113 protein-coding genes, 6 pseudogenes and 1 other annotated feature (2 of these 120 only partly in view) are annotated in these 115,343 nt (G+C 48.7%); of the genes and pseudogenes, 83 read left to right on the top strand and 36 right to left on the bottom strand.

Going from position 1 to position 115,343, the window contains the following annotated elements:
• The 6 genes and pseudogenes from ssuD to A7975_RS28765 form a co-directional block, all read left to right on the top strand.
• On the top strand, positions 1–15 hold the 3' portion of the coding sequence (gene ssuD / locus A7975_RS28795) for an FMNH2-dependent alkanesulfonate monooxygenase (protein ID WP_065387419.1). The gene continues 1,182 nt to the left of window position 1, outside the view; only the last 15 of its 1,197 coding nucleotides appear in the window; its start codon lies off the left edge, out of view; its stop codon occupies positions 13–15.
• A 13-nt stretch (positions 16–28) separates the two neighbouring features.
• On the top strand, positions 29–1,123 hold the full coding sequence (gene sfnG / locus A7975_RS28790; RefSeq protein ID WP_065387418.1) for a dimethylsulfone monooxygenase SfnG: 1,095 nt from the start codon (positions 29–31) through the stop codon (positions 1,121–1,123).
• A gap of 132 nt (positions 1,124–1,255) precedes the next feature.
• A complete protein-coding gene (locus A7975_RS28785) occupies positions 1,256–2,728 on the top strand; it encodes an APC family permease (RefSeq protein ID WP_065387417.1) in 1,473 nt (490 codons plus the stop codon).
• A 35-nt stretch (positions 2,729–2,763) separates the two neighbouring features.
• Entirely contained in the window at positions 2,764–3,963 is a 1,200-nt protein-coding gene (locus tag A7975_RS28780; protein ID WP_065387416.1) for an acyl-CoA dehydrogenase family protein, read from the top strand.
• Between the two features lie 21 nt (positions 3,964–3,984).
• A complete protein-coding gene (locus A7975_RS28775; protein WP_065387415.1) occupies positions 3,985–5,160 on the top strand; it encodes an acyl-CoA dehydrogenase family protein in 1,176 nt (391 codons plus the stop codon).
• Between the two features lie 528 nt (positions 5,161–5,688).
• Positions 5,689–6,066, top strand: a pseudogene (locus A7975_RS28765) (adenylosuccinate synthetase); the annotation flags it as partial.
• A gap of 679 nt (positions 6,067–6,745) precedes the next feature.
• Here the strand turns inward: A7975_RS28765 and A7975_RS28760 are convergent.
• Positions 6,746–7,297, bottom strand: coding sequence for a hypothetical protein (locus A7975_RS28760; protein WP_053372115.1), 552 nt, complete (start codon positions 7,295–7,297; stop codon positions 6,746–6,748).
• 88 nt (positions 7,298–7,385) lie between these two features.
• Here A7975_RS28760 and rbsK point away from each other — a divergent pair, with 88 nt between their 5' ends.
• The 3 genes from rbsK to A7975_RS28745 all read left to right on the top strand — a co-directional run bounded on the left by rbsK (position 7,386) and on the right by A7975_RS28745 (position 9,688).
• Positions 7,386–8,309, top strand: a complete 924-nt coding sequence (gene rbsK / locus A7975_RS28755; protein WP_065387412.1) for a ribokinase — start codon at positions 7,386–7,388, stop codon at positions 8,307–8,309.
• Positions 8,310–8,393: 84 nt separating this feature from the next.
• Positions 8,394–9,104 carry an MBL fold metallo-hydrolase gene (locus A7975_RS28750; protein ID WP_065387411.1) on the top strand — a complete coding sequence of 237 codons (711 nt, stop codon included), beginning with the start codon at positions 8,394–8,396 and terminating at the stop codon, positions 9,102–9,104.
• A 20-nt stretch (positions 9,105–9,124) separates the two neighbouring features.
• Positions 9,125–9,688, top strand: a complete 564-nt coding sequence (locus tag A7975_RS28745) for a TetR/AcrR family transcriptional regulator (RefSeq protein ID WP_053372113.1) — start codon at positions 9,125–9,127, stop codon at positions 9,686–9,688.
• Positions 9,689–9,762: 74 nt separating this feature from the next.
• Here the strand turns inward: A7975_RS28745 and A7975_RS28740 are convergent, their stop codons facing one another.
• Positions 9,763–10,653, bottom strand: coding sequence for an ROK family protein (locus A7975_RS28740; RefSeq protein ID WP_065387410.1), 891 nt, complete (start codon positions 10,651–10,653; stop codon positions 9,763–9,765).
• Between the two features lie 256 nt (positions 10,654–10,909).
• Here A7975_RS28740 and A7975_RS28735 point away from each other — a divergent pair, with 256 nt between their 5' ends.
• A complete protein-coding gene (locus A7975_RS28735; protein ID WP_065387409.1) occupies positions 10,910–12,148 on the top strand; it encodes an MFS transporter in 1,239 nt (412 codons plus the stop codon).
• A gap of 108 nt (positions 12,149–12,256) precedes the next feature.
• Positions 12,257–12,919, top strand: a complete 663-nt coding sequence (locus A7975_RS28730) for a hypothetical protein (protein WP_065387408.1) — start codon at positions 12,257–12,259, stop codon at positions 12,917–12,919.
• Between the two features lie 92 nt (positions 12,920–13,011).
• Here the strand turns inward: A7975_RS28730 and A7975_RS28725 are convergent, their stop codons facing one another.
• From A7975_RS28725 to A7975_RS28715, 3 genes are all read right to left on the bottom strand, one after another.
• Positions 13,012–13,911 carry an ArsR/SmtB family transcription factor gene (locus A7975_RS28725; RefSeq protein ID WP_065387407.1) on the bottom strand — a complete coding sequence of 300 codons (900 nt, stop codon included), beginning with the start codon at positions 13,909–13,911 and terminating at the stop codon, positions 13,012–13,014.
• 163 nt (positions 13,912–14,074) lie between these two features.
• Positions 14,075–14,302, bottom strand: a complete 228-nt coding sequence (locus A7975_RS28720; RefSeq protein WP_053372108.1) for a hypothetical protein — start codon at positions 14,300–14,302, stop codon at positions 14,075–14,077.
• A gap of 141 nt (positions 14,303–14,443) precedes the next feature.
• Positions 14,444–15,355: an AraC family transcriptional regulator gene (locus A7975_RS28715; RefSeq protein ID WP_065387406.1), complete on the bottom strand. Its 912-nt coding sequence runs from the start codon at positions 15,353–15,355 to the stop codon at positions 14,444–14,446.
• 171 nt (positions 15,356–15,526) lie between these two features.
• Here A7975_RS28715 and yicI point away from each other — a divergent pair, with 171 nt between their 5' ends.
• From yicI to A7975_RS28670, 9 genes are all read left to right on the top strand, one after another.
• A complete protein-coding gene (gene yicI / locus A7975_RS28710) occupies positions 15,527–17,848 on the top strand; it encodes an alpha-xylosidase (protein WP_065387405.1) in 2,322 nt (773 codons plus the stop codon).
• Positions 17,849–18,056: 208 nt separating this feature from the next.
• A complete protein-coding gene (locus A7975_RS28705) occupies positions 18,057–18,827 on the top strand; it encodes a sugar phosphate isomerase/epimerase family protein (RefSeq protein ID WP_065387404.1) in 771 nt (256 codons plus the stop codon).
• A 31-nt stretch (positions 18,828–18,858) separates the two neighbouring features.
• Positions 18,859–19,881, top strand: coding sequence for a Gfo/Idh/MocA family protein (locus A7975_RS28700; protein WP_053372104.1), 1,023 nt, complete (start codon positions 18,859–18,861; stop codon positions 19,879–19,881).
• Positions 19,882–20,094: 213 nt separating this feature from the next.
• Entirely contained in the window at positions 20,095–20,415 is a 321-nt protein-coding gene (locus A7975_RS28695) for a PadR family transcriptional regulator (RefSeq protein ID WP_053372103.1), read from the top strand.
• Positions 20,412–20,969: an HAAS signaling domain-containing protein gene (locus A7975_RS28690; RefSeq protein ID WP_053372102.1), complete on the top strand. Its 558-nt coding sequence runs from the start codon at positions 20,412–20,414 to the stop codon at positions 20,967–20,969. The genes A7975_RS28695 and A7975_RS28690 overlap by 4 nt, the downstream gene beginning before the upstream one ends.
• A complete protein-coding gene (locus A7975_RS28685; protein WP_065387403.1) occupies positions 20,966–21,802 on the top strand; it encodes a DUF4097 family beta strand repeat-containing protein in 837 nt (278 codons plus the stop codon). The genes A7975_RS28690 and A7975_RS28685 overlap by 4 nt, the downstream gene beginning before the upstream one ends.
• 140 nt (positions 21,803–21,942) lie before the next feature.
• Positions 21,943–22,632: a peptidoglycan recognition protein family protein gene (locus tag A7975_RS28680; protein ID WP_082198514.1), complete on the top strand. Its 690-nt coding sequence runs from the start codon at positions 21,943–21,945 to the stop codon at positions 22,630–22,632.
• Between the two features lie 235 nt (positions 22,633–22,867).
• Complete coding sequence (locus A7975_RS28675; RefSeq protein WP_065387401.1) at positions 22,868–23,710, top strand: CAP domain-containing protein; 843 nt, start codon at positions 22,868–22,870, stop codon at positions 23,708–23,710.
• Between the two features lie 122 nt (positions 23,711–23,832).
• A complete protein-coding gene (locus A7975_RS28670; RefSeq protein ID WP_065387400.1) occupies positions 23,833–24,471 on the top strand; it encodes a 3D domain-containing protein in 639 nt (212 codons plus the stop codon).
• Positions 24,472–24,542: 71 nt separating this feature from the next.
• Here A7975_RS28670 and A7975_RS28665 read toward each other — a convergent pair whose 3' ends face one another.
• The gene (locus A7975_RS28665) at positions 24,543–25,367 is read right to left on the bottom strand and encodes a polysaccharide deacetylase family protein (protein ID WP_065387399.1); all 825 of its coding nucleotides are present in this window, start codon (positions 25,365–25,367) and stop codon (positions 24,543–24,545) included.
• A gap of 143 nt (positions 25,368–25,510) precedes the next feature.
• Between A7975_RS28665 and A7975_RS28660 the strand changes: the two genes are divergently transcribed.
• Together A7975_RS28660 and A7975_RS28655 are read left to right on the top strand one after the other, a co-directional pair.
• Positions 25,511–26,404, top strand: a complete 894-nt coding sequence (locus A7975_RS28660) for a fumarylacetoacetate hydrolase family protein (RefSeq protein WP_065387398.1) — start codon at positions 25,511–25,513, stop codon at positions 26,402–26,404.
• Positions 26,405–26,483: 79 nt separating this feature from the next.
• Positions 26,484–27,293 carry a hypothetical protein gene (locus A7975_RS28655; RefSeq protein WP_065387397.1) on the top strand — a complete coding sequence of 270 codons (810 nt, stop codon included), beginning with the start codon at positions 26,484–26,486 and terminating at the stop codon, positions 27,291–27,293.
• A 71-nt stretch (positions 27,294–27,364) separates the two neighbouring features.
• Here the strand turns inward: A7975_RS28655 and A7975_RS28650 are convergent, their stop codons facing one another.
• Together A7975_RS28650 and A7975_RS35715 are read right to left on the bottom strand one after the other, a co-directional pair.
• Positions 27,365–28,207 carry a methyl-accepting chemotaxis protein gene (locus A7975_RS28650; RefSeq protein ID WP_483295938.1) on the bottom strand — a complete coding sequence of 281 codons (843 nt, stop codon included), beginning with the start codon at positions 28,205–28,207 and terminating at the stop codon, positions 27,365–27,367.
• Between the two features lie 99 nt (positions 28,208–28,306).
• Positions 28,307–28,483: pseudogene (locus tag A7975_RS35715) on the bottom strand (HAMP domain-containing protein); the annotation flags it as partial.
• Positions 28,484–29,145: 662 nt separating this feature from the next.
• Between A7975_RS35715 and A7975_RS28645 the strand changes: the two are divergent.
• Complete coding sequence (locus A7975_RS28645) at positions 29,146–29,553, top strand: O-methyltransferase (RefSeq protein WP_065387396.1); 408 nt, start codon at positions 29,146–29,148, stop codon at positions 29,551–29,553.
• 117 nt (positions 29,554–29,670) lie between these two features.
• On the opposite strand, the gene A7975_RS28640 is transcribed toward A7975_RS28645, so the two are convergent.
• Together A7975_RS28640 and A7975_RS28635 are read right to left on the bottom strand one after the other, a co-directional pair.
• Complete coding sequence (locus tag A7975_RS28640; RefSeq protein WP_065387395.1) at positions 29,671–30,582, bottom strand: TIGR03943 family putative permease subunit; 912 nt, start codon at positions 30,580–30,582, stop codon at positions 29,671–29,673.
• Positions 30,579–31,616 (bottom strand): permease, encoded by a 1,038-nt coding sequence (locus A7975_RS28635; protein WP_065387394.1) that lies wholly within the window; start codon positions 31,614–31,616, stop codon positions 30,579–30,581. The genes A7975_RS28640 and A7975_RS28635 overlap by 4 nt, the downstream gene beginning before the upstream one ends.
• A gap of 117 nt (positions 31,617–31,733) precedes the next feature.
• Positions 31,734–31,992: a binding site (T-box leader), on the top strand.
• Between the two features lie 70 nt (positions 31,993–32,062).
• Between A7975_RS28635 and trpS the strand changes: the two genes are divergently transcribed.
• Positions 32,063–33,052, top strand: a complete 990-nt coding sequence (trpS, locus tag A7975_RS28630; protein WP_053372090.1) for a tryptophan--tRNA ligase — start codon at positions 32,063–32,065, stop codon at positions 33,050–33,052.
• Positions 33,053–33,085: 33 nt separating this feature from the next.
• Here trpS and A7975_RS34390 read toward each other — a convergent pair whose 3' ends face one another.
• Positions 33,086–33,262 carry a DUF5325 family protein gene (locus A7975_RS34390; protein ID WP_176707833.1) on the bottom strand — a complete coding sequence of 59 codons (177 nt, stop codon included), beginning with the start codon at positions 33,260–33,262 and terminating at the stop codon, positions 33,086–33,088.
• Positions 33,263–33,395: 133 nt separating this feature from the next.
• Here A7975_RS34390 and A7975_RS28625 point away from each other — a divergent pair, with 133 nt between their 5' ends.
• A complete protein-coding gene (locus tag A7975_RS28625) occupies positions 33,396–33,617 on the top strand; it encodes an alpha/beta-type small acid-soluble spore protein (protein WP_053372089.1) in 222 nt (73 codons plus the stop codon).
• Between the two features lie 133 nt (positions 33,618–33,750).
• Here A7975_RS28625 and A7975_RS28620 read toward each other — a convergent pair whose 3' ends face one another.
• Positions 33,751–34,737: a metal-dependent hydrolase gene (locus A7975_RS28620; RefSeq protein ID WP_065387393.1), complete on the bottom strand. Its 987-nt coding sequence runs from the start codon at positions 34,735–34,737 to the stop codon at positions 33,751–33,753.
• A gap of 87 nt (positions 34,738–34,824) precedes the next feature.
• Here A7975_RS28620 and A7975_RS28615 point away from each other — a divergent pair, with 87 nt between their 5' ends.
• Positions 34,825–35,133: a hypothetical protein gene (locus A7975_RS28615; protein WP_065387392.1), complete on the top strand. Its 309-nt coding sequence runs from the start codon at positions 34,825–34,827 to the stop codon at positions 35,131–35,133.
• Here A7975_RS28615 and gerQ read toward each other — a convergent pair.
• Entirely contained in the window at positions 35,130–35,717 is a 588-nt protein-coding gene (gene gerQ / locus A7975_RS28610; protein ID WP_053372086.1) for a spore coat protein GerQ, read from the bottom strand. The two genes, A7975_RS28615 and gerQ, sit on opposite strands and share 4 nt — an antisense overlap.
• Before the next feature lie 37 nt (positions 35,718–35,754).
• Entirely contained in the window at positions 35,755–36,177 is a 423-nt protein-coding gene (locus tag A7975_RS28605; protein WP_053372085.1) for a cell wall hydrolase, read from the bottom strand.
• Positions 36,178–36,417: 240 nt separating this feature from the next.
• On the opposite strand from A7975_RS28605, the gene cyoE reads away from it, so the two are divergent.
• Positions 36,418–37,296, top strand: coding sequence for a heme o synthase (gene cyoE, locus A7975_RS28600; protein ID WP_082198513.1), 879 nt, complete (start codon positions 36,418–36,420; stop codon positions 37,294–37,296).
• A gap of 25 nt (positions 37,297–37,321) precedes the next feature.
• Positions 37,322–37,927, top strand: a complete 606-nt coding sequence (locus tag A7975_RS28595) for an SCO family protein (protein ID WP_082198512.1) — start codon at positions 37,322–37,324, stop codon at positions 37,925–37,927.
• On the opposite strand, the gene A7975_RS28590 is transcribed toward A7975_RS28595, so the two are convergent.
• Together A7975_RS28590 and A7975_RS28585 are read right to left on the bottom strand one after the other, a co-directional pair.
• Positions 37,924–38,295, bottom strand: a complete 372-nt coding sequence (locus A7975_RS28590; RefSeq protein WP_053372083.1) for a toprim domain-containing protein — start codon at positions 38,293–38,295, stop codon at positions 37,924–37,926. The genes A7975_RS28595 and A7975_RS28590 overlap by 4 nt on opposite strands.
• Before the next feature lie 393 nt (positions 38,296–38,688).
• Entirely contained in the window at positions 38,689–39,849 is a 1,161-nt protein-coding gene (locus A7975_RS28585) for an MFS transporter (protein ID WP_065387390.1), read from the bottom strand.
• A 161-nt stretch (positions 39,850–40,010) separates the two neighbouring features.
• On the opposite strand from A7975_RS28585, the gene A7975_RS28580 reads away from it, so the two are divergent.
• The 21 genes from A7975_RS28580 (at position 40,011) to A7975_RS28480 (ending at position 63,134) form a co-directional block, all read left to right on the top strand.
• The gene (locus A7975_RS28580) at positions 40,011–40,460 is read left to right on the top strand and encodes a hypothetical protein (RefSeq protein WP_053372081.1); all 450 of its coding nucleotides are present in this window, start codon (positions 40,011–40,013) and stop codon (positions 40,458–40,460) included.
• Positions 40,460–41,623, top strand: coding sequence for a transglutaminase domain-containing protein (locus tag A7975_RS28575; protein ID WP_255314599.1), 1,164 nt, complete (start codon positions 40,460–40,462; stop codon positions 41,621–41,623). Before A7975_RS28580 ends, A7975_RS28575 begins: the two co-directional genes overlap by 1 nt.
• Positions 41,624–41,674: 51 nt before the next feature.
• A complete protein-coding gene (locus tag A7975_RS28570) occupies positions 41,675–43,750 on the top strand; it encodes a peptidoglycan D,D-transpeptidase FtsI family protein (protein WP_065387389.1) in 2,076 nt (691 codons plus the stop codon).
• 203 nt (positions 43,751–43,953) lie between these two features.
• Positions 43,954–44,913, top strand: a complete 960-nt coding sequence (locus tag A7975_RS28565; RefSeq protein ID WP_141680444.1) for a metal ABC transporter solute-binding protein, Zn/Mn family — start codon at positions 43,954–43,956, stop codon at positions 44,911–44,913.
• A 32-nt stretch (positions 44,914–44,945) separates the two neighbouring features.
• The gene (locus A7975_RS28560) at positions 44,946–45,752 is read left to right on the top strand and encodes a metal ABC transporter ATP-binding protein (RefSeq protein WP_065387387.1); all 807 of its coding nucleotides are present in this window, start codon (positions 44,946–44,948) and stop codon (positions 45,750–45,752) included.
• 3 nt (positions 45,753–45,755) lie between these two features.
• Positions 45,756–46,697 (top strand): metal ABC transporter permease, encoded by a 942-nt coding sequence (locus tag A7975_RS28555; RefSeq protein WP_053372077.1) that lies wholly within the window; start codon positions 45,756–45,758, stop codon positions 46,695–46,697.
• Positions 46,694–47,566: a metal ABC transporter permease gene (locus A7975_RS28550; protein WP_065387386.1), complete on the top strand. Its 873-nt coding sequence runs from the start codon at positions 46,694–46,696 to the stop codon at positions 47,564–47,566. Before A7975_RS28555 ends, A7975_RS28550 begins: the two co-directional genes overlap by 4 nt.
• A gap of 179 nt (positions 47,567–47,745) precedes the next feature.
• Positions 47,746–49,173, top strand: a complete 1,428-nt coding sequence (locus A7975_RS28545; protein ID WP_065387385.1) for an ABC transporter substrate-binding protein — start codon at positions 47,746–47,748, stop codon at positions 49,171–49,173.
• Between the two features lie 185 nt (positions 49,174–49,358).
• On the top strand, positions 49,359–50,111 hold the full coding sequence (locus tag A7975_RS28540; RefSeq protein ID WP_141680443.1) for a Cof-type HAD-IIB family hydrolase: 753 nt from the start codon (positions 49,359–49,361) through the stop codon (positions 50,109–50,111).
• Positions 50,112–50,118: 7 nt separating this feature from the next.
• A complete protein-coding gene (locus tag A7975_RS28535) occupies positions 50,119–50,601 on the top strand; it encodes a DUF456 domain-containing protein (RefSeq protein WP_065387384.1) in 483 nt (160 codons plus the stop codon).
• Between the two features lie 31 nt (positions 50,602–50,632).
• Complete coding sequence (locus tag A7975_RS28530; protein ID WP_065387383.1) at positions 50,633–51,358, top strand: ThuA domain-containing protein; 726 nt, start codon at positions 50,633–50,635, stop codon at positions 51,356–51,358.
• 20 nt (positions 51,359–51,378) lie between these two features.
• Positions 51,379–53,016 (top strand): putative polysaccharide biosynthesis protein, encoded by a 1,638-nt coding sequence (locus tag A7975_RS28525; RefSeq protein WP_065387382.1) that lies wholly within the window; start codon positions 51,379–51,381, stop codon positions 53,014–53,016.
• 166 nt (positions 53,017–53,182) lie between these two features.
• Positions 53,183–53,881, top strand: coding sequence for a response regulator transcription factor (locus tag A7975_RS28520; protein ID WP_053372070.1), 699 nt, complete (start codon positions 53,183–53,185; stop codon positions 53,879–53,881).
• Between the two features lie 66 nt (positions 53,882–53,947).
• Positions 53,948–55,258, top strand: a complete 1,311-nt coding sequence (locus A7975_RS28515; protein WP_369688969.1) for a sensor histidine kinase — start codon at positions 53,948–53,950, stop codon at positions 55,256–55,258.
• Between the two features lie 94 nt (positions 55,259–55,352).
• The gene (locus tag A7975_RS28510; protein WP_082198511.1) at positions 55,353–56,576 is read left to right on the top strand and encodes a polysaccharide deacetylase family protein; all 1,224 of its coding nucleotides are present in this window, start codon (positions 55,353–55,355) and stop codon (positions 56,574–56,576) included.
• Between the two features lie 119 nt (positions 56,577–56,695).
• Complete coding sequence (locus A7975_RS28505; RefSeq protein WP_065387381.1) at positions 56,696–58,312, top strand: copper amine oxidase N-terminal domain-containing protein; 1,617 nt, start codon at positions 56,696–56,698, stop codon at positions 58,310–58,312.
• A 53-nt stretch (positions 58,313–58,365) separates the two neighbouring features.
• Complete coding sequence (locus A7975_RS28500; protein ID WP_053372067.1) at positions 58,366–58,713, top strand: thioredoxin family protein; 348 nt, start codon at positions 58,366–58,368, stop codon at positions 58,711–58,713.
• Between the two features lie 159 nt (positions 58,714–58,872).
• On the top strand, positions 58,873–59,802 hold the full coding sequence (locus tag A7975_RS28495) for a COX15/CtaA family protein (protein WP_065387380.1): 930 nt from the start codon (positions 58,873–58,875) through the stop codon (positions 59,800–59,802).
• The gene (locus A7975_RS28490; RefSeq protein ID WP_053372065.1) at positions 59,803–61,566 is read left to right on the top strand and encodes a UbiD family decarboxylase; all 1,764 of its coding nucleotides are present in this window, start codon (positions 59,803–59,805) and stop codon (positions 61,564–61,566) included.
• A gap of 55 nt (positions 61,567–61,621) precedes the next feature.
• A complete protein-coding gene (locus A7975_RS28485; protein WP_053372064.1) occupies positions 61,622–62,332 on the top strand; it encodes a Cthe_2314 family HEPN domain-containing protein in 711 nt (236 codons plus the stop codon).
• Between the two features lie 19 nt (positions 62,333–62,351).
• On the top strand, positions 62,352–63,134 hold the full coding sequence (locus A7975_RS28480) for an SDR family oxidoreductase (RefSeq protein ID WP_065387379.1): 783 nt from the start codon (positions 62,352–62,354) through the stop codon (positions 63,132–63,134).
• 137 nt (positions 63,135–63,271) lie between these two features.
• On the opposite strand, the pseudogene A7975_RS28475 reads toward A7975_RS28480, so the two are convergent.
• Positions 63,272–63,481: pseudogene (locus tag A7975_RS28475) on the bottom strand (NifU family protein); the annotation flags it as partial.
• A 122-nt stretch (positions 63,482–63,603) separates the two neighbouring features.
• On the opposite strand from A7975_RS28475, the gene A7975_RS28470 reads away from it, so the two are divergent.
• Positions 63,604–63,876 carry a YuzB family protein gene (locus tag A7975_RS28470; RefSeq protein WP_053372061.1) on the top strand — a complete coding sequence of 91 codons (273 nt, stop codon included), beginning with the start codon at positions 63,604–63,606 and terminating at the stop codon, positions 63,874–63,876.
• 4 nt (positions 63,877–63,880) lie between these two features.
• Here the strand turns inward: A7975_RS28470 and A7975_RS28465 are convergent, their stop codons facing one another.
• Positions 63,881–64,948 (bottom strand): NAD(P)/FAD-dependent oxidoreductase, encoded by a 1,068-nt coding sequence (locus tag A7975_RS28465; RefSeq protein ID WP_053372060.1) that lies wholly within the window; start codon positions 64,946–64,948, stop codon positions 63,881–63,883.
• Between the two features lie 63 nt (positions 64,949–65,011).
• On the bottom strand, positions 65,012–66,115 hold the full coding sequence (mqnE, locus tag A7975_RS28460) for an aminofutalosine synthase MqnE (RefSeq protein ID WP_065387378.1): 1,104 nt from the start codon (positions 66,113–66,115) through the stop codon (positions 65,012–65,014).
• Positions 66,116–66,361: 246 nt separating this feature from the next.
• On the opposite strand from mqnE, the gene erpA reads away from it, so the two are divergent.
• The 9 genes from erpA (at position 66,362) to A7975_RS28415 (ending at position 74,591) form a co-directional block, all read left to right on the top strand.
• The gene (erpA, locus tag A7975_RS28455) at positions 66,362–66,724 is read left to right on the top strand and encodes an iron-sulfur cluster insertion protein ErpA (RefSeq protein WP_053372058.1); all 363 of its coding nucleotides are present in this window, start codon (positions 66,362–66,364) and stop codon (positions 66,722–66,724) included.
• Positions 66,725–66,845: 121 nt separating this feature from the next.
• Entirely contained in the window at positions 66,846–67,208 is a 363-nt protein-coding gene (locus tag A7975_RS28450) for a hypothetical protein (RefSeq protein ID WP_053372057.1), read from the top strand.
• Between the two features lie 438 nt (positions 67,209–67,646).
• On the top strand, positions 67,647–68,084 hold the full coding sequence (locus A7975_RS28445) for a GAF domain-containing protein (RefSeq protein ID WP_065387377.1): 438 nt from the start codon (positions 67,647–67,649) through the stop codon (positions 68,082–68,084).
• A 65-nt stretch (positions 68,085–68,149) separates the two neighbouring features.
• Positions 68,150–68,806 (top strand): response regulator transcription factor, encoded by a 657-nt coding sequence (locus tag A7975_RS28440; RefSeq protein WP_053372055.1) that lies wholly within the window; start codon positions 68,150–68,152, stop codon positions 68,804–68,806.
• An 88-nt stretch (positions 68,807–68,894) separates the two neighbouring features.
• A complete protein-coding gene (locus A7975_RS28435; RefSeq protein WP_082198528.1) occupies positions 68,895–69,920 on the top strand; it encodes a PAS domain-containing sensor histidine kinase in 1,026 nt (341 codons plus the stop codon).
• A gap of 28 nt (positions 69,921–69,948) precedes the next feature.
• A complete protein-coding gene (locus A7975_RS28430; RefSeq protein ID WP_053372054.1) occupies positions 69,949–70,680 on the top strand; it encodes a response regulator transcription factor in 732 nt (243 codons plus the stop codon).
• Positions 70,677–71,774, top strand: a complete 1,098-nt coding sequence (locus tag A7975_RS28425; RefSeq protein WP_065387376.1) for a sensor histidine kinase — start codon at positions 70,677–70,679, stop codon at positions 71,772–71,774. The genes A7975_RS28430 and A7975_RS28425 overlap by 4 nt, the downstream gene beginning before the upstream one ends.
• A gap of 125 nt (positions 71,775–71,899) precedes the next feature.
• A complete protein-coding gene (locus A7975_RS28420) occupies positions 71,900–72,676 on the top strand; it encodes an ABC transporter ATP-binding protein (protein WP_053372052.1) in 777 nt (258 codons plus the stop codon).
• On the top strand, positions 72,651–74,591 hold the full coding sequence (locus A7975_RS28415; RefSeq protein ID WP_065387375.1) for an ABC transporter permease: 1,941 nt from the start codon (positions 72,651–72,653) through the stop codon (positions 74,589–74,591). Before A7975_RS28420 ends, A7975_RS28415 begins: the two co-directional genes overlap by 26 nt.
• 60 nt (positions 74,592–74,651) lie before the next feature.
• On the opposite strand, the gene A7975_RS28410 is transcribed toward A7975_RS28415, so the two are convergent.
• From A7975_RS28410 to A7975_RS28385, 6 genes are all read right to left on the bottom strand, one after another.
• Positions 74,652–75,035 (bottom strand): transporter, encoded by a 384-nt coding sequence (locus A7975_RS28410; RefSeq protein WP_065387374.1) that lies wholly within the window; start codon positions 75,033–75,035, stop codon positions 74,652–74,654.
• A gap of 108 nt (positions 75,036–75,143) precedes the next feature.
• Complete coding sequence (locus A7975_RS28405; RefSeq protein ID WP_065387373.1) at positions 75,144–75,908, bottom strand: spore coat protein; 765 nt, start codon at positions 75,906–75,908, stop codon at positions 75,144–75,146.
• A 139-nt stretch (positions 75,909–76,047) separates the two neighbouring features.
• Entirely contained in the window at positions 76,048–76,716 is a 669-nt protein-coding gene (locus A7975_RS28400; protein WP_065387372.1) for a metallophosphoesterase, read from the bottom strand.
• 9 nt (positions 76,717–76,725) lie between these two features.
• Complete coding sequence (locus A7975_RS28395) at positions 76,726–77,937, bottom strand: ABC transporter ATP-binding protein (RefSeq protein ID WP_255314598.1); 1,212 nt, start codon at positions 77,935–77,937, stop codon at positions 76,726–76,728.
• A complete protein-coding gene (locus A7975_RS28390; protein WP_082198509.1) occupies positions 77,934–79,604 on the bottom strand; it encodes an ABC transporter permease in 1,671 nt (556 codons plus the stop codon). Before A7975_RS28390 ends, A7975_RS28395 begins: the two co-directional genes overlap by 4 nt.
• A 15-nt stretch (positions 79,605–79,619) precedes the next feature.
• Positions 79,620–80,735, bottom strand: a complete 1,116-nt coding sequence (locus A7975_RS28385; protein WP_065387371.1) for an extracellular solute-binding protein — start codon at positions 80,733–80,735, stop codon at positions 79,620–79,622.
• Between the two features lie 171 nt (positions 80,736–80,906).
• On the opposite strand from A7975_RS28385, the gene A7975_RS28380 reads away from it, so the two are divergent.
• From A7975_RS28380 to A7975_RS28370, 3 genes are all read left to right on the top strand, one after another.
• The gene (locus A7975_RS28380; protein WP_053372045.1) at positions 80,907–81,809 is read left to right on the top strand and encodes a LysR family transcriptional regulator; all 903 of its coding nucleotides are present in this window, start codon (positions 80,907–80,909) and stop codon (positions 81,807–81,809) included.
• A 35-nt stretch (positions 81,810–81,844) separates the two neighbouring features.
• Positions 81,845–82,687, top strand: coding sequence for an SDR family oxidoreductase (locus A7975_RS28375; RefSeq protein WP_065387475.1), 843 nt, complete (start codon positions 81,845–81,847; stop codon positions 82,685–82,687).
• A gap of 64 nt (positions 82,688–82,751) precedes the next feature.
• Positions 82,752–83,339, top strand: a complete 588-nt coding sequence (locus tag A7975_RS28370; protein WP_053372044.1) for an NAD(P)H-dependent oxidoreductase — start codon at positions 82,752–82,754, stop codon at positions 83,337–83,339.
• A 3,362-nt stretch (positions 83,340–86,701) separates the two neighbouring features.
• On the opposite strand, the gene A7975_RS35175 is transcribed toward A7975_RS28370, so the two are convergent.
• On the bottom strand, positions 86,702–86,914 hold the full coding sequence (locus A7975_RS35175; protein WP_255314597.1) for a hypothetical protein: 213 nt from the start codon (positions 86,912–86,914) through the stop codon (positions 86,702–86,704).
• Positions 86,915–87,074: 160 nt separating this feature from the next.
• On the opposite strand from A7975_RS35175, the gene A7975_RS28360 reads away from it, so the two are divergent.
• Together A7975_RS28360 and A7975_RS28355 are read left to right on the top strand one after the other, a co-directional pair.
• Entirely contained in the window at positions 87,075–87,332 is a 258-nt protein-coding gene (locus tag A7975_RS28360) for a DUF7667 family protein (protein ID WP_065387370.1), read from the top strand.
• A 187-nt stretch (positions 87,333–87,519) separates the two neighbouring features.
• Positions 87,520–87,939, top strand: a complete 420-nt coding sequence (locus A7975_RS28355; RefSeq protein WP_065387369.1) for a VOC family protein — start codon at positions 87,520–87,522, stop codon at positions 87,937–87,939.
• A gap of 74 nt (positions 87,940–88,013) precedes the next feature.
• On the opposite strand, the pseudogene A7975_RS35170 reads toward A7975_RS28355, so the two are convergent.
• Positions 88,014–88,145: pseudogene (locus A7975_RS35170) on the bottom strand (LuxR family transcriptional regulator); the annotation flags it as partial.
• Positions 88,146–88,368: 223 nt separating this feature from the next.
• On the opposite strand from A7975_RS35170, the gene A7975_RS28350 reads away from it, so the two are divergent.
• On the top strand, positions 88,369–89,457 hold the full coding sequence (locus A7975_RS28350; protein WP_065387368.1) for a hypothetical protein: 1,089 nt from the start codon (positions 88,369–88,371) through the stop codon (positions 89,455–89,457).
• 69 nt (positions 89,458–89,526) lie between these two features.
• Here the strand turns inward: A7975_RS28350 and A7975_RS28345 are convergent, their stop codons facing one another.
• On the bottom strand, positions 89,527–91,806 hold the full coding sequence (locus tag A7975_RS28345; protein ID WP_065387367.1) for a beta-glucosidase family protein: 2,280 nt from the start codon (positions 91,804–91,806) through the stop codon (positions 89,527–89,529).
• 162 nt (positions 91,807–91,968) lie between these two features.
• Here A7975_RS28345 and A7975_RS28340 point away from each other — a divergent pair, with 162 nt between their 5' ends.
• Positions 91,969–93,231, top strand: coding sequence for a helix-turn-helix domain-containing protein (locus A7975_RS28340; RefSeq protein ID WP_065387366.1), 1,263 nt, complete (start codon positions 91,969–91,971; stop codon positions 93,229–93,231).
• A gap of 12 nt (positions 93,232–93,243) precedes the next feature.
• Positions 93,244–93,579 carry a low molecular weight protein tyrosine phosphatase family protein gene (locus tag A7975_RS28335; protein ID WP_065387474.1) on the top strand — a complete coding sequence of 112 codons (336 nt, stop codon included), beginning with the start codon at positions 93,244–93,246 and terminating at the stop codon, positions 93,577–93,579.
• A 12-nt stretch (positions 93,580–93,591) separates the two neighbouring features.
• Here A7975_RS28335 and A7975_RS28330 read toward each other — a convergent pair whose 3' ends face one another.
• Positions 93,592–94,296 carry a MerR family transcriptional regulator gene (locus tag A7975_RS28330; RefSeq protein ID WP_053372036.1) on the bottom strand — a complete coding sequence of 235 codons (705 nt, stop codon included), beginning with the start codon at positions 94,294–94,296 and terminating at the stop codon, positions 93,592–93,594.
• A gap of 208 nt (positions 94,297–94,504) precedes the next feature.
• On the opposite strand from A7975_RS28330, the gene uvrA reads away from it, so the two are divergent.
• Positions 94,505–97,024: an excinuclease ABC subunit UvrA gene (gene uvrA, locus A7975_RS28325; protein ID WP_065387365.1), complete on the top strand. Its 2,520-nt coding sequence runs from the start codon at positions 94,505–94,507 to the stop codon at positions 97,022–97,024.
• A 137-nt stretch (positions 97,025–97,161) separates the two neighbouring features.
• On the opposite strand, the gene A7975_RS28320 is transcribed toward uvrA, so the two are convergent.
• From A7975_RS28320 to A7975_RS28310, 3 genes and pseudogenes are all read right to left on the bottom strand, one after another.
• Positions 97,162–97,908 (bottom strand): MBL fold metallo-hydrolase, encoded by a 747-nt coding sequence (locus tag A7975_RS28320; protein WP_053372034.1) that lies wholly within the window; start codon positions 97,906–97,908, stop codon positions 97,162–97,164.
• Between the two features lie 145 nt (positions 97,909–98,053).
• A pseudogene (locus A7975_RS33850) lies at positions 98,054–98,209 on the bottom strand (ATP-binding protein); the annotation flags it as partial.
• 149 nt (positions 98,210–98,358) lie between these two features.
• On the bottom strand, positions 98,359–99,030 hold the full coding sequence (locus tag A7975_RS28310; protein ID WP_065387363.1) for a response regulator transcription factor: 672 nt from the start codon (positions 99,028–99,030) through the stop codon (positions 98,359–98,361).
• Here A7975_RS28310 and A7975_RS28305 point away from each other — a divergent pair.
• The 3 genes and pseudogenes from A7975_RS28305 to A7975_RS28295 form a co-directional block, all read left to right on the top strand.
• Positions 99,004–99,348 (top strand): annotated as a pseudogene (locus tag A7975_RS28305) (ATP-binding cassette domain-containing protein); the annotation flags it as partial. The gene A7975_RS28310 and the pseudogene A7975_RS28305 sit on opposite strands and share 27 nt — an antisense overlap.
• Positions 99,349–99,530: 182 nt before the next feature.
• Positions 99,531–99,872 carry an FtsX-like permease family protein gene (locus A7975_RS28300; protein ID WP_065387362.1) on the top strand — a complete coding sequence of 114 codons (342 nt, stop codon included), beginning with the start codon at positions 99,531–99,533 and terminating at the stop codon, positions 99,870–99,872.
• Positions 99,873–100,010: 138 nt separating this feature from the next.
• A complete protein-coding gene (locus A7975_RS28295) occupies positions 100,011–100,958 on the top strand; it encodes a YhfM domain-containing protein (RefSeq protein ID WP_065387361.1) in 948 nt (315 codons plus the stop codon).
• 114 nt (positions 100,959–101,072) lie between these two features.
• Here the strand turns inward: A7975_RS28295 and A7975_RS28290 are convergent, their stop codons facing one another.
• Positions 101,073–102,218: a metallophosphoesterase gene (locus A7975_RS28290; protein ID WP_065387360.1), complete on the bottom strand. Its 1,146-nt coding sequence runs from the start codon at positions 102,216–102,218 to the stop codon at positions 101,073–101,075.
• A 266-nt stretch (positions 102,219–102,484) separates the two neighbouring features.
• Here A7975_RS28290 and A7975_RS28285 point away from each other — a divergent pair, with 266 nt between their 5' ends.
• Positions 102,485–104,656, top strand: a complete 2,172-nt coding sequence (locus tag A7975_RS28285; RefSeq protein ID WP_065387359.1) for a DNA topoisomerase III — start codon at positions 102,485–102,487, stop codon at positions 104,654–104,656.
• A 214-nt stretch (positions 104,657–104,870) separates the two neighbouring features.
• Complete coding sequence (locus tag A7975_RS28280; RefSeq protein WP_065387358.1) at positions 104,871–105,542, top strand: YheC/YheD family protein; 672 nt, start codon at positions 104,871–104,873, stop codon at positions 105,540–105,542.
• A 69-nt stretch (positions 105,543–105,611) separates the two neighbouring features.
• Here A7975_RS28280 and A7975_RS28275 read toward each other — a convergent pair whose 3' ends face one another.
• Positions 105,612–106,145, bottom strand: coding sequence for a GbsR/MarR family transcriptional regulator (locus tag A7975_RS28275; protein ID WP_065387357.1), 534 nt, complete (start codon positions 106,143–106,145; stop codon positions 105,612–105,614).
• Between the two features lie 281 nt (positions 106,146–106,426).
• On the opposite strand from A7975_RS28275, the gene A7975_RS28270 reads away from it, so the two are divergent.
• The 7 genes from A7975_RS28270 to sda all read left to right on the top strand — a co-directional run bounded on the left by A7975_RS28270 (position 106,427) and on the right by sda (position 112,057).
• A complete protein-coding gene (locus A7975_RS28270) occupies positions 106,427–107,296 on the top strand; it encodes a carbohydrate ABC transporter permease (protein ID WP_255314596.1) in 870 nt (289 codons plus the stop codon).
• A gap of 32 nt (positions 107,297–107,328) precedes the next feature.
• Positions 107,329–108,171, top strand: a complete 843-nt coding sequence (locus tag A7975_RS28265; protein ID WP_065387355.1) for a carbohydrate ABC transporter permease — start codon at positions 107,329–107,331, stop codon at positions 108,169–108,171.
• Positions 108,172–108,227: 56 nt separating this feature from the next.
• A complete protein-coding gene (locus A7975_RS28260) occupies positions 108,228–109,580 on the top strand; it encodes an ABC transporter substrate-binding protein (RefSeq protein ID WP_053372023.1) in 1,353 nt (450 codons plus the stop codon).
• Between the two features lie 14 nt (positions 109,581–109,594).
• Positions 109,595–110,389: an HAD family hydrolase gene (locus A7975_RS28255; RefSeq protein ID WP_065387354.1), complete on the top strand. Its 795-nt coding sequence runs from the start codon at positions 109,595–109,597 to the stop codon at positions 110,387–110,389.
• Positions 110,379–110,720: a DMT family transporter gene (locus A7975_RS33845; protein ID WP_053372021.1), complete on the top strand. Its 342-nt coding sequence runs from the start codon at positions 110,379–110,381 to the stop codon at positions 110,718–110,720. Before A7975_RS28255 ends, A7975_RS33845 begins: the two co-directional genes overlap by 11 nt.
• A gap of 24 nt (positions 110,721–110,744) precedes the next feature.
• A complete protein-coding gene (locus A7975_RS28245; RefSeq protein ID WP_065387353.1) occupies positions 110,745–111,581 on the top strand; it encodes a metallophosphoesterase family protein in 837 nt (278 codons plus the stop codon).
• Between the two features lie 332 nt (positions 111,582–111,913).
• Complete coding sequence (sda, locus tag A7975_RS28240) at positions 111,914–112,057, top strand: sporulation histidine kinase inhibitor Sda (RefSeq protein WP_053372019.1); 144 nt, start codon at positions 111,914–111,916, stop codon at positions 112,055–112,057.
• A gap of 32 nt (positions 112,058–112,089) precedes the next feature.
• Here the strand turns inward: sda and A7975_RS28235 are convergent, their stop codons facing one another.
• Both A7975_RS28235 and A7975_RS28230 read right to left on the bottom strand, forming a co-directional pair.
• Positions 112,090–112,329 (bottom strand): hypothetical protein, encoded by a 240-nt coding sequence (locus A7975_RS28235; RefSeq protein ID WP_065387352.1) that lies wholly within the window; start codon positions 112,327–112,329, stop codon positions 112,090–112,092.
• 115 nt (positions 112,330–112,444) lie between these two features.
• Complete coding sequence (locus A7975_RS28230) at positions 112,445–113,446, bottom strand: NAD(P)/FAD-dependent oxidoreductase (protein WP_304362773.1); 1,002 nt, start codon at positions 113,444–113,446, stop codon at positions 112,445–112,447.
• Between the two features lie 332 nt (positions 113,447–113,778).
• Here A7975_RS28230 and A7975_RS28225 point away from each other — a divergent pair, with 332 nt between their 5' ends.
• The 3 genes from A7975_RS28225 to A7975_RS28215 form a co-directional block, all read left to right on the top strand.
• Positions 113,779–114,972 (top strand): NAD(P)/FAD-dependent oxidoreductase, encoded by a 1,194-nt coding sequence (locus A7975_RS28225; RefSeq protein WP_053372017.1) that lies wholly within the window; start codon positions 113,779–113,781, stop codon positions 114,970–114,972.
• Positions 114,972–115,235, top strand: a complete 264-nt coding sequence (locus tag A7975_RS28220) for a hypothetical protein (protein ID WP_065387351.1) — start codon at positions 114,972–114,974, stop codon at positions 115,233–115,235. Before A7975_RS28225 ends, A7975_RS28220 begins: the two co-directional genes overlap by 1 nt.
• Before the next feature lie 93 nt (positions 115,236–115,328).
• On the top strand, positions 115,329–115,343 hold the start of the coding sequence (locus tag A7975_RS28215) for a BglG family transcription antiterminator (protein WP_065387350.1). It continues 2,079 nt past the right edge of the window; only the first 15 of its 2,094 coding nucleotides appear in the window; its start codon is at positions 115,329–115,331; the stop codon falls past the right edge of the window.

Below are 115,343 nucleotides of genomic sequence, written 5' to 3'. Positions count from 1 at the left end.
CATAAAAGCCAGTAAAGGAGGAGAAACGATGACAATTGATTTCGGATATTGGGCCCCCTTAGAGAAGGGTGGTTTGGTCGCAACAAAGCTGGAGCAGCGAACGAGCTGGTCGTTCGACGCCAATGTCAGCTACGCGAAAACGGCAGAGCGAGGCGGCTTTGCCCATATGCTGCTGCCAACCCGCTTTGTCGCCAGCAGCGACTCCGAAGATCAGTGGGAGGCACTTACCTTCGCCGCCGCGCTCGCTGTCAAGACGAATAAGCTCAGCCTTATCGTCGCTGTCGCTTCCGGCTTGTGGCCGCCCGCAATTGTAGCGAAAATGTTAACAACTATCGATCATTTGAGTGGCGGTCGAGCAGCGATCAACGTCGTAAGCGGTTGGCTCAAGGATGAGTATATTGCGCTTGGCCAACCTTGGCTGGACCATGACGAACGTTACCGTCGCTCGGAGGAATTCATACGCGTGCTGCGCGAGCTGTGGACAACGGATAAAGCGACGTTCGCGGGAGACTTTTACCGGCTGCGCGAGGCGCAGTTCAGCCCTCGACCGGTTCAGCGGCCCGGCCCGACAATTTTTCAAGGCGGAAATTCCAAGGCTGCGAAGCGAATGGCAGGACGGGTATCAGATTATTATTTCATGAATGGCAATACGCTTGAAGGATTGAAGAAGCAAATCGATGAAGTAACCGATTATGCGCAAGAACATCGTCGCACGGTGAAATTCGGGGTTAACGCCTTTGTAATTGTGCGGGAAACTGAGGCAGAGGCGAGGCAAGTGCTGCAGGATATAATAACGAATGCTGACAGTGCTGCATTGGAAGCGTTCCGTGAGCAGGTAAAGAATGCCGGACAAGCGACCTTGGACCGTGAAGGCATGTGGGCGAATTCATCCTTGGAGGATCTGATTCAATTCAACGACGGATTCAAAACCGGGCTGATCGGCACTGCCCAGCAGGTAGCCGAGCGCATTATCGCCTTAAAAGAGATAGGTGTGGATCTAGTGCTTACGGGCTTCCTTCATTATGACGAAGAGCTCGAGCTTTTCGGACAAACAGTCATTCCTCTTGTGAGGCGGCTGGAAGCGGCGGCACAGTCATTGAAGCAGCAGACGAGCGCAAATTGAAATAACTTTATACACGAAATAGACCGATCGGACAACCGAAGGCTCTCTTATCTCGAAACAGAGAAATAAAGGGAAGTCTTCTTTTTTATTCTTTACACTGCCCATCACTTATTATTGAGGAGGAGTTTTGAGATGAGTCATTCCGAATTAGCAGCACAGGTTGGAAGCAATGAGGGTGGAGGATCGAAGTTAACACCTAAGCGAAAGCTGAGTCTGTTTGATACAATTGGCTCTACGTTGGCACAAATGGCGCCAGCGGCAGCTATTTATTACGGCCTTCCAGTCATCTTCATGGCAACAGGCATCGGCTCGCCGCTGACGATTTTAATCTCAGCAATCGCGATTATTTTCGTAGGGCTGAGCCTTACACGATTTTCCACCAAACATCCTTCGAGTGGTTCCTTAATCAAATATATCGGGATGACGTTCGGACCCTTGACGGGAACGGCTTCGGCCATCGTATTTCTCGTTGGAACGGTCTTTCTGGCGGGTTCAGCATTCCTTGAATTAGGGGGATGGATAGCCGATTCGTTATCGTTGTATAACATTCACGTCCACTGGGCGGTTCCGACCCTCATTCTCGGCTTAGTTATTTGGGGATTAACGATTATAGGAATTGACCGCTCGACGAAAATAGCGACGATTGCTCTCGTGATCGAAGTCGTCGTGCTAGCGGGAGTTTCCATTTACGTGCTTATTGATCCACCGGCCGGCTTATCACTTGAACCGTTCGCTGCATCATCCGTCACGGGCGGCTTGGCTGGTATTGGGCTCGGCTTCCCGCTTGCGATCTATTTGTTTATCGGGTTTGAAAATTCGGCTGCGCTTGCCGAGGAATCGGACAATCCAAAGCGCAATACGAAGCGTGCTGTTCTGATCAGCATCGCCCTAATGACGGCGTTCTATCTGCTGGTCAGCTACGCGGTCGTAACGGGCTTTGGCAACGATAACAGCGCGCTCGTTAAAAGCTCGAACCCTTTCATCGATGTCGCGAACCAATATCTAGGACGCTTCTCCTTCCTTGCGATTATCGCGGGCTTCACGAGCATTGTCGGCATGACGATTGCCTGCCTGAACGGCTTCTCCCGGGTTGCTTTTAACTCCGCTCGCGATGGCGTCATTCCAGCGAAGCTCAGCTTTATCTCCAAGTATCAGACGCCGGCAGCGACCCTTTCCCTGCTTAGCGGCCTTGGTATCGCGGCCGCTCTGCTATTTGGTTTTTCGGGAGAAACATGGGTGACGGGTTTTGGTTATTTGGGAACGATTGGGACCATTCCGCTTTTAATTATTTATGCTTTGCTTAATTTAGCTGTCATTTTCTATCCGAATAAAGAGTTGACGCTTGTTCAGCGTTACGTGCTGCCGATACTTGGCGTCATTAGCATTGGGCTCCCGATTTGGGCGCTGGTTCAGCCTGGACAACCGAAACCTTTCAGCTACTTCCCTTGGATTATTTTTGGCGTCGTCGCAGCGAGTCTAATCTATGCCTGGTTCAAGCTTAAAAGCGATCCATCGATTAAGCAGCGCATCGGAGCAGTCGCGACGGAAGCGTCCGAACTGGCCGAGTCGGCCGATTACCATTCGAACAAAGCGACGGCGCTTTAATCGGCAGCCGCTGCAACCAAGGAGGTTAAAAAAAGATGACAGCTTATACAAAATCAGCCCATGATTCGCATGAGCAAACAGCGGCACATATTCGTCGCATTGTAGATGAAAGGATTAGACCAAATGCGGAACGGATCGATGAAGAAGGCCGTTTTCCAAAAGAAAATTTGCAGGCATTGGCGGATGAAGGCTGGAACAGCATCCTCATTCCAAAGGAATACGATGGTCTTGGACTGGATTATACGGCGTTTTCCTTGGCTGCTGAGGAAATTGGCAAAGGCTGCCCTTCGACCTCGCTCATTTATGTCATGCATGTCGGCGCGGCGCAAACGGTGGCCTATTACGGAACCGAGGATCAGAAGCAGCGCTGGCTGAAGCCCGTTCGCAAAGGGGCGATCGCGACGCATTCGATGAGTGAGAAAGCGACCGGCGGTCATACCTGGTTCAACTTGAGTCAAGCGAAGCGGGACGGGTTAGATTATGTCCTGGATTTGGAAAAGTCGTTTACGACGAGCGGCGGGCACGCGGACTTTTATGTGCTTCAGACCCAAACACCAGGCGCGCAAAAGCCGAGTGACTTGAGCTATTTCATCGTGGACGGCAAAGATCCAGGCATTTCCGCGGGGCCTTGGGAAGCTCTTGGCGTACGCGGCAATCAAAGCGGACCGCTCAAGCTTGACAATGTGAAGGTTCCTAGAGAGGATTTGCTCCTCGGCGAAAATAAAGCGGTCGAAATCGCCCTCAACGGTGTCGACCCGCTGTATCTGCTTGGCATCGGATCGGCTTGGATCGGCGTGGCGCAGGAGGCACTTGCGATCGCGATAAACCGCGTGAAACGGACGATCCACAGCGATTTTAACAAGAGCCTCGCCGACTATCAGGTGATTCGCCAGCAACTGGCTAATGCAAAAATCTCACTAAGTGCTTTGAAGCCGTGGCAGCTCTCGCTTGCTGAGAAGTATAACCGGTATGAGGCGGAAGGCAGGCTGCTCGGCGAGCTGTGGTATGAGGGGACCGAGTTCAAAATCCATGCCACGGAAATTGCGAATCAAGTCGTATCTACCGCAATGGACGTTACAGGCGGCTATGGGTATAAGAAAGGTGTAGTCGAACGGTTGTACCGCGATGTTCGCGCAGGATTGGTGCTTGCGCCTTCCAATCATTTGGCGCGCGAGTTGGTTGGTAAAGATTTAGTCGGTTTGCCACCAGAGCTATTCACTGCCGGGGGCGAATAGTGACAAAAGGAGGGAAAGGACATGGGGGTTGCCATTGAACCGATTTATTTAACTGTGGCGGCTGAGCTGGCAGAACGGTTTCGAGAGGACGCCGTCCAGCGTGACAAGGAAGGCGGCACGCCAAAGATACAGCGCGATTGGATACGCGAAAGCGGCCTGCTTAAGCTGCTCATTCCAGAGGAATATGGCGGAGACGGAGGGCGGTGGTCGGACGTTCTTAAGGTCGTGAGGGAATTTTCTCGGTCTGACGCAGCGCTTGCCCATTTGTATGGCTATCATTTTCTATGCATGGTCGCACCTCACTTGGCCGGAACCGAGGAGCAGAAGCGCTATTTTTACGAATTGACGGCTAGACATCATTATTTCTGGGGAAATTCCTCAAACCCGCTTGAGAAGTCAATCATCGGTAAACATACAACGAGGGGGGTAGTGGTCAACGGCTCCAAATCGTTCAGCTCAGGCTCTCCGGATTCGGATCTGCTCGCTATTTCTTGGAATGATGAAGAGACCGGTGAGTATTACGAAGGCATCATTCCAACCTCTCGCGAAGGAGTCCGTATCGTGGATGATTGGGATAATATGGGCCAAAGACAGACAGGGAGCGGGACGGTTGTATTCGCAAATGTTTGGGTAAAGCCGAATGAAATATTAGAAAGGCCTTATTCTGGCCAAACTGTATTTTCTACCATTATTCCGCTGCTGTCTCAAAGTATTCTTGCAAGTATCTTTATCGGCAGCGCAGCAGGTGCGCTCGAAGAAGCAAGAGCTTATACGAAAACGCATGCGAAGCCCTGGTATACATCGGGAGTTGAGCAGGCTTCCGCTGAACCGTCTACGATTGCACGTTACGGCGATCTGTGGACGGATTACCAGTCAGCACTAAGCCTGGTCGAGAAAGCGGATCGTGAGCTTGATTACATCTGGAGCAAAGATATTGATCTAACCGAAAAGGAGCGAGGCGAATGCGCCGTCTTGATCGCTGCTGCTAACGTGAAGGCGGGAAAAACGGCACTCGACATTACGAACCGGATTTTCGAAGTGATGGGAGCAAGGGCTACTTCATCCAAATACGGCTTTGATCGATTTTGGCGCAACGTGCGAACCCATACCTTGCACAACCCTACTGAATTCAAGCTGCGCAGTGTCGGAAACTGGTATTTGAACGGCGTATCTCCGCTGCCTGGATTTTATTCCTAGAGGTTAAGTACATGGAAGGCTTGAATCTGTAGGTAAACCACGATCTTTCTATCGACAAAAATGGCCAAATGGAAGAAGTTCCTTCCTATTGGCCATTTTAGTTTATCAAATTTTTCTGTCAGCTATTGTGATAAGGTCAATTAGCGGCAAGCTCTCGACGCTACGGGAGCAGCTCGAGAAACCGTTTGGCAGCCGCGGAAATCGGAACACCTCGCAGCGTAGCGATGCCAACGCATCGAGCGGGAGTAGGCGGGTGCAGCGGGATTTCAATAAGCTCGCCTGAAGCTAGCGCATCTGCAACTTATGCGCGAATGAGAAAGGCGAGACCGAAGTCGCTTCTTGCGAATTGAGCAAGCAGATCGAGGCTGCCCACCTCAAGCTCGGGGACGAGCTTAACCCCATGCGACTCGGCATGCTCTTCAAGAAAAGGCGAGTGCTGCTCCCTTTTTCCAATAACAGCAGCGGATGCTCGCCAATAGTTTCAAACCGTATGGGCTGCTGGTCTTGGCTGTCCAATAAAAGACGCGAACGACGGGAAGGCCGCGCCGGATGGGCTGGTTTGATGCGGTGGCAACTCGTTATGGCTGCATGCTCCAGGGCGCTACGGAGGTTGCTCTGACCAACCTCGACGTGCTTGGCTACTTAGAGGAAATACCGGTATGTGCTGCATATGAGCTGGACGGTCAAATCGTAAAGGAGCACTTCCCGGTTACGGCAAAGCTTGATTCGGCAAAGCCAGTACTAGAGCGGCTTCCAGGCTGGAAATGCGATATTTCTCACGTGCGCAGCCTTGAGCAATTGCCGGAGGCGGCGCAGCAATATGTTAGGTTCGTAGAAGAAGCCGTCGGCGTAAGGGTCGGAAGCGTATCTGTAGGTCCAAGCCGAGAACTGTTGATCACTAGATAAGCGCGGGCAAGTAATGGAAAAGAGGCTGTCCCAAAGCCTTATCTTGGTTTGTTTTCGCCCACAGTTGAAGTGCGGATCATAAAAGCTAAGCTTCCAACTTCACTTTCAAGGTGAGGTCGGGGGCTTTTTCAATTGATAGTTGAGACCTTCTTCTTCCGTATTTCGGTTTTGTGTCAGACTTTGTTTTCATGTTTGTTGGAATGGAATAATGCGCATGGATCAGTCCGGACGAAGAAGGTTTTCTTCTTTCTAATGTATTGCAACACATGAATGTGTAATGAGCGGACTGAAGTTCCGTTATATTTGCGTTTTGACCATTTTGCTGTAAGAAGCGGACAGGAGATCCGTTATCTCCATTTAAACGAGGTTAAAATTGGTTTTTTGAGTGAATAGCGGAACCTGAGTCCGCGAACGCCACCATAATCGTTGTATTAGAAAAATAAAGGATTCTCTGTCCGCTGAAGCTCTCTTTTCCACCACCGCCCTCATGCCTGATTAGTTGCAAGCGAAGATTTTGGAAGAGCCTATCACTTAGCAGCGTCTCTTTCGCTTGCTCTTCATTTACTCGATTTGGCTGCTATAGCTAAAAATAGAAAGATGGCGGTACAGGAGTAGTCCCTGCACCGCCAATTCATGTTTTCTTTACTTTTGATCAAAGCGAAATATTTCTCTAGCGAGTTTAGTACTTTTGAACCTGCTCCTTTTTCTTGCGCGGCCACAGCGTATAGCTGAAGCTGATAAGAAAATCAATGCCGAGCACGAGTGACCAGAGACGAAGCGTATGAAATAAAGCTACTGTTCGTGCTTCATCTCCAACCATCCTAATCATGACGTACAAGATGATGGAACCGATTGCCCATGCTAATAGATGATGCAGCCATCCATTCCTTTCATATCTTGCATGCTCAGCGCCGAATTTCGGCTTTCCGGCTGGGGCGGGTCCGCCAGCGAAGCGGTGAGCGAACCGTTCATCGGCCCATTTGATCATGCGATGCCCAAAAGCGATGGAAACACCAATATAGACAGCTGCCAGACTGTGGGCGAACGTGGCTTCAGCGCCGCCGCGCAGATCATAGACGGTTGCGATCACGAGCGCCAAATCGATTAGAGGTGTAGCCAATAGGAAGAGGGTGCCTAACAGTTTCAATTTAAAAATATAGCGGAATAATAGACCGGCAAGCACAAATACCCAAAAACCAATTTCACAGCCAATGATAAAAGCGGTAATCATGTCAACATCTGCTCCTTCTGTTAAAATAGTTTCATGCTTGAACATTGCGAATGGGATAACGCGAACATTGGAAGGGATTGAATCATTGATGAAAAAATTGCTTGTCGTTGGAAGCATTAATATGGATATCGTCAGCAATGTGAAAAACTTCCCGTTGCCGGGAGAAACGATACCTAGCACAGATACTTCTTTTTTTCCAGGCGGCAAGGGTGCCAATCAGGCGGTTGCGGCAGCTCGGGCTGGCGGAAACTGCGCCATGGTCGGCGCCGTAGGCGAGGATCCTTTTGCGGAGACGTTGATTAATGCCTTGCAAAATAATGGAATTGCCACAGATCAAGTATTACGGAAAAAAGGGACTTCTGGTTTCGCCATTATTACGGTAAACGAAGAAGGCGAGAACCATATTATTTTATCCGAGGGGGCGAACGGGCAGTTAACGTCAGACGATGTGGCAGCAAGCGTTGGCAATTGGTCTAATGTATATGCGGTGCTGCTCCAAAATGAGATCCCATGGGAAACAAATTTGTCCGTTATGACCAGCGCAAGCGGCAGCGGCGTCCATGTGTTTTATAATCCGGCTCCTGCAAGACCGATTCCAGAGCATGTATTCCCGCTCATACATACCCTTATCATTAACGAAACTGAGGCGGCTGTCATCTCTGGCCTCGCGGTAAGCGATCCGTCTACGGCAGCGGAAGCTGCAACGTGGATTTTGGCAAAAGGAACGAAAAATGTCATCATTACGCTAGGCGAGAAGGGCTGTTTTTATCAAAATGCACAGGGCGAATCAGCAACAATCCCTGCTTTCCGGGTGAAGCCGGTCGATACGACGGCTGCAGGCGATACGTTTTTTGGCGCCTATACGGCCGCAAGCGCAAATGGCTTGCCGGTTGAGAAGGCTTTAACGTTTGCCGCTGCGGCAGCGGCACTTGCAGTTACGAAGGCAGGCGCTCAATCCTCGATTCCAGGCAAAGCGGAAATTGAAGCTTTTCTCCTAAGCGAAAAGAAATAATAAATTTGGGCTTGCAAAAACTAATGCCATTAGTTTATTATAAAACTAACGGTATTAGTTTTTATTTCGAGGAGGCCGATTAGGATGAGAATGATTCGTGAGAAAACTGTTGTACAGCTGACCTATTTGCCAAATGTGTTTCCGGTTAATTGCTACTTGGTTGAGGAGGAAGACGGCTTGACGCTTGTGGACGCAGCGCTGCCTAATAACGTGAAGGCTATTCTTCAAGCAGCCGATCAGCTGGGTAAACCCATTAAACGAATTGTGCTGACGCATGCTCATGATGATCATATCGGCGCCCTCGATGGGTTAAAGGAACAGCTTCCGAAAGCGCAGGTCTACATTTCCAAAAGGGATGCTAAGCTGCTCGAGGGAGACCGTTCACTTGAGAAAGGCGAGCCGAACACTCCGATTCGCGGCGGCGTACCGAAGAAGGTGCGCACGAAGCCGGATGTTCTTTTGCAGGAGGGAGATCGGATTGGCTCCTTGCTTGCCGTAGCAGCGCCGGGCCATACGCCAGGCTCGATGGCGTTTCTTGATACGAGAAACGATATTTTGATCGTTGGAGATGCTTTCCAAACCCGTGCAGGTGTAGCGGTATCTGGTCAAATGAAGCTGCTGTTTCCTTTTCCGGCAATGGCAACGTGGGATAAGCATACAAGCCTTGAGACCGCGCGTCGACTTAGGGATTTAAAGCCTTCGCTGCTTGCGGCGGGACATGGTAATATGGTGCCTCAGCCGCAGCGGTTGATTGAAAAAGCGATAAATGTGGCGGAACGGTCTTTGGCAAAATAGAAGCTTAAGGGGGGATGGCCTTGTCGCCTAGAAGAGGACTGGATTTGCTTACTATCGTAGAGGAAGCAGCAGCGATAGCGGATGAGCATGGCATACAGGAAGTGACGTTGGCATCGCTTGCGCAAAAGCTCGGCGTTCGTTCACCTTCATTATACAATCATGTGAGCGGCTTGAATGGATTGCGCATCGAGCTTGCCGTATACGGCTTGAAGAAGCTCAACATAGCTATCAGCGAAGCGTTAAAGGATAAGACGGGCGATGAAGCCATACATGCTATAGCTGCGGCTTATATCGCTTTTGCAAGGAAGCATCCAGGATTATATGAGCTGACACTGCGCTCACCGGACGCCGATGAAGCGGAGTATGTTGCAGTCGCGCAGCAAGTGGTTGACCTGCTTGTGAATACGCTAAGCTATTACAAGCTGGACCACGACCAGTCGATACACATCGTGCGGGGCTTTCGCAGCTTTTTGCACGGCTTTGCCTCGATTGAGCAGAAGGGCGGCTTTGGGATGCCCCACGCAATTGATGAAAGCTTAAAGATAACGATACAGACGTATTTGAACGGGCTTCGCCAGATTTAACGGGATCGGCGTGCTATTTAAGAGAAGGGCAGTCCTTTAAGGTTTAACCACCTTGAAGGACTGCCCTTTTATTTTTAGTACGTTTGCTGGATCAATGCGGCAGCGCCGATCAGGCCTGCGTCCTGCTGAAGCAAAGCGGGAACGATTGCCGCTTCTCTTCCCGAAGGGTTAAGCGCATTTTTGGAGACATAATCTCTTACCGCTGCAAATAACGGCTCGCCAACCTGTGAAACGCCGCCGCCGATGACGATTTTGTTCGGATCAAGGATGTTGATGAGCGAGACGCAGCCCATGCCGATTGAAGTAAACACGCGGTTTACCAGCTCGGACATTTGCGGGTCACCCTGCGCGGCCAGCTCGAAGGCTTCCTTGGAGGAAACTTCACGGCCAAGCAGCTCCGTCGCTTGACGGGCAACAGCTGTGCCGGAAGCAACCACTTCCCAAGGCGTGCCAGCTTGATCCACGAGCATAAAGCCTGCGTCGCCGGCATTGCCTGTTGATCCGGTGAGCAGCTTGCCGTGCATAAAGATGCCTGCGCCAATTCCGGTGCTTATCGTAATAAAGATGAAATGCTCCGAATCCTTCGCCGCTCCGATCCATTTCTCGGCAAGCGCAGCTGCGGTAGCGTCATTCTCCATTTTGATAGGTAGTGGCAAATGTGCTTTAAGAGCTTCTACGACAGGGAAGCCCCACCAGCTTTTTAAGTTTGGCGGGCATGTTAGCTCGCCTTTTTGCGTGTTGAGCGGGCCGGGAGCGCCAACGCCAACGCCTTTTAACGTCTCAATCGAAAGCCCGTTTTGCTCAGCCAGCTGCTTGACCGCGTCTGCGACTCTCGCAAGCATGACGTCCGGCGCGACTGTAAGATCGGTTTTGAGCGAGCCTTTGGCAATTACGTCTCCTTGCTCATCTACAAATCCAAATGCTATTTTTGTTCCGCCAATATCGATTCCGATTGCTATACTCACTTAAATACCCTCCAATAATGTGAAAAATGGCTTTAACCGTTTGAGAAAAAGTCTATCATACTAGCGGAATATAAGGAAGAACCGCCCGGAAGAACGCTCAGCGGACGCGGCCAAATCTACCTGTAACTTATGCTGTACAAAAAGAGAGGAGTGTAGTAATATCCAATCAAATGAAGTGCAAGAGAGAGGATCCTTTGCGGCGCAAGGGGTCCTCTGACCGTTTACAACCTACATAAAGAAGAAGGTAGCCACCCACATGAAACCCGAGGCCAAAGCAAGCTCACGCATGTTGAAATTCGGAATGCCTATGAGCGCTAACGTATGGCGAAACGCCCGTATCGATCTTGGCGCATCCTGTTTGTTCAGCTTATTTAACGTCGTTTTGAATCAGTTTTACATGGCATTCGCGATTCAACAGGGCGCTACCAATTTTCAGGTAGGATTATTGGCGGCCGCACCCGCGGTTGGCTTATTATTTTCACCCTTCTGGGCCAGTTGGATTGAGAAAGCGAATAATCCAAAGCCATTCGTCATCATTCCTAATGCGATCGGAAGACTGCTTTTGCTGCTGCCAGCCTTTTTTGCTTATCCATCCGTGTATGTAGCTGCGGCGCTCCTGTTTCAACTATTAATGGGCATCCAGGCTCCGGCGTATGCGGCGCTCGTATCCCGTATGTATCCTTCGGACTTGCGGGGCAGATTAATGGGTTATGTACGTGTGGCTATGGGGATCATCATGATTCCGCTCGCTTATTTTGTCGGAAGCTGGTCAGATGCGTTTGGCCCTTCTGGCCCGCTTATCGCGGCTTCTATTGCAGGCGTACTCTCAATTGGTTTGTTTAACACGATCAAGCTGCCCGAGCATAAGGCAGAGATAAAGCCGGCTATATTAAAAAAGAGCCGTTTTCCGCTGCAGGAGCAATGGAAGCTCGTTAAGGAAAATCGAACGCTTGCCGTTTTTTTAGCAGCTACTACATTTGCAGGCTTTGGCAATATGCTTGCGAATCCTCTCTATCAAATTATTCAAGTCGATGTGCTGGAGCTGTCCAACATAGAAATCGGTTATGCGCGCGTCGCTTATTTTACAGCGCTGCTGCTTACCTTTTGGCTAGCGGGCTGGATGATCGATCGGATCGATATTAAATATACGCTGTTATGCGGCATTGCCGCTTATGCGATTGTACCGATGCTTTACGGATTATGGGGCAGCTATGCTGCGGTTATTACGGGTAATGCGATTCAAGGGGTCGGGGAAGCGATTTGGGACATCGGCATCTTAGCTTTTGTTTTCCGATTGGCGCCAGGCCGCGAGGCGATGGTGTTCGGGCTGCATTTGATGCTGTTCGGGTTTCGCGGCACGATTGGACCTATTCTCAGCTCGTCACTCTCAACGAGCGTATCTTTCTCGGTTCTGCTCATTATCGCTTCCATTTGCGGCTGGATCGGCACGCTTCTGTTTGTAACGGGCAACTGGAAGAGGCGATCGCCCGTCTAGCAATCTTAATCTCTGATTTAGTTTTCGTTCATCTCTTGTTCATAATCGAATGCTAGTATTCAGTATGAACATAAGGAATATGGACCATATTCATAGGAGATGAACGATATGAACAAATGGAAAGTAATGCTTAGCGCGGTTGTAATCGCTGCGGCTCTAGCGGGCTGCGGGGTGCAGGAGGAGCAGACATCGGCTGAAACGAAAGCAGATTCGCCGGGAGAAGTGCAGCAAAATGGATCAAACGGCAGCACGCAGCCAAAGGGCTCCGGAGCAGGCATGAGGCAGATGGGCGCTCAAGCGGATCTGATGGGAAAAGTGAAGTCGATTAATGGGCAAACGATAACGCTCTTTAAATCAGCGATGGGACAAGGCGGTCCTCCGCAAGGAGACGGTGCGGGCGGCGAGGGACAGCAGCCGCCGGCGGATGGTGAACAGCCAGCGAGTGGTGAGCGACCGCAAGCTCCCGCTGGGGATGGAACGGCGCCCGAAGGCGGCGGACGAGGTATGGGCGCCATGTTCACGGACGAGACGGTAGATGTCGAGGTTACGGATGCGACCAAAATAGTCTCAGTCACGTTCGAGAACGAACAAATGGTAGAGAAGGATGTCGCGCTTGCGGATCTCAAGGCAGATGATATTTTGTCCATTATGCTTAAGGATGATTCACAAGAGGCGGAGTCGATCACGATTCGCACCGGCGGCTTTGGCGGTTTCGGAGGCGGAGGCGGCGGAAGACAGCCGCAGCAAGAGCAGACAACCGCAACAAAATAGAAGAGCCATGAACAATGAATCGGCAGCAACAAAGAAGGAGATGCGCAAATGCGTGCATCTCCTTCTTTTGCGTTTTCACCATCAATAAGCGACTAATAAGCGACGTACACCTGAATATCCTGGTCATAATTGCCGAACTGCTTGCCGAACATACTTAATCCGCCGCTATGTGTAGCAGTTTCGGGTGCGCATATCCGGAAGCGGATATCTTCTCCATAACCTATGGCAAGATCCTCCACGGTCCGATCAGACATCCGAATGCCGTCGATGTAAGAGCCTTCCGAGTCGACAGTGATCTGCTTAAGCAAGCCATGCTGCGTTCCGAGCTCCCACCAAGCCGGGGTGTATACGCCTCTAACGGCGCCAAAGTCACCCGGGCAGGTCCATACGCCTAAGCAGCTATCATTCAAATAAAAGGATAGGTCAGACGGCCAATTTTCATTGTAGTGCGGTGCTTCCGAGCATATCTCAAGTGAGATGGAAATGCTTCTTACGCTTTGTTTGCCAACCAAATAATTGGGGATGCGGTATTCGATATAGCCGCTGCCAAACCATAGATGGCATGCTTTCACATGCTCGGGATCTGAGAAGTAACGCGGGTCGTCAACCATTCCGATAATTTTTGTATCTGACGAGAGTCCGCAGGTCGGCTTAACCTCATAAGAGGAGTATTGTCCGATCGGAATCGATACGGCATACCGATTTTGATCCTTTTTCTCCTTTACGCGGAACTGCAGCGTTGCTGATTCCAGCGTCAGATGGCATATTTTCTGGCGTCCTCTCGTGCTTGGAACGCTCTCCGTCGTTACAATTAAAGCCTCCTCAAGCTTCTGTATATGCTTGGTCACGATAGCCGAGGAGATGCCGAGCGCTTCTGCCAATTCCTTAATATTCATGGGCTTGATATTCAGAAGCTCAATGATTTTGATTCTTGTGTCCGATGCAAAACATTCAAGAAATTTTATGTTATGGCTGGTAACCTCAATATTCATGGAAACGCCTCATTCCGTTCGGTTTGCTCCTATTATATAATCTAAAAGTTAAGTAGACAACTTTAAAGTTTACTATTATTCAAAACATAAAAAGGGTGTCCCGCAAAAGTCTGTTTAGACTTATACGGGACACCCTATTTGAGTGTATATGCTGTTTATAGGATTAATAAAGAGAAATGGTTAGAGTGTCGCGTTCAAAATAAGAATGAAGCGTAGCCTCACTGCCTACGATCTCTACGCTAATTAATGATTTAATACACGTTTTTAATGCGTTTTTGCCTGTCGTCAGCTTGCGATTCAGTACAGCGGTCAGCTTTTCAATGGCTTGTTTATTCGTATCGGTTAAATAGACAGGTATCGTTTTATTTTGGAACATCAGCATCGTTTTCATAAGTATGGACCTCCATCCCGCGAAGGATTTTTTTTATAGTGTAACTGACAATTATTAAATAATTCTTAAAATTCGGTGAGTATTTGGTTACAAAGCTGTAACTTTTGGCAAAAAGTCATATAAATGCGCCTTTTTTGCTAACTATAGTCTGCGTTCCAACGTTTCTAGCTGCTTTTTGCGGAACTGCGAAGGTGTACATTTCATCATTTTGCGAAATACTTTAACGAAATAACTAATATGATCGAATCCGACATCCAGCGCTACGGCCGATATCTTAAGCTCGGATCTGAGCAGCAGCTCGGTCGCTTGCCTAATCCGATAGGCATTCAAATACTCAATAGGCGTTTGCCTGGTCATCGTCTTGAAAAATCGGCAAAATTGTCCCTCGCTCATCGGAATCTGATCGGCGATTTCTGCGATTCGGATGGGACGGTGGAAGTTTTGCTGCATATATTCGATGGCCTTCTTCAGCCTGTCAATCTTAGTTGAGTCAGACATGCTTGTTTCGCTGCGGTTGCAGCAGGCTCCGACCGCTGCGATCTCGTGGAGCATTAAATAGAAGCGGCCCTTCACCGCCGTCTCAAGACCGGGGGGCTGGCTCTCATAAACGTTCATGATGCTTTGCAAATGATGAAGCAGCGCACGCTCCCAATCCGTCTTCGGCTGAATATGTCTCGGAAACGTTCGTTTCTTATCTTGAAGCGGTGAGATGTAGCGTTCCTGCACGGCATCAAAGCTTGCGCTCGCAAGCAAATGCGTATCGAACACAATGGCGCAAAACGAACATGCTTTATCGCCAAGAGCATGTCCGGCATGAATGTCGCCGCCATCAATGTAGACCGCCTCGCCAGCCCGGACAGGAAAATAATCGGTATCTACCTGAAACAGCACTTCGCCCTCAAGCACATAAAAAAATTCAGCCTCGGCATGCCAGTGACAATCCAGGACGGGGACACCGGCTTCATGATGTTCAATCCAATAGGCTGCAAGCGGGAACATATTGTCACCGTGTAGACGGTCTTCCTTTAATGAATGACGTGTTGTTTGATCCATTTTGCAAGGGCCTCCTGTGTTTGATTCATGATGAATAGCATCTGAAGAGGCATATCGTCAGAATAGTGCTATAGATGAGCATGATTTTGTTAGATTTGTGCGATTAACTATCAGTATAATGCAATTATATAAGAAAGCAAATAAAACAAAACAGGAAGGTTGGTTCAGTCCATGAAATTTACAGACGGCAACTGGCTCATTCGTGATGAATACAAAGTATTAGGAGCAGTACAGGTCCATGATTTTGAGCAAAAGGAAGGAAAACTGACGGCTTACGCCTCTCCGCAGCCAATCGTAACGCGCTCTAATATGCTGGATACGATGCTGTTAACGGTTCATTTTCATTCTCCGCTGCCAGGCATTATCGGCGTGAAGCTCGTGCATAACGCGGGAGTAGTGAAACGCGGTCCGGCATTCGAGTTATCCTCGCAAACCGGCGATCATGTCATTATTGAAGAAAACGATGAAGAAGCCGTTCTAACAAGCGGCAATTTGAGCGTTCATATCCGTAAAGGCCCGGTATGGGCAGTCGATTTCTACCGCGGCGGCGAACGCATTACGGGCAGCACGCAAAAATCGATGGCTTACATTAAAGAAGACAATGGCAACACGTTTATGCGCGAGGAACTGGATGTTGGCGTTGGCGAGTGGGTGTATGGCTTAGGCGAGCGTTTTACGCCATTCGTTAAAAACGGCCAGGTCGTTGATCTTTGGAACAAGGACGGAGGCACAAGCTCCGAGCAATCCTACAAAAACGTACCTTTCTACATCACGAACAAAGGCTACGGCGTATTCGTCAATCACCCGGAGCTCGTTTCGTTTGAGATCGCTTCCGAGAAAGTGAAGAAGGTACAATTCAGCGTTACGGGCGAATCGCTCGAATATTTTATTATCGACGGTCCAAGCATGAAGGATGTGCTTAACAAATATACCGATCTGACAGGCAAGCCATCGCTGCCGCCGGCATGGACGTTTGGTCTATGGCTGACGACGTCATTCACGACAAACTATGACGAAGCGACGGTTAATTCCTTCGTTGACGGCATGGCTGAGCGCGATCTGCCGCTGCATGTGTTCCATTTTGACTGCTTCTGGATGCGCGAATTCCACTGGACGGATTTCAAATGGGATGAGCGTGTTTTCCCGGACCCAGTCGGTATGCTTGCCCGTTTGAAAGCGAAAGGACTCAAAATTTGCGTTTGGATTAATCCTTATATCGCGCAGCGCTCGCGCTTGTTCGAGGAAGGCAGACAAAACGGCTATTTAGTGAAGAAAGCAAACGGAGACGTATGGCAGTGGGATTTGTGGCAGCCGGGCATGGCGCTAGTTGATTTCACGAACCCAGCGGCTTGCGAGTGGTACGCGAGCTACCTGCGCGATCTTGTAGACATGGGCGTAGACAGCTTCAAAACGGATTTCGGCGAGCGTATCCCAACGGATGTCGTTTATTCAGACGGCTCGGATCCGATGAAAATGCATAACTATTACACGCAGCTTTATAATAAAGTGGTGTTTGAAGTGCTGGAGGAGAAGCTAGGCAAAAACGAAGCGGCTTTGTTCGCGCGTTCCGCTACTGCCGGCGGTCAAAAATTCCCTGTTCACTGGGGCGGAGATTGTTATGCCGATTACGAGTCGATGGCGGAAAGCCTTCGCGGCGGCTTGTCGCTGGGCATCTCAGGCTTTGGCTTCTGGAGCCACGACATTGGCGGATTTGAAAATACGGCGCCTGAGCATGTATTTAAGCGTTGGCTCGCTTTTGGCTTGCTTTCGAGCCACAGCCGCCTGCATGGAAGCAAATCATACCGGGTGCCTTGGGCATATGATACCGAAGCGGTTGACGTAACACGCTTCTTCACGAAGCTGAAATGCCGCATTATGCCTTATTTATTTAATACGGCTGTTCAAGCAACCGAGCTTGGTTTGCCTTCGATGCGCGCCATGGTGCTTGAATTCCCGGAAGATCCGACAAGTGAAATTCTTGATCGTCAGTATATGCTGGGCGACTCCTTGCTCGTAGCTCCAATCTTTAATGAGCAAGGCAACGTGACTTATTATTTGCCAGCGGGCAAATGGACGCATCTGCTGTCCGGCGAAATCGTAGAGGGCGGATCATGGCGCAAGGAGAACTATGATTTCTTCAGCCTTCCGTTATTTGTACGCCCGAACTCGATTATTGCGCTAGGGGCAAATGATGTTCGTCCAGATTACGACTATGCGGACGGCGTATGCCTAGAGCTGCACAACCTTGAGGATGGCAAAGCGGCATCTACGATCGTTCGTGATGTAAAAGGCGCGACTGAACTTACGGTAACGGCAAGCCGCCAAGGCGGAGCGATCTCCGTCAAAGTCGATGGAAGCGGCAAACCATTCTCAATCGCGCTCAAAGGACTTGGAGACATCGTCTCATTAGAAGGTGCGGAAGCTGAGATAAATGGCAATACGGCTAAACTATCACCTAGCGCTAAGCAATTGGCGTTCACGATTAATATTTAAGGAAGGGGAGAGCAGCTCTGTCACGGCTCTATGCTGACGATATCGGAGCTGCTCTTCTTTTTTTAGCCCGTAAAACAAGCATTGACCAAAATCGCATAAGAAAAGGCTAATAAAACAACTGTTTTTCGTATGAAACTGTCGATATAATGAAAGGCGTAAAGCAAAATCAGATATATCAAAAATAACAAATATAAGGAGTGCAGCTCACATGACAAGAATGAATGTTGGTTTGCAGTTGTACACATTACGCGACGCTACGGCGCAGGATTTTGAAGGCACGCTTCGCAAAGTTGCCGCAATGGGCTATGAAGGCGTTGAATTTGCCGGCTACGGAGATATCAAAGCAGAAGCGATGCGCGATTTGCTTCAAGAACTAAACTTGAAAGCAATCGGAAGCCACATCGGCTTGCATCTTCTTGAAGGCAACCTTGAAGAGGAAATCGCTTATCTTCAAACGATCGGCGCAAAATATGCGATCTGCCCTTGGCTTCCAGCCGACGCTCGCGATACGGAAGCATGGCGCGGCCATCTCGTCAAATTTGAAGAGTATGGAAAGCGTTTCCGTGAAGCAGGCATTACTTTCGCTTACCACAACCATGAATTTGAATTTGAAGTGGAAATCGACGGTCAAATCGTATTCGATGCATTGTACGAGCGCATTGCTCCACAATACTTGCAGGTTGAAATGGATATCGGCTGGGTGCAATATTCCGGCGTAGATCCGCTTGCTTACATCGCAAAATACGCTGGTCGTTTGCCGCTTCTTCATTTGAAAGATTTCCGCGGCGGCGAGAAAGGCCAGCAAATCGATACGGTTGAGCTAGGCCGCGGCGATTTGCCGCTTCTGCCAATCATTGAGGCTGCTTCGCAAGCATCCGTTGAATGGATTATCGTTGAGCAGGATACATGCGCGAACCCGCCTCTTGAGGCCGTGGCAGAAAGCATGGAATGGTTGAAATCCAATTTTTTAAACAAATAAATTAATCTAGAATAGGCAGGGGAAAATCATTATGTCAAAAGTTCGCGTAGCAGTTGTAGGTTGCGGTTCTATTTCTAAATATCGCCACATTCCGGAATATGCAGCTCATGAAAATGTTGAGCTTGTAGCTTTCGTAGATCCGATTATCGAGCGTGCTGAGCATTACGCTAATCTGCATGGCGGCAAAGCTTTTGCGGATTTTGAAACCATGCTTGCAGAAATTAAACCGGATGCGGTAAGCGTATGTACGCCAAACGCGCTTCACGCGCCTATGTCCATTACTGCAGCTAACGCTGGCGCTCACGTGCTTGTTGAGAAGCCGATGGCTGTTACAGACGAAGAAGCGGAAGCGATGATCGAAGCTGCTAAGAAAAACGGCGTTCATTTGATGGTTGGCCACAACCAACGTTTCATGCCGCCGCATGTTAAAGCTAAGCAAGTGCTGCAATCAGGCATCCTTGGCAAAGTACTTACATTCCGCACATCGTTCGGCCACCCAGGACCGGATGGCTGGAGCATCGACGGCGCGAACAGCTGGTTCTTCCGCAAGCCGGAAGCGATTATGGGCGCAATGGGCGACCTTGGCGTTCACAAATCCGATCTTATCCGCTGGATGCTTGACGATGAAGTTTCCGAGGTTGCTGGTTTTGTTGGCACGCTTGACAAAAAAGGCACGGAAGTTGATGATAACGCATCCTGCTTGCTTCGCATGAAGAGCGGCGCAATCGGCACCCTTGTAGCAAGCTGGACTTACTACAAAGGCGAAGACAACAGCACGATTCTATGGTGCGAGAACGGCGTTATGAAAATCGGCACGCACCCTGACGATCAAGTGATCGTTGAACTGCGCAACGGTACGGTTGAGAAGCATAAAGTAGGCGCAATCTCGACTAACGACAAGCAAGAGACTAGCGGTGTTGTTGATGCTTTCTTGGAAAGCATTCTAACGAACACTACGCCTGCTGTAAGCGGCGAAGACGGCCGTGCATCCTTGAAAGTTATTTTGTGCGCATTCGAATCACAAGCGACTGGCAAGTTTATCAGCGTAAACTAATTTTTATCGATACCTCCGAGAGGCTGGCGAGAGCCGGCAGCCCGGAGGTATTATTTTTTACACACTATCTTGTATTGCAGAATAGTATGTGGTAAATTATACAAAACAGCGAATTCGCGCACGATGCTATACTATAATAGTGAATAGTGAGTTATGCTTCATAGTGGAGCAGATGAGGCAGGATAACTTGAATTCACTAATGGAGGACAAGAAATGAACATTCAGTTTAAAAAGGGCGTGCTTGAAGTATGCGTGCTTGTTCTGGCTACAAGAGGGGATCGCTACGGCTATGAGCTGGCAGTTAAAATATCCGAGAAATTCGAAGTAGCAGTTGGCAGCGTCTATCCGCTTCTTAGCAGATTGACACAGGATGGCTACTTCTCTACTTATTTGAAGGAATCAACCGAAGGGCCTCCGCGAAAGTATTATCATTTGACACCGGAAGGCTGGAGCCATATGCGCCAGCTGATCGCGGAGTGGGAAAATTTCACAAGAGCCGTAAATGAAATCGTAGAGGAAGGACTAAAGCCATGACGACAAGAGATCGATATATGATGGAGCTAGAGAGCATGCTTTATAAAATACCGGAGCCGCAGCGCAAAGAGTGGCTGTATGATTATTATATCCATTTCCAGCAAGCGGTGGAAAATGGCCAGAGCGAAGAGGATGCGGCCCGCGAGCTGGGAGATCCAAAAATCATTGCAAACGAGCTGCTGCTTGGCTACCGGGTAGGCCAGGCCGAGACGAATAACAGCTTCGGCAAGCTGTCCCGTGCGGTGTTTGCGACGGTAAGCCTGGGACTATTCAACATTATTTTCATATTAGGCCCTTACTTGGCGCTAGCTGCTGTATTAATCTCATTATGGGCTACCGCTGCTGCACTCGGGATTGCAGGCGTAGGAATCGTCGTAGAGAGCATATGGAACGGGACGTTTACACTTCCTCAGGCTTTGACGCTAGGTTTGATAACGACCTCGCTTACGATCTTGCTCATCATCGGCTTGAAGGCTCTAACGGCTTCCTTCTATAAGATGACTTTAAAATATTTGAAATTCAACACAAGAATCGTAAAGGGGAATAACAAATGAAGAAGCTAGCAGCTTTCGCTTTAATTATGCTGGGCGTTGGGGTGCTCTGTGCATTTTTTGTTTTTGGCAAAAACGATTTGACGAAGTTTAAAGGTGATCCCTATTTGCTGGAAAAGACGGTTGATGCCTCATCTCTTAAATCGATTTATGCGAAGACGGATACGTTCAGCGTGAATTTTGTACGTGGCACCTCGGATGATATTCAATTGCGGCTCGAAGGCAATGCCAGTGCCCAATATAAAGATAAAATAGTGCTAAAAGCAGATCAGAAGGGCGATACGCTTTATATTGAAGGCAACACCAAAAACAGCTTCACCTTCGGCATCTCGATTATTAATTTAAAGCTGACGATAGAACTTCCAGAGAAGGTGTGGGATACCGTCGATATCAATACGGACACCGGCAATATTACGATTGAGCAGATGGAAGCGGAAAACTTAAAGTTGAAACTCGACACCGGTAATTTGAAAGTGTCTAACTACAGCTTTAAAGAAATCCTGTTTGATACGGACACCGGCAACGTTACCTTTACGGATGGCGTAGGCAGTATCAAGGGCGAAACGGATACCGGCAATATACGCATAGAAAATGATGAGCTTCACGGTGATATTGCTTTGGAATCGGACACCGGCAATGTGACCATTAATGTAGACAAACAACCGCAATCAGCTGCTATACACATTCAGAAGGACGTAGGAAGCAGCAAGGTTGAATGGGCGGGCTTTACCGATACCAATGACTCCAAAAGTATTATAGAAGGAAAAATCGGAAACGGAGATATTCAGATTGCTATTAAGTCTGATGTAGGCAACGTGAAGCTCGGCAGCAGATAACGAGCAGACAGCGCCTATCCGCATTTATAGGAAGCAAGCTACGGGTAGTAACCGCAGCTTGCTTTTTTGCTTGTCTGCCGTTTCGGGCCCATTGCGCACCGCATATGCTATTGCAATGAGTTTACAGAAAGGGAGTGAACATGATGGCTGTTGAACGCAAATACTTCCGTAGATTCACGTTTGCTGAGTATGTGGATTACTTAAAGCCATTCGTATCACAGGTAAAATTCTCGCAGGTCCATGTGCATGGCACATGGAAGCCGACGATAGCTGATTATCGCAAGGCGAGCGATAAAATGAAGATCATACAGGCGATGTGGCGTTTTCATGCGGTCACGCAAAATTGGGGCGACATCGCGCAGCACGCGACCATAGATCCGGACGGTTATATCTGGGAGGGACGCTCCTTGCTCGAAGCGCCAGCTTCGGCGGTCGGCTACAACGACCCGGATAACGATCGCATCCATCCGTTTATGTTCGAAATGATCGGAAATTTTGATGTCGGCGCTGAAAAGCTTGAAGGTGCTCAATTGGCTACAGCCGTTAAGCTTACAAGCAGCATAATGACGATGTGGAAGCTGCCGGAAGCTCAAATTAAATTTCACCGTGAAATGAACCCGGGCAAATCTTGTCCAGGAAGCTCGGTTAACAAAACATCCTTCCTAGAGCTTGTTCGTGATTGGAGGAATGTTGACATGAGTCCAGCGGACGCGAACAAAATTATCTCTAATTGGTTGTCGCCTGCATGGTTTGCCGCCAGCTCCAAAGCGGAGCGCGACGAGATACATCGACTGGCAAATGAGCTGCGAAAAGCAAGCGGTCAACTCTAAAAAACAGCTAAAAACGGTCATTAGCATATTCTCATAAAGCAGTAATGGTGCTGTTTTGCAAGCTATTTTTCGTCTATATCCAGTTTTTGTGTCATGAAACAGCCAAAACCCCATGGTAAGATAAGTGGCGTCAGGAAGAACAACACGCAAACAAAACGAACGTGCAGCTGATAAACAGCTCAGCCCGCAGTCGTTGAGTTTAAAAAAACTTATCTTATTATAGGAGGAATTATTCATGAAGATGCAACCAATACGTGTAGGTGTCGCAGGCATACTAGCAGCAACAGTAATCGGCGCAGGCGTAGGTTTTACGGCTCCAACGGCAGGTGCAGCACCGGCTGTGAAAACATACTCCACCTTTCAGAACTGCCCTGTTGGCATTAACACGATTAACCCAGATATGATTAAACAGATCGCAGATAAATATGGCATAGATCTTAGCAAGCTGCTAAATGGCGGTACGATTCAATTCCCGACTGGCGGAGCTAATGGAAATACAGGCACAACTAATCCGGGAACTGGTACAGGCACAGTAACAAAACCTGGCACTGGTTCGGGTACGGTAACAAAACCTGGTACAGGCACTGGCACAGTTACGAAGCCTAGCACAGGTACAGGCAGCGGCTCTGGTACAACAACGAAGCCAGGAACAGGTACTACAACTAATCCAGGCACTTCAACTGGAGGCAACACTGGAAGTGGTACTACGACAGGCACATTCCAAACTCAAGTATTTGACCTAGTTAACCAAGAACGTGCGAAAGCTGGATTGTCGGCTTTGAAATCAGATGCTTTGCTTACGAAAGTAGCGACAGAGAAAGCAAGAGATATGGATGTAAACAACTACTTCAGCCATACTTCGCCGACTTACGGCTCGCCTTTTGATATGATGCATACTTTCGGAGTAACTTATTCCTATGCCGGCGAGAACATTGCTTCCGGTCAAAGATCGCCGCAAGAGGTTATGACCGCATGGATGAATAGCGCTGGTCACCGCGCGAACATTCTAAGCCCTAACTTCACGAAAATCGGCGTAGGATATGTGAACGGCGAGTGGGTCCAAGAGTTTACTGGTTAATGAATGCTGACGCATGAACAAACGGCCAATGTTAAGGGCGCTTGTCGCCCTTAACCATTTTTTTTACAATAACGCTACCGAGGTTGGGAAACGTCGGAAGAGCACAGGAGGATTTACCCCCAATGATTAAAAAACGTACATTAGCAGCAGCAGTAATCGGATTATCCGTCATGATGGCGGCAGGCACGGTTAACGCGGCATCAAAAACACATACATCGACAGACAATGATACATTCTGGAAGCTTTCCAAGCAATATAGCGTACCCTTGGATACTTTGATGGAAGCGAATCCAAAAATCGACCCGCTTAATTTATATAAAGGCTTGAAGGTTAACATCCCAACCACAGAAGCAGATACGGCTAAGAAATCAGAAACGGTGGCTGCCGCTGCCGCTGATTCATCGAAAACGGTCAAAGCCATGAATGGTAAAGAATACGCTTACTCCAAAGCTTTGCTTGTACAAGCTACTGCTTACACATCAGCAGCATCGGAAAATGGCAAATGGGGAGCAGTCGACTATTTTGGCGATAAGCTTAAAGTAGGAACAATTGCGGTTGATCCTAAAATGATTCCGCTAGGAACGAAGCTTTATGTTACCGGCTATGATTATAACGGTTTGCCGCAGGGCGGTATGGTTGCAACGGCAACCGATATCGGAGGCTCCATTAAAGGCAACCGTATCGATATATTTGTTCCAGGCGTTTCAAGCCAAGCCATGTCATTTGGCATTCAAAACGTAAAAGTGTTCGTTTTAGAATAGATGGTTGAACAAAAGAAGGAATCCGCTGCAATCAGTGGATTCCTTCTTTTTTTGTTGTGTTCCGGCAGCCGTTATCTGGCTGCGTCTTGTCCTACCAGCTCAGGCAAGGTTACGAGCTCATATCCTTTGCTTCGCAACAGCTGAATAAGCTTGGGCAGCGCGTTAAGCGTGCCAGCCAAGCTTTGGCCGGTACCTCCGCCGGCATGCTGTAGCACGATTGATCCTGGCTGAAGCGTTTTTTTTATATTTTTCAAAATTGCGGCGCTGCTGGGGTTGTTTTTCCAATCTACTGAATCTACGTCCCAGTTCACTACGGTAAAGCCCGCCTGCTTGCTCCACTTCACCTGCTGCGGCAGCATTTCGCCATAAGGCGGACGGATAAAATGCGGGGAGTAGCCGACAATGTTTTTAATAATCGTATCCGTACGCCAAATTTGTTTTTGATAATTCGTTAACGAAAGCTTCGACATTACGGCATGGTTATAAGAGTGGTTACCAATAACATGCCCTTCATTATGTATCCGCTTCACGATCGAAGGGTGTTTGGCTGCACGTGTTCCAACAACAAAAAATGTGGCGCAAACCTTATAATTTGCTAATACATCCAATATGGCTGGCGTGTACCTAGGATCGGGGGCATCGTCGAATGTTAGCGCCACCCGCCTCGTATGGCGGGGTCCGTTAGTGAGAAAAGCATTAGGGTACTGCTTATGTAGACGAACCCATGACATGTCGGCCGCTCGCCGCTTCTTATCGTCTTTGGCCGGATGAGTCTCGGCTAGCTTCTGCCCGCTGGCAGTTGCGACTGCTTGCTCCGCTGTCACATTAAGCAGCAAGCAGCCGATTAAAGCAGTGCTAATTGTAATCAATCCTATTTTGTAAACAACGTTACGCATGCCGTATCATTCCCCGCAGTCGATAGTAATCAGTCGTGCCGCTATTTTACCCATGTGCTTGCCTTTCATGCGCTTTACAATAAAAAAGCAGGGGCTTAAGATAAAATAAGATCTTATTTAACCATACGAAGGAGTGCGCTAAAATGAAGCTGCTGCACTATAAGCATTCGGATCAATTGAGGCTTGGCGTTAAGATTGAGGAAGGAATTATCGATGTTGCGTCTGCATCACAAGTTTTTGGAATAGCTGCCCCGCAAACCATCGAAGAGGCTTTGGCAAGCGGCGAGGAAGCGGCAGCTCAGCTGGAGACAGTGATGAAGCGTGTTTTAAATGATGCCGATCGTTCCTATTTGCTTGAGGAAGCAAGCCTTTCCTTTGCGCCGGTGGTAACAAATCCACAAAAGATCATATGCGTAGGCTTGAATTACCGCAAGCATGCGGAGGAAACGAAGGCTGAAATTCCGACCTCGCCGATCTTATTCAATAAGTTTGCAAATGCGCTTAGCGCTCACGGCGGCTCGGTCGAGCTGCCGCTTGCCAGCGATGAAGTCGACTACGAGGCAGAGCTCGCGATCATTATTGGGAAAACCGCCAAAAACATTGAAGAGGCAGATGCGCTCAGCTATGTATTCGGATATAGCTGTGCCAATGATTTGTCTGCCCGCAATTTGCAGCGCCGCACCTCGCAGTGGATGCTGGGCAAAAGCTGTGATGGATTTGCGCCGATTGGGCCTTATCTCGTTACGGCAGACGAAGTGCCTGATCCCGATGGGCTTTCCATTTCCTGCAGCGTGAATGGCATACAAAAGCAGCATTCCAATACAGCGGATATGATATTCTCTTGCCGTTCGATCATCAGCTACATATCGAAGCACATGACTCTTGTTCCCGGCGACGTTATTCTCACAGGAACGCCAGAAGGCGTTGTGATCGGATATCCGAGAGATGAGCGTGTTTACTTGCAAGCTGGCGATATCGTTTCCGTTCAAATCGAGAAGCTTGGCGAGTTGACCGTTACGATGTCAAAGGCTAATTGATAATCATTGTCGGTCACGGTATAATGAAAGCAATTGTTAAAAATGGTACAGGGGCTGGCGAGAGAGGGCGAGTAAATCAATGAATGATGAAATGCTTACGCTGCTTGAGAGCAGCTTTAATCTAACGGTTAACAAGCCGGAGGAGCTCGTATTCAGCTGCTTGGCATCGGAATTGCTGGATGAGAACAAGATGAAGTCATTATTAGAGCTCTATACGCCAATGATAAAAGGAACGGAACCCTCGGTAGGAGAAGTGTACATGGCTGGCTGGTTCAGAGGACCGATGCTTGGCTTGATTTATACGCTGTCCGCTTGGAACAAAGTTCCGGACTTGTCGTTGGATAATTTGTCGGCGCAAATTTATAAAGCCTATTATAATGAAGAACAATATTATGAGGTATCTTTCCTTATGCATAACGCGGATCTGATAGCAGCGCCGGAGCAAACGGATGACAGCACGGAATGGGCGACAGAGAAGCTTATGATCTTTTTTGAGCATACCGTCCGTCCCGTATTTGAAACAATAGCCAAGGCGGGAACGCTAAACGCGGGTATGCTGTGGAGCCAACTTCCAACCTCGCTTGCCTACTACCATGAGCGGCTGATGAATGGGGAAGATAGCGAGCATGTAAAACAAGCGGCCGAACGGATTTTTGGAATAGTGAAATCGCTTGAGGGCGCTGTCTTTGGCAGAAGCAAAAATCCGCTCGACGTCAAATTCCGGATGACGGAGTCGTTAGGCGATCCTGATAAGCAAGTTAGATTGAAATCGGCATGCTGCTTATATTATCTTGTGGAGGACGGATATTATTGCTTTACTTGTCCTAAAATCAAGGAAGATGTTCGAATCGAGAAGCGTGCAGCTTACCGCTCCAAGCAGCAAGCCTAATAAAAAGACCATGATCTCGCCGCAGTTTAGCGGAGGATCATGGTCTTTTGTCTTATGTACTGTCCCCAATATTACTTCATTTTGAAAACGCTGATCGTTCTGAGCAGCTGAGCCGCCATCGTCCGCATCCGCTCGGTCTCCTCAACGACCGCTTGCACGGAAGCGATTTGCTCGTTCATCGAAGCAGAAACCTGCTCGGTGCCTGCAGCGGACTGCTGCGTAATCGCGGAAATATTTTGAATCGCTCCGGAAATTTTACGCGCGCTTTCGAGCATCGCATCGCTTTCCTGGGAGAATACAAAAATTTTATCCGTAATGAACTGAACGCTTTCAACAATTTCGGTAAAGACGACTTCTGATTCCTTAATATGCTCGGTTTGCAGCTTTACGACTTCTTCGTTTGTCTTCATATTTTTGATCGTTTGCTTGATGCCTTCGTCAATGCTCTTCACAAGGTTAAATACTTGTTTGGTTGAAGCGCTTGATTCCTCGGCAAGCTTGCGCACTTCCTGTGCAACGACGGCAAAACCTCTTCCGTGCTCTCCTGCTCTAGCGGCTTCAATCGAAGCGTTCAAGGACAAGAGATTGGTTTGTTCCGCAATATCGGAAATCGTTGTCGTGATGGCGCTGATCCCTTGTGCTTTGCGGGCTAGCTCTTCTATGGTTGCGGATACTTTCTCGGTAGCCTCAACGTTGCGGCGCATGCCGTCAGCTTGTACATCAAGCGCTTTCATACCTTTATCTACGAGCTGAAGCGTTTGTTCGGAGCGCGTGTTCATCTCTTTTGTAGAAGTAGCGTAATCGGACACCTTTTCTTCGATCTCCGTAATGGACTCGCTCATTTCGGATACATCCTCGGAGATTTCATTAGCGCCGGTTGCAAGCTCATTGGCAGAGGCAGCGACCTGCTGCATCGCAATTTGGATATTATTATTTTTGTCAAAAATGCTGTGGCTCGTATCGGACACGTGACGGATAATGTTAGACGTTTCCGTTAGGATGTCGCGCAGCTTATCGATCATGCTGTTAAAGGAATGGCCCAGCTCACCTAATGCGGAAGAGGAGTTGGTGTCGATTTTTTGGGTGAAGTCACCCTTGGAAATACGTAGCGCTGTTCCTTTTATTTCATCGAAGGAATTATTTATTGACCTTTCAATGAAAGAAACGAACGGCAGGGTAGCGATTGCCATAATGATCGTAACGATTATGCCTGCAATAATGGAGCCGCCTGATACAGATAAAACGAGAAGCATAATGAGGGCAAACACCGCTAAATTAAGGTAGGAAGTGATCAGCAGCTTATTGCGCACAGAAAGCGAATAGTACCATTGGATCATTATGAAAACGCTCCTTTTATTAGATTATCCATATTATAGCACCCGTCGCGAAATTGGTCTATAATTGTCGATTCATAAAAAATAAATAATAATAGCGCGCGCAATAGCCTTTTCGGAAAATACCAAACATATTTTCGGTGTAACAATATTTAGTCAATGATACTATTATCGGTAATTGATAGTTATTTTGTTTATTTTTATTTATCTTTCGCAAATGGTTCAATGATACTAGAGTGTGCGCGGAAAGGTTGAGCAATAGGCCAATATATATGTTTATACAACAATCAAAGCTTTTGTTGACTGAGGAATCGCCTGCTTTTTTTGAGGATCATTCAAAAGTCTTATTTTATTATGTATAATAAAGGTAATATAACGATTTTAAATGTCAGAATATTTATAATTTATTAAAATAAACGAAATATTTATGTTGTAAATGATAGAAAAGGACTATATAATATGCGTTGAGACCTATATGGAAACTCATTCCTAATTAACTACTAAGGAGGGAAAATAGTATGAAGCTGGAATCCGGATCGCTCGCCCGTCAAGTTGAATTTGTGTTTCGTCAGCTGGAGGGGGAGCTGACGAATGCAACTGCAGGTACTGTATTGATTCATGTCCGTAACAACGCGGTGGGGAAGTTCGGCGTTAGGCATCATCCGATTGAATGCAAAAATGGAAAGTTTGAAGCTGTAGACAAAGGTTTGACTGCCGCACAGGTACAAGCCTTTAAGCAAATGGCAATTGAAGCGCTCAAGTTTCGAAGCGAATGGACACATGGCGAAATTTTATACGATTTCTCCGTACGCTCAAGCGCAAACACATGGTCAGCAAGTATTTTGTTCGAATCCAACTACAATATGGCCAATTGGAACGCACGCTTTTCTCCCCGAAAAAATGAGCTATGGGATTCGCAATTATAATCAGCCAAATCGATTTGAACAGAATGAATAGAAAAATAGCGGTACAGGGGATTAGCCCTGCACCGCTATTTTTTTTTATTCTGGTTGAACGAGCGTTAGATCGAGCAAATGCCCAACCTAAAGGCCAAAATCAAGGTCAGGATACACATAAGGCGATTCTGGCGCTTTTATTCTCGTAAGCTTGACTGCCTCAAGTGCAATAATCTCATTATCCAGATAAGTTGAGGTCGTAAATTCGCCTCTAACCGACACCCATCCATCATCCGCATAATCCATCGCTTTTGGCCAAATGATCATTAATCCGTAAGGCAGCGCGTCGGCAGAGCAGCAGCTCATAGCAAAGCGACTGACAGCAAAACGATCCTTGCCCATATCCTCCTCGCGATAAACAAAACCCGTAATTTCAATCTCCTTGCCGATGAAGGCTTCTAGGTACAGATCAAGCGTCGTTAACGTTTCAATAAATTGTTTCTCCGGAACGGAAATAAGCGGCTGCTTGTAAAGCTTTTTGCCGTATGCAGCATGGTCCGCCGTATACTCATCAGAAGGAAATAAGGTTTCGCTGCTGCCTGTATTTGGATTTTTTTGTACAGCAGAAGGCGGCGGGGTGGATTCCGCTTCGTGGATAGCCGGCGAAGGAGAGCTTGGCGCGGCAGCGCGTTCGATCGAGGAGTTCCCCGAGAGGCTAACTCCTTTTTTGGCTGCAAGCGCGCTGCCAAGCGTTCCGGTCGGAACAAGGAAGCCTAGCAGCAGCGGGAAAATAAATAATCCGTAAATCATAATATTTTTGAATAGGGAGGGTGAATGCTCATGCTCGCAATCGCAGTCCGGCACTTGATTGCCTAGACGCTTTTGGAGCGCCGCATAGACTTGATAGATGGCTGCCGCATAAAGACCGATCGCCGACAGCTTCACATAGAGCTCCATTCTTGGAGCGATGTATAAGATCATTTCGCCAGTGCGGTCCAAATAGACGATAAACATGGCAAAACCGGTTAATATGGCAGCGCGTATAAGATGATGTGTCATAAAAGGAATACCTCCGTTAACCAAGCTCCGATAAGGGTCAATACAGCCGTTAAGGCAATGAGGACAAGCACAAATTTAATTCGGAATGTCGTCAGCAGCATAAGCGTGTTTTTCAGGTCGATCATTGGACCGAACACAAGAAAGGCCAGCAGCGGCCCCGCGTCAAACATGCCGGTAAACGAGGATGCAATAAAGGCGTCGGATGTGGAGCAAATCGATAGGATAAAGGCAAAAGCCATCATAAATAAATAGGAGTATAAGGGCTGATCTGCAAAAGCGTTAAACGTGCTGCGGTCGATCGCTGTCTGTAGGATAGCCGTTAATAAGGCGCCGAAAATCAAATATTTTCCCATTTCAAAAAACTCATCCGAGGCATGGGATAAAATCGAGGCGACTCTGCCGCGAAATCCTTTGGCTGTATGCTCGTGATGGTGGCGATGGCTATGGGTATGCCCATGCTGTATCATTTGGAACGGCGAGGCTGCGGATGCTGCTTTGAGCGGACTGCTTTTCATGAATTTATAAAGGAGTAAGCCGACAACAACCGATACGGCAAAGGCTAGTCCCATTCTTGAATATGCCATCGCGGGCGTTGTTCGAAATGCAGTGAATGTTGACGCGTATACGATCGGATTCACAATAGGGCCAGCAAGAAGGTATACGATTCCGATATAAGCGGGCATCCCCTTGCGAATAAGGCGGCGTACGACCGGAATCATGCCGCATTCGCAAAGCGGGAACAAGAGTCCAAGCAAGGCTCCGAATAATACGCCGGCTATCGGATTTTTTGGCGTGAATTTGCGGATATGCTCGTCGGTAACGAATACTTGAAGCAAAGCGGAGAACAGCACGCCGAGCAGGATAAACGGAAAAGCTTCTAATATAATGCTTATGAATAAGATTTTGAAGGACTGCATATTCGCGGCACTAAACAGATGCAAGGGCAGCTCTCGATTCGTTATGATGAGCGCGATCATGATCAGGCATCCAACCCCAAGCAGTGGCGTGCCATAGCGCAAAATGAATTTCATCATTAGAGTGATCCTCTCTTTTATGTAATTATTACGATTAGTATAGCTTATGCATTAATTGCCTACAATAGGACAACTATTTGTGCGCTTGACATTCATGTTTACAACGGTATAATCGTTGTAAATGCAATGATGGGAATAAGTAAGCTCGATTGAATTGCGTGCAGAGAGCCGGTGGTAGCTGCGAACCGGTGCAAGCGTCGTGCTGAATGGGCCCCGGAGCCGATGAACGGAAACTGGCAGCAGCCGCTGCCGAAGATGTTTGTACGGAAGCTCCCCGTTATGGAGCAACAAGGTTTATGGGCTATTTGCGCTTCGTTTCTATAAAAGAGCGCACCATAAACGAATTAGGGTGGCACCACGGTCCCTCGTCCCTTGCGGCGGGGGATTTTTTGCGTTTTTTTAAGCCGAATTTTCGGTAATCAAAAATGAAAAGGGGTAGAAGTCGCATGAAAAAGGTACTTTCCGGCATTCAGCCAAGCGGTCAGCTTACGCTTGGAAATTATATCGGCGCGATGCAAAACTTCGTAAAGCTGCAGGATACGGAGGAATGTTTTTTTATGGTGGTGGATTTACACGCCATATCGGTGCCACAGGACCCCGCTGCGCTAAGGGAGCAAACGGAAGCGGTAGCCGCTTTATTTATCGCTGCTGGAATCGATCCGCTTAAGGCGAACGTGTTCGTTCAATCGCATGTGCGCGCGCATGCGGAGCTTGGCTGGTTGCTGACGACGCTTACCAACATGGGCGAGCTGGAGAGAATGACGCAGTTCAAGGATAAATCTGAAGGCAAAGATTCGGTAGGCGCTGGCTTATTCGTATATCCGGCGCTGATGGCAGCCGACATTTTAGTTTACAATGCTGACCTGGTACCGGTAGGAGATGACCAGAAGCAGCATTTGGAGCTGACGCGCGATTTGGCGCATCGCTTCAATACAAGATTCGGAAAGTACTTTACGCTTCCTGAGCCTTATATTCCGAAAGTAGGCGCAAGAGTAATGTCACTGGACGATGCTAGCAAAAAAATGAGCAAAAGCAATCCTAATGCCGGCAGCTTCATTGCTTTGCTTGACCCGCCGGACGTTATCCGCAAAAAAATTAGCCGCGCGACAACCGATTCGGGCCGCGAGGTGAAATTCGATCCAGCGAGCAAGCCAGAGATCAGCAATCTGATGAGCATCTACTCGCATTGTGCGAATATGACGATTGAAGAGATCGAAGCCCGTTATGAGGGACAAGGCTATGGTCCGTTCAAAAAAGAGCTGGCGGAGCATGTCGTTTCGGTTATCGAGCCGCTGCAAGCCAGATATAATGAGATTCGCAGCTCGGGCGAGATTCATCAAATCTTAAAGCAAGGCGCTGAGCGGGCTTCCGTTATTGCAGATCGCACGCTTGCAGATGTGAAAGAGCTTATGGGCTTCCTTGCTCCCCGCAGTTAATAAAGCTTAAAAAAATGAAGGCTGACGCTGGCGTCAGCCTTGTTTTTTTCGCCGCAAGCGAGCCTTCACGATAAACCCGGCTCCGATGGTAAAGAGGCTTAATAAGCCAAATAATAATACGAGCCAGCCATTATAGCTAATGGAAACGGCCATCGCGCTCATAAATAAGATGGCAAGTACCGAAAAGAACAAGGATAGCGGTTTGGACACGATGTTTTCTCTCCTTAACAAAACGTCAATTTAATTTAAAATTTTTCAGAATAGTTTCCCCAAGGGTGCACATAATAAGCTTGCAAGCTTGCAACACACATCAAAGTGCAGAGGACGAAAGGAGAAATACATTATGGCAGGAAGAAACAACAGAAGCAATCAACTTGTTGTTCCACAAGCTAACCAAGCACTACAACAAATGAAACTTGAGGCAGCGCAAGAACTAGGCGTGCAAATTCCTCAAGATGGCTACTACGGTAATGTTTCGACACGTGATGCAGGTTCCCTTGGCGGTTACATTACGAAAAAGCTAGTCCAAATTGCTGAGCAACAGCTTTCTGGCGGTTCCCGTTAATCGTTTCTAATACAATGATGAATTGAAGCCCCAGGCTTGCCTTGGGCTTCTTTGCTATTGTAAGCTCTATTTAATCGCAGGGCAAAAAAAGAAAGCCCCTTTATTTTGCATCAAAGGGCTTTCGACGTCAATGTCAATAAGTATCCATACGCAATCGTTTCATTAAGCGCTCATCGCTTAGCCAGCCTACATAGGAACCGATCGTTTCATAGCTTTTGTTCATGAGCAGGACGCCGACAAATGGGTATTGCTTGCGATGCCGATACCGAACGTCGCACCATCTGACCTCATAGCCCCATTCATGCTCGCGAACATCTGCACAGGCGAAGCTTGTAAAATACAGAAAGGATCGTATGGCGGGATCATTTTTGGATTTCGCGACGGCCGGATGGTCTGAGCATTGTACCCGGTCTAGCCACTTCAAAGTGCCGTTGCGTAAATTGCCGATGACGAAGCCGCCATTTTTTACTTGCTTGACAACGTTCCATATCGTAAGCGATATGGTCGGTATCGCGATGTAGACATCGCCCTCATGGTATTCGGCATCAAGTGTTTTCATTTTTTGAACGGTGCTTTTGGCTGTGAGCGTCCGCCATGCGAAATACACAGCTAGAAACAAGTACATGAGCGGAAATAAAAAAGCGGGATTTGCTAAGCCGCCTGCCCACATTAAAATAGCAATGACATGCACCGTAAAAATGATGGGATCAAAAATATGGATGATGTTCCATGAAATCCATTTATCCGTAAAAGGCCGCATCGCTTGAGTGCCATAGGTATTGAACAAATCGGTAAATACATGCACGCAGACGGCGAGCAGTACCCATCCTCCAATATGAAGCCAAGGCAGGCTGCCGCGGTAAAACAATTGGAGAATGCCGGTAATCAGCAACGTCCATATGGCGATTGCGGGCAAAGAATGAGAAATGCCGCGATGATTGCGGATATAGACGGCATTTCCTTTTAGGCGAAGAAGACCATCCAAATCCGGCGCTTGCGATCCAACAACCGTGCCGAGCAGCACGGCTGTTTGAATCGATGGATTAGCTGCTACTACAGGATCGATGGCCGCGAGTCCGGCGAGTCCGATGCCCATAACAAGATGTGTGCCTGTGTCCATGTCGAGTCCTCCTAAATCAAATGATTAGGTGTAGTATCGACGGAGCGGGGGAACTTTATCAATGAAAGCAAAAGGAGACTGAAGGCAATGTATATTTGTTTTGCGGAATACCGGATTTCCGAGGAATGGCGGGAGCAATATCTTATTTATTCGAACAAGCTGCTCGAAGAAGGCCATGATGTGCAATTATATGAAGGAACAGATCAGCCCGGCCTATTCGTGGAGGTATGGAACGCGGCAAGCGAGGAGCAAGCGGAGCAAATCAAAAAAGAACGCTGCAATGAGCGTTCTCCTTGGTTCCGGGTATCGGAGTGGATCGTTGGCGGACCTGCGAAGCTGCATATCTGGACATTTAAGCCGGCACATCCGAGCAGCAGCGCGGCATCACCCGATTAACGGCTGGAATTCGCAGTGCCGATTGTAGCCATGCCAAGAGGAGTTGAGGAGTTGACTACGCCGCCTTGGAAGGGGTATTCATAAGCGATTGGCTCATCGAAGGTGATATAGTCCAAATTAAGCGTCAAAAGTAAGTAACGCATACCGGTTGTCGGATCGCTGATGATGATGTGATCGCGTCCGGCAGCCTCGATGATTCCTTTGAAGATCTTGGCATTCCATTCACGATTGTTTTCGTATGTCATATAGAACGTTGCCATCTTTCCTCGGTTTAAGCGCAAAATGTTTTCTACATAGGATTCCTCTACCGCCGGAAGCGTAACGATATTGCCGCCAGATGGCGTAACAAAAGCGCCGCTTGGCACGGAAGCGGGAGGCATTTGCTGCATTTGCATTTGCTGCATCGGCATTTGTTGCATAGGCATTTGCTGCATCGGCATCGCAGTTGGGAACGGCGCTGCCTGACCAGCTACAGGAAACGTAGTTGCTTGCCCGGCCATAGGATAGCCATACCCGCCGAAGCCTTGTGTTGGACCTACATTTGCCGGACTTACCTGATTTTTGTAGCCATAACCGTTAGACATTTTAAATTTCCTCACTTTCACATCTTAGAAATTGAATTTAATAAACGGCGGGACAATCTCCTTGCGTAGGAACAAAGAAGCAGTGCGCTTTATATCTTCCGCTGTTGCCTTGGTCATACCATGTGTCAGGGCAGTCGCCTGCTGGACGGAAAAACCATAGCGCGTTTGAAGCCGGGCGTTGACGCTCGCCATTGATGACTCGCTCCGCCAACCGAATATCCTTGTCGCGTGCACTTTGGTAAAAGTAACCTTTGGTCGTCGCCTCGAAGCCGCCTGGGCTTTGGTATACCATATCTGGTATGGATCGGATGTTTCTGAAGTCCAAGCAATTACCAAGTACGCGGTTTACGCCGACATTGCCAACCATAAGCATCCCGAGCTCGCCTTCGCCTTCAGCCTCTGCGCGCATGAGCCTGGCGAGCATGTTCGTATCCGCGGAATTCGTTTTAATGACTGCCATGGACTTAACGGTTCACTTCCCTTCGCATACATTAGATAGGTTTGATGCGCGGAGCGACATAGGCATCAAACTATATAGCCATAGTACTCGGCGCCCACCAAAATGGTTACTAAATGATTTGTCACAATTTGCGTGGCAAAATGATGAACAAAGCCGTCGAACGTTGTCATTGCATTCTTTTTTCGGTATGATTAAAAACGATTCATCAATGGATGATAGACGCCACAGGCGTCTTGTCGCATAACTCGGGAGGCTCGCTTCGTGCTGAAAGACTTAATTGCATTGACAAAACCGCGGCTACTTCGACTTAATGTGTTTGCTGCGCTAGGTGGCTTCTTGGTTGCTTCTAAATGGGACGTTGATGTCCTATTGCTCATATGGGCGCTAGTCGGTTCAACCTTGACGATAGCGTCGGCCACCGTCATTAATAATTATTGGGATCGGGAACTCGATTTGAAAATGGAGCGTACGAAGGATCGCGCGCTGCCAACCGGTCGGATGCAACCAGGGACGGTATTGCTTTACGGAATTATTTTAGGACTCGTGGGACTGCTCATCTTGTTCGCGCTTGTAAATCCGCTGTCGGGCTGGCTTGGGCTGCTCGGATGGTTCGTGTATATCGTGATTTATACGATGTGGCTGAAGCGGACGTCGACATGGAGCACGTCGGTAGGCGGAATCTCAGGCGCCATGCCGCCTGTTATCGGATACTGCGCGGTAACCAATGAGATTGACGCTGGGGCTTGGATCTTGTTTGCTTTGTTGTTCCTATGGCAGCCAGCTCATTTCTGGTCGCTTGCGATTCGCAGAGTAGAGGAGTACCGCGCGGCAGGTTTTCCTTTGCTGCCTGTCGTGAAGGGAATCAAACGGACAAAGCTGCAAATGATTCCTTACATTTTGCTGCTGCTGCCAACTGGAATCTTCTTTTACACGTATGGATACGTAGGCATTTATTTTCTAATCATATCGATTCTGGGAGGCGGGGTATGGCTTGTCCATACGCTGCGCGGAACTGGTGCCAAGGATACGGAGAAATGGGCCAAAACAAACTTTCTTATCTCGGTCAATTATTTAATGATCATTTTTATTGCCATGATTCTTAATACGACGGGATCATAATCATTGCTTTAAGGAGTGGACGGGCGTGGAATTTGTAAAAAAGCATAGCTTCAAGATAGCCGTTCTTGCGCTATGTGCAGCTATGGGCATTTATTTATTTATAACATACGGCATGCCGGAGAAGCAGACGCTTCCTATCGAGATGGCAGCCCCGGCTTTTGAGCTGTCGGACCTTGACGGGAACGAGGTAACGCTCGCATCCACAAACGGCAAGGCGCGCATCGTTTATTTCTACTTTGCCAATTGCCCGGATGTATGTCCGCCGACGACCTTCCTGCTCTCGCAGGTACAGGATCAGCTTGAGGCAGAGGGCAAGCTCGGCACGAAGGCTGAGCTCATCTCCATTACATTCGATCCGGTTCGGGATACGCCGGAGGTTATCCGCGACTTTGCAGAGCGCCATTTTGCCGATTTTAACGGCTGGCGGTTCCTCCGCGGCGATGAAGCGAAGACGATGCAGCTTGCCAAGGACTTTGGCGTTGGCGTAATCAAAAACGAGGATGGCTCATTTATGCATACGAATGCGATTACGATTGTTGATAAAGACGGCCAAATACGCAAATGGATCGATGGCAGCAAAGAGGAATTGACAGCTGACCAAATCGTAGCGGAGTTAAACAAAATCCTTTAAAATTCATCTTTGCTCCAAATCGAAGCGGGACTCTGCGCAGGGTACAAAATATGCGCATCGAGCCCCGCTTTTTCTAATTGCTCGATTAAATATTCCAAAGGCGTGTGCTCGACCCCGGAGTAGCCTCTGCGGGTGTAAATATGTTCAGCATCGGGAAAAACGTCGCGCAGCAGGTAGCGAATTCTTTTGCCGGAGGAATCGTTGTCGGTAAAAATGTAAGCTTGATCATGCCCCACCTGCTTGCGAAGCTTGTCCAGCTGCTCGGAACCGGGCGTGCCGAACGTGCAATAAATCGGCACATCGGGATGGAGGACGCGCTTTAGCCGAGATTTGTCATTTTTTCCTTCTACGATTATGGCGATATTCATTGTAGTCACCTCGGGTAAGTGATTAGTGGCAGGAAGCTAGCTGCGTACGTATAGTTTACCACCGATTTTCAATTTTACCGATAGCCGAATGGTTTGGCGACCAATAGAAAAAGCCTGCGCGGGCAGGCTTTTTCTCATTTGCTAATATAAGCAAGTGCACGCAATGATCACGAGAAGGATAAACAATACGAGAATAATGCCAATATTAGATAAGCCATTGTGTCCACAACCGCGATTTTCGGAGCTTACATGTCCAGACATTTATGGAGTCACCCCTTTTCCTTTACGTAAGAACGATGACAGCCTTCAGCTAATGCCTGCTTTCCAACTGGTCATCTGCCATAATGTATCATATGTACCTACGAGAGATTAGCCCTGTGCATATACCCACGCCTACGAAAAATGGGTTCGGGAGGACAGTGAGCGCGAAATGTGAAAGGGCAGGACGGTTACGGCGATCATGAGCGCGATAAATGCGATGTAATAAGGCGAAATATGGTCCCGAACTTGTCCGGCGGCCATAGGCCCGATAAATGCGCCTACTGAGAAAGCGATGGATAATACAGAAAACGTTCGCCCGTAGCGGGCTCCGCCGCTAAGTTCAATTAACAGCGTTGACAGCGCTGGCAAAATGACTCCTTTCGCCATTCCGACCAAAAGCAGCATAACCGTGAGCGGCACAGGCGTGTCGGAGGCGATGCCAAAATAGATAATGGCAAGAATCAAGGAGCCCCATAAGGTACGCTGATAGGCGGAAACGCGGTTCAGGAAGAGCATGCTCAGCGTAACGAGCGCCCCGATGCTTACTACCGAAAATAAGAGGCCGGTCGTCATCATCGCTTCTTGCGATTTGGCGAGCAGCGGCAGCTCGAACGAGAGTATGCCTTGAGCGCAGCTCACGGCAACCGGCAGCAAGAAGACAAGCCATGGGATAGGGGTAGATTGCTCTAGCGTAAGCTTCTCCTTTTTCACTTTGCTCGCTTCAATGGCTGCCGGTTCCACTTTAGCTCGAATATCCTTTATGAAGAAAAGCGCGCAAACGGATGTAACGATCAGAACCCAGCCAAGCAGCGTAAATGCGGTCGCAAACCCGATTTTGGCAACGAGGTATGCTCCTGCCGCAGGCGATACGACGGATGCAAGCGTATGAACAAGGCCATTGCCTGCCATGAGCTTTCCTTGCTGCGTTCGGTCGCTCGTAATTCTGGCCAGCAGCGAGAGACACGCAGGCGACAGAAATGCCAGCACAAAGCCGCTTATGGAGCGAAGCAGGAGCAACTGCCAAGGATTGGTCACATGCGATTGGAAGAGGAGCACGACACCTGCTGCCATGAGACTGAACACGATAAAAAATCTGCTGCCGTAACGGTCAACGCCGAAGCCCGCGATAAGATTGCCGGGCAAATGCGTAATGGAATACATGCCCATCATAAGTCCGATAAAGGAAGGGGCTGCGCCTAAGGAGATAGCAAAAGGCGTTAAAATCGGGTATTGCGCATGCAAATCGAAAAAGGCGATAAACAGAAATAGATAGAGCCAAACAGCGGTTTTCACAGGGCTGCCCTCCTTGCCAAATACATACTTATATACTTGTACGTTTCTATGGGACAGGATATGTCTGGATAAAAAGGGGGCGAGCGTTTACGCCCTAAATTTCGTAGGTTATAATATTTTGTAATGGCATTTTGTACGAGGTATAATGGAGGGGATCAGGTTTGGATTTTTTGAATTTTTCTACCTATGATTTGGATACGTGGACAACTTTTTTCAAAGAACATTGGCTAGTGCTTGTCATTGCGCTCATCGTGCTATTCCTTATCGTCAGAATCGTGAAAACCGTCTTGAAATGGGCGATCGTTGCAGCAATCGTGCTTGGCATTGTCGTGTACAGCGGCTATAGCATGGATGACCTGAAGGCGATCGGCACAACCGCGGTAGACACGTTGAAGCAGGAAGCGGTTAATGCCATGGTAGGCGAGGCAAAGGACGCTGCCTTCGTGACGAACTCGGATGGAACCTTTACGGTAAAAACGAAAAACGTTGAACTTACCGGAGAGCCGGGTGCGAGCGAGGTTTCCGTATCATTCCGGGGAACCGAGCTTGGCAAATTGGATGTTAACAGTGCGATTCAAGCCTTTATCGACCAAGCGAAGCAGAATGGGTAATGCTTATGACGAGCTGGGATCAAATGTTTAGAGAGCTTGAGCCTATTGCCGTTATTGTACTTTTGCTTCTGCTTGGTTCTCTTGTACAAGGTTTGCGGAGGGGCGCGTCGGGTTCTGCGAGGCGTCTTTTCTTTTTTGTATGGGAGGGCGTTGTCTTAGTCGCTTGTTTGGCGCTCGCAGCGCAGCTTACAAACCGACTATCTCCCGTCGTAGCGAAGTGGTTGATTAAAAGCGTGAAGGTACCCTTGCATGAGCTTAGCGGCTTAGAGCAAACATGGTTTACTTTCCTCACGAGCATGCGGGATTTTGCACTGCTGCGCTACTGCGTCTTGTTTCTGCTTGGGTATTTGCTGCTGCGTACAATAGCCTCTTTTCTGGAGCCTATCGTTGCTCGCGCGGTGGAAGGTATGCTGCGCGGCAACAGGGAAGAGCGGGCAGACGGCACGCGGGGCAACAGAATCGCAAGCCGCGCTGCCGGCGCAATCATTGGGGCAGCGCATGGCGCAGGACGTTCATTCCTATTTGTTGCTTTGTTGTTTGTTTATGTGTCCCTTATTCCAAACGGCTGGTATGTCGACAAAATATCCGAATCGCAGATTTACAGCAAAGCGGCCGCATGGCTCAGACCGGTTGCTGGCGATGTTCTTGCCGGCCAAGGCCCCGTGCTGACCAAAGCTGTAGAAGCACAGTTCCAGCAAATTTTACAGCGCAAATATGAGATTATTGATTATGCCATTCCTGAGGATATCGAACAGGCCGCGCTTCATGTGACAAAGGATGCGGTTTCGAATGAGGATAAGGCACGCAGCCTTTACGAGTGGCTGGGCACAAGAATTGCTTACGACTATGATAAAGCCCGTAATTATGAGGAACAGGGTATTTGGAAAGAACAAACTCCGCCCGAAACTTTTGATACGCGCAAAGGCGTATGTATAGATATAGCTCGTTTATATGCGGTAATGGCTAGATCGGCAGGTCTTGAAGTGCGAGTCGTAACGGGCATGGGCGCCGACGGTCGCGGCGGTTTTGGCCCGCATGCTTGGAACGAAGTGCGTATTGGTGAAGGCGAAGGAGGCTGGATTCCGCTGGATGCCACTTGGGCAAACGCAGGGGATTGGTTTAATCCGCCGTCATTTGATGATACTCATATTCGTGACGCATAGCGAAGCCATGAGCGGTTTAAAATTTATGAATGGGTTATGAGGTGATAAGACGTGCAAGACGATCCGCAAAAGCGGGAAATTATCAATAGACGTCACTTTTCGTTCCGATTGAATTTATTTTTCTTTATTACATTTGCATTGTTCAGCGTATTGATCGTGCGGCTTGCCATCCTTCAGTTCGTCGAGGGACCTACTCTTAGCGCAGAAGGTTTGGACAAAAGCACGCGCAGCGTGAAGCTTCCGCCGATACGGGGCAATATTTACGATTCTACGGGTTACCCGATCGCGTATTCAACTTCAACCCAGTCCTTGTATTTCAGCATTCAGCCTGAGCTTAAGCTGGCGGATGCCAAGGAAAACGCGAAGGAAATGGCTGAAAAATTGCTAAAGGTATTTAATGAATTCGGAGATCCGGCTAAGAAAATGACAGTGGATGATATCATCCGTCAGATGGACCTCGATTTCAGACGGAATAATATTTCAACTCCAAGGCGGATTAAATCTGGTTTGACGAATAATGAAATTGCCTATTTCATGGAAAACCGCACTTCCTTCAAAGGCGTCGACATCATGGAGGAAAGCGTTCGGAACTACGACACGGATTCAATAGCGGTACAACTCGTAGGCTATTTGAAAAAATATAAAGGCATACGGGAAACGGTTGATTTCTACAAGGAAAAGACGAAGGAAGAGGACGCGCGTCTTCAGTACTTAGAGGAAGAAGACGTGGGCATGGACGGTCTTGAGTTCATGTATCAGGACATTTTGCGCGGCAAAAACGGCTTAAAGACTTACCCGGTCAACAATGCGGAACGCATTATTGGCCCGATGCAAATCACGACTCCCGAAAAGGGTTCCGACATTTATCTGACCATTAATAAAAACGTGCAATTATCCACGGAAGCTGCCATCATGGATCAATTGAAAAAAATAACAAAATCAACAAGCAAATTTGAGCGTGCGCCTTATGCGCAAACGGGATTTGCGGTAGCGATGGAAGTCGATACCGGCAAGGTCGTGGCGATGGCAAGCATGCCGGATTACGATCCGAATATTTGGGCAGGCGGAAGCATAAGCCAGGCAGATTACGAAAACTTCTCGAACATCCTATCCAATGGCACGATCCGTACGGTTTACGGAAAGTATACCCAAGATGAGATGAAAGAGCATCCTTCGTCCATTCTGCCTCCGGGTTCGACGATGAAGCCGCTTAGCGTTCTTATCGGATTGAACGAGAAATTGTTTACGACGACGACCCGTTATACGGATACGGGGAGATTCGCATACGGAAGAAAAGGTTATGAGACCTATATCGGCAACTCCCAAGGTCATATTTATGGCAGCATTGACGGAGCAGGGGCGATTGAAAATTCTTCTAACCCGTTCATGGCTGCGATGGTCGGCAACAAGCTTTACATGAGAGGCTCGCAAAAGGGCAAGAGCAGCGTTGAGATTTGGGACAGCTACATGAAGCAGTTTGGCCTCGGCGTGCTTACGGGCAGCGGATTGCCTAATGAAACAAAGGGCATCATTGAGTACTTTAAAGAGGCGGAGAGCGGCAGTGCGCAGTCCGCGCTGATACAGGCCTCTTTCGGTCAGCAAGGACGTTACACGACCTTGCAGCTTACGCAATATGCAGCGATGCTGGCTAATCACGGCAAACGGATGAAGCCGCAATTTGTTAATGAAATAAAGGATTCGGATGGAAACGTCATTCAAGGCTACACGCCCGAAATTTTGAATGAGGTTAATTTCCCTCTTGAATATTGGAAAGAAATCGAAACAGGGATGTCGAAGGTAAAATCACAAGGATTCGAAGGCGTAGATTATACCTATAGACGGAAAACAGGAACCTCGGAGCAATCGGTTGCGGGACGTACCGCAGAGAACGCGGTATTTATCGCCTACGCGCCTGCGGATAAGCCTAAGCTTGCTGTAGCGGTTGTTATTCCGGATGGCGGCTTCGGCGGTTATGGCGCTTCGCCTATCGCACGTAAGATTTTTGACGCGTATGATCAGGAGATAGGCTTGTATGGCGTGCCTAAGAAGAAGGCGGCAGACAATGCCGATGCCAATGCCGGTGCTAACGGAGCAGAGGATACAAACCAAAACGCAGCAAATGAATAAGGTAACGAATCGCCAAGAACAGGCTGGAGCTGACGCTCCGGCCTGTTTTTTTTATTTGTGAAAATGGGTGGGTTTTCAAAAAAATGTTGCACTAGAGAAACATTTTTGTGTATTATAAAAAAAGAGGCATAAGGCAAACTAAAATTCATAAGGGCAAATCTTATCGCATATAAAAAATGACAAGGAAGCAGGAGGTTTTATTCATGCGTAAAAAACACAAGGTTAATTCAGCTCTTCGCAGATTTATAATGACGATTATGTTTTTGGCCATAACGGCGATCGTGATGTCGGCTTGCGGTCAGCCATCACCATCAAGCGACAGCGGCAAGCTGAACATTACAGCGACGACGGGAATGATAACGGACGTTGCCCAGCAGGTAGGCGGCGAATTTGTGGAAGTGAGCGGCTTGATGGGCGCAGGGATCGATCCCCATTTGTACAAAGCGTCGCAAGGCGATGTGAAGAAGCTGGACAATGCCGACATTATCTTTTATAACGGATTGCATTTAGAAGGTAAAATGGCTGAGATGTTCGAGTCTTTGGAGAAGCGCAAGCCGACGGTTGCGGTGTCTGAGTATTTGACGGAAGATCAGCTGCATACTGCTCCCGGCCAGGGAGCAGGCATGCATGACCCGCATATCTGGTTTAATGTGAAGCTCTGGATTTCAGCAACCGAGGTCATTCGCGATACATTGGTTGAGAAGGATGCTTCCAACGCCGATTATTATAAAGAGCGTGCGGCGGCATATATCAAGCAGCTTGAAGAGCTTGATGCGTATGCGAAGGAGCAAATTGCCCTGATTCCGGAAGCAAGCCGCATTTTGGTAACCGCTCACGATGCATTCGGATATTTTGGCGAAGCCTACGGGTTAACTGTCACGGGTTTGCAAGGAATGAATACGATGTCTGAATATGGCTCGAAGGATGTCAGCAAGCTGCGCGACTACTTGGTCGAGAAAAAAATCAAAGCTGTTTTTATCGAATCCAGCGTACCTAAAAAATCGATTGAGTCCGTCATTGAAGGAGCGCGCCAATTAGGACATGAGGTCAAAATTGGCGGGGAGCTATTCTCCGATGCGATGGGCGATGCGGGTACGGAGGAAGGCACCTATATCGGAATGGTAAAGCACAACGTAGATACGATTGTAGCTGCCTTGAAATAGTTGAAATCAAGTTATGAAAGCGAGTGATGAACATGAGCCAAACGTTTACAGCAGTAAGACCAAATACGAAGACGATAGCACCGCTAGCCATTAAAGGATTGAGCGTGGCATACCAGAAGAAGCCGGTGCTGCGCGGCGTATCCTTTGAAGTGAATGAGGGAGAGCTGGTCGGCGTAATCGGTCCGAACGGAGCCGGGAAATCGACGCTGATGAAGGCGGCGCTTGGACTTATACCGAGCATTGGCGGGGAAGTGCTAGTATACGGAAAGCCATATAAGCAGCAGCGGAAAATAATCGGTTACGTGCCGCAGCGCGAATCGGTGGATTGGGATTTTCCGACGAATGCGCTGGATGTCGTACTTATGGGGCGCTATGGGCATTTAGGATGGTTTCGCCGCCCTAGCGCGAAGGATAAGGCGCTTGCGCTGGAGTGCCTCGGCAAGGTCGGAATGGCGGATTATGCGGGCAGGCAAATAAGCCAGCTGTCGGGCGGACAGCAGCAGCGTGTGTTTCTTGCGCGTGCGCTGGCGCAGGATGCGAAGCTGTATTTCATGGATGAGCCGTTCGCGGGCGTAGACGCCGCAACGGAGAAGGCGATTATTACCCTTCTGCAAGAGCTGAAGCTGCAAGGGAAAACCGTCATCGTCGTCCATCATGACCTAGCGACGGTTCAGGATTACTTTGACTCCGTTCTGCTGCTCAATGTGGAGCTTCAAGCCTATGGCCCGACAGAGCAAACCTTTACACAAGAAAAACTACAACGCACATACGGCGGGAGACTCGCCTTTCTGGATCGCAGCCTGCAGCCTCCGACACGCCATGGCGGAGAGGGTGAGTGAGCCATGGATAAAATATGGTCGATGCTTGCTGATCCGAACATGCAGTGGATCTTTCTTGGCTGCACGATGCTTGGGTTAAGCAGCGGAGTAATCGGATGTTTCTCTTATTTGAGGAAACAAAGCTTGATGGGCGATACGCTGGCGCATGCCGCTCTACCGGGAATATGCATCGCTTTTATGCTCACGGGAATCAAATCGATCGGACTGTTTCTGATCGGCGCGGGTATTGCCGGCATCATCGCAACGTTCGGCATTGGTTATATAACGAGAAACTCCAAGCTTAAGCAGGATGCGGCAATGGGCATCGTGTTATCTAGTTTTTTTGGGCTCGGAATCGTGCTGCTTACGTTAATTCAGCATGGCAATTACGGCAATCAAGCGGGCTTGGATAAGTTTTTGTTCGGTCAGGCGGCATCGATGATCGCCTCGGACGTGATTACAATGACGGTTGTCTGCGTGTCGCTCATAACGATTTGCACGCTGCTTTTTAAACAATTCAAAATCATCTCCTTTGATCCGGGCTTTGCTAAAGGCATCGGCTATCCGGTAGCTTTTCTGGAGCAATTGCTCATGCTGCTAATCGTAGTCGCTGTCGTTGCCGGCATTCAGGCGGTTGGCGTTGTGCTCGTAGCGGCGCTGCTCATCACGCCAGCCGTATCAGCGAGATATTGGACGGACCGGCTTGGACTAATGGTCGTCTTGTCAGGCTTGTTCGGCGCTGTCAGCGGTGCGGCAGGCACATGGATTAGCGCGTCCGTGTCCAATTTGCCAACCGGTCCGGTAACGGTGCTGGCTGCGACTCTGCTTTTCTGTATTTCGATTTTATTTGGCCCGCAGCGCGGCTTAATCGCCAAACGGATGCTGCGCCAAAAAGTGAAGCAGCGCTATATTCGAGATCATGAGCTCCACCTTGAGAGCGGCGTGAAGAAGGAGGCTGCTTTATGAGCGACTTTTGGATTTTGCTTACGGGTGCGCTTGTAGCCAGCTGCTGCGGCGTTCTGGGCGTATTTCTTGTCCTTCGCAAAATGGCGATGATCGGCGATGCCATCAGCCACTCGGTAATGCCGGGTATCGTTATTGCGTTTTTGCTAAGCGGTTCGCGCGATTCGCTGCTCATGATGTTCGCTGCGCTGTTATGCGGCTTGCTGACCACTTTTCTGATTCAAATGTTCCAGCAAAGCGGCATTCAATCCGACGCATCGATCGGAGTCGTATTTACGGCTTTGTTCGCCATTGGGGTCGTTCTTGTCAGCTTATATGCGCGTCAGGTGCATTTGGACCAAGACGCCATTCTCTATGGAGAAATTGCTTATGTGCACTGGAATATATGGGAGCTGGGCGGCGTCAATATGGGGCCGAAGGCAGTATGGCTGCTCGGAGTCACGCTGTTTGTCATCGTGACGGTAATCGGATTGTTTTACAAGCAATTTAAGCTTTGTGCATTCGATCCGGCGCTTGCAGCAGCAATCGGCATCCCTGTAGCTGTGTTTCATTATTTATTGATGGGTCTCGTCTCCATGGCAACGGTAAGCTCCTTCGAGAGTGTAGGCGCCATACTGGTTGTAGGCTTGCTGATCATACCTGCTTCCACCGCTTACTTGCTGACCGACCGCCTTGGACTCATGATTGCGCTGAGCGTAGCGGTTGGCGTTGCGAGTTCGTTCATCGGCTACGGGGCAGCAGTCATGCTGGACGCGTCGATTGCTGGATGCATGGTATGCGCGGCTGGGGTACTGTTCATAATTGCTTTTTTATTCTCTCCCTCGCAGGGGATTATTGTAAAAAAGATTCGTTTAAGAAGACTGGCATCATAATTATCGAATAAGAAGCAGGCTTTCGCATGAAGCGAAGCATGCTTCTTTTTTTGGATGCTGCATACATTATTTATGCGGATTCCTCCTTGAAAAGATGAAAAACTGCAACATTTATCCAGTAACCTACGTACTATATTTGGTACATATTAGAAGTAGAAAAAGGAGAGAGGAATTTAAAAATGAAAGCATTAACAAAATTTGCTTTACCGTTTGTAATCATCGCTATTATTTTATCAGGCTGCAGCTTTGGCGGGGATAATAAAGGACCGGATAAAAATCAGCCGTCTTCGCTGAAAGTCATGTATTATGACGAAAATGCTTTTTTCCAAGAATTCGGTATGGTGTTCTCGGCCTTGCATCCAAATGTTGAAATTGAAGTGATTTCGAACCAAAGTATGTATACAGGTGAAGTGAAGGATTATGATGCTGCACTGGACAAGCTGATTGAAGAGAAGCAGCCTGATATCCTTATGCTGAGTTCTGACCAGTACAAAAAGATGGCGCTGGACGGTAAGCTTTATGATCTGGATGCAGTGATGGAGAAAGAGAAATATGACACTGAAGGGCTTATCCCCGGCATGGTTGATTATTTGAGAGAAGAGGGCGGCGGCAAGCTGTTCGCGATGTCTCCGAATTTTTATAGCCAGGTTTTATTTTACAATAAGGACCTATTTGAAAAATATCAAATTGAGCTTCCGACCGATCGGATGAGCTGGGATGCGGTGCTGCAGCTTGCTCGCCGCTTTCCGACTGATGGAGAAGCAAAGGATCGGATCTACGGTTTGAAAATGGGCTATAACGAGGAGTTATTCGATGTAGCAAGCATGATTGCTTCTTCCGAAGGCGTCAACTATGTAAATGCATCGCAAAAGCAAATGACGATCAATAGCGACTCATGGAAAAACGCATTTCAAACGGCGCTTGATGCGGTCAATTCAAAGGCGCTTTATTTTGAAAGCATGAATAACCAAGAAGCATCCATGGGGTCGTCGTACGAGGATTACCTGATGAGAGATCCATTCGTATCCGGCCGCTTGGCAATGGCCATTGGCGACAGCAATTACGTTACGCAGATTAAGCAAGCGAGCAGCAACGAGAAGCTCAAGGATAAAGTGGTGAAAAATTGGGATTTGGTAACCGTTCCGGTCGGACAGCAAAACCCGGATCAATCCAATATGATGTCATTCAATAATTTGTTTGCAATCAAAGCGGATTCCCCGAACAAGGAAGCCGCATGGGAATTCCTTAGTTATGTAACGAGTGAAGATTACGCCAGAGTAAAAACGAAATCCAACAATTATGGCGGCTTGCCGGTTCGCACCAAGTATATAACGGATACGGAAGGCCGCAATTACGCGGCATTTTATAATTTGAAGCCAAGCACGAATAACAGCTACAAGGATTTTGATAAGCTGCCTCAAAACTTCTGGGGAGAATTTAGAGCGGCTGCCCAGCAGGAGTTTCAGAAGGTGAAGGACGACAAGCAGACTGTAGACGAAGCGCTTGGCATTTTGCAAGTAAAAGGCCAGGAGATGCTCCTCAAGGAGGACCCGGTCGTTTCGGATGAAATACCGGCTACCGAAGGAAGCACGACGGTTGTAGAGTAAGCAATTGAATGTCGGATCTTAGGAGCAGGCTTCCGTGTTTAAGCGGAGCCCGCTCCTTTTTTGTTTTGAGCTGCTATTGTTTAAAATTGTGAAGCGACTTTCGTTTGGAATCTGTCGCAAATGTGCTAAAATAATTTACTAGTTAGGTTAAATGAATGATACGGCTTTTACGAGGAGGCACAATATTGGGAGATTACAAATTGCTTGCGCTCGACATGGACGGGACGCTGCTTAACGAACAAAGTGAAATTAGCGCAGAGAATGCGGAGTGGATTCAAAAAGCGCTTGATGCAGGGGTTATTGTCATTTTTTCAACCGGACGCGGCTTCCGCAGCGCGCTGCCTTTCGCGGAGCAACTGAAGCTGGAAACGCCGATGATTACGGTAAACGGCAGTGAAATATGGCATCGCCCGCATGTGCTGCACAAGCGCACGCATCTCAGCGCTGTTTACGTGCAAAGGCTGCATGAGCTTGCTCTTGCACATGGCGAGCCATGGTTCTGGGCTTATACCGCTGATGAGATTTACAATAAGGAAAAATGGATCAGCCCCGCTGGCGACTATGCGTCGCATCATTGGCTGAAGTTCGGCTATTACACCGAGGATGACAGCATTAGAGAGAAGCTGCTAGCTGAAGTGCAGAGCTGGGGTGCGCTTGAAATTACGAATTCCTCTCCTCATAATTTGGAGCTTAATCCACTTGGCGTCTCGAAGGCAAGCGCGCTTCAAGAGCTGTGCGGCCTGCTTAATATCGAAATGTCGCAGGTCATTGCCGTTGGGGACAGCTTAAATGATATTGCGGCGATCCGCGAGGCCGGACTTGGCGTGGCGATGGGCAATGCACAGGAAGCCGTTAAGGAAGCGGCTGACTTCATTACATTTACGAACAACGAGCATGGAGTAGCGGAAGTCATCAAGCGATACGTTTTGAAAGGGTGAGGAACGTATGGATATTTTAGGCTGGGCACTAGTTATTCTGCTATTCGTTGTCGGGATGGCCGGGGCTATTTATCCGATCTTGCCCGGAGCGCTTGCCATATATGGCGCATTTTTTGTTTATGGCTGGTTTTTCTCGTTTAGCGAGTTCGGCTTTTTGTTTTGGAGCATTCAGACGATCATTGTTATCGCACTGTTTATTGCCGACTATGCGGTCAGCGCATGGGGCGTCAAACGATTTGGCGGCTCCCGAGCCTCGGTTATCGGCAGTACGATCGGCCTTATTTTTGGACCCTTTGTCATTCCTGCCCTTGGCCTTATTATCGGTCCGTTCGTTGGTGCTGTAATTGGAGAAATCATTATCGGAACAAACATTCAGAAATCACTGAAGGTAGGCCTTGGATCGGTTGTTGGTTTATTCACGAGCGTAGTTGTGAAGGTTGTTTTGCAGTTGGCTATGATCGTGCTGTTTGTATTGTGGCTTATTTTCTAAAGTGTGACTAGTTGAAAAGGTGGATAACACGATGATTAACGTAACGGTATGGAATGAATTTTTGCATGAAAAAATTCATGATGAAGTGAAAAACGTCTATCCGGACGGCATTCACCAAGCGTTGGCCAAAGGAATCGCAAGCGGAGATATTGAAGTGGCAACGGCGACGCTTGAGGAGCCTGAACACGGGCTTACGGTGGATCGCTTAGCGAATACGGATGTTCTGATATGGTGGGGTCACATGGGGCATGACCAGGTGGATGATGCCATTGTGGAGCGCGTGCAGCAGCGCGTGCTTGCGGGCATGGGCTTAATTGTTCTGCATTCCGGCCATTTCTCGAAAATTTTCAAAAAGCTGATGGGAACGGGCTGCGATTTGAAGTGGCGTGAAGCGGGCGAGAAGGAACGGATCTGGGTCGTTAATCCGTCACATCCGATTGCTGCCGGCTTGCCGGAATACATTACGCTGGAGCATGAGGAAATGTACGGCGAGCATTTTGATATTCCAGAGCCGGATGAGCTTGTGTTCGTAAGCTGGTTCGAAGGCGGAGAAGTATTCCGCAGCGGCTGCACGTTTAGTCGCGGACAAGGCAAAATCTTTTATTTCCGTCCGGGGCATGAAACTTACCCAACTTACTATAACCCACAGGTGCTGCAGGTCATTCAGAACGGCGTGCGCTGGGCAGTGCCATCGAACGCGGCTGCGCCCGTTCGCGGAAACCACCAGCCGCTTGAGCCCATTGGCAATAAAGGATAGGGAGACTTGGACAGACCATTATGTTAAAAAAAGACTCATTAATTAAAGGCACGCTTATATTAGCTGCCGCTGCGCTGATCGTGCGGTTTCTTGGGCTATTCCAGCGTATTCCGCTCGATTACATGCTTGGGCCTGCAGGGCAGGCAGCCTTTAACTCAGCCAATACGATTTATTTGCTTCTGCTTACGATCGCTACAGGAGGCATTCCACTATCCATAAGCAGAATGATTTCAACGCGTTATGCGCTTGGAAGGCCCGACGAGGCTAAGCGTATTTACAAGGCGGCCTTGATGTTCGGTACCGTAACAGGGGTGCTTCTAGCTACTGCCATGTTTGTGTTTGCCCCTGCTTATGAACGAATATCGAAGGTGCCGGATTCCGTCTTATCTTTGCAAGCAATCGCTCCTGCACTGCTGCTGTTTCCGATTATAGCGATGATGCGCGGTTATTTTCAGGGCAGACAAATTATGTCCGCTGGCGGCATTTCGCAAATTATGGAACAGATTTTACGGCTCATCGGCGGTATCGGGCTAGCGCTTATCGTACTCGGCTGGGGCTGGGGCGATAAGTACGGCGCTGCGGCGATTGCCTTTGGCTCCGTGCTCGGAAGCATTGGCGCATTTTCGGTAATGATGTGGTTTTGGCGTAAGCTGAAGAAGCAGGATCAAGCGGAGGCTGTGAAGTCCTCGGCAATTGAACAGGATAAGCTGCAGAGTTCTAACTTGCCTTATCGTACGATCTATAAAGAGATATTCCGCACCTCGATTCCAGCGGTAGTAACGGCAATGACTGTGCAATTTTTATACTTTTTTGATATGACGCTGTTTATGAGGCTGACGCAAGCTTTTTATAACGAAAACTCGGCTACGAGGGTGTTGGCCGATTATACGACGAAGGCGATGGGCATTGCCGGCATTCCGCCTATTTTGGCCATTGCGCTTGGGGCTTCCATTATCCCTGTCATTTCGTCGGCTTTTTCGCTTAACAATATGAAGGAAGTGCAGCGTCAATCGTCGCTCGTGATGCGGATCGTCTGTTTTACAGGCGTACCGGTTGCCTTGCTGCTGACCGTAGCTTCTTATTCCGTTACGGGTCTGCTCTTTACAAGCCCGGGCGGCAGCGGCACAGTAGCTATGCTTACGGCAGGTGCGATTTTTCAAATTACGATGATGACATCGAATTCGATTTTGTATGGATTAAATCAGCCTAAGCTGCCTATGAACCATACGTTCATCGGTTTGGGACTTAAGGTTGTTTCCAGTATTGCGCTTGCGCCAGTGCTTGGCGTATACGGCCTAATTATAGGTTCAACCATTTGTTTTATCGTCATTACGATGCTCAACATAAGAGCGATCAATAAAGAAGTTAAGCTGAACGTGCTCGGCAGCAAATGGGTGGCCTATATGGTTGCAATTGCTGTGCCGGCGCTCGCTGGCTGGGGCGCAGAGTACGGCGTGCTTGCGCTGACGGATGCATGGGCTAACAAACTGTCTTATCTGGCGGCAGGAGCAGTCACGTCGATCGTAGTAGGCGGATTATACATCGTTTTACTGGCAGCGCTTCGGGTTATTACGCCGGAGGATGTACGATCATTCCCAGGCCCGCTGCGCAAGGTGCTGAATCTTATTTTAAAGCCTTTTTATAGAAAAGCAGTTTGATAGCTAGGCAAATAGATTTGTTCGGAAAATCGCTGTAAAATAGGTTGTTCCTAAAGCGGCATCTGCTGCTAGCCGGAACAGCCTTTTTTTTATTTTTCAGATAATAACCAAATGATGGATATCGTGCTATATTTAGAGATAGAGACAGATTGAAGGGAGTATAGGAATGAATAGGGAAACTATTCTTATGGTAGACGATGAGAAAGAGATTTTAAGCTTGATGGACATTTATTTTAAAAATGACGGTTTCACGATGCTGAAGGCGTCTAACGGGCTTGAAGCGCTGGAGCAGTTAAAAAATCATAAGGTTGATCTTATTATTCTTGATGTAATGATGCCTGTTATGGATGGTCTAGAGGCCTGCATGAAAATTCGTGAAAAAAACCATATCCCGATCATCATGCTTTCAGCTAAAACGCAGGATATCGATAAAATATCGGGCTTAAGCCTCGGAGCGGACGAATATGTGACTAAACCCTTCAGCCCGCTGGTGCTGCTGGCAAGCGTCAAATCGCATATACGCAGAGCGAAGCAGTTTCATGCCAAAGCGGTCCTTAACGATAACGAAATGATTATCGATGATCTTATTATCAATACAGCGACGCATACCGTTACCGTCGATCAGCAGGAGATTAAGCTGACGCCTCGCGAATTTGCGATTCTTAAGCTGCTGGCAGTCAATCGGGGCATCGTTTTGAGCATGGATAAAATTTACGAGGAAGCTTGGAACGAGCCGTTTATGGAATCCAAAAATACAGTCATGGTCCATATCCGCAAAATCCGCGAAAAAATTGAAAAGGATACCCAAAAACCAAAGTTTATAAAAACGGTATGGGGGATCGGCTATAAAATGGAGGCGCTATAGCAGCAGCTTCCAGCTTGTGATGCATGCTAGCGTAGCGAACATGAACATACAAATAAAGGTGATGACATGATAAAGTTTAATATAGCTGCTTCTGTAAGCTTAGGTGCAGCATTGCTGCTGGCGTTCGCAGCTCGCTTGCTGGTTGCTTTCATGATTGATATTCCGCCTTACGATAAGCCATTGCAATGGATCGTAGAAAATATCGGTTCTACCGTGATGATGATTGCTGCCGTTATTTTGTTTTTTGGCATCGGCTATTGGAAGCTAATAAATCGCAAGGCGATGGGCAACAAGCTGTTCCGCACCATTCGCTGGACGTTTATGTACGCGTTTCTGCAAAGCTTAGGGCTGATGGTTGGCTTCGTTATAATAGGGCATTTGATCGCTTATATTCTCATCCAACATACCTCCTATCATGGTACCTTGGATTGGATCGTGAACCATATCGGCTCAACGCCTGTTATTGCGGTATTCGGCTGCTTGCTGTTTCTTGCCTTCTTTTTCTGGACGAGCAGGAATATGATTTTGTATTTAAAAGAAATACGCCAAGGGCTTCAGCAGATGGCGGAGGGAAAGCTCGATCATGTTATCCCAGTCAAAGCCGCAGATGAGCTAGGAGAGATTGCCAGCAGCATCAACATCCTCGGCGAGCAATTCAAGCAATTGCTGCAGGAAGAAAGAAATGCCGAGAAAACGAAAAACGATTTGATAACGGGCGTATCGCATGATTTACGCACGCCTCTTACGTCCATATTGGGGTTTCTAGAGCTTATTGAAAACGACCGTTATCAGGACGAGGTGGAGCTGCGTTATTTCGTAAACATTGCCTTCGAGAAATCGCAGCATTTGAAACGATTAATCGATGATTTGTTTGAATATACGAAGCTGAACAACGGCATGCCGCTCGCGATGGAGGAGCTTGACATCGTTGGTTTCACGATGCAACTCGCCGAGGAATTTGTTCCTAGTCTGGAGAAGGCGGAGATGAGCTGCCGCATTCAGGGGGCGGAGGATGCCTTATGGATTATGGCTGACGGCGATTTGCTCGTACGCGCCTACGACAATCTCATTGCCAATGCGATTCAATACGGCCATGCCGGAAAATCGATCGATATTCGTATGGAGAAGGCGCAAGATGAGGCGATTATTCAAATCGTTAACTATGGCGAGCAAATTCCGGCCAAAGATATTCCTTATATTTTTGACCGTTTTTACCGTGTTGACCAAGCGCGGTCAGCTGAAACGGGAGGCACCGGGCTTGGTTTGGCGATTACGAAAAGCATCATCGAAGCGCATAACGGCCTGATTACGGTAACCAGCACGGCGAAGGAGACGGTGTTTGAAACACGTTTTCCGCTGGCGCATAGCAAAACTTAAGATTTATTTAAGCAAATGTTAAGCAGGAAGAAGTGCGGTCGATAAGATCCGTCCTCTACACTACTTATTAATAAGACTAAGGAGGATAAGCGCTTTGGATCGTATAAAACAAACCGCAATTGCATCCGTAATCGCTGTTGCCATGATGGTAGGATGGCTGGCGGCAGGCTGCTCGAACGATAAGAAGGTGAATCTCCAGTTTGTAGTCAATGACAACAAAATCGAGACAAAAGCGTCGGCGCGCATCCGTGACGGCAGACTGATGGTACCGGAGGCTTATCTTGAGGAAATATCTCAAAAACAAATAGAATGGCTGACTTTGCCTCCCAAAAACGAAGGTGCTTATTATTCCGATGAGGTAGCCGTACTTATGTATCATGATATTAAGCCCGTTCCAAAAGGCGATTCGATTATAGCGGTCGAGCGATTTGAGAAGCAGATGAGCTTATTGAAGCAAAATGGATTTAAAGTCATCAGTTTAGCGCAGTATGAAAGCTTTATGCTAGCCAATGGCGAAGTGCCGGATAATGCTGTATTGATTACTTTTGATGACGGCTATGAGAGCTTCTATCAGTACGCTTTTCCTATTTTGAAGAAATACGGCTACTCGGCGGTCAGCTTTGTCATCGTCTCTTCGGTCGGTGACCATACGAAGCCGGAAACAACGAAGCTTAGCTGGGATCAAATGAGGGCGATGCAGAAGGAGGGGATGAGCTTTCGCAGCCATACCTATGACATGCATCAATATAGCGCGGTGAATGAAGCCGGCGACACAACGCCTGTTATGGTGAGGCCTATTTATGACAAAAAGAATCAAAGGATTGAAACAAAGGATGAATACGTGAAGCGCGTGATCGCGGATTTGCGCAAGGCGGAGGAATCGCTGCGAAGCGAGCTCGGAAATACGCAAAGCGCAATCGCCTTTCCATTTGGAGCATACAATGCGGTTGTCTCGGAGCTGACGAATGAGGCAGGCATTCCGATTAGGTTTAGTACAAGAGAGGGCATAAATACGAGATTTCATCATACGGGCTACCGAGTTAACGGAGCGAAAACGGGAGAAACCGAAGAAGAGCTGATCGAAAAGCTGAAGCATTTGGGCGACAGAACGGAAAAAAACGGCGAAGCGGCCATTTTGATTATGGACGGGCAAGAGGCTGTGGATATAGGTTTCTCCAAAAATCAGGATACGCAAGAGAACCTGATCTCTTTGCGGGATTTTTGCCATTTTTTCAACTGGACGATCAAATGGGATAGGCGGCATAAGCTGGTTGAGATCAAGACGCTAGAAACGCCATTTTTAGCGGAAAAAACCTAACAAATTCGACAAAACTAGCTCTTTCCATACATTTACAATGCATAGTGTCTCCTGTACAATGAGTAGAGTTTGTAAATAAAGACGGACTACTACTTATCGTTATAAAAGGAGACGAATGAATGAGAAAAATTTTCGCAAAACCTAGCAAGCTGATCGTGCTTTTATTAGCATTTACGCTCGTATTCGCAGCGGGCTGCCAGGCTATTTCCAATCTTGATTTCAATACGGTGTTGAAAAATTCTCTTAAGGTAACTTCAAGCGAAGGCAAACAATCGGTAGAGCTGCAGCTTCTGCTTGATGAAGCGGCTTACGAGGGTTCATCGAGAGAGGAGCTCGCGCTGATGAAGCTCGTATCCCATTTAAAATTGCAGCTTGATAACGTAAAAGCACAGGATAACTCGCATGTATCCTTCGACGGCAGTTTGATTTTGGGAGACGCGACGAGCATTAAATTTTCGTTGAAAATGTCCGATAAGCTTGCGGTAATGGAGCTGGAAGGCGCAAAGCAGCCTTTTGTGCTTGATCTGACGAGCAATGGCTTGCTTGGTTTGACTGGCATGTCAGATTTGACGGGCTCGACCGGAGAAGCTTCAGCCGCGGATGCGACTAAGCTGGATCAGGCTGCTCTTACGGAGCTTGGCCACCAAATGATCGATACAGTCGGTACTTATGTCATTCAAAACTTGCCGAACCCGGAGCGCATCGATGTGAAGCCCGTAACGGAATCGATTTACGGAACCTCAACTTCTTTGATGCAAGTACATATCGACATGACCGGTGCTGAGATTTGGACTTGGGTGAAAAAATATGTGGATGCACTAGTCGCTGACCGTGCAGGCCTGGATAAAATGGTAGCAGGCGTGTTCGAAATTCTTAAAACCAACCCGGATGTTTGGGCGGCTGCCGGGACGATAAACCCATTTGAAGAAAGCGGAATCGATGCTCCTGATCAAGCCCAAGTGTTGAAGGAAACAACCGATGGCATTGCGCTTCTTCTAACGGAGCTGCAAGGAGAGCTTAACCAGCTTGCGGAAGACGACAAAGAAATGATTGATGGGTTAAGCAAAGCGTTAACGATTAAAGCCGATGTTTACGTCGACAGCAAGCTTGATATCCGCAAGCAGGCTTATGAGCTTACTTACGTGCCAGTCGCAGAGCTGGAATACGGCGTGCTTCCATTTAAGGGCATAACGCTCAAGGTAGAAAGCGAGTCTTGGAATGTGAACGGCACGGTTAAAGCTGAAGTGCCTGTCGCTTCAGAAAATGCGGTACCTATTGATAAGCTGTTTAACATGCAGGGCTATCAAGTGCTTAAGCAATTTAATGAGAATTCAACCCTTTATGACTTGCTCAAAAACAAGCTTCACATCAATAAACAAAATATTACTTGGTACTCATACCAATATTATAATCCGGCTATTGTAACGGCAGGCAATATTACGATCATTCCGCTCCGCGATACGGTTGAACAGCTTGGCGGCAAGCTTACTTATGATAAGAATACAAAAAGCTTAAAGGTATTCGACGAAGCGACGAACACGACGATTCTGTTGAAGAACGGCAGCGATGCTGCGGTCGTCAACGGCAAAAACGTAAAATGGTCATTCCCAGTGACCGTTATTGACGGAGTAACGTATGTTCCGGCGCGTAATTTAGCATCTGCGCTAAAAGCAAAGATTGGCTGGTCGGTTATTAGCGATGAGATGAGAATATTTACGCTCGACCGGGAAGTCTAAGCAGTAGTTACGATACCGCAGCGGTTTCATTACGATTCGTTTAGGGGTGCTATATGAAAAAGTTAACGACAGATGCGCAGTTTCGTGAGGCGGTTGCAAGCGAAGGACTCACGATTGCCGTATTCAAAACGACTTGGTGCAAGGATTGTCACTTTATTGACCCATTTATGCCTGATCTGGAGCGTCATTACGAAGGAAAGGTCACTTTCGTAGAGCTTGATCGCGACGATCTTCCCGACCTTTGCTCCGAGCTTAACATTTTAGGGATACCAAGCTTTATCGCTTTCCGCGAAAGTCAGGAGCTCGTGCGCTTCGTAAGCAAGCTGCGCAAGACGCGTGATGAAATCGAAGAATTCGTAGATCGAGCTATACAAGTCAGCGATGCGCTGACCCATAAGTAATCGTTAGTCCGCGCTAGAGGGAAAAGCATTCCTTCTTGTGCGGGCTTTCCTTTTTTATCGCTCTTCTACTCGGAAGTGTCACATTTTCAACATGGCTTTTGCCTTTTTTTATGGCTATAATTGAACTGTTATTAAAACATGAAATAAGGTGATTTTATTATGGTAACCGGGCGTTTTCGCGCGTTAGCTATCGCTGCGTGCATCGGAATGCTTCTTGTACTGCTCGGCGGAGCATTAGTCACGAATACAGATTCAGGGCGCGGCTGCGGTGATGATTGGCCGTTGTGTCATGGAAAGTTTATTCCTGCTTATACGATTGAATCCATGATTGAATACTCGCATCGTCTTGTGACCGGCTTTGAAGGCCTGCTTGTTCTCGCTACATGTCTTTCCATGTTTTTGAAATTTAGAAAAAACCGCTCTGGCTACAGTGAGCCATTGTTTTATGCGGGAGGCGCATTGCTGTTCACCATTATTCAAGCGCTAATGGGGGCGGCAGCCGTCATGTGGCCGCAATCGCCGCCGATAATGGCCATTCATTTTGGCATATCGTTAATCGCGTTTGCTGCGACGCTGCTGCTCGTGATCTGGACGTTCCGAGCTAAAAACGGACCTCCGGTGGAATTTAAAGTACCGCGCTCGATATTTCCTCGCGTGCTGGCAACTGCGATTTTTTGTTACATTGTCGTTTATCTAGGAGCTTTCATTCGGCATACCGATTCAGGCGGCGGCTGCATAGGCTGGCCGTTATGCAACGGAGAGGTCGTTCCGGAGATTAGCGGCGCAACAGGGGCTGTATTCATACACCGGCTGGCAGCGATGACGCTAGCTATCAGCTTGGCAGGCTTGTTTATTCATATTCGCAAAGTAAGCATCGGCGGAGCGGGTTTGACGAAGCCGGCAGCATGGACTTTGGGGCTCGTTATTACGCAAATATTCAGCGGCGCGCTGCTGACGTATACGATTTCGAATTCGAATTGGTTTTTGTTCACCAATTTATTGCATAATCTTATCGTTACCGGTCTGTTTGGAATTTTAATGGATATATTAATTCGTTCGTGGCGGCTAAGGGAAGGGCGTGGAGGATAAGTGAGCTTTAAAAATTTACGTGAATTTTTGGACGTGTTAAAGCGTGAAAATGATTTGGCAATTATAGATGCACCTGTAGATCCTAATCTAGAGGTAGCAGAAATTCATCGGCGTGTAATCGATGCGGGAGGGCCCGCTTTATTGTTCACAAATGTGAAAGGGAGCCCGTTCCCCATCGTGACGAATTTGTTCGGGACAAGCCGCCGGGTTGACCTTGCATTCGGCCCGCGGCCCGAAGCGCTTATGAAACAAATTATAGGAGCGGTAGACCGCGTTCTGCCGCCGACCCCTAAGGCGATTTGGGGCGAAAAAAACTTAATCTGGGACATGCTGAAGGTAGGAATGAAAGAGGTTCCTGCCGGCGGCGCGCCTATTCTACAGGCCTGCAAACGCGAAAATCCGCTTGCAGGTTTGCCTGCGATTACAAGCTGGCAGGATGACGGCGGTCCGTTCATCACGCTGCCGCTCGTCTATACGGAACATCCGGAGCACCGAAAGCAGCACAATCTTGGCATGTACAGAATGCAAATCTTTGATGATTCCACAACAGGCATGCACTGGCAAATACATAAAGGCGGCGGCTTCCATTACCACGAAGCAGAGAAACGAAACGAAGCGCTGCCGGTTTCTGTTTTTCTCGGCGGGCCTCCCGCTCTAATTGCATCGGCAATCGCTCCTGTACCGGAGCATTTGCCTGAGCTGCTGCTTGCGTCGCTTATTATGGGCGGCAAGCTGCCGGTCGTCAAAGACCCGAACGGCTCGCATCGCATTCCGTCAGAAGCGGAATTTGTGCTGAGCGGCCATGTGCCGCCGCATATTAAGCGGGCAGAGGGACCTTTTGGCGACCATTACGGCTATTATTCCTTAATGCATGATTTTCCGATATTCAACGTCAGCCATATGTGGCATCGGAAAGATGCCATCTATCCTGCGACCATAGTCGGCAAGCCGCGCCAAGAGGATTATTATATGGGCGAGTTTTTGCAAAAGCTGCTCTCGCCGGCATTCCCGATGGCTATGCCTGGGGTTAAGGATTTATGGACATACGCGGAGACCGGCTTCCATGCGCTTGCCGCAGCCGTCGTTAGGGAAAGCTACTCGCGTGAAGCGCTAACGTCTGCATTCCGCATCTTGGGAGAAGGACAGCTTACGCTTACCAAATTTCTGATCGTTACGAATCAGCCTGTAGAGCTGGAAAATTTCCCGGTGCTGCTTGAAACGGTGCTGGAACGCTTCCGGCCGGAGACAGACCTGTTTATTTTTGATAATACATCCCATGATACGCTTGATTACACGGGCGGCAAGCTGAACCACGGCAGCAAAGGGGTTATGCTGGGCGTCGGCGAACCGATTCGCGAGCTGCCAAGCGACTATACCGAAGGAGCAATCGATGAGATTACGGCTGCACAGCCTTATTGCCGGGGTTGCTTAGTCGTTTCCGGTGCATCCTATGAGCAGGAGCCGAAGCTGGCACAGCGGCTGCTTGAGCGCCTGACGGAGAAGGAAACAGAGTGGCCGCTCGTTATCCTTGCTGATGATGCGGCCATCGCTGCCGCGCAAACGCCGTTCTTGTGGACGGTATTCACGCGGTTTAATCCAGCGGACGATATATACGCGAATTCAGATATTCGCCGTCACCACTTTGGCTACAAGCTTCCAGTCGTAATCGATGCGAGAATGAAGCCGGGATACCCGGATGAATTGTTCCCGCGCGAGGATATCGTGAAGCTGGTTGATAAGCGCTGGAGTGAATACAAGCTTTAATAGTTTTTGCTGAAAAATAAATTCGTCATTCTCATGCAGAAGGGACTGTTCGATTATGCTGCGTTTCCTGTTTAATGAGCCCCTAAGAGAAGCGGAAGGAACACTTGCAGAAACGTTCCGTTTAATGGATCAGTTCGTTTCGATCTTGTCCAAAAAAATGGCGGCAGGCGGGGATATCGGAAAGCTTCGCAAGTACGAAATATGGACGTTAGGCCTTCGCTCGTCATTAGATGAGCTTGAGCAAAGCCACTATGTTGCGCTGCATTTTCAGCATAAAATTACTTCTTCTTCGGTTAAGCAAATGACAGATGAAGAGAGAATCCATTATAATCGTTATATCTACTTTGATAAAAATGCCTTTATTCGCGTTTTCTCCTTGCTTGATAAGCTTGGCACACTGCTGAATGAGCTTTTAGACATGAGAACCGAGCGGATAAAGTCACATTTCTCCTATTTTACGGTTTTGCGCAATATGCGCGAGAAGAAAGCACATCCGGAGCTGACTTGGAAACTGAACGATGTGAAGGAGAAATACAAGGAACCGATGACAAGGCTGCGCAAGCGCAGAAATACCGAAATTCATTATATGAATTCGGAAATGCAGGATGATTTGATCCAAAGCAGCCGTATGTATGGCGAGGAGATCAAGCTTGAGAACCTCGCTGAACAATCAGCTGATTTAACGCAGGGGCTGTATCTGGCGATGGAATCGCTGCTGTTAACGTTTCAATATGCATGCGGATTAATGCGAAACAAGCATCAATAATCCCAAAGGGGGAACACTCGTGGGACTCAAGGGCAAAACCGCGTTAGTAACAGGCAGCGCGAAGGGGCTTGGCAAACGTACGGCGCTTCAGCTTGCCGAGCAAGGCTGCAATGTTGTTATTAATTACTACGAGAGCGAACTTGAAGCAAGGCAAGTTAAGGCACAGATCGAGCAATTGGGAGTTAAAGCGATTACGGTGCAGGCCGATATTGCAACGACCGAAGGCGCGGCGAAGCTTGCGGATGCCGCGGAGCAGTGGGCAGGCGGCGTTGACATTCTTGTCAATAATGCCGGGCCGTTCGTCCGCAAGCGGCGGCTCTTCAGCGAATATGACGAAGAAACGATCATTAGGCTGCTGCATGGCAATCTATTAGGCGTCATGCTGCTCGACCACCGCCTTCTACCGGGCATGCGCGAGCGCAAATGGGGACGGATCGTCCATTTTGGCTTTGGACACGCGGGTGAGGCAAGAGCTTGGCCGCACCGTGCCGTGTATGCCGCTGCGAAGACAGGTCTCGTATCGTTTACGAAGTCACTAGCTGTGGAAGAGGCGCCGCATGGCATCACGGTTAATCTAATCGGTCCTGGCGATATTCGCGGCGTGAACAAGGAGCGGTCCATTGCCGAGGTAGAGGAAGAGTTTGACAACGAGTCGCCGATTGGACGCCCTGGCGCAGGGGAGGATGTTGCGCGCGTGGTGCTTTTTCTCTGTGACAGAAATTCCAATTTCTTGACCGGCAACGTCATTGATGTCACGGGCGGCTTCGATCCGATCGTAGCCAACATCAAAGGCATGTTCTAATCTGCCTTGTCTATGAAACTATAAGCTCACACAAAAAAAGAGTCTTACCGGTAAGCTAAGGAGGCATGCTCCCCAGCGCCGGTAAGACTCTTCGTTATTTTGTCAAACATGAGGCGAGCTTGAATCGTTCTTATCTATTAAAATACTTGAACGACTTCGACTACACCTTCAACTTCTTCGAGAAGTGCACGTTCGATACCCGCTTTAAGCGTGATCGTCGAGCTTGGGCAGCTTCCGCATGCACCCATCAGACGAAGTTTGATGATGCCTCCTTCGACATCTACCAATTCAACGTCGCCGCCGTCGCGCTGCAAAAACGGACGAAGCTTATCGAGTACGTCCAAAACTTCATCGTACATCGTATCTTGTACTTGTTCACTCATTGCAATCATCTCCTTTCTCCCCTATTATAGTACAAAGTGAAGCAATTGAAAATGGATAGTAACTAAGTAAAGTTAGGTGAAGCATGATGTTTAAACCAATGATCGAATTTTGTGCCAGCAATATGCATCATGGCACTGACCGTATAATGAATGAATTTGAGCAAAATGATGAGTTCGAAGTAACCGAATACGGCTGCTTGGGCAATTGCGGCGAATGTTATTTGAATCCATTCGCTTTGGTCGATGGCGAGATCGTATCCGCCGAAACGGTGGACGAGCTGCATGCCAATATTTTAAAAGCAATCAAGCAGCAGCAAGCGGATAAAGAAGCGCTGGATAAGCTGCTGGATGATTTGTAAGAAGCTAGCCTAGGTGACGCTTGGAGCGCCAGAGCACGCCGCTCTTAACGAGGCGTGGCACGCGGCCCATGATGGCTGTGCCGCCCATAAGGCCGAAGCCGCTTTTCTTGCCGAGCGAGCCGAGCACGCCCTTTAGCTTGATCTTGCCAAGCCGCGGTGTTTTGTCATGCCAGATCGCTTGAAGCACCTCGGCAATTTGTTTGCCTTGCGCGCCTGCTGCTTGACCGCTTGGAGAAAGCGGCAATGCTGCGCAGTCGCCAACGATATAAACATCATTGTGGTCTGGCAATTGATGATATTCGTTAATAACTAGTCTGCCCTGATTATCCTTTGGCAAATCCATACGCTGAACGAGCGGCACGGGCTGAATGCCAGCCGTCCATACCGTTACGTCTGTATATATAGGCGTTGTGGAATTGCAATCATGCAAAATTCCGCCTTCGACACGCGTTAAGCCGACATGGCCGCGCATCTCTACGTTATGCTCCTCGAACCATTCTGCTACAAAAGATTGAAGCTTGCTCGGGAAAGCAGACAATACGCTCGGACCACGATCCAAGATGCGGATATTAAGGTCCGGGCGGCTTTCGCGAAGCTCAGCGGCTACCTCAACACCGCTAAGCCCTCCGCCTACGATGGAAACCTGACCGTAAGGCTTAACGTCATTCAGCTGCGCATAAGTCTGCCTTGCGGCAGAGAAGGTTTGGATGCTTGTAGAGAACTGCTCCGCACCTTCGATGCCATGGTATTTGTCGGTACAGCCAAGGCCGATAACAAGCCATTCGTATTCCATCGATTCCTGTCCTTCGATGTGAACAAGCTTTAGCTCCATGTCGACATCGGTTACTTCCCCGTATGCCAAGGAAATTCTAGGATCAACCGGGAATTTGACACGCAGCTCCAGGTCCGAAACCGTTCCGGCGGCAAGCGCGTAATATTCCGTCTTCAAGCCTTGAAACGGCATCCGGTCAATCAATACAATGGAGACATCGATGGGCAGCTGCTTCTCCAATAATTCGTTAGCGATGGCAAGCCCGCCATAGCCTCCGCCTAAAATAATAAGTTTTCTCATATGATTTCCAACTCCACGCCTCTAGATGATGATTCTATTTTGTGCTTCCGTGCTGTCGATTACTCATTCATAAACTTTGATTTCATTGTAAAACGTGTCGCGTTCAACCGGAATGCGGCCTGCGCCTTTAATAAGCCAAATCAAATCCTCGCGGGTAATGCCCTCTGGCGTTAAAGCGCCTGCGGCATGGCTGATCTTTTCCTTCACGATCGTGCCGTGAGCATCGGATGCGCCCATCGTTAGAGCAACCTGCGTCAGCTGCACGCCGATGTTGATAAAGTAAGCTTTGATGTGCTGGAAGTTGTCGAGCATCAAACGGCTGATTGCGATGGTTTTCAAATCCTCGAATGCCGAGTTGCGGCGGCGTATGCCGGCTCTTGGGTTGATCGGCTGCATCGAAAGCGGTATGAATACAAGGAAACCATTCGTTTCATCCTGAAGCTCGCGGATATGCATCAAATGGCGAATGCGGTCTTCCTTCGTTTCGATCGATCCGTACAGCATCGTCGTGTGCGTCCGAAGTCCAAGCTCATGCGCCGTACGGTGAACCTGCAAATATTGCGTAACGTCGGCTTTGTCCACACGCATTTTTTTACGGTAATGATCGGATAGAATTTCCGCGCCGCCGCCAGTCAAGGATTGCAAGCCCGCTTTCATCAGCTCTTGAAGCACTTCACGGTAAGTGAGTCCGCTAATGCGCGAGAAAAAATCGATTTCCGCAGCTGTGTAAGCTTTAAGGGTAACCTCTGGAAACCGATCCTTCAGTGCTTTGAGCGAATCAACATAATATTGGAACGGAACATTCGCATTATGGCCGCCGACGATATGGAATTCACGAACACCAGGGTGGAAATGCTGTTCGACGTATTCGATCATTTGCTGACCGCTAAGGGTGTAGGAGCCTTCTTCGCCCTCATCTTTACGGAAATTACAGAAAGCGCAATGAGCTTCGCAGACGTTCGTGAAATAAAGACTCATGTTTTCGATAAAATAAACCTTTTTGCCATTCTTGCGCAGGGCAACCTCATTAGCTAGCTGCCCAATCGTCAGCAGATCATCTGATTGATATAAGAAAACGCCATCCTCAAGCGTCAAACGCTCTCCATGACGCACCTTCTCAATAATGTGCTGCATATGTGTATCCTCTGTCGGTATAACGACGTTCATGGCCAAGCCTCCTCGATACATAGTAGTTTGTGAAAAAAAGAACTTTCTTTTCCGTTTAAAGAAGCTGTAACTATTATAAACCTCATACGTAACATGGGCAATAAGAAAAGTAATTCATCTTCCAACAAATGGGATATGAGGATGTAGGCATGCTGCTCTTGAGCAACTGAACAAACTGGAGTATACTACAAATAAGTAAGTGAAAAGCAATCGAATTGATTATACGGATAAACGGAGGGATGTAGCATGATCACGATTAGTGATACGGCATCTGACAAAATAAAAGAAATGCTCGCAGAAGAAGGCGGTCCTGAGCTATTCCTGCGTATCGGCGTTAAAGAAGGCGGCTGCAGCGGCTTCTCCTATGGAATGGGCTTTGACGATGAAGAGCATGCCGGAGACAAAGCGATTGACATGGAAGGCCTTAAAGTAGTCGTTGACGAGGACAGCATCAAATATTTGAACGGCCTCGTTATTGATTTTAAAGAATCGGCAATGGGCGGCGGTTTTACGATCGAAAATCCGAACGCCAGCGCTACATGCGGCTGCGGTTCATCATTCCGTACTGCTTCCGATGCAGGCAAACCGGCTGCAGCGGGTGAGTGCTAAAACTTGTCAGCAATAGTTATCTTCCGGAATGCGTATGAAATTCATATGCATTCCGGAAGTTTTTTTTGTTCGTATTTTGGTTTTAAGTCTATCAATCAACCATCTTGGGGGCTAGCAGCACATGACATTTATTCACGATTATAGACAATTTATCGAGGTAGGTTGTTCGTCATGCGGCAGGAAACATACGGTTCAAGCCGATCAGTACAGCGTTAATTCGCAAGGTTATTCTTTTCACTCACCCGTAAGCTGCGCCTGCGGCCAAACTGCGAGCACTGCCAACAAGGATAAGTGGACCCAAACGTTGAAAACCGAAAATAATGAAATGCTGAAAAGGAATAAAGCGACAACGATCAAAATGATGGTTGTCATTGGTTTAGTGATCGTATTTTTTGCGGGCGAAACGGTCTACATGATCAACTCCAAGGATGCGGAACAAAAGAGCGCGATCCATGAGACGAAAAAAGAAGTTTCCGCTTTTTAAAAAAACGATGTATAAGTTCCGCCGATTTTGTGAAATATAGTGTTGACGGTGTGAAGAGAGGTGTGGTTCCGTTGGACCTTTTGGTGCTAGGGCTGCAGGAGGAACTTATTTAATCACTTAGCTTTTATGAAAGCGAGGGGTTGTGCCGCAGAGCACTTCTGAACACACACGCCAAAAGCTATCCGTTAAAACCGGAAAGCAATAAGCGGTGCCCAAGTAATCTTAATAATGTGAAGTGTTAGATGTGAAGAGACTCGAACGATCAAACACCGTCGGGAAGAGGAGCCTGTAAAAGGGCTCCTCTTTTTTTGTTTGCCACTAGATGAAAGCGGGCGGCATTTCTTAGCATAATTCAGGGAATTCCCTGACATACAAAGCTGGAGCATAGCTTTATAATAAACTCAATGATTGCTTGTATTCCCTAAAGGAGGAACGAGGATGAAGACAAGCGAAGTAAATATGGCAGCCTGCATCGAGCGGCTAAAAATAGATACAGGCAGCGATTTTGCTGCTCTAGGTTTAATCGATACGGCCAAACGCAAGCTGCGCTGGTCCATGGCGACCGGCAGTATTAGCGAGCGAACGCTGCTTGTCGAGCAGAAACTTGCTTTAGGCTTGTCAGGCAGTGCGATTCGCTCCGGCAGGCTGGCGAGCACGAGGGAAGCCATGACCGACGCGGAGCGGTTCAAGCTGGGTGAGCCCATACTGTTGGCGGAGCAGCTGCAAGTGGCGGCAAGCCTACCGCTCATCATGCCAAAAGGCATTTTTGGCGTGCTGCTGATCGGCAGGCGTTCTACACGAACCTACAACACAAATGAATTAGAACAAGCTTCCTTATTAACGAATGAACTAGTGAGCCTGCTGCTCGAAAGGTAAATATAGGTTATAATAGTTGGCAATGACAGCCTAATGATTCAAATGGATTGGCGGAGGAGAAGGAAATGATAAAGCTATTGATTTGCGATGATCATGCGATGGTCAGGACCGGCCTTGCGATGCTGCTGCACGGCAAGCACGACATTGAGGTCGTTGGCGAAGCCTCGGAAGGCGATGAAGCGATTCGGATGGCGCAGGAGCTGCACCCGGATGTTGTCTTGATGGACCTTAGCATGCCGCATGGCAAAGACGGGATGACCGCAACGACGGAGCTGAAGAAGCTGCTCCCGGATACGGCGGTCCTCATTTTAACGATGCATGACGATGATGAATATTTGTTCCGGGCGATCCATATCGGAGCTTCAGGTTATATTTTAAAGAATGCGCCCCATGACGAGCTGTTATCGGCTATTCAATCGGTAGCGCAAGGAAATGCTTATCTGTATCCTACCGCAACCAAGCGTCTGATGAGTGAATACCTCATGAAGCTGAAACAGGGCGGAGAAGACAGCGGCCCCTACGAAACGCTGTCGGAGCGCGAGAAGGAGATATTAGGCTGGATCGCCAAAGGTTATTCGAATAAGGAAATCGCAGAAAACCTGATCATAAGCGTTAAGACGGTGGAAACGCATAAAAGCCATCTGATGGATAAGCTCGGGCTGAGAACGCGGCCGGAGCTCATCAAGTTTGCGCTAAAGAAGGGATTGCTTCATTTTGATTAAGCATAGCGGCGATAAATTCCGGCAAATTATCGGTTCGGATGTGGAGTATCTTCTGTCCGTCTTAGAAGGCCAGATCGATGATAAATCGATGCTGTCCCAGGTGAATCAGTCGCTTAAGCAGCTTGCTGACGTGAAGTTTGCGTTGGATGAATCCTCGATTGTGGCCGTTACCGATCAAAAGGGAAAAATTGAGTACGTAAATGATAAGTTTTGCGAAATATCGAAATATGGCCGGGAAGAGCTGATTGGCAAGGATCACCGGATTATTAACTCGGGTTATCATGGCAGCGACTTTTTCCGCCAGCTATGGAAGGTTATTTCGGCTGGCGAAGTATGGCGGGGAGAAATAAAAAACCGCGCGAAGGATGGCAGCTTTTACTGGGTAAACACGACGATTGTCCCTTTTCTGGATGAGGAGGGCAAACCTTATCAGTATCTTGCTATCCGCAGTGAAGTGACGCAAAGAAAGCAGGCGGAGCAGAAGCTGAAGGAGATGATGGTTAAGGTTATTGAAATACAGGAGGATGAGCGGAAACGAATATCGAGAGAGCTTCATGACGGTATCGGGCAAGGCTTGTTCTCCCTGCTTATTCGGCTGGACCGGCTAATTGGCGAGCATGACGAAATCGCTGAGCTGACGGCGCTTCGCGGCGATGTTTCGGGCATGATGGAAGATATTCGCGGACTTGCATGGGAGCTGCGGCCCTCCGTGCTTGATGATCTTGGCGTTGTGCCGGCGATAAGAACCTATGTGGACAACTATTCCCAGCATTTTGGCATTCGGCTGAAGCTGGAGAACCATTTAAAGAGCCGATTGGGCATTATGAAGGAAACGGCAATCTACCGCGTCATACAAGAGGCGCTGACGAATATTGCCAAATATGCTGATGTCGCGGAGGCGGAGATCATGCTGGAGGAGCGCCCGGAAGAGGTAGAGGTGCGCGTAACGGATCGCGGCCAAGGCTTCAGCCCGGACCGGATAGGGCGCGGTGTAGGCTTGTTCAGCATGGAGGAGAGAGCGCGCAGCATAGGCGGGTTTCTGGAGCTTGTCTCGGAGCCAGGCCGCGGTACGGTAGTACGGCTTGTCGTGCCGAAGGAGCAGACGTCAGGCTGATCAGGCTTTAGTAGCAAAGGAGGCACTTATGTATCGTATTTTTATCGTGGAGGATGACGACAAGATTGCTTCAATCTTGAAAAATAATATGGAGAAATACGGCTTCGAGGCAGCGTCCGTTACGCAGTTCCGGGAGATTATGCCGGAGCTTGAGGCGTTTGAGCCGCATTTGGTGCTGCTGGACATTAATTTGCCGTATTTTGACGGCTACTATTGGTGCCGCCAAATTCGCGCCCGCTCAAGCATGCCGATTATTTTTATATCCGCGCGCGCGGGTGAAATGGATCAGGTCATGGCGATCGAGAACGGCGGCGACGATTACATAACGAAGCCGATTCATTTAGATTTGCTGATGGCGAAGGTGAAAAGCGTGCTTAGGCGGTCATACGGCGAGTATGCGAGCGCGCAGCAAGCGGCAGCCGAAGCGGGAAAGCATGGCGAGCTTGCGGCGCTCGGCTTGCGCCTTTTTTTAAACCGGAATGAGCTAGAATGGAAAGAGCAGCGCGTGGAGCTGACCAAAAACGAACAGCTGCTGGCCGAGTGCTTAATGAAGCGGCCGGGCGAGGTTGCCTCTCGCGAGCAGCTGCTTGAGGCGCTGTGGGATGACGTGCAATTCGTTGACGATAACACGCTTACAGTTAATGTAACGAGGCTGCGCAAGAAGCTTGAGGAGCTTGGCCTGCCGAAAGCAATCGAAACGGTGCGCGGGCAAGGCTACAAGCTGACCATAGCGAATACGAATGAGGAAACGCCGCGATGAGAGGGTTATCGTTGGCGTTATTTTTGCGAGACCGGCTATTGTTTATTATTGTGGCTTTGTTGATTATTGTATTATCGATCAGCATGCTGCTGCTCGAGCGTGAGCGTTATTCCGGGTTTATTGAGCTGGGAACGATCTATTACTTTGTCGTTCTTGCTTTATTTTTTCTCGGCATATGGCTAGCGGTCGATTATTTGCGCCAGCGCACTTATTTCAAGCAATTGTTAGACGCCATCAAGCGCTCCGAAGAGCTGCAGGCAACAACGATCGTGCAAGCTACCGTAACGATGGAGCAGAAGCTTGTCGCCAAGATGCTGGAGGAGCAGAACCGCGCCTATTTGAACGAGCTAGGCAAGTATCGCCGGCAGCAGGAGTTGCATAATCATTTTGTGCTTCAATGGGTGCATCATATGAAAACACCCGTATCGGTAATCGACTTGCTGGCTCAAGAAGCGCTGCAGCAGAGCGAAGCCTTGCAGCCCGAGCATAAGCAGCTTGCGCTCAGCGTGCAGGAGGAGACGGATCGTATGACGCGGGGGCTGGAGATGATGCTGTATACGGCCCGTCTGGACAAGTTCGAGATCGACCTTCACGTGAAGCAAATTGCGCTGCATGAGCTTGTGCGCTCCGTAATCAACGCGCATAAGAAGCTGTGCATCCGCCACTCGATTTTTCCGCGCATCGATGGGGAAGCCTTCGTGGAGACGGACGAGAAATGGATGACATTCGTATTAAATCAGTTTGTAAGCAACGCGATAAAATACAGCAAGGGCAAGCCTGGGGCCAAAAAGCTGATGTTTCAGTTAGAGTCCCATCGTAACGGAGGCGGCAAGCTGACGGTGACCGATGAAGGGATCGGCATAGCGCCGCATGATCTTCCGCGCGTATTCGAGCCTTTCTTTACAGGAGAGAACGGCCGTGCCACGGGGGAGTCAACGGGAATGGGGTTATATCTGGCGAAGCAGGTATGCAATCGGCTAGGACATGTTATGGCGATATCCTCGGTGCTCGGGGAAAGCACGACGATAACGATAACGTTCGAGCCGCGCGGCATTCACATATTGGCAGGAGAAAGCGATAGAAGGGAAAGTTAAGTGACAACTTTGTAAGGTTTGCCGCAGGCAATTGAAAGGGAAATCGATGGGTTCAACCTCTTCCGCTCGTCTATACTAATGCTAGTGAAGCACAAATACAGACCGATTCGGGGAGGAACAAAGCAATGAGTGTACTACAAGCACAAGGGCTTGGCAAAATATATAGCAGCAAAGGGAACGTGGCCTACAAAGCGTTAGAGGATATTGAGCTGAAGGTGGAAGCGGGAGAATTTGTAGGCGTAATGGGCCCTTCGGGGAGCGGTAAGACGACGCTGCTGAATTTGTTGTCTACGATCGATCGCCCGACATCCGGCCAAATCGAAATTAACGGCGTCAATCCTAGCAAGCTGACCGACAAGAAGCTGGCGTTATTCCGCCGCAGGGAGCTTGGTTTCGTCTTTCAAGATTTTAACCTGCTGGATACGCTGTCGATTAAGGAAAATATTATTTTACCGCTTGTGCTGGAGGGCATGGCGCCCAAGCAAATTGAGCAGAAACTAAATCCGCTAGCCGAGCTGCTGCAAATTAAGCCGATTTTGGAGAAGCGCACCTATGAGGTGTCCGGCGGACAGAAGCAGCGCGCCGCGATTGCGCGGGCGATCATTCATCAGCCCTCGCTCGTGCTGGCAGATGAGCTGACGGGAAATTTGGATTCGAAGTCAGCGAAGGATGTTATGGACTCGCTAAAGGATATGAACGAGCGGTTTAAGGCGACTGTGCTGATGGTTACCCATGATCCGTTCTCAGCGAGCTATTGCGAGCGTATTGTGTTCATCAAGGACGGAAAGTTTTTCTCGGAAATTCGCCGCGGCTCAAACCGCCAGGCGTTCTTCCAACAAATATTAGACGCTCTCAGCGTGCTGGGAGGTAATTTCGATGACGTTCCGTTCGCTCGCGCTTAGCAACATCCGGGGCAACTGGCGATCATACAGCGCATTTTTTCTGAGCAGCGTATTTTCTGTCATGATCTTTTATATTTATGCGGCTTTTCTATACCATCCCGAGGTCATTAACGGTCAAATTATGGCGGCTTCGAAAATTAGGAAAGGCATGGAGTTCTGCGAGTACATTATCGTTATTTTCTCGTTTTTGTTCGTGCTTTACTCCAATTCAGCCTTTCTGAAGACAAGGCAGCAGGAATTTGGTTTGTTCTCTTTATTTGGGATGACAAGGGCGCAGCTGCGCAAGCTTGTTGTCTATGAGAACGCAGCGATCGCTGTCCTCGCTATCGCCGTAGGCATTGGCCTTGGCATGCTGTTCAGCAAGCTGTTCTTCATGGCGCTGACGGTGCTTTTAAAATTGAATGAAACGATTCCGTTCGCGGCACCTGTCAAAGCGATAGTCATGACGGCTGGTGGGTTTTTCGTCCTGTTCATGCTTATTTCGATCTGGACAGCGCTTCGAATCGGACGTACGGAAATTGTTGATTTGCTTAAGGCAGCACGCAAACCAAAGGGACAGCTCGTCTTCTCGCCATGGCTTGTCACCGTTGCCGTCATTTGCCTTGGGTCTGCTTACGGAATGGCGTTGTTTATGACGAGCGGGACATTCATTTTGCTAGCATTGCCCATACTAATTACGGTCGTAATCGGAACGTATTTCCTCTTTACACAGCTTAGCGTATTGCTGCTGAGGTTTATTCAAAAACGCTCTTCCGTCTACTACAAGCGCACGAATATGATCGTATTCGCACAGCTTGGCTATAAGATTAAAGACAATGCGCGAATCTTGTTTACCGTGTCGATTCTGAGTGCCGTCATTATGACCGCCTTAGGCACTGTTTATATTATGCAAATAGGCAGCAAGCAGGGCATGCTTGAGAACTCGCCGTTCTCGCTGGCTTATAGTGAAAATGGCTTAAACACGCATGAGGTAATCGACCCGGCGGAGCTTAAGCGTGTTGTCGCGGAAGACGGCTTCCAAATTGTTAAGGAAGCAAAGGTAGCAGGCGTACTCATCAATCGCTTTGCGATTGGATGGGGAGATGACGAGCCGAACGAAAAGGACTCGGACGCTTTAATTATTTCGGCAACCGACTACAATAAGCTTGCCAGCTTGACCGGTCAACCCAGCATTCATCCTGTGAACGGCAAATTGACGCTTGCGCACCCGTTAGGCAATGCGTCAAACTCGGCTGGCCTTGTAAAAGGCAGCATTAACGGCAAAGAAGTGAAATATGAAATTAGCGATCGGATAAATACGAAAGTAATGAACTGGCTGGAAAGCAATTACTTTACGTTTGTCATGGATGACTTCTCGTTTGTAGAGCTGCGATCTAGCGTTCCAGAGGATAAGTTATTCGTGATGTATGGTTTTGAGCTTAGTGATTGGGAAAATAGTTCAGCAACTGCTGAGAAGCTGAAAAAGCTCGTGCCTGAAGAGCTTCAAGGGCAAATCGACTTTAGGCGCGCATCCAATATGGTTGAAATGAAAGAGACAGTCTCGCTTACCTTATTTATCGGGATGTTCATCAGCTTGTTGTTCTTTATCGCATCCGGCAGCATGATTTACTTCAAGCTGTTTACCGAGCTGCAGGAGGATCAAGCACAATTCAAAGCGCTGAACCGAATCGGCATGACGAAGGGCGAGATTCGCAAAATCGTGGTAACGCAGGTAGGCATTGTGTTCTTCGTGCCAGTGATCGTCGGCATCTGTCACGCTTTGTTCGCCATGAAGGCACTAGATAACATGATGGGTTCTTCCAATTGGTTCTATTCCTTTGTCGTTATCGGCATTTATATTGCCATGCAGACGTTGTATTTCCTCGTTGCATGCAGCAGCTATATGAAGAGCATGCTGCGCGGCGCAGTGGCTTAGCAACAGCATGAATGAAGAAGGCTTCCTCCTCGGTTATAGAGGGGAAGCCTTTTTGCATATTTAGAAGCAGGTAAACGAGCTGATTTGTCTCAGATCGATGCCTGTATACCCCCAAGTTCTTCCGAACCAGCGAAATCCAGCAACGGAATTTCGTCCTACAAAAACTGGGAAGAACCAAAAGCCTTGCCCGTTATTGAGCCAGACATAGGTGTTGCGGAAGAGACAACGGGAAATGGCGCCTGGGTCAACGGCAAACGGCACAGCAGCGGACTGCTGCGGCGTGAATTGAGGGGGCGGTGCTGTCGGTCCCATAACTCCTTGCGGTCCTCCTTGCGGACCTTGGGGTCCTTGGGGCCCTTGTGGTCCAAACGGTCCCGGACCGGGACCCATTGGCCCGAAAGGTCCAAACGATCCCGGCGGACCTGGAGGGGGCATAAATGACATGCAATATCACTCCTTATGTTGTAGGCTAAAGCATATTATGCGGGAGCAAGTGACTAGGATTGGGCTAATCATCATAAAAATTTGCTTGTGAAATCGTGAAGGAGGCAGCTAAAAATGAGAAATGAGGTGAGTACCAAGAATGGCAACGGTCAATCGAGAGGAGATGAATATGCTGCCGTCCCATGTAAGAAGATTTTCGACATAACCCAATGTATCTGCATTCGTGGTGCCGATGATTCGCTGCAGGGCAAGCAGATCAAAGGATGCCCGGTTTCCGGCAGTCGCGATAGGATTTAGGGCTGCCAGAGCAAGCACTTCGCCTTGCATAGGCTTCTTTAGCTTCCCGTCATCGTTGTAGTAAGCAGATAAATAGGAGTAGCCTTTGCCGCTTATGTCAATCGTAAACAAAAGATCGAGCTGAGGGCTTGATACGGTTACTTTATACATGTCCTCGTATTGGACACGGAACTTGTATTGCTGGTTATAGCTCTCGGAATCAAACAGCAGGCGCAGCGTGTTATGGGCAAAAGAGTAGACATAGAAGATGCCGTATCCGCCGCTTCCTCCTGTGTCGATGCTCACTAAAATATCGGGTATTTTGTTCTGGTCAAAATCGCCCAAAAACAATTCCGCATTGTAGCCTGCATTGTTCTGCAAAGGTACGACTGTCCGATGCTGGGTGTAGCCGTCTTGAATGACAAGCGTGATTTGGTCAGCGAATATGCCGGACGGCCCGTCAGGTTTATTTCCGAATAAATAGACATGGTCAGGTATGCCGTCGCCGTTTACATCACCTTGCTTCATATCCAGCAATACGTTGTCTCTAGAAAACCGATCGGGCTCGAATCTATGTGTATGGAAAGACGAGTACATAACCATTCCTCCAAGCGTGAATTAACTATGCTCCTGTCTATACCTATGCAGGCATGCTTCGTTTTGTTTGTGCGGATGCCCAGCTGTTTGATGAAAAAAAGCGCAAGCCTCGTAAGTGAAAATACGGGCTGCGCTTTATTTATAGGGAGGAGGCGAGCGGTTCGATTCTAAAATCGCCGCCGCGGCTTCCGGGCGAGGTGGAGCATGAATAGCTAAGCTTGCCGCTGACATCAAGAAGCGTTAAGCGGTAACCATGCTTGGCTCCAGTATCGATGGCAAGCCGGCGCTCTCCTTGCCAAATAGTTCCTGGGGCATCCAGCTTAAAGGTCGGCGTATGGCCAAAAATAATGGTGTAAGGACGTGCCTCGTCCTGCTCGGATAACGGAGTATAAATAAATTCGTCGCGAATTTCTGTAAGATCCGCCGAATTTTGCTTATGCAGCGGTACGCCTGGACGAATGCCTGCATGAACGAATAGATAGGGGCCTTGAATGAAATATAAAGAAAGCTTGCGCAGCCATGCCTTCGTGCTTGCGTTAAGCGTTTTGCTAGACTTTGTTGAAGCGAGCAGGCGGAGCTCTTGGTTTCCGAGCAAGGCAGCCGCGCCTTCGGCAACAAGCCGGCGAACCGTATCGAGCGTACCCCAAGTGTCGGGATTATCGGCATCGATATAGTCGCCAAGCAGGATAAGCTGGTCTTGAAGCGGGTTATAGCTTGCTGTTTGAAGCAAATCCAACAGTTCTTCCTTATAGCCGTGAATGTCTGCGACAGCTAGCAGCCGCGAGTTTGTTTTCGCTGGGTTGTGCAAAAGAATCGACTACCTTTCTTCCTCATTCGGGTAAATGAAAGCAGAACGTGCGGCAAGCTTAATCGTTACATATTCGCCAGCCTCTAATGGAATGGCGAGCACCAAATATAGCTTTTGATCGCAGCTCGTTTGTGCGACTGCCCGCCAGCGGTTGCCCTCGAAGGTACAGTGAAGCACATGCAGCTGAAGCGCATTGTCAGCTTGCTCCTGCGGTATGGCTAAGGCAGGTGCGGCTGCCGGATCTGCTTCGCCATGGCGCTCCAGCACCTCGACCTCCTCGGGGCGAAACATGAGGATCGCTTGCGAATGGTTAGGCAAATTATGCTGCTCCGGCGCAAGCAAGCCGTGAATAAGCGTAGAGCCGATTCGAACAGCGCTTCCGCTGCTCCCGTTTACGACTTCGCCGCGCAAGCCGTTAATCGCCCCAAGCAAGGACGCTGCCCAGCGGCTCGCAGGACGCGTAAAGCATTGCTGCGGCGTGCCAATCTGGTCGATTTGACCATTGCGCAAAATGAGCAGCCGATCAGCCATGGCGAAGGCCTCGTCCGGATCATGCGTAACATGGAAGACGCTCATGCCTAATTGGCGGAATAAATACGCCATCTCCGTGCGCATTTCTACGCGCAGACGCATATCGAGATTGGAGAGCGGCTCATCGAGCAGCATCAGCTTTGGCCTTGTCGCCAGCGCCCTCGCAATGGCAACCCGCTGCTGCTGGCCGCCGGAGAGCTGAGGCGGCAATCGATGCCCAAGCCCTTCGAGATGAAGCATCGTCAGAAGCTCTTGAACCCGCTGCTGGATGTCCGCCCGTGCCATCTTGCTTCTGCGCAGCCCATAAGCAATGTTGTCGAGGACATTCATATGCGGCCACAGCGCATAGTCTTGAAACACCATATTAACCCCGCGTTTCTCGGGGGGCATCATGACAGACGACGAGGCGATAACCTCATCGCCTATCATGAGCTGGCCGCTGTCAGGCTTCGACAAGCCGGCAACAAGCTGGAGCAGCGTCGATTTGCCGCAGCCAGACGGACCAAGCACGCTAATAATCTCGCCTTCGCGCATGTCGAAGGAGATTCCTTTGAGCGCTTGGAACGCGCCATAGCTTTTGGTCAGGCCATGCGCTGAGAGCAGCGGTTTTTCAGCAATCGAAGCTTTAAGCTTAATCTCGTCAGAGGGATGATGGTTTTGATGGTTTTGCTTCATGGCAGTCGATGTCATGCTTTGACCTCCTTGCGGCGGAGCAATAGCTCAATCGCCAAAATGATAAGTATAACGATGGCTGATCCAAGTACGGTAGCCGCTGACGCATATCCAAAATCCAAATCCTCGAACGCTTTGTTGATCGTAACGGGCAGCGTAAGGAAGTTTGGCGGGAACAGGATCGAATTGACCGCGAGATCAAAGACGCTGGAGCCAAATGCCGCAAGGCCTGCAGAGAGCAGCGCTCCGCGAATTAGCGGAACAAGAATGAAGCGGACCCGTCCTGCGAGCGTATCGCCTTGCAGCTGTGCGGCTGTAAGCAAGCTGTGCGGCACCTTTGCCATCGCGCCTACCATCAGCCTTGTAATGACAGGAATGGCGCCGGCAATGGCGGCAAGCACAAGAATCCAAGGCGTTCCGTAAAGGAGCAGGCCGATGGATTCGAGCCATTTTTGATTCCAGACAAAAATATAGCCAATGCCAAGCACGACGCCGGGTACGGCAAGCGTAACGATCGAGAATACCTCAATCGTACGTTTGAACTTGAACTGCGAATAGGTTAGCACATAGGCGACGCACAGCCCGAATAACAAACCTAGCAGGGCAGCGATGCCGGCGATCATTAAGGAATGGGACAACCCCTTCAGCAGCGTGCTTGAGCTATGAAATAAAACGCGGTAATGCTCGAAGGTGAGATTGCTTAGCTTCAAGCCGCCTGATTGGGTTTTGAATATGGACATGAGTACGTTCGCGCCTATCGGAATGCCGATGATTACGGCAAGAAATAACAAATTCATTGTCGCAAGAAGCACGGCAAGCTTGCCTGCCGGTTTCGGTACGGAGCGCTCTGCACGCGCCGATAAGAAGTCAAAGCGAGAGCGGCGCATTGCATAAAATTGGACAAACATCGCAATGCCAATCAGCAAAACGAGATAAAACGAAAGGACGCCTGCCATATCGAACCGAATTGGCGAGGTATAGATAGCCGAATAAATAGAGTAGGGCAGCGTTGGAAAACGATAAACGGCAGCAATCGATGCGGGAAGGCCAAAATCGCCGATGGTGTCCATAAAAACAAGCGCCGCGCCAGCCCAGACCGCAGGCATAAGCAGCGGTGCCTCGATTGTCCGCCATACAGTAAAGGCCGATGCGCCGGATAGACGAGCGGCGTGGGACAGCTGATCAACCTTCCACTCCATTGCCGCATGAACGCTCAAATAAGCAAACGGAAACTTGCTTAAGGTCATAATAAAAATAAGTCCGGCAGGCTGGAAAACAGCGCTTGTGACCCAGTGCCAGCCAAGCAGGTTGACGGCAATGCCGCCGCCGGCGGCAAACAGCACCCAGCCCTGCGCTAGAATAAAGGAAGGCGTTATAATAAGCAGCCAAACCGAAGCGTCTAACAGCTTTGCCGTCGGAAATGACCATTTTGCACGGATCGTTGCAAGCACGCCGCCAAGCAGCGTAGCGAGCACCGTTGTACCGAGTCCAAGCACGACTGAATTTTCGAGTGATTTTTGCCATAGGGGACGCTTGAATATTTCGAGCAGCAGCGCAAGATCCCCAAGTTGCCAATTGCCGAAGAAAACCCCGGGCAGCAGTACTTGAATAATGACTGCCGCCAAGGGATATAAGACGAGGATGAACAGGATGATGCTGACGAACCATCCCAGTCGATCCTTCATAAAGGTTTGCATCGCTTACTTAACGGATTGGTCGGCGAACCATTGCTTAATGGCTGCTTCATTCTCAGATGCCCAGGAAGCGTCGGCTGCAACGAGCTTCGCATCGGCTGCGCGATCTTGCTTAGCATTTACGCCGTTCACGGAAGGCTGGAAATAGCTTTCGTCGCCTTTGTCGATTAGCGCTTGCTGTGTTTTTGGATCGAGCAAAAATTCGATGAACGCTTTTGCCGCATTCGGATTTTTCGTGTTTTTCTGAATTGCTGCTACCCGGACCGAAGCAGGCGCGCCTTCAGCAGGCCAAATGATCTCAATCGGCTCGTTGTCGTTTTTCATGGCGTATGCATTGCTCTCTTGCAGCGCAGCTATGGAGATTTCGCCAGCGGCTAGCGCTTTGACGACATTCGGATTTTTTGGATAGACGCGAAGGCCGTTGCTCATCAGCGAGCCAAAGAACGTCTGTCCGCCTTCAATTGTTTTATCGTTAAAGAACCAAGAAACAAACGGATAAGCAGGAGCCGCAATCGCCGGATCAGCCATGCCGATCAAGTTTTTGTATTTCGCATCGGAGAATTCCTCCCATGTTTTTGGAGCATCCTCGGCTTTCACTTTTTCCTTGTTGTATACGATAACGCCCGCAGCATGCGCGCCAGTCGGCACATACCATTTTTTCTCAGGCACAAAAGATTTGGCAAAATCGGTTAGATTAGCGAGGTTACCCGGAGCCCAGTCTTCAAGCAGCTGACCGCTTGCGCCTAATCCATAAATGGAAGGCATGGCATCGAGCCAGATGACATCCCAGTGCGGATTGCCTTTCTCTGCTTCAACACGGGACATAATTTCAGCTCCGTTGCCTGCCACAATCTCAAGCTTGTACCCAGTCGCTTCCTCGAACATAGGGGCAATAATGCTGTCAAAATCATTTAAGTAAACGGTAAGCGTTCCTTCATCCTTCGTCGTTGCTTGCTCTGTCGCTTGCGCTTCCTCAGTAGGAGCCGCCGTTTCTGTGCTTCCGGCGTTTGCAGCTGTATGGTTATTCGTGTTGCCTGCATTTCCGCTGCCGCAAGCAGCGGTCATTGTCATCAACCCGGCCAGCAAAATAGTTCCAAGCCAGCGTTTCCCATTCGTTTTCATCGTTTCGATTTCCCTCCACTATCTGTTTTGCTTACCTCCTAACTTTAGCAATGGTTTGTCAGATGATTGTTAACATATTGTCGAGATATTATTAAATGTAATCGATAGATATTGATATACATATAGATTTAATCTATATTAATAGGCAAAAAGCGAGGGAGGATGATCGGGATGAACGTGCAGCAGCTGCATGTATTTATGGAGGTTTGCGGCGGGCGGACGCTCGCGGAAGCCGCGGACAAGCTTGGGCTTAAGCAGCCGACGATCAGCTTTCATCTCAAAAGGCTGGAGGAGGAGCTGGGCGTGGAGCTGTTTCGCAAGCACTCGCGGAGCCTGCAGCCTAGCGACGCGGCGGTGGAGCTGCTGCCTTATGCGAAACGTATTGTTTTTCTGATGGAGGAGGCTAGGCTCGCCATGCTGGAGCGACGCGAGCAGGGCGAGGGACGCCTTAGGCTTGGAGCAAGCTACACGCCGGCAACCTATGTCATGCCTCCGCATTTTGCCGCGTATCGCAAGCTGTACCCGAGCGTGAGCCTGATGCTGACCGTGAAGCAGGCGGCTTCCGTTCTTGCGATGCTTAGAAGCTACGAGATTGATATAGGCATCGTTTCGCTAGGCGAATCGCCGCAGGAGGGACTTATCGTGCAGCCGCTCATTGCCGATGAGCTGAAGCTGCTGCTGGCGCCGGAGCATCCGTTAGCCGGACTGTCACAGATAGAAGTGGAGCAGCTGAGGCAACAAACCTTTTTGCTGCATGAGGTAGGATCAACCTCACGAACGCTTTCGGACGAGTGGGCGCGCGGTGCCGGATTGCAATGGGGAAGCGTCATGGAGCTTGGCGCGATCGAGACGATCAAAGAGGCGCTTAAATGCAACATGGGAGTCGGCATTTTGCCTCGACGGAGCGTCATTCGAGAGATCGACGCCGGCGAGCTGGTTATGCGCGACCTGCCCCAATATGTAAACAGCAGGCATATTTGTCTAGCGTACCGCAATGAGGATCAGCTTTCACCACATGTCAGATCGTTTATTGAATTTGTGCGGCATACGTTTCAGGTACATGATAAGCTGTAAGTAACAAATATGCGGAGGTGGCTAAGATGGGAGATATGACGGGTAAGATCGTAATGGTAACCGGCGCTAATTCCGGCATGGGGCTTGCGACTACGGTGGAGCTTGCGAAGCAAGGCGCGCATGTGGTGATGGTTTGCCGCAGCAGGGAGCGCGGTGAGCTCGCACTAGAGCAGGCACGTAAGCAGAGCGGCAGCAAGGAGCTGGCGCTTATGACCTGTGATTTGGGCTCGCTAGCGAGTATTCGCAGCTTCACCGCTGCTTTTAAGCAAAAGTATGATCGGCTTGATGTGCTGATTAACAATGCGGGCGTCGTCTCCTTGAAGCGGGAGCTGACGTCGGACGGATTTGAGTCGCAAATCGGCATTAACCATTTGGGCCATTTTTTGCTGACAAACGAACTGCTGGAACTTATTAAGGCTGCCCCGCAAGGACGAATTGTCAATCTATCCTCTGGCGCGCATAAGGCAGGAAGGATCCATTTTGACGACCCAAATCTTACGAAGAGCTACAATGTTGTTAAAGGCTACGCGCAGTCCAAGCTGGCTAATATTTTGTTCACGAAGGAGCTGGCAACTAGGCTAGCGGGCACGAGAGTAACGGTTAACAGCGTCCATCCGGGCGCGGTGGCAACCAATATCGGCGTGGATCGGAAGACAGGCTTCGGCAAAACGGTGCATAAGCTGCTTCGGCCATTTTTTCGTACGCCGCTTGAAGGGGCGAGGACTGCTATTTATTTGGCTTCAAGCGAAGCGGCGGCTGGCCAAACCGGACAATATTATATCGACAGCAAGATCGTACAGACGGCGAGCAAGGGCAGCAATGCTGAGCTTGCAGCTAGATTATGGGCATGGAGCGAGCAGCAGGTCGGACTTACATAATTGGGGGTCATTAGGCAACACTAGTGCAGACTGATTTCTATAACTGCGGAGGTGCAGCCTGATCATGAAGCACTTAATCATCTATTGCCATCCTAATCCGGATAGCTTCAACAATGCGATCGTTGATGCGTTCATCGGATCTTTAAAGGAAAAAGGACATGAGGTTGTCGTCAGAGATTTGTACGCGATGGGATTTGAGCCTGTGCTTAAGGCGAGCGATTTTGAAGCGATACGCGAGGGCGATACGCCAGCGGACATCAAGACGGAGCAAGAGCATGTGAAATGGGCGGATGCCTTCACGATGGTCTATCCGATTTGGTGGACGGGCTTGCCCGCCCTGATTAAAGGCTATATCGATCGTGTGTTTGCGTACGGCTTCGCCTATGCGTACGGGGAGGACGGCAATATTAAGAAGCTGCTGGCAGGCAAAAAGGGGCTCATAATCAATACGCATGGTGCTCCCGCGGAAATGTACAGCAAAACCGGCATGTACGAAGGCTTAACCTTGACTTCGGATACGGGAATTTACGAATTTTGCGGCATTCAGCCGGTCGGCCATCTTTTCTTCGGCAGCGTGCCCCAAATCGATGACGCCGCCCGCAAGCAAATACTTGAGGAAGTAAAGGGCAAGGCAGTTAGGTTGTTTGAATAGACATAGCGTGGGAGCCGGTCGCTTATGGCGAGCGGTTTTTTTTATGTCTTGAAGGGGAAAGGGGAGGGGGACTTCCTAGAGGTAGGAGAGCGAACCTATTCTACATGCTTCACAATTAGCGGTAGATTTTCTTGCTAATTTGCAATTAGCAGGAAATGCTCCAGCTAATTGCATCAGAAATCAGCAATTTTTGAATTTAGATGGAATTTCTCATGCAAATTCAACGAATACTCGCTGGGAAGCCGCCTAAACGGAAAATTACAGGGAGAAATTCCCGTTAATTGAGTCTAGAGAGCAAAAAAGTTGAAATTAGCTGGAGTTTTTCCCGTTAGTGTGGTGCTGGGAGAAGCTATGCTAAACAACACGATCAACACCTTGCTCATGTGGAACAACCTAGCTGATTCGTCAAACTAATTTCTCCAACCAAAAAGCAATTAGCAGGAAATGCTCCAGCTAATTGCATCAGAAATCATCAATTTTAGAATTTAGATGGAATTTCTCATGCAAATTCAACGAATATTGGCTGGAAAGCCGCCAAAACGGAAAATTACAGGGAAAAATTCCCGTTAATTGAGTCTAGAGAGCAAAAAAGCTGAAATTAGCTGGAGTTTTTCCCGTTAGTGTGGTGCTGGGTGAAGCTGCGCTAAACAACACGATCAACACCTTGCTCATGTGGAACAACCTAGCTGATTCGTCAAACTAACTTCTCCAACCAAAAAGCAATTAGCAGGAAATGCTCCAGCTAATTGCATCAGAAATCAGCAATTTTTGAATTTAGATGGAATTTCTCATGCAAATTCAACGAATACTCGCTGGGAAGCCGCCTAAACGGAAAATTACAGGGAGAAATTCCCGTTAATTGAGTCTAGAGAGCAAAAAAGCTGAAATTAGCTGGAGTTTTTCCCGTTAGTGTGGTGCTGGGTGAAGCTGCGCTAAACAACACGATCAACACCTTGCTCATGTGGAACAACCTAGCTGATTCGTCAAACTAACTTCTCCAACCAAAAAGCAATTAGCAGGAAATGCTCCAGCTAATTGCATCAGAAATCAGCAATTTTTGAATTTAGATGGAATTTCTCATGCAAATTCAACGAATACTCGCTGGGAAGCCGCCTAAACGGAAAATTACAGGGAGAAATTCCCGTTAATTGAGTCTAGAGAGCAAAAAAGTTGAAATTAGCTGGAGTTTTTCCCGTTAGTGTGGTGCTGGGTGAAGCTATGCTAAACAACACGATCAACACCTTGCTCATGTGGAACAACCTAGCTGATTCGTCAAACTAACTTCTCCAACCAAAAAGCAATTAGCAGGAAATGCTCCAGCTAATTGCATCAGAAATCAGCAATTTTTGAATTTAGATGGAATTTCTCATGCAAATTCAACGAATACTCGCTGGGAAGCCGCCAAAACGGAAAATTACAGGGAGAAATTCCCGTTAATTGAGTCTAGAGAGCAAAAAAGTTGAAATTAGCTGGAGTTTTTCCCGTTAGTGTGGTGCTGGGTGAAGCTATGCTAAACAACACGATCAACACCTTGCTCATGTGGAACAACCTAGCTGATTCGTCAAACTAACTTCTCCAACCAAAAAGCAATTAGCAGGAAATGCTCCAGCTAATTGCATCAGAAATCAGCAATTTTTGAATTTAGATGGAATTTCTCATGCAAATTCAACGAATACTCGCTGGGAAGCCGCCAAAACGGAAAATTACAGGGAGAAATTCCCGTTAATTGAGTCTAGAGAGCAAAAAAGTTGAAATTAGCTGGAGTTTTTCCCGTTAGTGTGGTGCTGGGAGAAGCTATGCTAAACAACACGATCAACACCTTGCTCATGTGGAACAACCTAGCTGATTCGTCAAACTAACTTCTCCAACCAAAAAGCAATTAGCAGGAAATGCTCCAGCTAATTGCATCAGAAATCAGCAATTTTTGAATTTAGATGGAATTTCTCATGCAAATTCAACGAATACTCGCTGGGAAGCCGCCAAAACGGAAAATTACAGGGAGAAATTCCCGTTAATTGAGTCTAGAGAGCAAAAAAGTTGAAATTAGCTGGAGTTTTTCCCGTTAGTGTGGTGCTGGGAGAAGCTATGCTAAACAACACGATCAACACCTTGCTCATGTGGAACAACCTAGCTGATTCGTCAAACTAATTTCTCCAACCAAAAAGCAATTAGCAGGAAATGCTCCAGCTAATTGCATCAGAAATCATCAATTTTAGAATTTAGATGGAATTTCTCATGCAAATTCAACGAATATTGGCTGGAAAGCCGCCAAAACGGAAAATTACAGGGAAAAATTCCCGTTAATTGAGTCTAGAGAGCAAAAAAGCTGAAATTAGCTGGAGTTTTTCCCGTTAGTGTGGTGCTGGGTGAAGCTGCGCTAAACAACACGATCAACACCTTGCTCATGTGGAACAACCTAGCTGATTCGTCAAACTAACTTCTCCAACCAAAAAGCAATTAGCAGGAAATGCTCCAGCTAATTGCATCAGAAATCAGCAATTTTTGAATTTAGATGGAATTTCTCATGCAAATTCAACGAATACTCGCTGGGAAGCCGCCAAAACGGAAAATTACAGGGAGAAATTCCCGTTAATTGAGTCTAGAGAGCAAAAAAGCTGAAATTAGCTGGAGTTTTTCCCGTTAGTGTGGTGCTGGGTGAAGCTGCGCTAAACAACACGATCAACACCTTGCTCATGTGGAACAACCTAGCTGATTCGTCAAACTAACTTCTCCAACCAAAAAGCAATTAGCAGGAAATGCTCCAGCTAATTGCATCAGAAATCAGCAATTTTTGAATTTAGATGGAATTTCTCATGCAAATTCAACGAATACTCGCTGGGAAGCCGCCAAAACGGAAAATTACAGGGAGAAATTCCCGTTAATTGAGTCTAGAGAGCAAAAAAGCTGAAATTAGCTGGAGTTTTTCCCGTTAGTGTGGTGCTGGGAGAAGCTGCGCTAAACAACAGGAGTAACTCTTCGTTCGCATTATGATGCACAAGCAACTCCAACAAATTAAGGACAAGGCTAGTAAGGGGAGCGTAACAGCAGACGTAACACCTTGTTCATAAAACTGCTGCTGCACCAGAGCCACCCAATATCAGCCGTATCACCATTTCAGCATATTACTTAACCAGCAGCATCAACCAACCATCCACCGAGCCACAAAACAAAAAACTGACGCAACAGGCATAAGCCTGCTGCTTCAGCCTCCTTCGGATAATGCCCTAACGCTCATAGCCGGGATAGTTGTAATCGGGGTCTTGGAGCTTTGGTAAAATATTCATCTCGCGAATATGATCCTTGGTCTCCTTCGTGCCAAGCGCATAAACGGCATCGTACACCTTGATGATGTCCTCGTTGAACTAGTCCGTCGCTTCGTCATGGTCGGCGGATTTGTACGGAATAGGCGCGCGAAATTGGGTTTTCTCGTCATCCCGCTGAATTTGGTCCAGCAGCAGCTGCAGCTCGCCAATTTCCTCTAAAGTCGCTGTTACCGTTAACTGATCATTGATGGAAGGCTCCGGCTCGACCCGTTTCCCAGATATCGATACGTAATAGGTTTGCTTCATCGCCATGCCGCTCACTCCCCCTCTTATTCGTTAATAAGATATAAAACAAATTTGATAGGGATGAAACAAAGGCCGCCTCTGGAAATCTTCCGCTAACAAGACTAATGGCTCGTTAAGTTGGCAATAATAAAAAGGATTGTACTTATAGACGATTGGATTGATCGCTATGATGAATATTCACTGGCGACTTGCAGAGCTGTGGCTGCTGCAACAGAGCCGAAAGCTTACGGAACAGGAAACCTCGGAGCTGGACGTATGCCTGAAGCTCAATGCCAAATATGCGCAAAGGCTGGCTGAACAATACAATTTCGGATTAATGGCCAGCATGACGAATGATTGGAATTGGCTGCATGAGATTTCTGCGGAGATTGATAAGCTGGAGCGAATGTATGAAAGCGGTCGGCCTTCTTTTTTTGAACAATAAGGGGGGCGATAACGCTGCAGCAGCTTATTTTGGCGCGCATCCCTTTTACTTGAAAATAGCAATCTAAAAGAAATGCCCGAGTCTTTAAAATGCTAGAATAAAGCGATAAACAAATCAAACATTTAATCGGCCTATTTCAACCAACGGTCGCCGAAGGTTTGACAATCTAATGATGAGGTGATCGTTAATGGGATTTAAGACAGCTAATATTTTTGTGAATTTACCGGTTAAGGATTTGAATAAATCGGTCGCGTTTTTTACGGCGCTAGGATTTGAATTTAACGCTCAATTTACGGATGAGAATGCAACCTGTCTAATAATCGGCGAAAATATTTATGCGATGCTGCTGGTCGAAGACTATTTCAAATCGTTCATCAAGAAAGAGATTTCCGATACAACAACGAAATCCGAAATGATTTTAGCGTTATCTGCTGAGAACAAAGAGCAAGTCGATGAGCTTGTCCACAAAGCGCATGCTGCTGGCGCTGGACATTCCAAAGAAGCGGTTGACCACGGTTTCATGTATGGATGGGGCTTTGAGGATCTTGACGGGCATCTGTGGGAAGTTTTCTACATGGATCCAAGCGCAGTCAACCCAACTGAATAATCCAGCAAAAGAGAAGAGGCTGCGTAATTGCGCAGCCTCTTTTTGCATGCCCGGCAAGCGATCCCCCGCATAGCTCAACCCATGCCATGTCTAGAGAACAATTCCCACATCAGCTCGCGCCTGCTGCTAAACCCTGTTTTGGCAAAGATCGATTTAAGATGGTCTTGAACGGTATAAGCCGAAATATGAAGGGAATGAGCTCCTTCGTCGAAAACCTCTAATTATCCGCTAGTTTGCTGGCACGTATCGATAAATACCGGCCATCGGGCAAGAGCAAGTTTATGGCAGCGACAAAAAGCGGGGCTCCGTCATTCAAATGGCCGGCTATGCGATGAAGCAGCCGTTTCTTCTGCGTATTCAAAGCTAGTTTTTCATTTCACCCATTTGGTATAATTGGGATTAAATGACTGAACTAAAGGGGAGCGGGAAATGGACAAGCAGCAGATGATCGATCTTATTTTAGAGGAGTACGGATTGGCACCGGATAGCATGCGTGCACAGCTCGATGCCATGCTTCTGCGTCTTTTCGCCCATAAAGGTGAACTGTCTGCGGAAACATTGCTGGGCTGGAGCGACAATGACCTTACGGTGCTGTACAACACGGCATCCGGGGTCAAACTGACACGGGAGCATGTGCCGAATATGTTGAGCGAGTATGCGAAAATGGACACGGGGCAGCTGTCCTCGGTTGTGTCGTTTGGCCATATCGAGCATGAGAAAGCAATCGAACCTGAGCCGCGCATCCACCGCCAGTATGGAAAATACGAGCTGCCTCCTACGATACAGCGTCTGTATGAGCTGGAGGAGGAGCTTGGGAGAGCGATGGATCTGGAGATCGGGCTGCTTATGCAGAAGTATGATATGCGTTACCCTTGCACGCCGCCGGACTTTATTCCTTTCGCGAGCCCCGGCGCAGACGGCATTCATTATTGCTTCGTTACCGATTTTGGGACAGTTACTGATCTCGAGGATGCCTATATAGCCGTTGTATCGCCCATGGATTTTGGTTCCGAAATTTGGCTGGTATCAAGCAATATAAAGGACTTTCTTCGTATCTTATGTTCGGATAAAAGCATTTTATATAACAGCATCGCGCCATTTGATACTAACAAGATTGGGCAAGCGAGCGGGCAGGAGCTGACGCCAGCACTGCAGAGGCTTAAAGAGATCTTTACTCTGACCGAAATCCCCGATTTGGCTGGTTATATCGATAGCTTACGCAAGCAAAGGGATCAGCTTATCTGCATGCAGACACTTGATACGATCGGCATCGTACCGCTGGCAGAACGGACTAATCAGGCAGCGGCGCAGCCGCTATCCATCGATTGGGACGACGAGCAGGCGATGAGAGCGCTGCTTAAAGCAGCTAGCCCTGAGACGAAGCTGGCATTCATTCGCGATGCGCAGCATGAGAAGCGGATATATGATGATAAAGGGATGCTAAGTCGCTGCAAGAGCATTTTATCCGAGCTGGAGCTTTACCATGAGCTCCAAAATTTGCTTGAATGCGCCGACTAGCGCAAAAAAAAGCTGTCCCACCGGTCCGCAATGACCTAATGGGGCAGCTTTTGTTTCACCATGCAAACGCTATTTCACTTCATTCATCAGAGCGATAATACCGTTGATCTGCTCCTCCGATACGGCGCCCTGGCTGAACATGCCAAGCGCACGGAGCGGCATGAAATTCAGCATGGCTGCAACCATTTCAGGAGCATCCTCCATAAGCGAGCTCATCATGCCGCTGCTGCTCTCGGAAAATTTCTGAAGCATGCCGCTTGCGATGATCGCGCGCTCGGGATCGCTAAGCAAATCACCGAACGTCGTATTCATCGTTACGGGCTTGCGAACGCTGACCGTGGACCTTACGTTCACCACAGTACGCTCAGCTATATCACGCGAGGAGGCGCCAACAAGCAGCTCGAATTCGCCGGTTTCGACATGCCAATCTTTAATCCCTGCATGGTAATAGGCAAAAGCGCGTTTGCCAAGCGTAAAGGTTACTGTCTTCCGCTCGCCCGGCTGAAGCTCCACCTTGGTGAAGCCTTTCAGTTCCTTGGACGGACTGTTCACGGTGCTGACCGAATCTCTAACGTAAAGCTGAACGATCTCTTTGCCCGCAATTGTTCCCGTATTGGTAATGTCTATGCTGACCGTTAATGCATCCTGATCAGTCAGCTCGGTTTGGCTAACTGTTAGGTTGCTGTATGCAAAGCTCGTATAGCTAAGTCCGAAGCCAAAAGGGAAAAGCGGCTCGATTTCCTTCGTGTCGTAGTAACGGTAACCGACAAAGACACCTTCCTTATATTCGACCCTGTCGCCCTCGCCAGGGAAGTTCAAAAATGACGGATTATCGCTGAGCTTAACCGGAAATGTCTCGGCTAGCTTGCCGGAAGGGTTCGCATCGCCGAACAATAACGCAGCAATCGCTCCGCCCGCAGCTTGCCCGCCTAAGTAACCTTCAAGCACGGCCTTGGCTTTGCCAAGCCAAGGCATAACAATCGGCGAGCCGTTGCTGAGCACAACAACAAGATTGCTCTGAACCTCAGCTACCGCATCAATTAGAGCGCGTTGGTTGTCAGGAATGTTCAGATGCTGGCGGTCATAACCCTCAGACTCGTAACGGTCAGGCAAACCGATGAACAACACGGCAACATCGGCGTCAGCCGCATTAACCTTCGCCTCAATTAGAAGAGGCTCGTCATGGTCATCGCTCTCAAGCTTATAGCCCTGCGCATAGGTTACTTTCGCGCCGTCCCCGGCTAAACGTACCATCTCCGCAAAAGGGTTATCGAGCTTTGTCGGCTTAATATGAGAGCTGCCGCCGCCTTGGTATCTTGGCGAAGCAGCTAGAGCGCCGATAACGGCGATTGTTCCGCTTTTTGGAAGCGGGAGAATTGCTTGCTCATTCTTCAGCAGCACCATGCTCTCTGCTGCCACTTTAGTTGCCAACTGGTGATGGGCTTCCGCATCGTACGCCGCGTTTTCCTTTTTGTTGTCCACTGCTTTATATACAACGGTCAAAATCCGTTCGACCGCATCGTTAAGTGTGTCCTCTGACAGTTGACCGTTCAATACGGCTTCAACGATTTTGCGGTCGCCAGCTCCGCCGCTGGATGGCATCTCGAGCTCGAGTCCAGCTGCTAATCCGTCAACACGTTCATTGACAGCGCCCCAATCGGATACGACAAACCCTTCGTGACCCCACTCTTCCTTCAAAATTTGAGTAAGCAAGCGGCTGTTCTCGGAAGCGAATGCACCGTTTACCTGATTGTAGGAGGACATAACGGTCCATGGCTGCGCTTTGGTTACCGCTCCTTCAAAGCTGGCCAAATAAATTTCCCGCAGCGTGCGCTCGTCCACTATGGCATCGACCGTCATTCGGCGGTGCTCCTGATTGTTAACGGCAAAATGCTTGAGCGAGGTGCCGACGCCTTGGCTCTGCACGCCATTAATATGCGCTGCCGCAAGCTCGGAGGACAGAAGCGGGTCCTCGGAGAAATATTCGAAGTTTCTTCCGCAAAGCGGGGACCGTTTAATATTGGCGCCCGGACCAAGCAGCACCGCTACGTCCTCTGCTTGGCATTCCTCGCCGAGCGCGACGCCGACCAGGTGCACGAGCTCCGTGTCCCAAGAGCAGGCAAGCCCTGCCGCAGAAGGGAAACAAGTAGCCGGAACGCTGTCGAGCAGCCCTAGATGATCGCCGCTCCCGCTTTGCTTGCGCAGTCCATGGGGACCATCGGTTACCATGACGGATGGAATATGTAATCGCTCGATCCCTTTCGTATGCCAAAAGTTAAGCCCTGAGCATAAGCCAGCTTTTTCCTCCAGCGTCAGTTGGGCTACGATTTGCTTGATATCTCTAGTCATTGTCCAAGCTCCCTTCGAACGAATAATAGCGCTTACAAGTAGTGATTTAACCTTATTTTAAACGAAATGAGCGTTAGGCTATGGTAAAATACTTAGATAAATAGTATTTATTCTTGTTATTTAATCATTCATAAAAAGCTGCGGCAAAGAGGGGGGCTTGAGATGGAGTATGCTGCTTCTGATGAACGGATTTTGTTTATATGCAAGCTGATGTCGGGTAATTTTCAAGCCCAAGCCCGCTATGTGAATACGCAGCTGGAGCCGCTTACTGGAACGGATGGAAATGGGCAGCTCGCCAGTCCGCTCTATGCAAGCCTTCAAGCGTTGTTAGAACAGCTTCATTTAGAGGCTGCTATGCCACAATATCCGCTTATACAAACGCTGAACGAGCTGGAGAACTACGTAATCGTACGTATTCAACGAGAAAGTCAGCATGCAGGCTATGTCGTATTTGGGCCGTCTGCCTATGCGGATATACCTGCTGAAGCGATCACGGGGATGCTTAATGATTACGCCGTGCCAATAGACCAGAAAGAGGCTGCGCGTGCTTATTATAAGGCGCTGCCGATTATAAGCGGATTAAAGCTGCTGCATGCGAGCGTATTATTGTATTATTTGCTCTATGGCAAAGAGCTGGCTACGCTGGATATTTTTCATCACCGATCGCTGCTGTCGCAAGCGGAGCAGGAGCGGTTCGGCCGCCATGTCGATCGAAATTTATCCGATCAACGGGAGACGACGGCGCTTCATCATGACTTTGAGCTGGAGAAGCAGCTTTTCCAGTACATGAAGGAGGGCAGGACGGAGATGCTGCAGAGGCTTGCGACAATTGATCCGCAAAACCTCGGCATTTTGTCCAGAAAAAGCTATCTGAGGAGTCAAAAAAATATTACGATAGCCGGAATCACGCTTGCAACACGCGCAGCGATGGAAGGAGGGCTCCATTCGGAGATCGCCTATACGATGAGCGATTTGTATATTCAGCATTTGGAGGAGCTGACCGACATTCAAAGCGTCGTTAAGCTTCGAACCGAGGCGATGCTCGGTTTTGCAGAGCGAGTGCGGCATAGTCGTGCCGGCCAATTTTCAAAGGTAGTCATGGAATGCCAACAGTACATCTTTAACCATATCTATGAGAATATATCGGTCGCTGCGCTTGCAGGTAAGGTACGGCTAAACGCCAATTATTTATCGCAGCTGTTCAAGAAAGAGGTCGGGATTCCGATCCATAGCTATATCATGAGAGAAAAGGTGGAGGAAGCAAAGAGACTGCTGACCGCCTCCGAGCTTACGTTGTCCGAAATCTGGGCACGGCTGAATTTTTATGATCAGAGCCATTTTACGAAAATATTCAAGAAACAGATCGGCGTAACGCCTAAGCAGTATCGTGCTTATGGACAGGTTCGATTAGAAGAAAAAGAATAGGAAGTGGTACCCATTCGGTTATTATTTATTTGCAGCAGAAACAAGTGGCGGAGCTTGACGGCCGAGACGATTTTTCAAGGTGTGGACGGGCATGAGGTAAGGTCGGCGGGTACGGAAGAAAATGCTCGCATTAAAGTAACGGAGGGGCATATTGGCTGGGCTGATCTCATCTTTGCCATGGAGAAAAAGCATGTACGGAGGCTGCAGGGGAAGTTCAGCGGCGCCCTTGCCGGCAAAAAAGTCATTTGCCTCCATATCCCGGATGAATTTGAATATATGAATGAAGATCTGATCGGCTTGCTTCAGTCCAGCGTATCGGATTACATCAGAATTCCCGAGGATCATTAACGCATGCGAAGATTAATGGATCTGATCCTTCAAGTGCAAAAGCTGATACAAATAATGGGCGCCCCGCAGCTGGCTTCTATTGATCCGATCAAGAAATTGCAGTGATTCACGGGCAATCTTGATGGCATTTTCCACATTGTTGTCATCTACTTCCTTGATAACCTGCTGAATAATTTCAAGCGACCAAATCGCCGATTTAAAGGTGCGAATAATTAAAATTTGGCGGAGGTTGGCGGGGCTGAAGCTGCGATAACCGTTGTCCTTGTCGCGGTGAATCGTGATGAGCCCCATTTTTTCCCAGTGACGGATCGCTGAGCTTGGAATCGTCGTCTCATCGGATACCTCGCCGATCGTCATCCATTTCCTTTTCCCGGACCGATGCAGCAAATCGATTTCATCCGTTTCCAGCGCTCGGATCGTCTTCTCGGCAATCGTCTTGTCGCGGTGAAGCGATGCTTGCGAACCATTCATAAGCCATAGTGCCGCATCGATTTCTCCGCAGAGCACCTTCCACAGCACGTTTTTGGTAAGCATCATCCCAAAACCTTCGTTCATCGCCCGTATACATTCAAAATAAGCAATATGCTCCTCCGTGTAGATCCGGTAACCGTTAGCTCCTCTCTCAACAGGCGGTATAATTCCCCAGCTTTCATAATGCCGCAAAGCGGTTGTGCTGATCTTCAATTTTCTAGCGATATCAATGGGCCGAACGGTCATAAATCCACCTCCGCGTTATCTAAAAACATTAAACTCCTGAGTTAACGTTTTGTCAAACCTAACTCTTTAATTAGGCATTTAAATTCATCAACCTTACCACTTGCATGAATGTAGTATGCTGGTTTTAAAGTCGGGAAAGGAATGGTGCTGGCAGCCTAAGACTCAACCGTTTCTAATTAAAATGGATATGAAAACGAGGAGGACATGCATGAAGGATATGATTGTTATTAAAGGCGCGAACGAAAATAATTTGAAAAACGTATCGCTTTCGATTCCGAAATACAAGCTTGTCGTATTGACGGGGCCGTCCGGCTCGGGAAAATCAACGCTAGCCATGGATACGCTGCAAAAGGAATGCCAGCGGCAATATATGGAGTCGATGGGAATGGTGTCGGATTCGATCAGCAAGCCAAAGGTCGAATCGATCGCCGGACTGTCTCCTTCCATCAGCGTCGGGCAGCATGTTACGAATCGAAATCCCCGCTCGACGGTAGGCACAGTGACGGACATCTACACGTACCTGCGTTTCCTTTACTCTAGGCTGGGTGAGCGAATCTGCTCCTCCTGCGGCGAGAGCATTCCTCCGAGCTTCGACGAAGAGAGCAGCACCGGCATAACGGCAGCGGAGGAAGACGAGGAACGGCAAACGATCAGCTGCCCGAGCTGCCATGCGGAGCTTGAGAAATTAGGCATGTCGCATTTCTCGTTTAATAAGCCAGAAGGCGCGTGCGAATCATGCGGCGGTCTCGGCCATGTGGCAACGCTGGATCTGGATGCGGTGTTCAAGCCGGAATTAAGTTTGCGCGAGGGCTGCGTAACTTACTTATACGATGCGTATATGGAATACTTCGCCAACATTTTAGTCGCTGCCGGAAAGCATTACGGGTTTGTTTTTGATCCTGATCTGCCTTTGAAGGAGTACTCGGAAATGCAGAGGGATCTGCTCTATTACGGCGCTGAGAACGAAGCGTTCATTCGCCACTTTCCTGATACGAAGCCGCCCAAGACGGTAGGGGGCGGAAAGTTTGAAGGGATCGTAACCGGCTTGTGGCGACGGTATAAGGAGAAGGATGGCGAGCAGGGAGCAATCGAGCGGGACGGGGACTATTTTAAGCAGCAGGGCTGTACGGCTTGCAACGGCAAGCGGCTCAAAAAGGAAAGCAGATCGGTCATCGTAGCCGGCGCTTCCATCTCGGACGTTTCATCTTGGTCACTGGAGGATGTGCTTGCTTGGTCAAGCCGCTTGCACGAAGCGATGCCGCTGGAAGGACTTCCGCTGCTTAAGCCTGTCTTGACCGATATGCCGCTTCGACTGGAGCGAATTATCGATGTAGGTCTTGGCTATCTCTCGCTTGATCGGCAGACCGTATCGCTCTCCGGCGGAGAGTCGCAGCGCCTTAGGCTAGCCTCGCTGCTCGGCTCAGGTTTGACTGGCGTCCTTTACATATTGGACGAGCCGACAACGGGGCTTCATCCGCGCGATACCTCTGGCTTAATTCGGGTATTGCTGCAGCTGCGCGATCTGGGCAATACGGTGTTAGTCATTGAGCATGACGTTGAGGTGATGCGCGCTGCGGACCATATTATCGACATCGGACCAGGCGCCGGATACCTCGGCGGAACGGTCGTTGGCGAAGGAAGCTTGGAGGATTTGATGGCAAGCGAGCAGTCCGTTACGGGCGCGTATTTGCGAGGTGAAAGCTTGCCGGCATCTGCTCGGAGCAGAAGGCGCGGCAGCGGCAAGCATTTGTGTATAACGAATGCGCATGCCCGCAATCTCAAAAACATCGATGTTTCTTTTCCGCTTGGAAGCCTTATTTCCGTAACAGGCGTGTCAGGCTCCGGCAAGTCGACCTTGCTGTTTGATTTGCTTGCAAAGGGCGGATCGGCCGGGCAAAAAATAGACGGCTGCGACAGCATCACCGGATTCGAGCATGTCGGGAATTTGATTATGGTTGACCAGTCGCCGCTTGGCCGCATGCAGCGCTCGAACATTGCCACCTACACGGACATATTTACGCAGCTGCGAAATTTGTTTGCGGCGCTGCCGGCGGCGAAGAGCAGCAAGCTGACCTCCAAACATTTTTCGTTTAATACGCCCGGCGGCCGCTGCGAGACTTGCCAAGGTCTCGGCGTTTTGACAGTGGATATGAATTTCCTTCCGGATCTGGAGGTGCGCTGCACAGCCTGCAAAGGAAAACGATTTAAAGAAGAGGTGCTCCGCGTAACCTATGATGGGTATTCGATATCCGATTTGCTTAATATGACGGTTCAAGAAAGCTTGTCCGTGTTTCGCAGCAAGGAGAAAATAGCGAGCATGATCGAGCTGCTGTGCGAGGTCGGGCTTGGTTATTTGCAGCTCGGGCAGTCGGTCAAAACGTTGTCCGGCGGGGAAGGCCAGCGCATTAAGCTCGCCAAGGAGCTTAACAAAAAATCCAATACGCATACGCTCTACATGCTGGATGAACCTACGACAGGACTGCATCCTACTGATGTAGGCCAGCTTCTCGTGCTGCTGAACAAATTAGTGGATGCCGGCAATACGGTTATTTTGGTCGAGCATAGCTTGGAGCTGATCTGTGAATCTGACTATATTATCGACATTGGCCCAGAGGGCGGAGAAGCGGGCGGCAAGCTAATCGCTGCGGGTACGCCGGAGCAGGTAGCCGATATTCCATCCTCTTATACAGGGCAGTTTTTGAGGAAAGCTTTAGCGGGCGGACTATAAAGAGTCACGTTTATGGATTTATGGACCAACGCAAAAACGCCTCCAACCCTGCTTGCGCAGCGGGTTTGGAGGCGTTTTGTATATTGTTCGGGGCTATGGATTTAGTTCTGCCGAATAACAGGAATAAATCCAGCCATTTACCTCGTCAGCTCCAAAATGCGTTCATTCACATGATCCGAGTACAGCCCGCCATGGTAACAAATGACGGTTTCGATATCGTATTCGGTTAATTGGCGGAGCGATTGCAGCGCTAATTCGTAGTCATGGCAATAACTTGGAATAGGGCCGAGCAGCTGGTCATTTACGACGACTAACGCGTCAGCAGCAATTAATGTTTTACTAGCTTGATGATAGAGGCAGATATGGCCGGGCGTATGTCCAGGTGTGCCAATCACGGTAATCCCATCGCAATAAGGAAGCTCCTGCCCGTAAGTGACAAAAGCATCAACTGCCGCGCTAGGCGGACTCTCCAGCGTCTTGCGGAAGGAGGCTCGCCACTCATCCGACACCTCGGCGGGCAAAGCTTTCATCGCTCGCTCGATGGATTCAGCCGTAATTTTGATCGGGCGTTTCTCTCCTTGAATGTAAGGCGCCTCGATTTCGGTTGCAAGCACTTCTGCCTTTTGAGGCAGCGCCTCCAAAATGGCCGGCAGGCTGCCAATATGGTCGATATCCTGGTGGGTTATGATGATTTTTTTAAGCTTGTCAAAAGAAATGCCTGCCCGCTCCATCTGTTCCTTTATTAATGGAAGCTGCCCTGGATAACCGGTATCCACTAAGATCGCCATATCGTTATCCCACAACAAAGTGGGATAAATCGTAACCATTTCACCCCTCATGACTGCTGAGATCGGCAGCATGTTCACTCCGTTTGCAATGTTCATCTTAACCCTCCGCTACTGTTATAGTTTAATGTACAATGATCATACCGATTGCAAAATACATATTAGCAGCAGTCAAATAATATGTAAATAGAAAAATATTTAATTATATCACAAAAATAATTATTTGTCAATAGTTATTTAAGCGTCATTTGCGGCTGTACCATTCCCCATAATTTCTTATTATCGGAAAATGTATGGTCACCTTCGTCATGTTTCCTTCTTCGGATTGGATAGACAAATCATGCCCCAGCTTAAGCGCCAGCTGCTTAGCCAAATAAAGCCCCATTCCCGTTGACTTTGAAAGAATGAAGCATACCACATTGACATAAACGACATTGCCAACGGAGTAGCCTGCCGAGTCGCTCACCAACATAATGACCGTAACGAACAGCATGATCGCGCCATAAAGCAGGCAGAAAAAACGTTTGTCCTTCATATAGTGTGCGAAACTCATAGAATGATATACCCTTGACCTTTCTTGGTCGTAATGAAGCTTGCCTTGCCGAGCTCCGCGAGCTTCTTGCGGAGGCTGGTGATATTGACGGTTAGCGTATTGTCGTCGACGAAGCTTTCATCCTCCCAGAGGCTGCGCATTATTTTTGTACGAGTCACAATCGAGCCCTTCTGTTTCATGAGCATATGCAAAATAATAAATTCGGTTTTCGTCAGCTCAGCCTTCTGCTCGCCGCATCGTACATCGCCATCCTTTAGGCTTAGGACGATGCCGCCATGCTCGATCACGCTTGCGCTTACCTCGACGTAGGAGTAGGTTCTGCGGAGCAGCGCATTTATTTTGGCAAGCAATACATCCGTGAAGAACGGCTTCTGAACAAAGTCGTCGCCGCCCATATTCATCGCCATAATCATATCAAGCGGCGTATCGCGGGAGGATAGAAATAGAATCGGGACGTTGGATACCTCTCTTATTTGATGGCACCAATGAAAGCCGTCAAAGGACGGCAAATTAATGTCCATGAGCACGAGATGAGGGTTCCCATTCAAAAAGAGCAGCAGAATATGTTCAAAATCATCAGCGATAACCGTTTCGAAGCCCCATTTGCCTAACGTTTCGCCAAGCATCTCTGCAATCGTCCGATCATCCTCAACAATCATTATTTTCATGACAGACTCCTCCATTTAAGCCGTCAACAGCTTCGTCTCTATACTACGAAACGTTGCTTGCTGCCGCTTGCGCTAGCAAAGGTGAAGGTCGCTGAGCTTGAGAGCCGCGTAGATGAAATTTCCGAGAAATTTGGGATCAAGCAGCTGTTTGACCGATATCCCTATCAGCTGTCAGGCGGACAGAAGCAGCGTACGGCAGCATCGCGTGCCATTATCGCAAGGCCTAGCCTTCTGCTGGCAGATGAACCGACGGGGGCGCTCGATTCGAAGTCGGCAACCGATTTGCTGGAGAGCTTGAAAGCTTTGAACGAGCAGGACATCGGCGGGCCATAGCACAAGCTCCGAGCTGCTGCCAGAGCGGTATTCGGAGGAGGATGACAAGCCTGTCTAAATGATTTCGTCCAGCACTTACCAAGCTATTGCAAAAGCATTGAACAGAAGCACAAGCGTGAATTTGGCTGATGATCAGGCTGCGGCGATTCGTCCGATGTTTAACGATAATGTATGGTCTGACTACGGGCAGCGTGCTCTACTTCAAGCAGCAGCTGACGGAAGCCCATTCAGATAAAGAACGGTATGAGGTTTTGCGCAAAATAGGCGTATCGAGGAAAGAAATTCGAGGTACCATTTCAAAGCAGACGCTTTTTATTTTTGGGCTTCCGCTCATTCTCGGTATTACGCATAGCGTGGTCGCCGTAAACGCCATGTCCAAGCTGTTTTCCAATTTGGTCAACGTTGATTTTACGGTGCCCGTCCTTTTCTCCACAACGTTATATGTCGTTATTTATCTGTTTTATTATGTTTTGACGGTGAATTCGTTTAACAAAATTGTGAATAGCTAGGGTGAAGAGCCCATAAAGCTAGCTGCGGTTTAAGTGGAACCTTTTTCCATGAACAATCGTCTTAATCGTTAACGCGAAGTTTTATACATGATGTACGCCATATCCATCTATCAGCTTTATAGAGGGGGAAGGGGGACTATGTCGAAGCGACGGTACATGGTTGCATTGGGGATTGTCGTAGCTGCTGCCGCGATTTTGTTATTTTTGTTTCGGGTAAGCGTGGATCAGGCCGTCGTGATGCGGATGGTTAGCTTTGAAGAGTCAGAGCCGAATTCACAAGTCGTTTGGAAGGACCAAGAGTCCGTAAGAACATTTGAATATGCTATTCGCTTTGGAAAAAAGATGGCCGGCAAGGTTGATATCGCAGCGCCTCCTTATTCGGTCACATTAGGGAAGAAAACCTATTACCTGTGGATTTCGGATCAAACCGAACGAGGCAGCTTCATGAAGGCAGAGGATATAACGGCAGGCAAGCTCTATACGATAAAAAAATCTTACACGAAGAAGCTTCAAGCGCTCCTCAAGCAAGCCTACCCAGAAGGCTATTCTAAACCAACCGGTGAAATTCCGGAGGAACGAAACATCGATTTGCCTGCACTAGAAGGCGGGTTGGAGCCGAATCCGCCGAGTGAGTCTCCTACTCCAGCTGCAGAGGGGCTGCCGTCGCCATACACAGAATCGCCCGCGCCTGTCCCGGATTTACCGTCAACTTCGCCGAACGCCGAGGCCGAATCGTTTGCGCCCGCTTATTTGGATGCTTCATCCTTCACGGAGGAGGAACGTCCGCTTATCAAGCTCATTAATTTGCGTATAACATATATGCATGAGAGCAAATGGGATGAGTTTTTGGATCTGTATACGGATAGCGCGCGCAAGGCAAGGGAAGGCTCAGGCAGCTTTAACGGCTTCACGATTACGAGCATAAACGTAGTAGAAAACATATCCATTCGTGAGCAAAAATCGCTGTTTGAGGCCGTCGTACAGGTCGAGGAAACAAGAAATAACGGCGATGCCGGGAGTACGATGTATGTGTTCCAGAAGGGCAAAGAAAAAGGGGCAGCGTGGCGTATAGCAGATGTGGATTAGTTTAGATAAAAAAAGAAACAGCGGCACCAGCTCGCTTGCATTCTGAATGGCTCTTGCAGCCGCTAATCAGAATGGCAAGCGAGCTGGTGCCGCTGTTTTTCATGGTACTGCCTTCTATGAGCTAAACTCCACCTCGATATGAATAACCTCGGAGCGGCTGCCGATCCGTACGGGCGGCCCCCATGTGCCGAAGCCTGACGAGACGATGGCGTGCAGGCCGCCTTTTTTCAAATAACCCCAGTCCAGCTCGAACATTCTTCTCGTAATGAGATGATTGGGCATCATTTGGCCGCGGTGGGTATGTCCGGACACCGATAGATCGATGCCGTTCTCAGCCGCTTTGGCGATATCGGACGGCTGGTGATCAAGCATAATGAGCGGACGCGAATGATCAAGCGGCGCGATTAGATCGTGGATGGGCAGCCTGCCGCCCGATCCGAAACCTCCGGACGCCTTGTCCTTGCGGCCGACGACGTAGAAGCTGTCTGCGACGAGCGCTGCCTCATCCATAAGAACGCGAATGCCGATCGCATCCATGGCTTTGATGAATTCCGGCACCTTCCGGCCAATATATTCGTGGTTGCCGGTTACCGCATATACGCCAAGCGGCGCGTTCAGCTTGCCAAGCTCGGCAGACATATTTTTGCGAAGAAACGGCTCGATATCATCATCCAAAATATCGCCCGGAAGCAAAATAAGATCGGGCTTGATTTCCCTTACTTTATCGACCAATCGCTTCAAGTGCCGATTGCCGACAATCGTTCCCAGATGAAGGTCGGATGCCATAGCAATGCGCAGCTTTTTGAGCGAACCGGCCGGCTTCGGTATTTGAACATGGTAGGTACGGATGACCGGGCTCCATGCATTCCATGTGCCGCGAACGATCAATAGGACCATTAGAAGCAAAGCGATGCTGCCTACGCCAACGATATAAACCGACTCTTCCGCGCCGACTGATTTGAGGATCAGTGAGAGGATGTTGGCAATCGGCAAAATAAGGACGGCATATTCGAGCACGGCGAACCAGTAAGAGCCGATAAGCTTGAACATTTCCGCAACCGGTTTAAGCGGAGCGCGGTAAGCGAGCCTTCCGATAATATACGCATAAGCGATTAAGCCTACTACGAGCGAATATAAGCCCGTTTTTTCCCAGTTGAATAGAGTAGAGAAGAGCAGCCAACCATTCCAACCGATATAGAAGGATATACCGCTGTATACGAGTAAGATGCCAAAAATAATAGCAACAAAACGCAGTTTCATTCATCAACGCTCCCTAGCTCTTAATCTGCTTACTTATAAGCTGAACTTACTATATCACACCCGGATTCTAGCAGCAAAATTTGCGAGATTAGCGGGAATTGAGCATGAAACAAGAACATGCCGGCTGCGTATGGGCGGGCTGGCTGCTCCGTAGGGCGTTGCACAGGCTGCGAGCCTATGGTATCGTTTCGTCATAGTGAATGATGCGCTTTCTTCCTATGAAACAGCAGATCGTGCGTCTAAATGAAATGGAGCGAATAACGCAAATGAAATCGCTTGTACTAGCAGAAAAGCCTAGCGTGGCCAAAGAAATTGCCCGCGTACTCGGCTGTGGACAGAAGCAAAAAGGCTATATGGAAGGCCCTAAATATGTCGTAACCTGGGCGCTGGGTCATTTGGTGACGCTGGCAGAGCCGGAGGAATACGATCCGAAATATAAGACATGGAATTTGGAAGACTTGCCGCTGCTGCCTCCGAAGATGAACCTGAAGGTTATGAAGGAAACGTCGCAGCAATTCCGCACGGTGGCAAAGCTGTGCAAACGCCAGGATATCAGCGAGCTTATTATCGCGACCGATGCCGGACGGGAAGGGGAGCTTGTCGCTCGCTGGATTATGGAGCTTGTCCATTGGCGCAAGCCTTTTAAGCGACTCTGGATATCGTCTCAGACGGACAAGGCGATTAAGGATGGCTTCAGCAGCTTGAAGCCAGGCAAAGACTACAACAATTTGTATGCGTCGGCCGTTTGCCGAGCGGAGGCAGATTGGCTGATTGGCCTTAACGTAACGAGAGCGCTGACGACAAAATACAATGCGCAGCTGGCGGCAGGCCGGGTGCAAACGCCTACGCTCGCCATGCTGATGGAGCGGGAGCAGGAAATCCAATCGTTCCAATCACAGCCTTACTGGAATGTATCGGCTGATTTTGGCACGTTCTCGGCACTATGGCGCGAGCAGGATGCCCATGATGGACGAGTGTGGGACAAAGCGGGGGCGGAAGCGATTGCCGCAAGGCTGCAAAGAGGCTCGGCGAAGGTAGACAAGCTTCGGACAGTGGAGAAATCGGAGCCGCATCCTCTGGCGTATGACCTGACCGAGCTTCAGCGGGATGCGAATAAGCGGCTCGGCTTCTCGGCTAAGCAAACGTCCAACGTGCTTCAGAAGCTGTACGAGCAGCATAAGCTGGTTACTTATCCGCGTACCGATTCCAGATACTTATCGAGCGACATGGTGCCCACGTTGAAAGGAAGACTGGAGAGCATCGCTGTCGGCCCTTATGCGCAGCTGGCTCGCAAGCTTGTGAGAATGCAGCTTCCCGTTACGAAAAGAATCGTTGATGACAGCAAAGTTACGGACCATCATGCCATTATTCCTACGGAGCAATTTGTAAATCTGGCCGCGTTAAGCAATGATGAGCGCAAGCTGTATGATCTTATCGTGCGGCGGTTTATCGCTTTATTTTATGGTCCTTACCGCTACGATGAGACGAGTGTCGTGCTCGCGGCAGGCAAAGATCTTCTTTACGCGAAGGGGAAAATCGAAAAGGATAAGGGCTGGAAGGAAATTTATCAGTCAGCTTCCTATGCTTCCAGCCAAGATGAGGACGAAGACGATGACAGCGATTCGGGTCAAAGCAAGACTGACCGCCAGCCCGCGCAGCTTCTTCCTCCGCTTAAGCTTGGCCAGTCGCTGCCGATCAAGCAGGAGAAGGTAAGGGAGCTGCGTACGCTGCCGCCTGCCAGATATACGGAAGCAACGCTGCTGACACGTATGGAGAAGCATAGCCTTGGCACGCCTGCAACGCGGGCCGATATTATTGAAAAGCTGCTGGGCACGGACACCATTACGCGCACGCAAAACAAACTGATGCCTACCGGCAAAGGCAAGCAGCTGATCGAGCTTGTCGTCACCGAGCTTAGAAGCCCGGATTTGACAGCGAAGTGGGAGCAGGAGCTTGAGCGCATTGCGAAGGGCAAGGGCGACCCGGCTGCCTTTATGAAAAATGTCCGTCAGCAGGCGGCAAAATGGGTGTCGGAGGTTATTGCGGAGACGAAGGAGTACAAGCCGCATAATCTGACGCATTCCCGCTGTCCGGAATGCGAGAAGCCGCTGCTTGAAATAAACGGCAAGCGCGGCAAATCGCTTGTCTGCTCTGACCGTGACTGCGGCTATCGGCGCGCGGCGGAGCCTATGCTCTCCAATAAACGCTGCCCGCAGTGCCATAAGAAGATGGAAATTAAAGACGGCAAAGCAGGCAAGTATGCCCAGTGCAGGCCTTGCAATGTCATTGAAATGCTCGGCGATAAGCAGGGGGGCGGCGGCAAAGCCAATCGGAGGCAAAATCAGAAGCTTATCGAGCAATATAGCGATAATACCGCGATGTCGAACAGTTTGGCGGACAAGCTTAAAGCGGCGCTCGAGAAGCAATCAGACAAGTAGAAATGCGATAAACCGGCAAGTAGCAACCCAGAGGCGCTGCTTGCCGGTTTTTTATGCCTAAAATTAGGTTAGGCAAGACGGCTCATGCCAAACTAGCAATATATTATAGCAATGCTTTCGAATAAAGGCTCCTAACTACAGCCATTCATCCAAGAGACAGGTAGTGCTCTGTCATATGCTATGAATGAAGCGATAGGAAAGGAGAGAGATTTCATTGGGTGAACATAATGGTAGATTGCTAGCCAACAAGTGGACCAAGACAACAGCATTGCTTTCCCATCCCAGCATTGCGCCGCATATTCCGCCGACCAGAAGGTTTACGGAACAAAATCTTAGAAGCATGCTGGATATGTATCACATGGTGGTTATGAAGCCGGTGGTCGGCGCAGGCGGGCATGGCGTCATGAAGGTTACGCGCAGCGGCAAGGGGTATGCTTATACTTATTACACGCAGACGAAACGTTTTGCTAGTTTTGCAGCGTTAATAGGTGCGCTTAACAAACAACGCAAGGGCCGTGCTTATCTCATTCAAAAAGGCATCCATTTGGCAACGGTTGACGGCAGGCCAATCGATTATCGGGTCAAATACGTGAAGACGGAGAAGGGCTGGACCATACGCGCAATGGTCGGACGAATCGCCAGAAAGGGGCTTTTCGTAACGAACATATGTCGTGGAGGTTCGCTTGTAACAGCCGCAAACGGCATAGGCAGATCATTGTCGTCCGCGCAGGTCGATGAGAAGAAGCAGAAGATGCGTGAGCTTACCGAATTGTCGACGAACGTGCTCGAATCCAAGTATCCTGGTTTTGCCCAGCTGGGGTTCGACTACGGGATTGATAAGCAAGGAAGGATCTGGATGTTCGAGGTGAATACGAAGCCTCAATAAACAAACCAAAAAATAAAGGGTGCACGGAAGTCCAAAACACTTCTGCGGCACCCTTTTGTTTGTGATCGTCTATTGCTCGGACTTGGCTGCGTTTTGCCGGAAAAGCTCTCCGCCGCGCAGACCGTCCACGAACTGCTGGAGCCAGCTGTAATATTCGACGCCGTGACGCAGCTTATGCAAATCCTTGAGGCAGAGCTGGCGCTCCTCTTCCTCGGTATCGATATCTAAAATGATTTCAGAGAGGGAAGGAATAACCTCGTTAATGGATCCTAGCATCACATCGATTTCGCGCTGCAGCTTGGAGGCAAAGAAGTTTTGGAACGCTTTGAAAAAGTCAGTCTCGGCAACATATAAATCTTTGCGGTCAAGCTTCTCATCTAATTTCCTGATCATTTTTGAATCCATTAAGGAGCGAACGGCATAGCTCATATTGCTTTTGCTCATATTCATCTGCTGCTTCATTTCCTCGAGCGTCATTGGCTTATCCTCAAAAAACATAATGCCGTAAAGCTGGCCGAATGAATAATTAGCTCCGTACAAATCCATCGTTTGGGCAATGGCGTCTATTATTTTTCCCCGTATTTGCTCTTGAGTCGCTGGCATACCTTCCAGATCACTGGTTGAAACTCTTTTCACATCATCACCCGCAAGACTAAGATTTTATGATTCATTATACAGCAACAAGAATAGATGATAGAAAATCTTTTGGAAACACAACATTTTTACAAGATCTTAAACAGACGTTGACGTACAGATAATGAAGCTGTTTTACACTGAGTGTACAATAATTTTTGAATACTAGGGGTGAAAATGATTGATTTACGATAATTATAGCAAATGTTAAGATAAAATTGAACAGATAACAGGAGATGATTAAACGCGATATGGCTAAGGAATGGAAGGCTATATTATTCACGCTGCCGGCTTTAATTCCACTGATCGTATTTTGGCTGATCCCGCTCGGTACGATTTTTTATTTGAGCTTTACCGATTGGGATTTTATGAGTCCGGTCAAAACGTTTGTTGGTTTGGACAATTATATGTATTTGTTCGATAACTCGGCCTTTTATCAGTCGCTTGGCGTTACGCTGCTCTTCTGCATCGGAAGCGTGCTCCCGGTCATGATCCTGGGGCTTGCGCTCGCGCTGCTTCTCAATCGGTCGATGAAAGGCTCCGCCGTCTATCGCACCCTCATGTTCTCGCCTTGGGTTACGCCAACGGTTGCGGTGTCGATCGTATGGTCTTGGATATTCGAGCCTAAGGTCGGCATGGCAAATACGGTGCTTCGCTGGTTCGGCTTAGAGGGAGTAGGCTGGCTGCAGGATACAAGCTGGGCGCTTGCAGGCGTCCTGATCGTTACGGTATGGAAGCTGATGGGCTGGACGATGGTGTTTTATTTAGTCGCTTTGCAAAATGTGCCGCGCGAGCTATTGCAGGCCGGCGATTTGGATGGGGCGGGCAGCTGGAGCAAGCTGAGACATATTACGATTCCGCTCATTTCGCCAACCACTTTCTTCTTATTTATTGTACAAACGATATCGGCATTGCAAGCCTACGATCAAATTAACGTGTTAACGCAGGGTGGGCCTGCCGGCTCCACGAGAACGCTTCTTTATATGTATTATCAATCGGCTTTCGAGTCGTTTGATATCGGCGAGGCATCCTCTGTTGCGGTTGTGCTCGTGCTTACCTGTATGCTATTATCGATCATTTCCTTTGCGATAAGCCGCAAAACCGTTCATTACAGCTCATAATCGTCTACCGCACGGAGAGGAGAACTATCGCTATGCCAGCAAATTATGTTTTACGGCGCACCATAAGGCATTTGTTTCTGATGCTGTGCAGTGCCGTTATGGCATTTCCATTCTATTGGATGATCACAAGCGCACTCAAAACAAATGATGAAATATGGCAATTTCCGCCCACCTTTTGGCCAAGCTCCCCGCAATGGGACAACTTTCTCGCAGCGTGGCTGGAAGCGCCGTTCTGGCGTTATTTAACGAATAGCGTCATTGTCGCTTCCGTTATCGTACTGCTTCAGGCATTAAATTCGGCGATGATGGCCTATGCCTTGACACATATGCGATTTCGGCTAAAAAAAGCGATAACGGCGGTCATCATGCTTGGTTACATGATTCCGAGCACGGCGGTGTACTTGCCGAGCTATATGATTTTGGCAAAGCTGAATCTGTTGGACTCGTACGCCGGACTCATCGTATCGAATTGCGTCAGCGTATTTTCAATCTTTTTGATTAGGCAAGCCTTTTTGCAGGTGTCTCATGAGCTGGTAGAAGCAGGGCAAATCGATGGTGCGTCGCATATGAGGATATTGTGGTCGATTCTTGTCCCCGTTACGCGCTCCTCGTTCATCGTGCTCGCTCTTATTACGTTCATTGATCATTATAATAACTATTTCTGGCCTATGCTGATTACCAAAAATCCCGACCTGCAGCTTGTTTCAGCCGGCCTAAGAAGCTTCTTCGTGGAAGGAGGAGCATATGGCTTGAAATGGCCGCTCATTATGGCGGCAAGCTCATTTACGATTGTACCGCTGCTCGTGCTGTTTTTATTTGCGCAGAAGACGATTATGAAAAGCTTCAACATGTCGGCAGGCGTTAACAAAGGGTAATCCAATCTCACTATTGCTTATTGCTTTACACAAATAGAGTGGAGGAATCAATAACAATGTTGAAAATGAAGCAAGGTTTAGCTCTAATGATGGTGTTAAGCTTCGCCGTACTGGCAGCTTGCGGACAAAATGCAGGCAAAACAAACGGAAACGCAAATAGCGGTGCAGGCACGAACGCAACTGCTGATCCGACCGAGGCCCCAACTCCTAAGGAGCCAATAACGATCGAGTTCTGGTATGGCCTTGGCGGCAAGCTTGGCGACACAATGAAAGAAAAGATCGAGTTATTCAACGGCTCGCAGGACGAGGTAATTGTAAAAGGAATCGCCCAAGCCGATTATTCTGAAACAGAACAGAAGCTGCAGGCTGCGATTGCGGCAAAGCAGCCTCCGGCTGCCGTTCTTTCCTCCAATATGAACTGGGCTCAAAAAGGATTATTCGCCGATATGAGCGATTTGATTGCGGCTGATACTGCTTTTAACAAAGAAGACTTTGTACAAACGTTCCTTGAGCAAGGAAGGCTGGATGGCAAGCAATTTTTCCTTCCGATGTACGGCACGACGCAGGTCATGTATTACCGCAAGGACGCGCTTGAGAAAAACGGACTTACGCCTGAGGATTTCAAAACATGGGAAGGCTTAGCGGCTGCCGCATCCAAGATGACGGTCAAAGCAGGCGGCAAAACAAGTTTTTATGGCTGGGAACCGATGTGGGGCAGGGAAAATATGATGGATGCCGTATTTAGTAAGGGCGGCAAAGTGCTAAGCGATGACGGGAAAACCGTTACTATCGATTCTCCGGAATGGATTGAGACGTGGGAGCTGTTCCGCAAATGGATTCATGAAGATCAAATTATGGCGATCCACTCCGGCGGTCAAGGCTGGGAGTATTGGTACAAAACGATCGACGATGTTATGAAAGGCCAAGCGGCTGGCTACATTGGCTCAAGCGGCGACCAAGGCGATCTGGATTTCAACATCGTATCCGCAATGGAACAGCCGGGCTGGGAAGGCGTAGGCGCAGGGAAACCGGTAGCAAGCGCAATTATGGCAGGTATTCCGGCAGGCGTGAGCGACGAGCAGAAGGCGGCTGCATACAAATGGCTGACGTTCTTCTCGGAAACAAAAAATACAGCTTCATGGTCCATTGGGACAGGTTATATCGCCGTTCGTTCATCCGCGCTTGAGGATGCGGAATATAAAGCGTTCAGCGAGAAAAATCCGCAAATCAAAGTGCCGCTCATGCAGGCTGCGCATGCATCAGCGCCGTTCCAGGATCCAACTGGCGGCAAAATAAACGATGCGCTCAAGATTGCGGCCGATAAAGTGCAAATTGGAAATGTTTCTGCCGAGAAAGCGTTAAAAGAAGCGAAGGAAACGGCACAGAAGGAACTAGACAGATTAAAATAGGAGCGATGAACAATATGCCTGACTTAATGATAAACAATCGAGCATACAAGGTGACAGGCATCTTGTTCGATAAAGATGGGACCCTGCTTGATTTTATCGCGACGTGGGGGAGCTGGAGCAAGAACGTATTTAGCGAGCTTGAGCAGCAATTGAAGGGGCGAGGGATTTCCTTGCATCCCGATCTCATCCCGTCACTTTGGGGTACGAAGCATGGCGAAGGCGGCACCATTATCGATTATGACCGGAACGGCCCGCTTGCGATGGGGACGATGCAGGACCTGTATGCCGTGCTTGCTTGGCAGCTATATACGAAGGGCCTGTCATGGGCAGAAGCGATGGAGCTTGTTCAACATTGCAAGAAACATGCGGATAGGGAGCTGGAGCGCTTGCGCCCAGCTCGTCCTCTTCCGGGAAGCGTTGATTTTCTAAAAAGCTGCAAAGCGTTTGGCATTAAGCTTGGCGTCGTTACCGCAGATGAAACTGAGGCTGCAAATCAGCACTTGGAGTGGCTTGGCATCAGGCCTTATTTTGATCTTGTTATCGGAAATGATCTAGTAGAGCGAGGCAAGCCTTTCCCTGATATGCTTCAGCTCGCATGCCGGAAGCTGGCAATAGACTGCTCTGAAGCAGCGATTATTGGCGACACCAATGGGGATATGCGGATGGGCGTTGCGGCTGGAGCCGCTGTAACGGTTGGTATCGCTGACGCAGCTATGGGCAGCAGCGCGCATCTGCTCCTTCCGGATGCCAAGGAAGTCATAAGTCATTATTCGCAGCTAAAAATCAGGAGCCAAGCGCATGAAGACTGAGATGGGCTGGGGCTGGACTTTTCTGCTGCTGGCGATCGTGCTTGAGCTGTCAGGAACTGTCTCAATGAAATATTCAGCGGGCTTCTCGCGATTTTGGCCGTCAGTGCTTATGTTTATCTTTTATGGCGCCAGCTTTACGATGCTGAACTTCGCGCTCTCCTACATGAATGTGAGCGTTGCGTACGCGATCTGGTCGGGCATCGGCATCATCCTGATTACGATGGTTAGCTTTATTATTTTTCATGAGAAGCTGCCTATTTCCTCCCTGCTATGGATCGCTGTAATCGTAGTTGGAGTTGTAGGCTTGAATATGAGTGTGAAAAGCCATTAAGCCTTAGGAAGAAAGGATGAGAAAATGATGCAGCCCCCAATCATTAGCTTTCAGGTTATAACGGATACCCATATTAATGCCGAGCAAGATCATCTTTATAATAAGCATTTGGCGCAAGCGCTGCTTGACATCGCCGCTCATTCGTCCAATAGCGTAGGCGTTATGCATGTTGGCGATGTGACGGATCATGGACTGCGCGCCGAGTATGCGGAATTTGTTCGCATATGGGAAGCCAGCAAGGCTGGACTGCCGGATATTCATTTTACAATCGGCAATCATGATTTATTTCTTGGCGAATGGAGAAGCCAGCTCCAGCTTTATGAATCGTATACAGGCATGAAAGGCGCTTATTACGATAAATGGCTGGAGGGCTATCATTTTATATTTCTTGGCTCAGAGCAAGGCGGCTTAAAGGACTTTGCTTATTTGACGGAGGAGCAGCTCTCATGGCTTGACCAGAAGCTTGGCGAGGATGCATCCCCATCAAAACCCGTATTTTTGTTTCTGCATCAGCCGCTGAAGGATACGGTTGCCGGGTCGCTCGAAGGGCAAGGCTGGCATGGAGTGATTCAGGATGAAGAGCTGAAGGCAATTCTAACCAAACATCCTCAAACGATTATGTTTAACGGCCATACGCATTGGGAGCTGGAAGCGGGTCATGCTTGTTTTGAAGGAAACGGCGAGACCGCAACCATTTTTAACGCGGCATCCGTTGCTTATTTATGGACGAATGAGGATGTCTACAAAGAGGGCAGCCAAGGCTATTACGTTGACGTTTACGAGGAAAAGGTTGTTGTGCGCGGACGAGACTTTATGAATTCCTCGTGGCTCGATAAAGCGTGTTACGAAGTGAACTTATGAGCGTAGCTTAATAGAGAACAGCCCCGCTTGGGGCTTTTTTTATGCGAATAACAATAGGCTTGTGAGGAAAATAGGGATTAGCGTTAATATATTCCATTAATAGATTCATAGAATGTGATTAAAGTTTTTTATTGAATTTGTGTAAAATTCGCCTGTGGATAACTCTATCCACATTATCCACCCTGATATTGCTCGTTGTTCGTAGGGTATGCACACGCTGTGCACACCGTATCCACAACATCTTGTGAATAACTAGGCCTGTTGTCCTTCTAAGTAGTGCCATGCTACTATGATTAAGGAATAACCAAAGGATGGAAGAAAGGGTGTGTAGTATGGAGCTACTGTCTGACGAAATGTTAGTAGACACTTATTATGCAGCTATTCAATTTGAATTAGAGCAAGAATTTATTCGAATGTTAGCTATCGAAATGAAGCGCAGGCGCCTTAATCCGGATGCCGTCAAAATTACCGCTTAGCACTTGACGTGACTTTTGCCCCTTCAACATGATTACCATTCCGTAACCGAAATTTCGGTTGTTTGCTTGCAGGTCGAGCAATATAGAAGATGCTTGCAGGAAGAAGAATCCTGCATCCGCACATCGCTTAACAGCGGCTCGCCTTCGATTTGCTCGTAGGGAGCATAAGGACCTGTCAGATCAGTTAAACGACCGCAATCTACAATTGCGTCAGCGCAAGAGGAGCAGCGTTCATGCAGAGATTGAATTCCGTTGCAAACCGGACAAAACATAAGGGTATCCTCCTTGGCACACCATGCATATGTATGCGATAGGTGTTTGAAATGAATGAGCCAAGATTAGGATACCCTTATGTTATTTTTTTAAATGCATGTTAAATGGAGGGCATTAGAGCTTCATGTTGCTGCTATGGCCAGGCGATAGCTTCGCGCTAGGATCAACATACACCTTCGCATTGTTAATGGCAGTCGGAGCCTCTCCAAAGCCTACGGCGATAAGCTTCAGCTTCCCTGGATAGGTCGTCACGTCGCCCGCTGCGAATAGGCCTGAAATATTTGTTTCCATCCGAGTATCCACGACAATGGAGCCGCCTTGAATATCGATACCCCACTCAGCTATCGGCCCCAGAGACGAGATGAAGCCAAAGTTAACGATGACGGCGTCCACATCCAGCTCGGTCGTTTCTGCTGTTTTAATATCCGTTAACGTAACCTTAGTAATGCTCTCTTCACCATGAAGCGCAGTAATTTCTTTTGGCGTAACCACGTTTACACTCGATTTCATGAGGTTCTCCACGCTGTGCTCATGCGCCCGGAATTTATCGCGGCGATGGATCAGCGTAACGCTCTCAGCAATAGGCTCGAGCATAAGCGACCAATCCACAGCCGAATCGCCGCCACCGCTAATCAGCACCTTCTGCCCCTTAAACCGCTGTAAATCGCCTACAAAATAATGAAGGTTTTTTTTCTCGAAGCGAGCAGCCTCCGGCAGTTCCAAACGCCGTGGCTCAAATGCGCCCACTCCAGCCGTAATAATAATCGCTTTGGCATAATGATTGGTTTTGTCAGTTATAATTTCAAAGAGGCGCTCATCGTGCTTGATGACGCTGGTTACCTTCTCCTCCAGGCAAATCTCCGGTTTGAAATGATCGATCTGCTCCTTAAGCCGATCAACCAGCTCTTGAGCCGTAACCTTTGGAAATCCAGCAACGTCGTAAATATATTTTTCAGGGTAAAGCGCGGCGAGCTGACCGCCGAGCTGGGGCATGCTTTCGATGAGTTTGACAGACGCTTGGCGCATGCCGCCATAGAAAGCTGCAAACATTCCGGTAGGGCCGCCTCCGATGATAATAATATCGACGGGGTTTACGGATATTAAGGGGTTAGACAATGTAGCCACCTCCACTTTTTAAGCTTTACGGTTTTTATTATAAACTTTCATAGATGAAGAAGGAAATGATTAATTTGTATAGAGTTCTAAACAATTTCGTACATTTTGCCCTTGAACTTTTACTGAAAACTATGTAAAATTTCTGATGTATGTATGCACGGAACTGGTTGCTGAAAGTAACGAAAACTGTTGCTCAATCGCAGGCGATTCATTGATAAAAACGCTTTAAATAGAACACACTGAACTTACAATTATAATTTTTCGGTTTAGCTTGTGTAATTTTTCACAAAGTACAAATACAAAGATAAATCAGGAATGGATGGGATTAAACGATGAGCAACATACCTAAAATCGTTATTCTTGGCGCAGGGTACGGCGGCGTTTTAACCGCGCTTCGTTTGCAAAAAGAATTAAATTACAATGAAGCTGACGTTACATTAGTCAATAAACATGACTACCACTATATTACGACGCATCTGCATATGCCGGCAGCAGGCACGGACAATCCGGAAAATGCCCGTGTGAGCATCTCTAAACTGATTGACGAATTTAAAATCGATTTCGTGAAATCGACAGTCGTTCAAATTCGTCCGCAAGATAAAAAAGTTATACTCGAGGACGGCACGCTGTCTTACGATTATTTGGTTATCGGCCTTGGCGGCGAGCCTGAGACTTTCGGCATTCCGGGTCTTGGCGAGCATGCCATGAATATCCGCAGCATTAACTCGGTTCGTTTGATCCGTGAACATATTGAATACCAATTTGCCCGTTACAAACGCGAGCCACACCGTACGGATTATTTGACGTTTGTAGTTGGCGGCGCAGGCTTCACAGGCATCGAGTTTGTCGGCGAGCTATCCGACCGCATCCCTGAGCTGTGCAAGCAATTCGACGTTGATCCGGGGCTAGTGAAAATTTACAACATCGAAGCGGCTCCAACGGCGCTTCCTGGCTTTGATCCCGAGCTGGTTGAATACGGCATGGACGTATTGACGAAGAAGGGCGTTACGTTCCGCATTGGCACAGCAATCAAAGAATGCTCGCCGGAGGGCGTAGTTGTAGGCGAAGGCGAAGAAATCAAATCGGCTACTGTCATTTGGACCGGCGGTATCCGCGGTAACCGCCTTATTGAAGAGGCAGGCTTCGAGACGATGCGCGGCCGCGTGAAGGTTGACGAATTCCTTCGTGTACCTGGCAACGATAACATCTACATCGTTGGCGATAACTCGCTAATGTTCAATCCAGAAGGCCGTCCATACCCGCCAACTGCCCAAATCGCCATGCAGCAAGGCGTCGTTTGCGCGCATAACCTTGTCGCTTCGATTCGCAATCAGCCGCCGAAGGGCTTCACGTTCAGCAACAAAGGAACGGTAGCATCGCTTGGCAAAGGCGAGGCAATCGGCATCGCATTCGGCAAAAAATATAAAGGACGCGTAGCCGCTTGGTTGAAGAAAGCGATCGATCTGCGTTACCTGTTCATCATTGGCGGCATTCCGCTCGTTCTGCGTAAAGGGAAATTTCTATAATGCGCCACTGCAGCGTTCAAGTTCGCGGCTTGTTGACGAGAGATGAACTAGACCGTTACAACGCCTTGATGGAGGTCGGTTCCTTCTTGGAATCGCAAACGCGGTACGACTTGGCCTACACGGTGCAGAAGGAAGTGGATTTGCTCATTCAGCCGGCCATCGAGCGGCTGAAGGACAAAGGCAGAGAGCGCGATCGCGCTACGCAAGAGTATTTGGAAGCAAAGCGCCTTGGCCTCAATGATGATGAGGACGATGAGGATTAATGAATGAAGGCTTTCGGAGAGCAGCAAGCAATTGCTGCTTGCCGGGAGCCTTTTGTGCTATCATGATGAAATCAAAGACAAAAGGTGACGACGATGATTACAAGCAGA

Origin of the sequence: Bacillus sp. FJAT-26390, assembly GCF_001682865.1 — a bacterium.
In the GTDB taxonomy this organism is placed as follows: domain Bacteria; phylum Bacillota; class Bacilli; order Paenibacillales; family Paenibacillaceae; genus Pristimantibacillus.
The sequence above is the reverse complement of the archived record's forward strand: the minus strand, read 5'-3'. Positions and strand labels throughout refer to the sequence as shown.

What these genes read in the sequence shown, in the direction of transcription:
- sfnG (WP_065387418.1), top strand. Translation starts at nt 29, where the DNA reads ATGACAATTGATTTCGGATATTGGGCCCCCTTAGAGAAGGGTGGTTTG.
- A7975_RS28785 (WP_065387417.1), top strand. Translation starts at nt 1,256, where the DNA reads ATGAGTCATTCCGAATTAGCAGCACAGGTTGGAAGCAATGAGGGTGGA.
- A7975_RS28780 (WP_065387416.1), top strand. Translation starts at nt 2,764, where the DNA reads ATGACAGCTTATACAAAATCAGCCCATGATTCGCATGAGCAAACAGCG.
- A7975_RS28775 (WP_065387415.1), top strand. Translation starts at nt 3,985, where the DNA reads ATGGGGGTTGCCATTGAACCGATTTATTTAACTGTGGCGGCTGAGCTG.
- A7975_RS28760 (WP_053372115.1), bottom strand. Translation starts at nt 7,297, where the DNA reads ATGATTACCGCTTTTATCATTGGCTGTGAAATTGGTTTTTGGGTATTT.
- rbsK (WP_065387412.1), top strand. Translation starts at nt 7,386, where the DNA reads ATGAAAAAATTGCTTGTCGTTGGAAGCATTAATATGGATATCGTCAGC.
- A7975_RS28750 (WP_065387411.1), top strand. Translation starts at nt 8,394, where the DNA reads ATGAGAATGATTCGTGAGAAAACTGTTGTACAGCTGACCTATTTGCCA.
- A7975_RS28735 (WP_065387409.1), top strand. Translation starts at nt 10,910, where the DNA reads ATGAAACCCGAGGCCAAAGCAAGCTCACGCATGTTGAAATTCGGAATG.
- A7975_RS28730 (WP_065387408.1), top strand. Translation starts at nt 12,257, where the DNA reads ATGAACAAATGGAAAGTAATGCTTAGCGCGGTTGTAATCGCTGCGGCT.
- A7975_RS28725 (WP_065387407.1), bottom strand. Translation starts at nt 13,911, where the DNA reads ATGAATATTGAGGTTACCAGCCATAACATAAAATTTCTTGAATGTTTT.
- A7975_RS28720 (WP_053372108.1), bottom strand. Translation starts at nt 14,302, where the DNA reads ATGAAAACGATGCTGATGTTCCAAAATAAAACGATACCTGTCTATTTA.
- A7975_RS28715 (WP_065387406.1), bottom strand. Translation starts at nt 15,355, where the DNA reads ATGGATCAAACAACACGTCATTCATTAAAGGAAGACCGTCTACACGGT.
- yicI (WP_065387405.1), top strand. Translation starts at nt 15,527, where the DNA reads ATGAAATTTACAGACGGCAACTGGCTCATTCGTGATGAATACAAAGTA.
- A7975_RS28705 (WP_065387404.1), top strand. Translation starts at nt 18,057, where the DNA reads ATGACAAGAATGAATGTTGGTTTGCAGTTGTACACATTACGCGACGCT.
- A7975_RS28700 (WP_053372104.1), top strand. Translation starts at nt 18,859, where the DNA reads ATGTCAAAAGTTCGCGTAGCAGTTGTAGGTTGCGGTTCTATTTCTAAA.
- A7975_RS28695 (WP_053372103.1), top strand. Translation starts at nt 20,095, where the DNA reads ATGAACATTCAGTTTAAAAAGGGCGTGCTTGAAGTATGCGTGCTTGTT.
- A7975_RS28690 (WP_053372102.1), top strand. Translation starts at nt 20,412, where the DNA reads ATGACGACAAGAGATCGATATATGATGGAGCTAGAGAGCATGCTTTAT.
- A7975_RS28685 (WP_065387403.1), top strand. Translation starts at nt 20,966, where the DNA reads ATGAAGAAGCTAGCAGCTTTCGCTTTAATTATGCTGGGCGTTGGGGTG.
- A7975_RS28680 (WP_082198514.1), top strand. Translation starts at nt 21,943, where the DNA reads ATGATGGCTGTTGAACGCAAATACTTCCGTAGATTCACGTTTGCTGAG.
- A7975_RS28675 (WP_065387401.1), top strand. Translation starts at nt 22,868, where the DNA reads ATGAAGATGCAACCAATACGTGTAGGTGTCGCAGGCATACTAGCAGCA.
- A7975_RS28670 (WP_065387400.1), top strand. Translation starts at nt 23,833, where the DNA reads ATGATTAAAAAACGTACATTAGCAGCAGCAGTAATCGGATTATCCGTC.
- A7975_RS28665 (WP_065387399.1), bottom strand. Translation starts at nt 25,367, where the DNA reads ATGCGTAACGTTGTTTACAAAATAGGATTGATTACAATTAGCACTGCT.
- A7975_RS28660 (WP_065387398.1), top strand. Translation starts at nt 25,511, where the DNA reads ATGAAGCTGCTGCACTATAAGCATTCGGATCAATTGAGGCTTGGCGTT.
- A7975_RS28655 (WP_065387397.1), top strand. Translation starts at nt 26,484, where the DNA reads ATGAATGATGAAATGCTTACGCTGCTTGAGAGCAGCTTTAATCTAACG.
- A7975_RS28650 (WP_483295938.1), bottom strand. Translation starts at nt 28,207, where the DNA reads ATGCAGCAGGTCGCTGCCTCTGCCAATGAGCTTGCAACCGGCGCTAAT.
- A7975_RS28645 (WP_065387396.1), top strand. Translation starts at nt 29,146, where the DNA reads ATGAAGCTGGAATCCGGATCGCTCGCCCGTCAAGTTGAATTTGTGTTT.
- A7975_RS28640 (WP_065387395.1), bottom strand. Translation starts at nt 30,582, where the DNA reads ATGACACATCATCTTATACGCGCTGCCATATTAACCGGTTTTGCCATG.
- A7975_RS28635 (WP_065387394.1), bottom strand. Translation starts at nt 31,616, where the DNA reads ATGATGAAATTCATTTTGCGCTATGGCACGCCACTGCTTGGGGTTGGA.
- trpS (WP_053372090.1), top strand. Translation starts at nt 32,063, where the DNA reads ATGAAAAAGGTACTTTCCGGCATTCAGCCAAGCGGTCAGCTTACGCTT.
- A7975_RS28625 (WP_053372089.1), top strand. Translation starts at nt 33,396, where the DNA reads ATGGCAGGAAGAAACAACAGAAGCAATCAACTTGTTGTTCCACAAGCT.
- A7975_RS28620 (WP_065387393.1), bottom strand. Translation starts at nt 34,737, where the DNA reads ATGGACACAGGCACACATCTTGTTATGGGCATCGGACTCGCCGGACTC.
- A7975_RS28615 (WP_065387392.1), top strand. Translation starts at nt 34,825, where the DNA reads ATGTATATTTGTTTTGCGGAATACCGGATTTCCGAGGAATGGCGGGAG.
- gerQ (WP_053372086.1), bottom strand. Translation starts at nt 35,717, where the DNA reads ATGTCTAACGGTTATGGCTACAAAAATCAGGTAAGTCCGGCAAATGTA.
- A7975_RS28605 (WP_053372085.1), bottom strand. Translation starts at nt 36,177, where the DNA reads ATGGCAGTCATTAAAACGAATTCCGCGGATACGAACATGCTCGCCAGG.
- A7975_RS28590 (WP_053372083.1), bottom strand. Translation starts at nt 38,295, where the DNA reads ATGAATATCGCCATAATCGTAGAAGGAAAAAATGACAAATCTCGGCTA.
- A7975_RS28575 (WP_255314599.1), top strand. Translation starts at nt 40,460, where the DNA reads ATGCTTATGACGAGCTGGGATCAAATGTTTAGAGAGCTTGAGCCTATT.
- A7975_RS28565 (WP_141680444.1), top strand. Translation starts at nt 43,954, where the DNA reads ATGCGTAAAAAACACAAGGTTAATTCAGCTCTTCGCAGATTTATAATG.
- A7975_RS28560 (WP_065387387.1), top strand. Translation starts at nt 44,946, where the DNA reads ATGAGCCAAACGTTTACAGCAGTAAGACCAAATACGAAGACGATAGCA.
- A7975_RS28555 (WP_053372077.1), top strand. Translation starts at nt 45,756, where the DNA reads ATGGATAAAATATGGTCGATGCTTGCTGATCCGAACATGCAGTGGATC.
- A7975_RS28550 (WP_065387386.1), top strand. Translation starts at nt 46,694, where the DNA reads ATGAGCGACTTTTGGATTTTGCTTACGGGTGCGCTTGTAGCCAGCTGC.
- A7975_RS28545 (WP_065387385.1), top strand. Translation starts at nt 47,746, where the DNA reads ATGAAAGCATTAACAAAATTTGCTTTACCGTTTGTAATCATCGCTATT.
- A7975_RS28535 (WP_065387384.1), top strand. Translation starts at nt 50,119, where the DNA reads ATGGATATTTTAGGCTGGGCACTAGTTATTCTGCTATTCGTTGTCGGG.
- A7975_RS28530 (WP_065387383.1), top strand. Translation starts at nt 50,633, where the DNA reads ATGATTAACGTAACGGTATGGAATGAATTTTTGCATGAAAAAATTCAT.
- A7975_RS28525 (WP_065387382.1), top strand. Translation starts at nt 51,379, where the DNA reads ATGTTAAAAAAAGACTCATTAATTAAAGGCACGCTTATATTAGCTGCC.
- A7975_RS28520 (WP_053372070.1), top strand. Translation starts at nt 53,183, where the DNA reads ATGAATAGGGAAACTATTCTTATGGTAGACGATGAGAAAGAGATTTTA.
- A7975_RS28515 (WP_369688969.1), top strand. Translation starts at nt 53,948, where the DNA reads ATGATAAAGTTTAATATAGCTGCTTCTGTAAGCTTAGGTGCAGCATTG.
- A7975_RS28505 (WP_065387381.1), top strand. Translation starts at nt 56,696, where the DNA reads ATGAGAAAAATTTTCGCAAAACCTAGCAAGCTGATCGTGCTTTTATTA.
- A7975_RS28500 (WP_053372067.1), top strand. Translation starts at nt 58,366, where the DNA reads ATGAAAAAGTTAACGACAGATGCGCAGTTTCGTGAGGCGGTTGCAAGC.
- A7975_RS28495 (WP_065387380.1), top strand. Translation starts at nt 58,873, where the DNA reads ATGGTAACCGGGCGTTTTCGCGCGTTAGCTATCGCTGCGTGCATCGGA.
- A7975_RS28485 (WP_053372064.1), top strand. Translation starts at nt 61,622, where the DNA reads ATGCTGCGTTTCCTGTTTAATGAGCCCCTAAGAGAAGCGGAAGGAACA.
- A7975_RS28470 (WP_053372061.1), top strand. Translation starts at nt 63,604, where the DNA reads ATGTTTAAACCAATGATCGAATTTTGTGCCAGCAATATGCATCATGGC.
- A7975_RS28465 (WP_053372060.1), bottom strand. Translation starts at nt 64,948, where the DNA reads ATGAGAAAACTTATTATTTTAGGCGGAGGCTATGGCGGGCTTGCCATC.
- mqnE (WP_065387378.1), bottom strand. Translation starts at nt 66,115, where the DNA reads ATGAACGTCGTTATACCGACAGAGGATACACATATGCAGCACATTATT.
- erpA (WP_053372058.1), top strand. Translation starts at nt 66,362, where the DNA reads ATGATCACGATTAGTGATACGGCATCTGACAAAATAAAAGAAATGCTC.
- A7975_RS28450 (WP_053372057.1), top strand. Translation starts at nt 66,846, where the DNA reads ATGACATTTATTCACGATTATAGACAATTTATCGAGGTAGGTTGTTCG.
- A7975_RS28445 (WP_065387377.1), top strand. Translation starts at nt 67,647, where the DNA reads ATGAAGACAAGCGAAGTAAATATGGCAGCCTGCATCGAGCGGCTAAAA.
- A7975_RS28440 (WP_053372055.1), top strand. Translation starts at nt 68,150, where the DNA reads ATGATAAAGCTATTGATTTGCGATGATCATGCGATGGTCAGGACCGGC.
- A7975_RS28435 (WP_082198528.1), top strand. Translation starts at nt 68,895, where the DNA reads ATGCTGTCCCAGGTGAATCAGTCGCTTAAGCAGCTTGCTGACGTGAAG.
- A7975_RS28430 (WP_053372054.1), top strand. Translation starts at nt 69,949, where the DNA reads ATGTATCGTATTTTTATCGTGGAGGATGACGACAAGATTGCTTCAATC.
- A7975_RS28425 (WP_065387376.1), top strand. Translation starts at nt 70,677, where the DNA reads ATGAGAGGGTTATCGTTGGCGTTATTTTTGCGAGACCGGCTATTGTTT.
- A7975_RS28420 (WP_053372052.1), top strand. Translation starts at nt 71,900, where the DNA reads ATGAGTGTACTACAAGCACAAGGGCTTGGCAAAATATATAGCAGCAAA.
- A7975_RS28415 (WP_065387375.1), top strand. Translation starts at nt 72,651, where the DNA reads ATGACGTTCCGTTCGCTCGCGCTTAGCAACATCCGGGGCAACTGGCGA.
- A7975_RS28410 (WP_065387374.1), bottom strand. Translation starts at nt 75,035, where the DNA reads ATGTCATTTATGCCCCCTCCAGGTCCGCCGGGATCGTTTGGACCTTTC.
- A7975_RS28405 (WP_065387373.1), bottom strand. Translation starts at nt 75,908, where the DNA reads ATGTACTCGTCTTTCCATACACATAGATTCGAGCCCGATCGGTTTTCT.
- A7975_RS28395 (WP_255314598.1), bottom strand. Translation starts at nt 77,937, where the DNA reads ATGACATCGACTGCCATGAAGCAAAACCATCAAAACCATCATCCCTCT.
- A7975_RS28390 (WP_082198509.1), bottom strand. Translation starts at nt 79,604, where the DNA reads ATGAAGGATCGACTGGGATGGTTCGTCAGCATCATCCTGTTCATCCTC.
- A7975_RS28385 (WP_065387371.1), bottom strand. Translation starts at nt 80,735, where the DNA reads ATGAAAACGAATGGGAAACGCTGGCTTGGAACTATTTTGCTGGCCGGG.
- A7975_RS28380 (WP_053372045.1), top strand. Translation starts at nt 80,907, where the DNA reads ATGAACGTGCAGCAGCTGCATGTATTTATGGAGGTTTGCGGCGGGCGG.
- A7975_RS28375 (WP_065387475.1), top strand. Translation starts at nt 81,845, where the DNA reads ATGACGGGTAAGATCGTAATGGTAACCGGCGCTAATTCCGGCATGGGG.
- A7975_RS28370 (WP_053372044.1), top strand. Translation starts at nt 82,752, where the DNA reads ATGAAGCACTTAATCATCTATTGCCATCCTAATCCGGATAGCTTCAAC.
- A7975_RS35175 (WP_255314597.1), bottom strand. Translation starts at nt 86,914, where the DNA reads ATGGCGATGAAGCAAACCTATTACGTATCGATATCTGGGAAACGGGTC.
- A7975_RS28360 (WP_065387370.1), top strand. Translation starts at nt 87,075, where the DNA reads ATGATGAATATTCACTGGCGACTTGCAGAGCTGTGGCTGCTGCAACAG.
- A7975_RS28355 (WP_065387369.1), top strand. Translation starts at nt 87,520, where the DNA reads ATGGGATTTAAGACAGCTAATATTTTTGTGAATTTACCGGTTAAGGAT.
- A7975_RS28350 (WP_065387368.1), top strand. Translation starts at nt 88,369, where the DNA reads ATGGACAAGCAGCAGATGATCGATCTTATTTTAGAGGAGTACGGATTG.
- A7975_RS28345 (WP_065387367.1), bottom strand. Translation starts at nt 91,806, where the DNA reads ATGACTAGAGATATCAAGCAAATCGTAGCCCAACTGACGCTGGAGGAA.
- A7975_RS28340 (WP_065387366.1), top strand. Translation starts at nt 91,969, where the DNA reads ATGGAGTATGCTGCTTCTGATGAACGGATTTTGTTTATATGCAAGCTG.
- A7975_RS28330 (WP_053372036.1), bottom strand. Translation starts at nt 94,296, where the DNA reads ATGACCGTTCGGCCCATTGATATCGCTAGAAAATTGAAGATCAGCACA.
- uvrA (WP_065387365.1), top strand. Translation starts at nt 94,505, where the DNA reads ATGAAGGATATGATTGTTATTAAAGGCGCGAACGAAAATAATTTGAAA.
- A7975_RS28320 (WP_053372034.1), bottom strand. Translation starts at nt 97,908, where the DNA reads ATGAACATTGCAAACGGAGTGAACATGCTGCCGATCTCAGCAGTCATG.
- A7975_RS28310 (WP_065387363.1), bottom strand. Translation starts at nt 99,030, where the DNA reads ATGAAAATAATGATTGTTGAGGATGATCGGACGATTGCAGAGATGCTT.
- A7975_RS28300 (WP_065387362.1), top strand. Translation starts at nt 99,531, where the DNA reads ATGTATGGTCTGACTACGGGCAGCGTGCTCTACTTCAAGCAGCAGCTG.
- A7975_RS28295 (WP_065387361.1), top strand. Translation starts at nt 100,011, where the DNA reads ATGTCGAAGCGACGGTACATGGTTGCATTGGGGATTGTCGTAGCTGCT.
- A7975_RS28290 (WP_065387360.1), bottom strand. Translation starts at nt 102,218, where the DNA reads ATGAAACTGCGTTTTGTTGCTATTATTTTTGGCATCTTACTCGTATAC.
- A7975_RS28285 (WP_065387359.1), top strand. Translation starts at nt 102,485, where the DNA reads ATGAAATCGCTTGTACTAGCAGAAAAGCCTAGCGTGGCCAAAGAAATT.
- A7975_RS28275 (WP_065387357.1), bottom strand. Translation starts at nt 106,145, where the DNA reads ATGCCAGCGACTCAAGAGCAAATACGGGGAAAAATAATAGACGCCATT.
- A7975_RS28270 (WP_255314596.1), top strand. Translation starts at nt 106,427, where the DNA reads ATGGCTAAGGAATGGAAGGCTATATTATTCACGCTGCCGGCTTTAATT.
- A7975_RS28265 (WP_065387355.1), top strand. Translation starts at nt 107,329, where the DNA reads ATGCCAGCAAATTATGTTTTACGGCGCACCATAAGGCATTTGTTTCTG.
- A7975_RS28260 (WP_053372023.1), top strand. Translation starts at nt 108,228, where the DNA reads ATGTTGAAAATGAAGCAAGGTTTAGCTCTAATGATGGTGTTAAGCTTC.
- A7975_RS28255 (WP_065387354.1), top strand. Translation starts at nt 109,595, where the DNA reads ATGCCTGACTTAATGATAAACAATCGAGCATACAAGGTGACAGGCATC.
- A7975_RS33845 (WP_053372021.1), top strand. Translation starts at nt 110,379, where the DNA reads ATGAAGACTGAGATGGGCTGGGGCTGGACTTTTCTGCTGCTGGCGATC.
- A7975_RS28245 (WP_065387353.1), top strand. Translation starts at nt 110,745, where the DNA reads ATGATGCAGCCCCCAATCATTAGCTTTCAGGTTATAACGGATACCCAT.
- sda (WP_053372019.1), top strand. Translation starts at nt 111,914, where the DNA reads ATGGAGCTACTGTCTGACGAAATGTTAGTAGACACTTATTATGCAGCT.
- A7975_RS28235 (WP_065387352.1), bottom strand. Translation starts at nt 112,329, where the DNA reads ATGTTTTGTCCGGTTTGCAACGGAATTCAATCTCTGCATGAACGCTGC.
- A7975_RS28225 (WP_053372017.1), top strand. Translation starts at nt 113,779, where the DNA reads ATGAGCAACATACCTAAAATCGTTATTCTTGGCGCAGGGTACGGCGGC.
- A7975_RS28220 (WP_065387351.1), top strand. Translation starts at nt 114,972, where the DNA reads ATGCGCCACTGCAGCGTTCAAGTTCGCGGCTTGTTGACGAGAGATGAA.